The following is a 115,343-nucleotide window of genomic DNA, read 5'->3' as shown; positions in this document are numbered from 1 at the left end:
AAGGGCTTATTTTAATTCTTTTACAAAAACGCCATTTTCATCAAATAAGAGCAATTTTCGCTTTCCATTGAATGTAAGGGCAATTACAAACTTACCATCAGCCGTTACACCTGCCCGTTCGATGAGAGCCCCTGCGTAATTTGTGTCAATGTAACTTGTAATATCTGCTAATAAAGTTGTGATATCCACGGCAGTTAAATGCTTACCGGGGCCATGTTTGCGATGCATTTTCGGGCTTAATTCCGTTACAAAATTCCCTCCAGCATCAAATAATAACATTTTTAAGCTGTTATCAGCTAATTGAATGATAACAACAAATTTGCCGTCTCTTCCAGTGCCTGCCCGTTTAATGCTTGCTCCAGGATAATTTGCAGCAATATAGTCTGTGATAGCAGGCAATAATGAATCAATTCGAAGCTTACGGCATGAACTGTCCCGGTCCGGACGATGGCGTTGACCTAATTCATAGGCATTTGTGGTTTCTCCGGTGTTTAAATCGGTAACCTCAATACCTGTTAAGGCTTGATCGAAACTGCTTAGATCCGTAGGGTCCGAATCTTTTTGGCATGAAGCCAGCCCTATGGCACAAAGTGCCATTAATCCCATAATTTTTTTCATGGTGGATAAATGTTTAAATTAAAAAATAAAAATTAGTATAGGTAACTGTGTTTCAATAATCTCAAAATGTGTTCTGAATTACATTACGAAGAGTTGGATAGAAAAGTATGTATAGGGTTTAATCGATCCATAATAATTTATTTAATTTCAATTTTACACCCAACCAGGCAACCTATTTCTTCGTAATTTCGTAGGATTAATTAATAGGATTCAATACGGACCGATTTGGCCAACGAAGAGTTACATATCAATCCGCCTGATTTGGATGAATGGATTCAGTTAAGTATTGCGCAACATCCCCTGGGTCAAAGACGCCTTTATGAGCACTTTTTCCCATATGTTAAGAGTATTTGCCTGCGTTACACATCCCGATTGGAAGATTGTGAAGAAGTCATGGACGATTCATTTATTAAGATGTTCAAAAATCTTGATAAGTATGATTTTTCCAGGCCATTTAAATTTTGGTTGCGAACGGTTGTGGTAAATACGGCAATTGATTTTACAGACAATCCACTGTAAAATTCAATCTCAATCCATAGATGATTTTTATGAATTGAGTATTGAAGATCATACCATCAGCAATATGTCCGTAAATGAAATTATGGCCGTAATTCAAAAATTAAGTCCATCCTATCGTTCTGTTTTTATGTTGTTTGTTGTTGATGGCTATAGCCATAAAGAAATTGGAGAGTTACTAAATATTACTGAAGGTACTTCCAAATCCAATCTGGCTAAAGCGCGAATGAAATTACAGGACATGTTACAAAATGAATATTCAAAAAATTCAGGAATTCCTGAATTAAAATTAAGCTTACCATCAGAAATATGAAACCAGAAGAATTTGACCATCGCCTGAATCAAAAACTAGATGAACTCCATCCGGTATTTGAAGAAAAAGACTGGAATCGCTTTTATGCAAAATACCAGTCCCAGTCAACTCAAGCGGAAGCTAAGTCTTCAAATCGAAAATACCTGTTGCTTTTATTATTGCTGTTGTTTTCAATAGGAGTGGCCTATCAAATGAATGCATTCCAAATGCTGAAAGGGTTTTTAAAGATTCAAGAACCGGTAGTTTCTCCGATTCTGACAGAGACAAAGCCTTCCTCATTGGAACAACAAAATGTACAAGAGATCCAAGAAGCATCCGCCGTTGGAAAATTAACAGAGACCAATAAACAAACTTCTTCTGTATCAGGTAAAATGTGGGATGCATCTTCTCAACAAAATCAGACGGTTGATAAAAAATTAAAACGCAATCAATCCACTCAATTTAGCCAAAATCAAAATGTAGATTTAAATAATTTAAGAAATACCACAAATTCGAATAATAAATCATCACAAACAGCTTCAGGAATCTCATCCAATGAAAGCTTCTCAAACAAATCTGAAGCATTGTCCCAAACTAATTTCACAGGTGAAGCGGTTATTATGGGTACTGGAGACATTGAAAAAACAGCTACTTCTGAAAACGAAATTCAACAAGTAAGCGAAGTGGTGTTTTTAGATAATTTGGAATTAAATCCTTTAGAAAATGAGTTTAAACCAAAACTGAATGCTAAGTTTATTAAAGCAGTTCACAGCTTTAAATATTCAGTAGGAGCATTAGCTCTTCTTACAGAAAAGCATTTTAATCAAGGCATTGCTTTTGAGTTGAAGACTAAAAAGTACATTTCATTTAGTACTGGCTTGATGCGCCAAGCGTATTTTGAACAATCCTACAGCGATACGTATTCTTTTTCCGAAACCACTGCAGATGAATTTTCTGAATTAATTAAACCACGTCATAGCCGTTCAGAGAATATTAGAAATATAAGAATCAATGCAAATGAATGGTTGTTGCCACTTCAATTGAAATATTATCTACCGTTTAGCTCAAAGTATGCAGCCTATTTTTCAGGTGGAATCCAATTGACGCTTTCCAGTCGGGTGCGCATGGATTTTGATTACCTTTCATACGTAACCCAACAAGAAATGTCTGAGAATGATTTTGATCAGGCATCCAATAGGGCTACATTAATTAATCAATTTAATTTAGGAACCGGCATTCAAAGAAGTTTTAATAAATTGAATTGTCAGTTGGGAGTAAACCTTCAGAAAAACAACAGCAATCAATCATTTATTAACAAATACGAACCAGGCATTCAATTAGCCGTGTTTTATAAGATTTAATTGAATCTTGATAGCTGCCGCATACAAACTTGCTTATTTTTTTAAGCAACTCATATACTAAAGTAATTTAGACGATGATGTACATTGCAAAGTGTATTCACATAATTTTATTGAACACTTAAATTTAGGATGTAGACAGGTCCTAAGATATTTTTAGTAAAAGCTAACTTTTATTTTTAAATGCAGCAATTGCATTTTTACTAAAATCAGATAATACCAATTGACCACTGATAGCTGCACGGTCTAATAGTTTTTGATCCCATGACGGACAATCTTCCCAAAAGATTTTTTTGAGCTGACGCAATGCTTCTGGATTGTAATTCAATAAGGTTTTAATAAATTGTTCTAAATAATTGTCCAATTGTTCGACTGATTCAAATACTTCAGTATAGAGACCTTTATCTTTTGCCCACTGAGCTGTTTGCCATTCAGACGGACTCAATGCCATTTTTTGAAAAGCAGCCAATCCCATTTTTCGCTCGACCACCGGTCCAATAACAAACGGTCCAATTCCTACAGCTAATTCACTGAGTCGAATGCTTGCATACTGACTGGCCAATGCATAATCCATTGCAGCAGCAAGTCCAACACCTCCGCCTATGGCCTTGCCATGGATACGTCCCAAAACTGGAACCGGACAATTTCGGATTGCCAAAATAACATTTGCAAAACCTGAGAAAAATTGTTGACCGGTCTTGAAGTCTTCGATAGCTGCCAACTCATCAAAACTTGCTCCTGCACAAAAACTTTTATCTCCTTCACTGCGTATGAGCACCAGATCCACAGCAGGATTGATTCCACATTCCTGGACACGCTGGGCCAATTGTGCTAAAATTGTACCCGGTAATGAATTTTGCGCTGGATGAAAAAAAAAGGATCGTTGCCAATCGATTTTCTATCGTACTGCTTACAAAAGCTTCCATGTGCATTCAATTTTATTGTTTTGTTTTATTCCAGGAGCTAAAATCTCCTTCCGGTGTTTTATAATGTTCCGGTTTTTCCAGTAAAGGTTCGCATGGTTTTATATCCTGACGGGCATTGCGTGCTAAATCCTGATACAGTTCAGTGCCTTTTGTTTTCCAAGCCAACATATCATCTGATACCTGTTTGATGATTTTAGCAGGATTACCAACCACCAAACTTCTAGCTGGAATTTTGGTTCCTTCTTTAATAAAACACAAGGCACCAACGATGCATCCTTCTCCCAATTCAACATCGTCCATAATGACTGCATGCATTCCAATGAGACAATTTTCACCAATCGTGGCACCGTGTATAATGGCACCGTGGCCAATGTGTGCATTTTTTTTAAGAAGGGTTTGTACACCGGGAAACATATGGATCGTACAACTTTCTTGAACATTGCAACCATCTTCAATAATGATTTCACCAAAATCTCCACGAATTGCTGCAAAAGGTCCGATGTAAACTTCTTTGCCAATACAAACACATCCGGTAACAGCAGCTTGTGGATGCACATAAGCACTTGGATGTACAACAGGAATAAACTCTTTATAGGAATAGATCATATTGGAAGTATTTGCAAATTTAGCTTACATCGTGTATTTTTATCAAAAAAAACGAATGAGCAGCTATTTCACAAAAAAATGTACCGACTTTTTAAAGGATTTAACTAAAAATAATAACCGGGAATGGTTTAACGAACATAAAGAGCAATTTAAAGAGTTTGTTGAAAAACCTTTTCATGCGTTCATTGAAGAACTGATCAATCAGTTGCGTGAAATGGATCCTAAAATTCAGATTACATCTAAGGAAGCTGTATTTAGAATTTATAAAGACATTCGATTTAGCAAAGATAAAACTCCTTACAAAGAATATATGGCAGCGTTGATTTCAAAACACGGCAGAAAGGACCACAGCACACCCGGTATGTATCTTGAACTAAGGCAAGATGGGATTCAAATTTATACGGGAGTTTACGAACCAACAAAAGAACAATTGACAAATATCCGTTATTTTATTGCAGATCATCTCAACGAGTTTAATAAATTACTACAACAAAAGCCATTCATCAAACGATATGGATCGATCCAGGGAGAAAAGAACAAATTGATACCGGCGGATCTTAAAGAGGCGGCTTCTAAACAGGCATTGATATACAACAAGCATTTTTATTGCAGTTGTAAATTGGAGAAAGCCTGGATAACATCTGATAAATTAATTAAAGAACTCATCAATTGTTATAAAGATGCCAAAGCAGTGAACCAATTCTTTGAGCAAGCGATCCAGGCTTGATTTTTTAAACCCAGATATTCTTTAAATTTCAATTAGGCGTTTTAAATCTAATAAATTAAAAGCTAACAGATTTTTTTACCGGAGCTAAATTAATTAGTTTGATTAAGTTAGAAAAGGCGTATTGATAGCGTTTGGTGGAATGTTAGCATGCTATAGGATTTTTTAAAAAAAACAGCGTCTGCTTTAGATTTCTTCAGTGCTTGCAATTCGTTGGTTTAAATTTTTTTGCAGCATTAAATCACGATTTACGATGATGGCTGCATTCAATTCAAAGCCCAATATGAGGATAAGTGTGTTTAAACGCATCCAAATTAAAGTTATAATTAATGCACTGATTGCCCCGTAGATTTTGTGATACGAACTAAATCGATCTACAAAGATTCCAAATAAAATTGAGGTAATAATAGAGGCTATTGTTGCAAACATAGCACCCGGGGAGATGCCTTTAATTGGTTTTTTGATAGAGGGACCATAACGATAAACAATGGCGATTACAGAATAAAATAAAATCAGGGTAACCAGGTATTTTAAACTGGTAATGCTGATTTTAGTAAACGCATTCATTTTAAAATAATTTAAAAACTGCAGCAGTATTTTTTCTCCAAAGATGATAACAAGAACTGAAAAAATCATCAAGATTCCAAAACCAAAAGTAATTGCAATGGCCGTCAGTTGGCGTTCCAACCAATTGCGTTTTCTAAAACTGGATTTGTATGTTTTATCAAAACCTCGCATCAAAGAAAGGATGCCTTCCGAACCAAACCAAATTGCTAAAATGAAACCAATAGACAACAGACCACTTCGAGCCTGCGGACGAATGCTGTTAATCATATCAGTTACAACATATTCTTTCGCACCAGATGGAAGTATAGATAAAATAGAATGTTCTAGATATTTATAAAAATCAAGATTCCCTGGCAAATAGGCAGTCAATGTAAAAAAGAAAATCAAAGATGGAAAAAGGGCCAGAAAGAAATGGTAGGTCATTGCACTTGCCCGCGTGTTTAAATCATTTCTGCGAGCTTCCTGAATCAGGAAAGTAAAAACCTGAAAGATAGGAACGCCCCGAAATCCGGGAAATGAATGCGTTTTCGTCCAATCAAGGATTAGACCGGTTATAGGAAGTTGGGAAATCCGTTCAGCGATACTCAGTTTACTTTTTTTCAAAATAAGGATACAGTTTATCTAAAATAAATTGAGGGGTGGATATTCTTTCTTTACTTTCTGATTTTAAAAAACATAAAATGATCTGAGCGGAATTGATGCGTTCTTTTTCTTCGTTGAAAATGTTGGTATCAAAATGAATGCTGTTCTCCGGTAATTTCTGAATTGAGGTTTCAATGGTCAACAAATTATCATAATAAGCCGGACGTAAATAACGGATAGAAACTGAAACAACCGGCATAAAAATACCGTGGAGACTCTCCAGATCCGCATATGAAATTCCTAGACTTCGAAGGGCCTCTACGCGCCCTATTTCATAATACTGCATATAATTGCCATAATATACATAGCCCATCTGATCGGTCTCTGCATATCGAACCCTGAATTGAAATTGATGCGTAAACATGAATGCTTAAATTACAATTCCCGTAATACAGGACACGACATACAATGAGGACCTCCACGAGCTCTTGATAGTTCGCTAGAAGGTAAGGTGATGATGGTGTTTTCAATGCTGGCCGGATCCGTGTTCATCCTTAAAAAATCAGTAGCATGAATGACTTGATAGCCCGCATTCTTAAATGCAATTTCCGTTTTAGGATTCCGGTCATATGTAAGTGCTACACCCGGTCTCAATGTCAATAAATTGCAGCCATCTGTCCATTGTTCGCGTTCCTGATAAGGCGATTCTCCATTTCCACTCCATATAAATTGAATGTCTGGATCCAATTCAGCATGTAAAAAATCAAGGACAGAAGGGTATTCCACCATGCTGCCATCATTTCGGTGGATGGTTACATAGGAACCCAAGCCATCTTTTACAATGGGTTTATAGCCTACAAAATGTTTTTGATTGATCTGGGTAAAAATGGTATCTATGTGCATAAAGGAGCGCTCTTTTGGCACATCAATTTCTACAACATTTTTAACAATATTTTTTTCAAACAATACACGCTTTAAAGATTGCAATGCATGGTCTGTAGTACGTTCACTGCTTCCAATTAATAAATAATCTTTATGGATCATCATTAAATCCCCGCCTTCAATGGAAATGGGTTCTCCTTTTTTGGAAGGTGGAAATTCATCAACGACGTTTAGATTGATAAGTTTATTTGCTTTTGCCAAATAACTAAAAAATGGATGAGCATGAAAAATAAACCGCGTCAGTAAATTTTCACGATAGCGCACGTATTTGGATGCCTTTGTAATCACTACGTGATCGTTTACCGTCGTTGCAATGTCTCTGGTAAAAATAAAATTGGGAACCGGATCAAAAACGATTTGTTCTTCTTTCTTATAATATCCTGAAATCAAAACTTCCGATAACAATTCATGATCCAGATCCAACAATAATTTATAGGTATCTGAGGGCAATTCCTCAAAATCCTTGACAAGATTTAAAACTTCTTCTTTGACTTTTGAATCTGCATCCAGGGATTCTTTTATCAGCGTTTGGGTTTCAAGCACATGCTCACTCCCTATAAAACGACGCAATACATTCTGATAGACCCTGTGCTCGTTTTGCATAGTGGGCAAATGGACAATATCATCAAAAAGCAATTCGCCGGCACGACGAGGACTGATTCGGTCTATGCCCTCATCCGGATTATGGATAATTAATTTCTTTAAAGGCTTAATTTCGGAATCTACATAAACTGCCGGGCGCATAAAATAAATTGAACTGCAAAGGTAACGAATTCAGTCCGAAGCACTTTCCACTGAGAAATTTCACCATATTATGAATACATTATAAATAAATTTAATATTAAAATAACAGATAACCAATAAAATAGCTTTAGTATTAGCAAAACACTGGGATCAGGATGAAAGAGAAGCTTTAAAAATTCACAATAGATAAATCATCCCCTGAATCCGCAGGATGTCCACTAAGCTCCCCTAATTCTTCCCGCGGTTACGCGGGATTTCCGCCACGCTCACATAATTCTTCCCGCGAGTACGCGGGATGTACGCTTCGCTCCCATAATTCTTAATTCTTAATTGATCCAAGAACCTTCCCATTCACCCACTAACCTCTCCCAATTCGTATATTCCTTATCTTTCGACCTGATTTAAAAATTATGTCCTCAGAACGCATTTTAATCCTCGGTGCCAATGGTCAAATTGGAACCGTATTGACTCATTCGCTTCGATCCAAATTTGGCAATGATTCGGTAATCAGTTCGGACCTTCAGGCATCTAAACTGCCTTTCGGGCCACATGAAATTTTAAATGTTTTAGATAAACCTGGATTGGAAGCAGTTGTTTCAAAATACCAGATTACACAGATCTACCACTTAGCAGCAATTCTTTCAGCAAGAGGAGAGCAAGATCCTCAGAACACCTGGAAGATCAATATGGATGGATTGATGAATGTGTTAACGGTTTCGGTAGATCAGAAAATATCAAAACTATTTTACCCAAGTACGATTGCAATCTATGGGCATTCAACGCCAAAACAAATGACCCCTCAGGAAGCAAGTTTTATACCTGCAACCGTTTATGGTATTAGTAAAATTGCAGGCGAGCATTGGTGTAATTATTTCTATAACCGTTATGGCTTGGATGTTCGTTCTCTCCGGTATCCGGGAGTCATCAGTTGGCAATCAGATCCAGGTGGGGGTACTACGGATTATGCAGTTGAAATATTTCATTCTGCTTTGAAAGAAAAGAAATACACATGTTTTTTAGAAGCAGACACCCGCTTGCCAATGATTCACATGGATGATTGCATTCGTGCTACTTTGGAATTGATGGACGCACCGAAAGAATTGATTCACATACGAACGTCTTACAATTTAGCCAGCATGAGTTTTACACCGGCTGAATTGGCAGCAGAAATTAAAAAGCACATTCCGGAATTTGAAATATCCTATAAACCAGATTTTAGACAAGCCATTGCAGCATCCTGGTCAGAAAGCATTGATGATTCGGTGGCGCGTCGGGATTGGAATTGGAAGCCTTCCTATGATTTAGCTTCATTAACAGCGGATATGCTTGAGCATTTGAGAATTAAATTAAACACCTAAATTGTTTTAAATTAAACAATATGTTTGGAGATATCAGAAAGCAATTAGCAGATGAATTGCAGGCAATAGAATCAGCCGGCCTTTATAAAAAAGAACGTACGATCACATCCCCGCAAGGTGCTGTTATACAGACCAAGGAGGGTGGGGAAGTCCTGAATTTTTGTGCTAACAATTATTTAGGATTGTCCTCTCATCCGGATGTGATCCAGGCAGCAAAAGATGCTATTGATCATTATGGATATGGAATGTCATCCGTACGATTTATTTGCGGTACTCAGGATCAACATAAAGAATTAGAGAAAAAGACTGCAGCATTTTTAGGAATGGAAGATTGCATTTTATATGCCGCTGCCTTTGATGCCAATGGAGGCATTTTTGAACCCATACTTGTTGAACAGGATGCAATCATTTCAGACGAATTAAACCATGCTTCGATCATCGATGGCATTCGTTTATGCAAAGCGCAACGCTATCGTTACAAAAACAACGATATGAATGACCTGGAAATGCAATTGCAAGCCGCTTCAGGAGCCAGAAGAAAATTAATTGTAACAGATGGTGTTTTTTCTATGGATGGCACCATTGCTCAATTGGATAAGATTTGTGATCTGGCAGATCGATATCAAGCCATGGTGATGATCGATGAATGCCATGCCAGTGGATTTATGGGTAAAACCGGACGTGGGACTCATGAATACCGAAATGTTATGGATCGGATTGATATCATTACCGGTACCTATGGCAAAGCGCTGGGCGGCGCTTCCGGAGGATTTACAGCTGCCCGAAAAGAAATTGTTGACATGTTGAGACAACGATCCAGACCCTATTTATTTTCCAATACGCTTGCACCTTCTATCGTCGGAGCCTCCATTAAAGTATTGGATTTACTTTCCTCAACGACTTCTTTGCGCGATAGACTTGAAACCAATACAAAGTATTTTAGAAATGCCATGACGCAGGCAGCTTTCAACATCCTTCCAGGTGAACATCCCATTGTTCCAGTCATGTTGTACGACGCGCCCCTTGCACAAAAAATGGCAGCAGAACTCTTGAAAGAAGGGATTTATGTGGTAGGATTTTTCTATCCTGTGGTACCTCAAGGAAAAGCACGAATCCGCGTTCAAATTTCTGCCGGACATACACCGGATCATTTAGAAAAATGTGTAGCAGCCTTTACAAAAATTGGTAAGCAATTACAGGTAATTTAATTTAGATGTAAGAATGAATATTCAATCCCATCCTTCCCTAACACTTGGTTGAAACCCAGTGTTGGGGAAGGATGGAACTTTTTTTACTGCACACCAATTTGTCAATCAAAAATTTATTAACAATTTTGAAAAGACCTCTATGTGTTCAGGTGTTGTATATTTAAATAGGTACATTCCTGGAATTAACGAGCTCTGATCTAATTCAATCACCCGATCAACAATTGTTTTTTTATATACCAATGTACCATTCAAATCAAATAATGAAAACAGTATTGGATGATTCCATTCAGAAGTAAATTGGATGCGAAGTTGATTTGAATTAGGAATTTTGTGAACTGTATAATTTGTTTTTTTATTGAATGCTTCTTTATTTTCTGTGGTGAGTGCTCCTGTGGTAAATATTGAAATTTGTGGATCGTTAAGACAATATGAATTTGAATTGTATGCCAGGACTCGCCAGTAAAACACTTTTTTTGGAAGTAAATTCGTGACCAAAAACTCACTTTGAGTAGTTTTGAATTGAAATAAGTTTAGGTTGAAACCTCTGTTATGTGCTATTTCCAAAATGTAGTCAGTTGCATTAGGAGCATCTTCCCAATCAAACTTTAAACTGTCATTTCCTGCAAATTGATGTTTATCTAATGGAGCAAGATATTTGGGCTCAATGGCTTCCCCTTTAGGAGTATAAATTGTTTTTATATAATCTCTGTGTGGACTTAAAAAATCAAATAGAATGGCTTGTTTTTGGTGGGTACTAAAACTATCAAAACAGGTGATATAAGACCCAATCGTCATCGGATTGCTTAAATCAGGATTTAAGTTAAATAAATCAGGATCTTTTGCACAACCAGTATAGTTACATGGAGTGCTAGGATTCATGGCTTCTCCATAATCAGCCTCTGTATCACAAAATCCATCTCCTGCATAATTGCAAATTTGAATTCCATTACTATCAACTTTCGTGCGTGTTACATATTCCGGAAATAACATTCCCTTTCGTTGATCCAAAGTAGGAATGTTGCATTGATAGTCTAACCAATCCCCACTGGTATGGGGCAAACTAAAATAATGACCTAACTCATGACATAAGATACCTGATTCTTTTTGCACATAATGATCATCCAATAAAATGAAATCATGATTAAATGAGAAGATTGCTCCAGCTGTTGGATGAATAAAATCTGTTAAAAAAATATTGATGGCATCGTGTCGTAATTTTGTTGAATCAATGATAGCCCACAGTCCCTGACCGAGTGGATCTTTGTGAACTAAACTGTTGTTTAAATTTTCATTAATTTCTTTGATAAAAAATTGAATGGATTCATTGCCGATGCATGCATTGGTTGTACAAAAAAACTGAAATAATTCAAGATATTTAACATAACGATCCGTTCCATCTGAATTGGCAGTCAGCCAAAATCGAACAGGAATATAAACCGGCGTAGAGGCTGTGCTTGCAACGTTATTTTGCCACACCTTGCGATTTTCCAGCATGCGTTTCTTAATTTGTATTTGCATTTCTGGCGTTGTAAGGCAAGGGTGCGAACTTTGAGCAACCAACCGAAACGTAAAACAACCAAGCAAGAAAATCCAGTAAATTTTTTTCATAACAAACCGTATTTATTAAGTAACGTTTGAATGTTCAATTTGTAAATTCTAGCCTCTAGCCTTTAGCCTCTAGCCTCTAGCCTCTAGCCTTTAGCCTTTAGCCTTTAGCCTCTAGCCTCTAGCCTCTAGCCTCTAGCCTTTAGCCTCTAGCCTCTGGCCTTTAGCCTCTAGCCTCTAGCCTTTAGCCTCTAGCCTCGCCTCTAGCCTTTAGCCTTTAGCCTCTAGCTTTTAGCCTTTAGCCTCTAGCCTCTAGCCTCTAGCCTTTAGCCTCTAGCCTTTAGCCTCTAGCCTTTAGCCTCTAGCCTCTAGCCTTTAGCCTCTAGCACTCTAGCCAAATTAATAACATCCTAAAAGTCTAATAGCCTAATCACCCATCTATACGAAAACATTCGTACATTCGCCCTCATAATTGAAAAACATGAATTTAAAACGTTATTTAACCTGCTCATTTTTAGCAATTTATTGTTTGCTTTCGGCGCAGGAAAGCCGCCTGTTGCGCTTTCCAACAATTTTTAATGATCAAGTTGCCTTTAGTTATGCAGGCGATTTGTACACCGTTTCTGCCAATGGCGGAACCGCTCGGAAATTGACCAATCACCCAGGTCAGGAAATTTTTGCACGCTATGCTCCGGATGGTAAGCACATCGCTTTTACCGGCCAATATGATGGCAATTCTGAAATTTATATCATGCCCGCTAATGGGGGAGAACCTAAACGTTTGACTTATACAGCCACCCTTAACCGGGATGATGTATCTGATCGAATGGGGCCCAACAATTTGTGCATGACCTGGAAAGACAATGAATCCATTGTGTATAGAGGTCGCTGGAGAGATTTTAATGACTGGAAAGGTCAATTGTATCTATGCAATATCAAAGGCGGACTTTCCGAACAACTGCCTATGGATCACGGCGGATTTTGTTCGTACAATGCCGATAAATCAAAAATGGCTTACAACTATGTATTTCGTGAATTTCGCACCTGGAAACGGTACCGTGGAGGTCAGGCAGACGACATTCGCATTTTTGATTTTCAAACCAAACAAAGCACAAAAATATCAGACAACAATGCTCAGGATATTATCCCGATGTGGGTGGGCTCTAAAATTTATTACCTCTCAGATCGCGATGCACGAATGAATTTATTTTGCTATGATATCAATACCAAGCAAACAAAAAAAATAACAGACTTTAAAGACTTTGATTGCAAATTTCCATCATCCAATGGCAACTGGATCGTTTTTGAAAATGGAGGCTACATTTATAAATTAAATGCAAGTACAGATAAATATGAAAAAATAAGCATCAGCTTGCAGGAAGATTTTGCATCCGGAAGAACTAAATACGTCAATGCAAAAGATTACATCGAAAATTGGGATATCGGTCCGGATGGAAATCGGGCTGTATTCTGTGCTCGCGGGGATGTATTTACAGTACCTGCAAAAAATGGTGCCGTGCGCAACATGACCAAATCTTCCGGTGCACACGATCGCGATGCAGCCTGGTCTCCTAATGGAAAATACATTGCATACATCAGCGATGCATCCGGTGAGGATGAAATTTACCTGTTACAAGCTGATGGTACATTGCCTGCTGTTCAACTTACAAAAAATGGAGACAATTATAAATACGGCATTCGATGGTCACCTGACAGCAAAATGATTTTGTACAGTGATCGCAAACAACGTTTGTACAGTGTAGATGTAACGAGTAAAGATGTTATTCAAATTCAAGCCAACGATTATTTTGAAATCCGTGATTACAATTGGTCTCCCGACAGCAAATTCGTTTGCTACACCAATCCGGAAGGAAAAAATAATTCAACCATTCATATTTATTCTATGGCTGAGAAAAAGAATTATGCAGTCACAGAAAATTGGTTTCAATCGTATGGACCGGTTTTTAGTCCGGATGGAAAATACTTATACTTTGTATCAGAACGTAGCTTCAATCCAAGTTACAATAATGTGGAATGGAATTACGCCTATTTTGATTTGGCAAAAATCTATTGCATTCCACTTCGCAAAGATTTAAAAAATCCATTCGAACCCAAATCGGATGAAGTCATGGTTAAAGATTCAACCAGTAAAAAAGAAGATGCCAAATCAAGCAAATCAGATACAGCTAAAAAAGATGCAAATGCTAATAAAATAGATTTTGACGGCATCACAGAACGCGTCATAGAAATTCCGGGAAGCCCTGGAAATTATTTTGGATTGGAAACAGGAAATGATAAACTCTTTTATTTCCGTGCTTCCCAACGAGATAAAATGAAATGGTTTGTTTATGATTTAAATTCTCAAAAAGAAACCGAATTGGGAACGGATATCAATGGGTATTCATTTGCAGCAGATGGTAAAAAAGTTATGGTTGCCGCCAATCGGAATTTCTATATCATCGATATTCCTGCAGCTAAACCAAATCTTGAATCTCCTCTAAATCTGGAAGACATGAAATTGTGGGTAGACCGCAGCGCGGAGTGGAATCAGATTTATAATGAATGCTGGAGGCAAATGCGAGATTTTGTTTATGATCCAAACCTTCATGGAGTTGATTGGAAAAAATTAAAGACCAACTACGCTCAGTTATTGCCTTATGTAAACAACCGTACCGATCTGACCTATATCATCGGCGAATTAATTGGTGAATTAAATCTCGGGCACTCTTATGTGGGTGGAGGTGATTATCCAAAAGCAGATCGCATTCCCATGGGTTTATTGGGAGCTGAAGTAATCAAGGACGCGTCTGGTTACATTAAAATTAATAAAATTCTGAAAGGGGAGAATTGGGATAAAAACAATCGTTCGCCATTAACTGAAATTGGTGTAAATGTGAAAGAAGGTGATTTTATACTTGCGGTCGATGGAAATTCAACCAAGGATGTTGCAGATTTTTATCAATTATTGGTTGGTACCGCTGGCAAACAAGTTCGATTGAAAGTCAATTCGAAAGCAACTGAAACCGGTTCTCGCGAAGTCACTGTAATTCCGGTTGCAGACGAACAAAAATTATATTATTACAGCTGGGTCCAAAAAAATATTGCCAAAGTTACTGCAGCTACCAATGGTAGAGTAGGCTATTTGCACATACCCAATATGGGATCAGAAGGATTGAATGAATTTGTAAAATACTATTACGCACAATTAAATAGAGAAGCATTAATTGTAGATGATCGTGGAAATGGTGGCGGTAATGTATCTCCACATATCATCGAACGTTTACGAAGAGAACCCGTGCAAGTAACGGTCAGCCGAAATGGCAAGCCAAGTTTCGAACCAGCCGAACAAATCATCGGTCCAAAAATTGCATTGATTGATGAGTATTCTGCAAGCGATGGAGACATCTTCGCGTATCGTTTCAGAAAACATAAATTAGGGACTATTATTGGAAAGAGAAGTTGGGGAGGTGTTGTTGGAATCCGTGGAAGTTTGCCCATCGTCGATGGTGGATTTCTAAATCGTCCGGAATTTTCGAGATACAATGTGGAAGGCACCCAATGGGAAATAGAAGGCCATGGAGTGGATCCGGATATTGTAGTGGAAAATGATCCTTACAAAGCATTTATTGGAGAAGATCAACAGTTAGATAAAGCCATCGAATTGATTAAAGAACAAATGAAAGGTAAATCGTATCTGGAGCCAGCACCTCCAGCATATCCAAAGAAATAAGTACGAACGCCAAATCCCTTTTATGGAATTTGGAGATTGTCAAATTTGAAAGATTCAACAATTCAAAACCCCCCGCCCTCAAGGTAGGGGGTTTTGATTACTAAGATCAAAAAACCCCTTTCAAGGTGTTTGGGGTTCGAGCAAATTTGAAAGAATCTCAAACGCAGATTTCTCGCAAATTTTGTCTTTAAATCAGTTGTGTTGGTCGTCGTTTTAGCATTCAATATCTAATAACATGCAAATGTTGCATTCGCTTGAAACTAATTCTCATTATTACTGGTTTCCTTGTTGGATTCGCTCTCAAATTTTAAATGCTTATGAACTCATTTTCACTAAAATTTTATTCTTTTTGTTCAATTCTGATTTTTGTAATTCAGACAGGAAATAGTCAATTAATGCGTCCACCGAGTGGGCCTCCTCCGGAAGGAAAAATTCAAGGAGAACTTCTCGATAGTATCAGTAAAAAACCCCTTGCCTTTGCAAACATTGTAATCCAGGAAGCATTGGAAAAAAAGGATGTGGATGGCGGACTCACCGACGATGACGGTAAATTTAAAATCAAAGAATTAAAAAATGCTAAATACAATGTCATTGCAACGTATTTGGGATACCAAACCAAAATCATGGGTCCTTTTAAAATCAATAAGGACGTTCTTGAATATAATTTAGGAAAAATTTACCTGGCTCCTACTGTTACTAATTTGGATGAAGTTACTGTAACAGGCACCAAAGATCTGATTGAAAATAAAATTGACCGCCTGGTTTATAATGCGGAGAAAGATGTGACCTCAAAAGGGGGTACTGCTGCGGATGTATTAAGGCGCACGCCCTTATTAACGGTCGATCTGGAAGGAAATCTCTCCATGCGCGGAAGCAGTAATATCCGCGTATTGATCAATGGAAAACCATCTACGATCATGTCTAGCAGTGTAGCTGATGCATTGAAAATGATTCCTGCCGACATCATTGAAAAAGTTGAAGTGATTACACAGCCCGGCGCAAAATATGATGCAGAAGGAACTGGAGGCATTGTAAACATTGTAACTAAAACCAAGAAAATACAGGGCACCAGCGGTTCAATTTACACCATTGCTGGAACCAAGAGCAGCAGTTTAGGAACCAACCTCACGGTTCGTGCAGGTGAAATAGGATACAATGCCAATGTCGGAGGATTTTTCTGGCGGGGAAAAGGAGACCAACACGTTGAACGTGAAAATTTATTAATCAACGACGATCCGTATTTTTTACAAACGGGCCATTCAAAAAATTATGGTGGTGGTTTATACGGACAAATTGGAGCAGACTGGGATTTGAATTCTAAAAACAGTTTCAATCTCACGACACGCTTTCCTATAAATTTATTTCACAATGACAATGATTTGACAACCTATCAGGGGGATACCCTGGGCAGCTTGCCATTTGCATTCAGGAGGGTCAGCGATGCGTTAAACAGGAATATTGGTACTGATATAAACCTCGATTACAAGCGTACGTATGGAAAGGAGACAGAACGCGAGTTTGGTTTGTCAGCACAATATTCATACAGCAATCGCAAAAGCGATTATGAAACAGACCAACTGGATGAACAAAATATTCGCACCTACCGGGAAACCAGTCCGAATTTGGGTAACAATAAAGAACTCACCTTTGCAGCCGATTATTTACATCCGATTCGTAAAAAAATTAATCTGGAGCTCGGTGGAAAAAGCATTTTAAGAAATGTGTTTAGTGATATCTATTATGACACCTTGGACTTAGCAAGCAATGTGTATTTACGCGATCAGAGCAGGAACAATGTATTTGATTACGATCAAAATGTAGGCGCAGCCTATTCGCAGGTGACGTTTCCAATCCGATCCAATTTAAGAGGCCGATTGGGTTTGCGCTATGAACATACATTTATAAAAGGAATCACGGAAGCAGATGACAATGATTTTGAAAACAATTATGCATCCTGGATCCCTTCCGGCTTATTGGCCTATACCTTGAAAGACAAGTCCACTTTGAAATTTTCATATTCCAGAAGAATCCAGCGACCGAGTATGTTTTTTTTAAATCCCTATGTCAATTACAATGATCCAACCAACATTTCCTATGGAAATCCTGAATTAAAGCCAGAACTTACAGAATCCTTTGAACTAAATTATTCCTTTACCAAAGATGTAAAAAATGCTACCATTTCGGTGTACCATAAGATCACCAATGATTTAATAGATAATTATCGGTTTGTAGATAGTTTAGGTCGAACCAATTCAACTTACAACAATCTGGCAACGAATTATTCTTCCGGAGTCAGTATCAACGGAGGGATTATGAAATTGGGTAAAATCATTTTGAATGCAACGGCCAATTTGTATTATCAAAAAATTGAAAGCGAACAATTTGATGGACTTAGAAACGATGCATTCAGTTACAGCTTTAATGGATTTGCAAATGTCAACATTACGCCAACACTGGGAATCAGTTTTTTCGGCTTTATCAATTCACCAAAGCTTACCACTCAAGGCAAGCAAGCAAGTTGGTATGTGTATAGTATCGGACTGCGCAAAGACCTGTGGAAGAAAATGGGAGGACTTACCCTGGGAGTAGATAATCCATTTACCCCGAAGACCAATTTAAAATCAGAATTCAAATCTGAATCTTTCAGTTATGTATCTGACAATAAGTTTGAAGCCTGGGGTATCCGTTTAAGCCTCGACTACCGTTTTGGAAAAATGGAGTTTGGGGGCAACCAGAAAAAGCGCAAAGGCAACCTAAACGACGACCTTAAACAAGGAGAAGAAGGTGGAGGCGGTGGTGGGGGGCGCTAGGCCCAAGCCAAATTATTCGTTTAAATTCCAACAAATAAGCTAAAAGCCTCCAGTTCAATCAACTAGGAGGCTTTATTTTTTTATAATGGGACGAAGCAGATCGCTTGATAAAACCTGAATATCAATTACTTTTGCCCATCAAATCCACACCCTTGTATTTGAATTGATTCGGGGTCCTGCTAGAGCAGGATAAACTCCGTAAAAGAGTTCGGGGCGTAGCGCAGCCTGGTAGCGCACACGTCTGGGGGGCGTGGGGTCGCAAGTTCAAATCTTGTCGCCCCGACATAAAAATGAAGGAGTTATGAAATTAATTTTATAGCTCCTTTTTTATTTGGATATCATGTTAAACCTAATCGCATTAGATCAACGCTAGGATTCTAAGAATTAAAAATTCAAATATGGATATTGTATTTTTATATTTTCCCAAATATTTTACTTTTTAGATCTTTTCTATCTTATGTTTTTGGGTAGACATATACTTACTCAAAATTGCAAATGGTAAATATTATTATATTTGAAGTCAAACGTCCAATAATGCTTGGAAAACTTTTAAAGACTACCAATTAGTTTCCTACTTCAGTCAATCTACTTGTGTAAAGTATTTCATTCCCCAGAAGTGCATAATGAAATAAATTATTGGATTTTCTAATATAATAGTTTTCATTATATGAACTATCAGAGAGATTTAAATTGAATATAAATCTATATGCTTTTTCACTTTTAATTGGTGTTTTTAAGAAATCAAGTTTGACTTTGTATTTAATAGAATCACAATCAGAACCAAATTGAGTAATTATAGATTTATCTTTAATAAGAAAATAGCCAAAAGAAGTATTATAAAGGCTATTATAATGGTAGTCAATTAACTCTAGTTTATACTTAAGATTATTGATTCCAATAATTTTCTCGGCTTCCCTAATTCCATCCTTTAATTGATTAGTGTAAATTATTAAAATAATAATTACAAATAACAAAAGTAGAATTATAACTCTCATTCATCCAAAGGTAAATTGTTTATAGAAATTTAATTGGATAATCGCCGCTTTAGCAATAAATACAATAAATTCCCCTCATTTTTCATTATATTTGCCAGGATGTTTAAAAAGAGGCTGGCTATTTTCTTTCTTGCACTTGCCAATGTGATTCTCATTGGCCATGACCTCATTCCACATCATCACCACAACAGCCTCGAAGAATTACTGGCTCACCACCATTCCGAACAGGATCAAACGGAACATGGATTAAGTCACTGGCTTTCACATCTGATGCATTCGGCTGATGGACTTGCATTCTCTGCAAATCATTCCATAGGAAGTTCATTTTCTAAACAGCAGCAATCAATGCCTGCCTTGTTGCCAGAATTGAATTGGATAAATCTTTTTCGAATTCCAGGTTCAATACAAAAGCCTCCTGAGGCTACTCGGTTGGTTTCTTCGCTTCAATGCCTGCCTTCCGGACTGCGTGGTCCACCTGCACTTTTTTCCTAATCAAATTCTTAATTGAAGGACAAACCCTTTGCGCTAATTGTTTGCAAATGGGGAGATTTTATTTTATTCAAATTAAATCATTTATTAATGAAAACAATATTTAATAGCTTTTTAGCTTCAGTGTTATTATTTATAAGCTGTTCAAACAATCAAAACAGCGGACAAACAACTCCTGTTAGTACACACCAGCATGCAGATGGCTCGACGCATGAAAATCATGAACACGATGAAAAACCAAATCAACAAGAATTTTCTGTTTCTCAAGATACTTTAAGTGTAAAAGGAGACAGCACCCGAAATCATAATCATGAAGTTCATGATCATCCACACAAACATTAACTGCATAAATATAAATTTCTGCTATGGCTAACTACTTTTTAGCAATCTTAACAGGCCTTGTTTTGCTAGGCGCTTGTACACACAAATCCGAAGTGCACGAACACGAACACGGGTCACAACCACTTGCTTACACGATCTATTCTGAGAAGCTGGAGTTGTTTGTTGAATTTAAACCATTGATTCTTGGAGTGACTTCAAATTTTGCAACACATCTTACCTTGCTTGGGGAAAAGTTTCTTCCACTGTCAGAAGGAACGGTCACAGTAAGTTTACTGGTTGGTGGCAAAGGAATTAAACAAACAATTACAGAACCCACCCAACCGGGGATCTATCGTTTGTCCTTGCAGCCAACAGTTGCAGGTACCGGTACCTTAATTTTTGACATGGTTTCAAAAGACTTTACCAATCAAATAATTATTGACTCGGTTCCGGTTTACGAAAATGAACAGTTAGCTATGGACGCAGCTTCTGAAGAAGCTGATGCAAATGATATCAGCTACCTCAAAGAGCAAGCCTGGAATGTAGAATTTGCAAATCAGGTCCTGACTAAAACGACCTTCAACAGCATGATCAAAACCAGCGGACAAATTCTGCCTGCCCCGGGAGATGAACAACTTGTTGTAGCAAAAGCCAAAGGCATCGTTTTATTTTCAGGAAGCCATACCATTCTTGGTTCGAATGTGAGTGCCGGAACCTCACTTTTTATAATCTCAGGTGGAAATTTAACTGATGGAAATATTGATTCACATTACAAAGAAGCTAAGCTTAATTACGAAAAAACGAAAGCAAATTTTGAGCGTGCAGCAGAATTGGTTAAAGATAAAATTGTTTCTCAAAAAGATTTTCAACAAGCAACATTGGATTTTGAAAATGCACGGATCGTTTTTAATTCGCATGCAAAAAATTATTCTGCAAAAGGACAAAGCGTATTTGCGGGCAGCCAGGGTTTTATTAAAAATATATTTGTAACAGAGGGGCAATTTGTTGAAGCAGGAACTCCATTGGCAAGCATTTCTAAAAACAGGAAATTAATTTTACAGGCAAATGTTTCTCAGAAATATTTTCACCTCTTGGCCAGCATTAGCTCAGCAAATTTTAAAACAACAGAAAGTGAAACCGTTTTTAATACACAACAGCTAAAAGGAAAATTGATTTCATATGGCAAAAGCGCAACTGCAAATTCTCCATTCATACCCATAGCATTTGAAATTGAAAATGCTGGAAATTTAATTCCAGGATCAATTGCAGAAGTATATCTCAAATCAAGCCCCATCCCAAATGCATTGGTCATTCCACGAACTGCATTGATAGAAGAGCAAGGAAGCTATTTTGTTTATGTGCAAACCGGAGGCGAGCGATTTCAAAAACGGGAAGTAACGATTGGTGCATCAGACGGACTGGTAGTCCAATTATTATCAGGAGTTACAGTTGGAGAACGGGTAGTCACCAAAGGGGCTTACCAAATTAAATTGTCAACGGCTTCGGGGACGCTTCCCGCACATGGACATGAACATTGATCAATTAATGGAACCTCTAAAAACCCCTTATACTTCGTTACGCAATTTTTTTAAACACTTCATTTACGGTAGTAAAATCAGCGTTTAAAAAAATCGCAAGCCTCGTCTAAGGAGTTTTTAGAGATTCCATTAAGAAATTTGACAATCAACTAACAACAATCAACTATCAACTAACAACTAGCAACTAGCAACAATCAACTAACAACAATCAACTAACAACTATCAACTAACAACTAGCAACAATCAACTAACAACTATCAACTAACAACTATCAACCATCAACTACCAACTATCATGTTAAATAGAATTATACACTTTTCTCTTCACAACCGATTGCTCGTTGTGGTGGCATCGGTTTTGTTAATTGCTTTTGGTAGCTATGTGGCTATGCGAATGGAAGTCGATGTGTTTCCGGATCTCACGGCACCAACCGTAGTCGTATTAACTGAAGCACACGGCATGGCACCTGAAGAAGTTGAAAAATTGGTAAGTTTTCCTATAGAAACGTCTGTAAATGGAGCAAGCCATGTGCGCAGAGTTCGAAGTTCGTCATCTGCCGGGATCTCCATTGTATGGGTTGAATTTGAATGGAATACAGATATTTTCAATGCTAGACAAATCGTAAACGAAAAAATATCTGCTTTTGCAGAAAAGCTTCCTGCAGGAGTGGGCAATCCGGTGATGGCGCCACAAAGTTCCATTATGGGAGAAGTTATGTTTATATCTCTTACTTCAGATACCACGTCATTGATGAAACTTCGCACATTGGCAGATTGGACGATTCGTCCGAGATTGTTGTCAACCGGAGGCGTTGCACAAGTTGTTGTGATGGGAGGAGAATACAAACAGTACCAGATTTTGGCATCTCCACAGAAAATGACTTATTACAATGTCTCATTAAATGAATTATTAACCGCCTCAGAACAAGCTAATGGAAATTCTGCAGGAGGCTTTTTAAATGAATTTGGGAATGAATACATCGTAAGAGGAATTGGCAGAACGAATGATTTAAGTGAGTTGGGAAAATCGGTTATAAAATCGTCTAATGGAAACGTGATTCGCATTGAAGATGTAGCTGAAATAAAAATTGGTGCAGCACCTAAAATTGGAGATGCATCTTCAAACATGCAACCGGCTATTGTATTATCCATTTCCAAACAACCCGCCACCAACACCCTCGAGCTCACTCAAAAGATTGATGATGCGGTGACTGAATTGCAAAACAATCTTCCAGCGGATATTCATATCAACACACATATATTTAGACAGGCAGATTTTATAAATGCATCGATCAGCAACATAAATAAAACCTTGTTGGAAGGCAGCATTTTTGTCATCCTGATCCTTTTTTTATTTCTGATGAATTGGCGTGCAAGCTTGATTTCATTGCTTGCAATTCCGATCTCACTAATAGCTGCTATACTGAGTTTGCATTGGTTGGGATATACTATCAATACCATGAGTTTAGGTGGAATGGCGATCGCAATTGGTGCATTGGTAGATGATGCCATCATTGATGTTGAAAATGTGTTTAAGCGACTCAAACAAAATGCCCTGAAACCTATGGAGGAGCGCAAAGACAAACTTCAAGTAATTTTTGATGCATCGGTTGAGATCAGAACGTCCATTATCAATGCCACATTTATTATAATCGTGGCCTTTGTTCCGCTATTCTTTTTGTCTGGTATGGAAGGTAAATTATTGGCACCGCTCGGCATTGCATTCATCGTTTCCCTATTTGCTTCACTCATTGTTTCAATTACCCTTACTCCAGTCTTGGGATCTTATCTTTTAACAGATGTAAGTATGTTGCAAAAACAACATAAGGAAAGTTGGTTGGTAACAAAATTGCAAACAGCCTACACAAAACAACTTGAACATATCATGAAGTGGAAGAAAACAGTAATTGGTATTTCTGCAGCTTTGTTTTTTGTTTCGTTGTTTATATTATCCCAATTAGGGAGGAGTTTTTGCCAGAGTTTAACGAAGGTTCGTTGGTAATCAGCGCTGTGAGTTTACCTGGAATTTCATTAACCGAAAGCAATAAACTTGGAACGCAGGTTGAAAAAGCATTGCTCAGTATTCCTGAAATTAAAATCACCACTCGGCGAACAGGAAGAGCAGAATTAGACGAACACGCACAAGGGGTTAACTCATCGGAGATAGAAGCTCCATTTACTTTAGGCAATCGCAGCCGGGAAGCATTTATGACTGAAGTTAGAGAAAAGTTGGCTACGGTCTCAGGTGTAAACATTACCATCGGACAACCGATCGGTCATCGCATTGATCACATGCTTTCAGGTACGCGTGCCAACATCGCCATTAAAATTTTTGGTTCGGATTTAAATACCCTGTTCAGTCTTTCTAAACAAGTTAAAAGCTTTATTCAGCCTATTGAAGGTTTGGTTGATGTAAGCGTCGAACAACAAATTGACATTCCACAATTGCAAATTAAAGCAAAGCGAGACATGCTCAATCATTACGGAATCACTATGGGTGAATTCAACCAATTCATTGATGTAGCTTTTGCAGGTGAAAAAGTATCAGAAATATACGAAGGCAACAAAACATTTGATTTGATTTTGCGCTTTGATGATGCCAATCAGGGTAGTTTAGAAAATATTCGAAACACTTTGAATGATGTTGGCGTAAGTAGCAATGATGAAATGGGCACCAGCGAATCACAGCCAGTCAATTCTCAATACCAATCACACCATCGCAGAATTCCACTACACTACATTGCAGATATTGTCAGCACCAGTGGACCCAACACCATCAATCGCGAACACGTGCAACGCAAAACAGTTGTTTCAGCGAATGTAGCAGGTCGCGACCAGAAAAGCACAGTAGCCGAAATTCAGAAAACATTAAACAACAAATTAAAATTACCCGAAGGTTATCATATTGAATACGGTGGACAATTTCAGGCGGAAGCCGAAGCATCAAAAACTTTGATCATTACCTCCTTGCTTTCTTTGCTGATTATTTTTTTATTACTGTATCAGGAATTTAAAGATGTAAAAGTAGCCGGCATTATTTTATTAAATCTTCCATTGGCCTTGATCGGGGGCGTATTTAGCATCTGGTTTACAAGCGGTATTATGAGTATTCCGAGTATTATTGGTTTCATTACCTTGTTTGGTGTAGCCACACGAAATGGAATCCTACTTGTATCACATTATAAAAATTTGCGCGAAGAAGGAATGAATTTATATGACACCATCATTAAAGGCTCTACGGATCGACTCAGTCCTATATTGATGACAGCACTTACTGCCGGGCTCGCACTCGTTCCACTTGCAATAGCTGGGGATTTACCCGGTAACGAAATTCAAAGCCCTATGGCAAAAGTGATCCTGGGTGGATTGCTAACCAGCACGGTGCTGAATATATTTATTGTGCCCATGGTTTATTTTATGTCTAACAATAAAACAGCTTCTAAATGAGAATCATTTTTGTAAAATTAATTTCAATTGCTTTTTTGATTGATATCCATGCACAATCTAGCATGGATCAGGTGCTTGTTCAAATCGGGATGAACAATAAAACAATTCAAGCTACGAAGCAATACTATGAAGCTGCAAAAATTCAATTTAAAACGGGCAATACGCCTTCAAATCCTTTTGTTGAATACGATTATCTTTCTGGCAGTCCGGCAAATGCTGGTAATCAGCATGATTTTTTAATTAAGCAACAAGTTGATTTTCCAACGAGCTATATTAAAAAATCCCAACTTGCGAGTGAGCAAATTGCTCAAACTGTTTTTCAAGTTACAGCCTTGCGGCAGGATGTTTTATTGGAGGCTAAAAAATATTGTATTCAACTAATTTATCGCAACAAACTGCAAGCACAACTCAATATACAAAAACAGCGCACAGAAAAAATTCTTGCAGATTTTCAAACTAAAATGGAAAAAGGGGATGGAACCATTTTGGATGTCAACAAAGCCAAACTGCAATTAATTGACATCAAGAAGCAAGCTCAGGAAAATCGTTCGGCCATCAATCAACTAAACCAAAAATTAATTGAATTGAACGGGGGAATTGAAATTACAGTAAAAGATACCATTTATCCAATGTTACCAACCATTCCTGAATTTGCACAATTGGAATCTGATTATGAACGGGTCGAACCGGTTCTTAAAATATTACAACAACAACGAGTCATTCATCAAAAGCAATTGGAATTGAGTAAAGCAATGCGATTGCCTAAAATCGAACTTGGATATCATTATCAAGGTATTCTCGGTCAAAGCTATCATGGCATTCATACAGGAATATCATTGCCCCTTTGGGAAAATAAAAACACAGTAAAGCATAAACAAGCTCAATTGCTTCTAAGTGATTTGGAATTAGATGCTCATAAAAATGAACATTACTATCACATCAAACACATCTATGAAAAATATACCAACCTTAAAATTAGTTTGCAGGAGTATCAAGCAGTTTTCTCTTCTTTAAATAATACCGCCTTGTTGACAAAAGCATTTGATTTAGGAGAACTTAACACCATTCAATATTTTACTGAGTTAAATCATTACACACAATCTTTGACTAATTATTTACAAACTGAACGGGATTTCTATGAAACGATTGCGGAATTGTATAAATACCAATTGTAGTAAGGAAGTCTATAGTCTATAGTCTATAGTCTGTAAGTGAGGAATAATTCTGCAATCCTGCAATGTTACAATCCTACAATGCTGCAATCTTGCAATGAATTAATTTAAAAATCTGTCTGTAACAAGTAGTTGCTGAAGGCGTCCCCGCCGAAGCTAAAGGGGATTTGTTGAAGAAAATGCTGCAATCCTGCAATGCTGCAATGTTGGAATAATTCAATTTAAAAATATGTATGTAACAACTAGTTACTAATAGCGGTGCGTAGGTTGGACCTACGTCCAAATTTCAATCGAAGAGGAATCAAAAAAATTATTACTAGAAAAGAAATACACTAGGCTTAAGCCTGGAAGAAATTTTCCAATGGTTAAATGCTGCAATTCTTCAATGCAAAATCTTGCAATGAATTAATTTAAAAAACTGTCTGTAACAAGTAGTTGCTGAAGGCGTCCCCGCTGTAGCCAAAGGGGATATGCATTTTAGGATGAGAGATTTAAAATTTAATAATTCGTGTCGAACGTATCGCTTTTCCTTGAAGTATTTGCATTTCATATATTCCAGGAGGAATGGAAGCACAATCAAGTTCTAAATTTTCTAAGGATGTTTCCCTATTAATAATAATTTGTCCAACTGCATTTAATAAATAGACTTTTTTAATTACATTATTTGATGTTGTAATTTGCAATTGATCCGTAAATGGATTTGGATATATTTGAATTTTATAAAGTTGATTTGAGTTTGATACATACACCGGCAGGGTAGGACAATCCCTTTTTGATTCAGGCTGCGAATCAATTCGTCCAGATCAGCGCCAATGTCTTTTCCATCGCTGCTGTTTTTTGAGTAAGCACTGTTGCTTTTTAATTTATAATTCAAAATATTTTTTGGCCCATTGCTAAAATCAACAAAGGCGACATCTGAATATTTTGAAGGAAAATAATTCTGGCTAATGGTTTTAAAATTAGTGTATTTGCTTGCATCTCCAGCGATCAATACATTTTTATGAAATTGCTTATTTGCATCGGTCACATCCGGAAAGTACATAGCAAATGTTGCATCGCCTTGTTTTACTCCAGGCCCATAAATTCCTTGATAGCCACCACTGGAAATGGAAGAGTTTACGATGTTGTTGGTAAACCGAAATCCAGTCATCTTTTTATAAGCCCAGGTAATAGGACCAGTTTGAAAAATACTGTTGTGATCGATATTTAGATTTTCAGGTTCGCCCAAATGAAATGCAGTCCCATCATTGGGTCCAGCTGTATTTTGATCTCCATACAAAGGACCATTAATATCTTCCAACACATTGTTTTGAATCAAAATGCGTTTGCTTCGGATTCCATTGCCATCATCACTACCAGAAATTGAAATTCCTGCTCCCGTATGCCGGATATAATTATTTCGTATGGTAATATCACTGACATTCGCTTGTGGGGAAGCTCCATTTTCAGTGCGAATTGTCAATAGTATGGCATAACCACTTTGACCAATAGGTAAGTCGGCCCAACAATATTCCATTAAATTACCTTCCAACAAAACGCGCGTTCCGGTTTTAAGTTCGAAGAGATTTTTTACAGTCCAGTGTTTGCCGGCATAGCTCGGGTCTTTGGTCCACCAACTTTTTGGTTTGTTAAAATGATTTTGTAAAACTTCAATATCTGAGGGTACCAGTCCGGGAATGGAAGCTGCACCACCTCCAAATAATATATTTTCACCGGATGCTTCCAGATAGTTGTTGATGATTTTAAAAGGCCCCGGTCCGTTGATACCTGAAATCGCTTGCGCATCAAAACCGATGCTGTGAAAATCAGAAATATGGCAATCCAATACAGCACCATTTGTGCAATCCAATCGAATGCCGTATTTCATAATGGTGGCCTGGCTGTGGCCGTGTACATAACAACGATCCAATACCATCTGATTGGGAATTTGCCAAACCTGATTTTGAGATGTGCCAGAATTGCCAAAATTGATTAAACCGTAACTGTTTAGTACCGAAGCATGTGCACTGATTTCCAATCCAACCAGTCGATAATGATGAGCTCCTGGTTCTGTACTAAAACAAGGGATTCCAGACAGATTGGTAGTTACAATTGAAGGCATAGCCAATCGTTGTTCTGTAAACTTGGGATCGCTTGTCATAGCAGTTGGTTCAATCCGTGTCCCTTGCGCTGGCAGTAAATCCATCTTCGAGCCCATAAGCACAATCCAACGCGTACTAGCCGGTTTTACTGGCAATACAAATCCACCGGTATAAACGATTCCTGCATCCAGTATAATAACAGTGCCAGGCTGAGCAGCATCCAAGGCTTTTTGAAGGTCTGAATAATTTCTACCTGAGGGCCCAACGGTAATTCGCTTATAACCGACGGTATCTGGAAAACAAGCTTCTATTGAAGCTGTATTTGGAAGCGTTGGTAAAATTTGAGCCAACCCAATGTTGAACAGCGTCAAACAAAATATGACGATTGGAATAATGATTTTCTGCATTGGTTTACAAGATAGAGAGGAATTTGTAAAGAGTCAATACTTTAATGCTGTAATCCTGCAATTCTGCAATGTTTCAATTCCTAAAGTTGGGTTTAATAAAATAATCAATTGTAAAAAATTCAAATGCCATCAGCCTCCTTCCCTAACAGTCTAGCAGTCTAACAGTCCATAGCCCTTAGGCTAACAGTCTAATAGCCTAATAGTCTAATAGTCTATCAGTCTATTAGTCTAACAGCCCTCCAGCGCTTCAGCCCTCCAGCCCTTCAGTCCTCTTCCTTCACTCCTTCCACAAAATACATATCAATTTCTCCTTTGTTTTTTGCCGGGATTTTTCCCCGGTAGGTGCAATGGTATTTGTGTTTGATAATTTCGTAGGTCGATCCGGAGATATTAATTTTTCCTTCAACACCCTGACGCTCCATTGCTGCAGCAACATTTACTGTATCGCCCCAAATGTCGTAGGCAAATTTTATAATGCCAACGATTCCTGCAACCACCGGACCGGTATGAATTCCGATACGCAATTGAAAATAGGGTAGATTTTGTGCTTCTCGTTCCAGTTTGTGTTTATGCATGAAATCCTGGATCTCTATGGCTGCCTGAATGACATCATCGGCATTGGTTTTATTTGCAACCGGTAAGCCACCGGCGCACATGTAGCTGTCACCGATGGTTTTAATTTTTTCAATATTGTATTTAGAAACTATTTTATCAAATGCACTGTAGAAATAGTTGATTTCTTTTACCAGATTGTGAGCAGTAAGTTGCTCACTGGCAATTGTAAAGTTTTTAAAATCCGTAAACATGGCAGTGACTTCATCATAACTTTTGGCTTCTGCAAATCCTTTGCTTTTTAGTTCTTCGGCAGTTTCTTCCGGTAAAATATTTAATAACAACTCGTCGCTGCGTTTTTTCTCTTGCGAAACTTTAATTTTTTGACGTACCGCAATTACAGAAATCAATATCATCAAAACGGCCCCAGCAATCCAGCCATTTCTGATTTTCTTTTGTTGTAGGAGTTCATATTCTTTTTGTTCAATTTCGCTGATGTGTTTTTGAACTTCGACACGATATTTTGCTCCGCTGATTGCTAACTGATTGCGTTGAACGGCAAAGCTATCTTTAGCCATGGATGCTGAATCTAAATACAGGTAAGCAGCTTTTAAATTGCCATTTGCTGCATAGGCACTTGAGAGATTTCTGTAAATATTTTTCATTACATAATAATTCTTCAGAAAGCCTTTTTTAGAAATGATATCATAAGCTTATAAAGAAAGTTGCATAGCAGCTTTGGGATTATTTTGAATACGACGGATGTCACTCAACATAGACTTTGCCATGGCTAAATCAACCAGCTCTCTATTTCGGGTACTTAATTCAATGTTGCGTTCTGCCAGGGGAATTGCTAAATCATATTTCTTTTGGATGTAATAAATATTGGCAATATTGCCACTGATAATTCCAATCCATACATCTGATTTTTGTTTGATTGCAAATTCTTCTGCTAAATGAAAATAATAAAGTGCCGAATCATATTGATTTAAACTGCGATAGCAATAGGCAATCGTATTGGTTTTCGAAATAATATTATCCATTTGATCTTGTGGAGTCGAATTCCACATTTGCAAATAAAATATTTTGGCCGTTTGATAATCCCCAAAGTATTGATGCTTGGTTCCATAGTCAAAGGTGTATTCGGCTTTATTCGGAAATTCATCCAGATCAAATTCAGAATACAATGCATAAGCTTGGGCAAATTGTTCGATAGCCAGACTAAAATCTTTGCGATCCCAATAGAAATACCCCAATAATTGGCGTGCTTCAGCCTGAATAAAATAATCTTTACACATGCCGGATTCATTGATGAGGGATTCCAATTCCATTATAATGCTGGGATTTTGTCTTTCTATCCAAAACAGTATTTTGAGACTTGACCAACGAAAGAAAAATTTCAGATTTGAATCCTTGCTATCTTCTGCCCATTGAAGTAGTTGTTGAAGACAGGCTTTTTTTGATGTTGAATCTAACTGATTAAAAGGATGTTCAAAATCCTTCATGCATTGAACTCTGTAACTAAACGATTGATTTAGAAAGCTGTCAGGATAGGGAATTTCAGCAAAAATCTTAGCACTTAACACTAAAAGACAAAAACACAAACGCATTTGCAACATATAAAACAAGAAGAGTTTCTCAAATATAATCTACTACCATTAATACAACAGTTAATTTTATTTTACTTCAGAATCTATTCAACATTTTTATAATTTTTAAGCAGCCGTTAAGCTTTTTATAAATGATACTTAAGAACATATTAATGAAATAATTTATATATAATTGGTAATTTTTATTAACAGCTTTAATATGTAAATCCTTGATTTTAAGTTATATAAATTCCATCTTAAAAGCTCGAATTTGATGCATCAAAAAGCTTAATATGAGCTTTGAAATTTCATCTGTAAGCTGCTTTTACATCAAATTTTGAAAACATATCCACAAATACCTAACTAAAAATGCAATATATACTGTTGAGATTAAAGTATAATGATATATATAAATAAAAGACAATGAGACTTATATAAAAAGTTAAAAATTTTATATGAAAATAATTCATTTAATGCTGTAATCCTGAACAAGCCATATTATTTTTGCTCGATTAGACTGTCGAAGCCGGTCTAATGGTATTTATATATAGAACCTAACTCAAATCTCATGAAAAGACGTAGTCCTATTGGATTTACTATTAAATTCATTTGTATCCTCTTTATATCCCTGGGATCCTATTTACAATCCACAGCTCAGGTTGATGTCAATTCTTCTGGAGGTACCATGATGGCCAGTTATACCAATCTGGCAAATGCTTTTACAGCCATAAATGCAGGTACGCATACTGGAACTATAACCATTGGAATTTCTGGAAATACAACAGAACCGGTTACAGGTGCAATTCTTAATGCGAGTGGTGCGGGTTCTGCAAATTATGCCTCCATTTTAATCGTACCGATTGGTGGCGCTGCTCGAATAATTTCTGGTGCTGCAACAGGTGGATTGCCATTGATTGATTTAAATGGTGCTGATAATGTAACCTTTGATGGTTTGAATGCTGGAGGAAATTCTTTAACTATAGAAAATTCAACGATTTCAGCAGTTACAGGTACATCCACAATCGGATTGCAAGCAGATGCAACAAATAACACATTTGTCAGATGTACAGTAAATGGTGCTGGAACGATGTCAGTTGGAAACAATGGAGGTAATTTTTATTTTGGTGCAGGTTCTACAACCACCGGAAATGATAATAATTTAATTTCAAATTGTAAAATCGGTCCAAGCGCAGGTAACCCATTTACCAAAGGAGTTTACAGCAATGGTACCACAACAACGGTTGCGCAATACAACAGCAACAATACAGTTACCAACTGTGAGATTTACGACTATTTTGGAGTTTCTACACAATCTGCAGGTTTATACATTACAACCGGTTCAACAAACTGGACAATCACAAATAACAAATTATATCAAACCACCACAAAAACACAGGTCACTACAGGTACAATTCATGCCGGAATTCAATTGGCTAGTGCCAACATTGTTGGATGTATTGTTACCGGAAATATTATTGGATTTGCAAATGCTACTGGTTCCGGTCAGTATAGTCTTGTTGGAGTATCAACTTCATCCCGGATGGTTGGTATTTATTCATCATCATTAGGTACTACTGAGCCAACAATAATTAATAATAACATCATTCAAAACATCAGCTTAACCGGTATCTTAAGTACCACAACGACCATTGCGTCCTTTATAGGTATCCAAATTGCAAGTGGTTGGGTTAAAGAATGTAATAATAACATTGTTGGAAGTGTGGATGGATCTAAAACCATCAGCGTCAACTCAACGACGACTTCAACATCGGAAATGTATGGCATTTACAGCAGTGTATCTATTGCTGCTGCTACAGATTTTAAAAATAATTTGATAGGTTCCCTTACCTATACAAATCCTGGAACTGCTGCCTGCGGAATTGTAGGGATGCGAGCTGGGAATAATTCAGGAAATACATTGACGATTGAAAACAATATCATTGGAGGTGTCGGTGGTGAACTTAAAACAATCAATAACTCCACACTGGCAAGTTTAAATGGGAATACTGTTATTGGGATTTATGTTCAAACTTCCACGGATATTATCAAGAATAATCTTATTTCTAATTTAACAACCAATAACCAATCAACAGGAACAGCAACTACTGCTTCTATTCATGGTATCTATATATCTTCAGCTGCTGCAAATACCCTTGTTACAGGAAACCAAATCCACTCATTGAGCAATACCTCTCCTGCTGCAAACTGTTGGATAAATGGGATCACGGTTTCCACTACAACCGCAACTGTTACAATTAGCAACAACTTCCTTCATTCATTTAATATTACTGGAACAGGAACAACGGCTACTTTAAATGGTATTTATGTGTCTGGCGGAAATTCAAACTATAATAACAATATGATCCGTTTGGGTTATACAGCTGCAGGAACCTCTATAACTAATGGTTTACAAATAAATGGTATTTTCGAAAGTTCAGGAACTAATAATTTCTTTTTCAATTCTGTTTATATAGGGGTACGGGCGTTGCAACGTTAGCAAATAACAGTTTTGCATTTTTTAGTAATGCAGTAACAACAACCAGATTTTATGGAAATAATATATTCTATAACGCACGTTCGAATGGAGCTTCAACCGGTAAACATTACGCAATAAAAATTGCAGGAACGACTCCAAATCCAACAGGTACAACGATTAATTTCAATGATTACCTGGCAGATGGTACAGGGGGTGTTCTTGGTCAATATAATTTAGTGGATCAGACGACCCTTGCAGCTTGGAAAACCGCAACGGGACAAGATTGCAACAGTATTTCATCCAATCCAAAATTTTTAAATCCCACAGGTACCAGTTCAACGGTGGATTTGCATATAAACTCCGGAATGGCTACCCCTGTGGAAGGTGCCGGTCAAGCAGTCGGCTTTGTTACGGATGATTACGATGGTCAAACGAGATCTGCTTTATCCCCAACAGATATCGGTGCGGATGCAGGAAATTTTATTGTATTTGATGTTTCTCCACCGAATATTGAATACACTCCGCTTTTAAGTGCATGCGGTACAGGAAATGTGATTTTAGAACCTGTTACAATAACAGATGCGACGGGAGTGCCTACAGGCGGTGCCACAAGACCCCGGGTTTATTATCGTAAAAATGGAGGATCCTGGTTCTCAAATCCTGGCGTTTTATTAACGGGTACAGGTACAAATGGCAATTGGCAGTTTACGATGCTTGCGGCGGCTATGGGCGGCCTTGTATTAGGGGACATCATAGATTATTATGTTATTGCTCAGGATTTAGCAGCCCCGATTAATATTATATCCAATCCTTGTGGCGTAAATGCTACAGATGTAAATACAATTATTACGGCTCCTCCTGTACCCAATACAATCATTGTTAAGAATGCAATGTCTGGGACGTTTACAGTTGGGATTGGTGGAAATTATACCACATTAACCTCGGCTATTAGTGATTATAATAATCGATGCGTTAACGGCCCCATCACCTTTTTATTAATTGACAATTCATATCCTTCTGAAACTTATCCAATTTCAATTAATGCAATTAGTGGCCACTCATCTATAAATACTACAACCATAAAGCCAGATGCAGGTAAAACACCTACATTTTCAGCCGCTTCAACAACCTGTATCATCAGATTGAATGGTGCAGATTGGGTTACTATTGATGGCTCAAATTCAGGGGGCTCTGATAGAAGTTTAACCTTATCCAATACTTCGACTGCTGCCAATACGGCTGTTATTTGTGTATCTTCTCTTGGTTTGGGATTAGGGGCTACCAATGATGTAATAAAAAACTGTAATATAGCTGGTGGTAGCACCACAGTGAGTCCGATTTTCGGTATTCATGTTGCGGGAACCACCATTTCTGCAACAGCACAAGGGGCTGACAACGATTTTCTGGAAATTCGAAATAATGCAATAACAAAGGCATATTATGCTATTTATGCCAATGGACTTACAAGTATTAGTACGGGAGGTCAAGACAATTTAAGTGTAATTGGAAATAAAATTGGTCCAGATGCGACAGGGGTTGATAATATCGGTTTTGCAGGAATTTGGGTTGCAAATGCATTGAATCTATTAGTAAGCGGAAATACTGTCCAAAATTTAAACACCACTGCAACTCAAAGCGGTGGCATTTATTTAAGTACCAATGTTGATAATTTTACAGTCACTCAAAACAATTTATTAAATAATACATCGACGGCCTCTTCTAGCGGGGTATCTTCTTTTTCTGGTATTTTTGGTGGGGTGTCTGTAAAAAATGGTACGATTGAACGAAATATCATTCGCTCATTTAGTAATACCAACACAGGAGGTTGGGGTGTGCGAGGAATCATGTTAAATTCAGGTACGAATCTTTCCAACATTAAGATTACTAACAACATGATATCTGATGTTTGGGGTTATCAGGATGCTTCCAATATTTATTGGAATATCGGTATTGCATTGGAAGGCTCTACAGGAGGTGTAAATATCTATTTCAATTCAGTAAATTTATTTGGCTCTCAACCTGGATTAACTTCAGCTGGAGTTGCAGCCTGTTTATTTCTCAATACATCAGGTACGAATGTCAATGTAAAAAATAATATTCTTTCAAACAGTTATGATAATACTTCCTCCACAATTGATAAATCATATGCGATATACACTACTGGTAGCGCCACAACATTTAACACAATCAATAACAACGATTATTATGCAACGGGACCTGTGGGAGTTTTAGGATTTCTATTAGCGGATATAACCACTTTGGCACAATGGAAAGCAGCAACCAGTCAGGATCAATTATCAATAGTAGCGGCTCCAACATACACGTCTAATTTAGATTTGCATTTAACGCCTAATTCTTCCAATATATGTTTTAACCAATCGGCCATGGCCATACCAGGCATCACCAATGATCTGGATGGAGATTCAAGAAATACAAGCAATCCGGACATGGGTGCTGATGAATTCAATCCAGGTACAAACCTCAGCATTGCAGTCACAGAAACTTCAGGAACTGCAAACGATAAAAGAATATGCCTTGGCGCTTCTGCTACTATAACAACTACTGGAGGAACATCTCATAAGTGGAATACTGGTGAAACAACAAATAGTATCACAAAAGCACCTGCTGCTGCAACAACAATTTACTATGACACTGTAACAGTAGCAACTGGTTGCGCTGTTGTGATGTACGATACGATTTTTGTTCTCCCACTTCCAAACGCATCCATCAATCCATCCAATCCAAGTATTTGCTCTGGAACCAGTATTAATTTAACTGCATCTGGTGGTGGAACTTATTTATGGGATAATGGAACAACAAATCCGGTGAGATCTGTTTCACCAGCTTCTACAACTAGCTATACAGTTACCGTAACAGGTGCAAATGGCTGTTCTGCAACGGCTACTGCAACGGTTACCGTTAATATGTCGCCTACTGCAACCATAACTCCAGCTGCCCCTACCTTATGTAGCGGTTCTGTTCAAACCTTAACTGCCAGTGGGGGCATTAGTTATTCCTGGAGTACGGGAGCAGTTACTCCTGCAATTAACGTGAGTCCGGGTACTACAACAAGCTACACAGTGACCGTAACCGCAGCCAATGGTTGTACTGCAACAAAAACAGCCACGGTTACAGTAATTCCTGGTGTTTCTACAACCGAAACTCATGTCGAACCAACGAGCTGTATATCACTAGATGGATCAATTAATCTGACCGTAACAGGCCCAGGTGGGTATTCTTACAATTGGTCAACACCGGATGGTACCGGATTAATAAATGGACAGGAAGACCAATCAGGACTCTCTGTCGGTACCTATTTGGTAACGGTTACAGCTACTAATGGATGTACCGCAACGCGATCAATTACCTTGGCAGGTCCTGGAAATTGTGGTGGTTGTCCATCCATAGGAGCCTATACAACAAACACCTCACAAATCTGCAAAGCCATAAATTTCGTTTCTACTGCCAGTGGACTTACGAATATGGGAACTCTTTATGGAATCCGATTTGTATATTCAACCTCAGCATTGGCGGATCCTTATACTATGGGTACCACTTTGGGCATGGTTTCAAATGCCGGATTAACATCCGGGGGTACCGTGGCAACTTTAAATGCAAGCATTCCGGCTATCGGAAACTATTTCCTCTATGCGGTTTTATTCCCAGCACCAATTAATCCAAATTGTAGACCTTTTAAATCTACATCCATCGTAGTTTATAATTGTGCTGCAATGATCACAGATCCATGTTCCTGTAAAAACAATGCAACTACACTTACAAATGGCCAATTTAATGATATCGTAACTGTAAATGCCCCATCAGGCCAAAACTGGACAGTATCTGCAAATACAGGATTTTATTTAACATCTAGTCCGGCTCCACCTGCAGCTCCATTAATTATCCCAATTGGTACAGCCATGACGAATGGTACCGTTGATGGCATTAATAATGATGGCGATGGCCAAACAGATGAAGCAGATGAAAATGTTTATTACACATTGCGAGGTGTCCACGTAGATGCCTTGGGATATAATATTACGGTTACAAATTCTCTGGGAACGAGTTCTTCCATTGGAAGCACCTGTTACTATCCAAATCCAAGTATCAATGGATTGGCCAATACCTTCTGTTTAAATGATCCAGCTGTTACTTTATCCGGATCCGCCCAATTGGGGGATGGTTCCGGACCAGCAATGGGAGTAGGCACATTTACAGTAAATGGAGTGCCTCGCACGGTATTTGATCCTGCCGTTCAAGGTGTTGGTACCCATACCGTTACCTTCTCGTTTGATGCTGCTGATGGGGTTCCAAATGGTTCACACCCAGGATGCATTCAGGCTGTTTCTCAATCTGTACAAGTGAATCCGGTTCCTACAGTAAATCCGGTTACAAGTACTTCGTATTGCGTTGGTCAAACATCACCACAAATTAATTTTACAGGAACTCCTGCTACAGGAGTTATCTATAATTGGACTAGAACGCCAGAAGCTATCGGTTTAGCTTCAACCAGTGGTTCTGGATTTGTTCCGTCATTTGTTACAACGAATGCAGGGGCAACACCTTTAACATCCACATTTACAGTTACCCCTTCATTTACAAGTGGTGCCCGAACTTGTACGGGTACATCAATTACGTTTACCATAACAGTCAATCCAACTCCAACAGTAAATGCTGTTCCAGATGTACAATATTGTCATGGAGATGTAACGGCTGTAATAACCTTTACTGGATCTACTCCCGGCGCAACCTATACTTGGACGCGTACTCCTGAAGCGATTGGCCTTGCTGCATTGAATGGAACCAATACAGTTCCTTCGTTTACCACTACCAATCCCAGTGCAGTTCGTATAACAAGTACCTTCACGGTTACTCCAAGTTATTCTGACGGAAGAGTGACCTGTACAGGTACTCCAATAACATTTAGAATATCCGTCTTGCCACAACCGGTTGCACGTTGTAAAAACGCAACACTCTATTTGGATCGGAATGGCTTTGCAACCTTAACAATTCCTGATATTGATAATGGAAGTACTGCAAGAACCCTTAGCTTAAGTAAAACCAGTTTTGATTGCGGAAACGTTGGGGCAAATACAGTTACTTTATTTGCAAGAGACTCTTGTTTGAAGACTTCAACTTGTACAGCAACGGTAACCGTTTTAGATACCATTCGTCCAACCATGTTTTGTCCTTCTGATTTGACAATTAATTTGGATCCAGGTGAATGCGATCGGGCAGTTCAATTTGTGGATCCTTATGCAACGGATAATTGCGGTGTAACAAGATCTACTGCTACAGGTTCTATTACCACGGCCTTTAATTCAAACAATCAGTTTGCTGGCGCTATGTGGAATGTTACTAACCTGACAGGAGGTCCAATTACTTTAAATTCATTTGCAACTAATATTAGTGCGACAGTTGGAACGAATTGCATTGGTTCGATTTATTATACACCTACAACCTATGTTGGAAAAGAAACCAATCCGGCAGCCTGGACCTTAATGGGTACTGGAAATGCTGCTTGTGCTGGTATTAATCTGCCTACATTATTTAATATTGGTGGGTTGGTCATCCAAGCAGGGGAGACTTATGGTTTATATTTTGATCTTGTAAATTATACAGCTGGTTCAATTGTACTCAGGTACACAAATGGTAATATCACTTTTAATAATGGAGATTTGTTACTAACACTTGGTGTTGGAAAAGCAAATCCTGCTTTTACAGGAACAACCTTTTTAACTAGATATTGGAACGGAATAATTAATTATACTAAGGAAACTATAATTGGCGGTGTTCCAACAATCATGCAAACAGATAATTCCGGATTTAAAAACGGAGACATCTTCCCAAGAGGAAAAACATGCTTGAGTTTTAAAGCCACTGATTTTAATGGAAATACAAGCTCATGTTCTTTCTGTTACAACTTAGTAGAATATCAAAATCCAGTTCACTTCCTGACTTGCCATGATGAAATTCAAATCAGTCTGAATGAAAATTGCTATGCAACCGTTGGGGCTGATGAAGTTTTAGCTGGTGGTCCGTATGGATGTTATGACGATTACAGAGTTGAAATTCGGGATTGGGTAACCAATGCCTTGATAGATCGTTTTCCTAATATTCCGGGAGTCCAATTAGGCTCTCAGGATATAGGTCGCGAATTTAAAATTACCATCATCGATCCGGATACCGGAAATTCATGTTGGGGTCATGCAACCGTTGAAGATAAACTACCACCAATACTTACCTGCGCTCGGGATACCTGCGTTCCTTGCGGATCTGGTACTACGCCATTCTACACAGGCACAACCGGTGTTCGTGAGAATTGTAGTTCATATTCTTTAACCTATGAAGATGATGTAACCCAAGGAGGTTGTGGTGCAGGTTTCGAAGAAAAAATCATTCGCAAATGGACCGCTGTAGACGGCTATGGCAATAAAGCAGTTTGTATTCAAACCATCATAGTAAAATTAGCAACGATTGCTGATGTTGGCGTTCCGGATAATTATGATGATGTTGAACAACCAGCATTGAGCTGCGATGCAAAGATTAATACAGTAAAAGATTATACCCAACATTATTTAGCTTACCCATATTGTGTGGATGGCTATTTATTGGATTCCGCTTATTGGTTTGCAACTGGTGGATTCTTGCCGAGTCCAAATGGAGACCTTGCAGGAGAACGTAAGCCACGTACCTTAGGTTGGAATTGCATTGATACTGGAAAATATATTGGACATCCAAGTCCATTCCCCATTTACTGGCCTGCTCATCCAAGCTGGCGTCCAAACAACCCGGTTTGTTGGGGACCCGATGAGGTAATCATGTGGGCTGGTACGGGCACTCCAACTGGAGCAACTTGCCACAACTTAGGAATGACATTCCGTGACATTGTGATTGATGTTGCAAAACCTGGATGTGATGCAGGTCCGATTGGATGTTATAAAGTAATCCGTCAATGGACTGTATTGGATTGGTGTACAGGTGTTGCAGGTGGTCACAACCAAATCATAAAAGTAGTAGATCGTGAAGGTCCACAAATATTATATCCAGATACGGTGGTTGCCAATATGGAGCCCTGGAGATGTTTAGGCATCTGGGAAGTTCCTAAACCTTGGTTAATTGATAATTGCAGTAATGAAGTTCATTACACCATCAAAATGTTGAATGGAGTTGTCACTGGTAACGAAACCGATGGATTTGTAATTCGCGATATAGAAAGAGGAGTAAATGAAGCTTACATCTATGCAGAAGATTGTTGTGGAAACATTACAAAAAGAAGAATTGCGGTAAACGTAATTGACAATACTCCACCGATTGCTGTATGCGACCAAAAAACATTTGTAAGTATAACTGGCAATCAATCGCAAGGAGAAAATTATGCGAAAGCATTTGCTGAAGATTTTGATCAGGGAAGTTTTGATAATTGCAGCCCACACGTATTCTTTAAAGTGATTCGTATGGAGCAATTGAGAGGAACCAATAACGGAAGTAATGCAAATCAATCTGATAATGGTACCAATTGTACCGGAATTAATGGAGATGATAATGCGCTTTTAGATGGCAATCAAATTTATTTTGACGACCATGTAAAATTCTGTTGCACCGATGTAGGTAAATCCATTATGGTTGTTTTCCGGGTTTTTGACATTGAACCTGGCGCAGGCCCAATTCCACCAAATAGAATGAACTCTGGTGGCGTACTTTTCAATCACTACAGTGATTGTATGGTTGAAGTTGAGGTACAAGATAAGAGTGTACCAACTGTCGTTCCTCCGCCAAATATTGTGGTGAGTTGTTGGTTCTAGTTTGATGTTGATAAAATTTCTGATCCAAATGATGCAACTTTCGGTAGAGTTGTAAATGACTTAAGCTTAAGACATAAAGTAGTAACCCATGATTTAGTTTGTTACAACTATTGTGTGAGAAATGATATTACAGGTTACCCGGGTTATGTGCCAGGAGCACCACCATCCAATCCACCTGCATGGAATCGTGCCTGTGATTATTATAGGGTGCTGTTTGATACTGCACATTATGATAGAAAATATGAATTGGTATGGGGTTTTGATGGTACGGTATTAGGTGCTTGTGGAACCAATTATTCCATTTCAGTAAATGATAATCGCGAATGCGGTCAAGGACAAATTACCCGAACCATTGTTGCGAGAGGTCCAAATGGAATCAGCGTAACCGGAACTCAAATCATTTGGGTTGTCGATTGCGATCCATTCTATATCAACGGAGCAGACAATTGCGATCCTGATGATGATATCACCTGGCCAGGTAATTGTACAGGACAGGCTACAACCATTGACGGTTGTGGTGCGGATATCAGTCCGGACAATCCAGTTCTCGGGCGTCCTGTAATTGAAAACAATGCAGATGATCTGTGCGCATTAATCAGTATTGAATATGTAGATGAAATATTTACAATCGAGCCTGATGCTTGTTTCAAAGTATTGCGTCATTGGACTGTTATTGATTGGTGCCAATATGACCCAAGCATTGATCCTACAAAAGGTCGTTGGGAATATTTACAGATTATAAAAGTTCATGATACAGATAAACCAATTGTAACTTTAAGTGTAGGTGATTGCGAACCAGCCACAAAAGTAAATGGTATATGTAGCGGACACATTGAATTTAGGGCGAGTGCGATTGATAATTGTACGCCATTGGACTGGTTAACTTATGAATACAAAATTGACCTTTATAATGATGGTATCGGTAATTATGTAGGTGGCTATGATGTTATGGTAAGCCCTCTGAGTCCTAAAGCATTTGCAGCAGGTCGTACCCCATTGTTTAGTGATAATCCTTATGCAGATAATGCGTACAATACATCTCAAATTAGCGGAACTTATCCTGTGGGAATTCATAAAGTATGTTATTTTGTTGAAGATGGTTGTGGCAATATCGGTCAGGCATGTCAATTTTTTGAAATTAAAGATTGTAAAGCACCAACACCTTATTGTGAAGTAGGAGTCATTTCAGTGGTAATGCCATCATCAGGTTGTGTTACAATTTGGGCAAAAGATCTGGATCATGGAAGCTTTGACAATTGTACCAATGCTGAAAACCTCCGATTCTTCTTTGATGGAGATACTTCATTAATTAGTCGGACCTTCTGCTGCGATGATTTTGTAAATCAGGGTGCAAATGACGAACTGATTGTACCGGTTCAACTTTGGGTAATGGACGAAGAAGGAAATGCAGATTTTTGCAGAACGACAATTTTAATTCAAGATCCTCAGAATATTTGTCCGGATAAAAAGCCCTTAGGTAAGATCAGTGGTTTGTTAAAAACTGAAAAGGATGAAACTACAGAAAAAGTTTTTGCCAGCTTATATCAATCTGGTTCAAAATTGAAGGAAATGACGACCGCATCAAATGGTAGTTACCTTTTTGGAGATTTGAATTTTGGTCCGAGTATGGAGTATGTAGTTCATCCAATTCGTACGGATGATCCGGTGAATGGAGTAAGTACAGCGGATATCGTAAAAATTCAAAGACATATTTTGGGCATTGAAATCTTGAGCAGTCCGTTTAAATTAATTGCTGCCGATGTAAATAATTCAGGCACGATAACCGCTTCAGATATTTCAGATATCAGAAGATTGGTTCTGGGTGTCACAGATAAATTTGCTAAAGTAGATTCCTGGACCTTTATTCCTGGAAGTTATCAATTTGCAGATCCATTAAGTCCTTGGACTGCTCCAAGAGAAGCCGTTGTGCAGGTATTGGAAGCCAAGTTGTATACAGAAAACTTTATGGCTGTGAAAATTGGAGATGTTACCAACAATGCCCGTGCACACCAATATCATGGTTCAACTGAACGTACCAATGGTAAATTGCATTTTGAGATTGATAGAGGCACAACTGAATCGGGAGAAATCTATACAATTGCATTTAGATCCAGTGATTTTAATGATATTTCAGGATACCAGTTTACATTGAATTTTGATCAAACGGTGCTGAGCTATGAAGGATTTGAATCCGGTTTATTACCTCTTAACGAAAACAATTTTGGATTTACACAATTGGATAAAGGTAAATTGACAACCAGCTGGGACAATCGAATCGGTATGACTTCAAATGCTAATGAAGTACTGTTTAGTTTGATTTTCCGTGCAAATGCAAAAAGCCCAATTGAAAAATTAGTGACAATAACCAGCGATGTTACAACCGCTGAAGCGTATGATTCTAAATTGTCTTTGAAAGAATTGGCATTGGCAGTTCGTAAAGAGGGTAGTTTAGTTGAAACAGGTGTTTTTGAATTGTATCAAAATTCACCAAACCCATTTGCGAAAGAAACCAATATTAGTTTTAGACTTCCGGAATCAGGTGCTGCTAAACTGACTATTTACGATGTTACTGGTAAGGTTTTGAGATTCTATGATGTACAAGGTCTGAAGGGTTTGAATACCATTAAAATTTTGAAATCAGAATTGAATGGGAATGGGGTATTGTATTATCAATTGGATTCCCAAAGCCATACCGCGACAAAACAAATGTTGGTAATAGATTAAATAATGTATTAATTAAATTGATGAACATGAAATATTTTCAATTAACGATATGCTTCTTGGCTTTGATGTTTTATGCCAGACCCACTTCGTTTGCTCAAACTGGAGTAGTTCCTGAATTAAAAAGTGTTGGAGAAGCTGCAAAGTTAGTTCGTGCTGAATTGCAACTGGTTAATGATGAAATTACTACAATTGCAAATAATGGCGGTGTGCCCGGTCAGGAATTAATGACTCAACAGCGTTTGTTTTTTGCAATAGCAGAATATTTGGAAACGAATACGCCTGGCACAACCACCTTTCTTGCTTTAGGTAATAATTGTAATTATTTAGGCCTAAAAGCAGATGATGAAGCCTATCAGGATTTTATTACAGGTATTTGGGATGAAAATTTTTCAAAACTTATAAATATTCTGGCAAAATAATTAATTCAATCAAGAATCTTTAAATTACAACTTGACAAGTTTTGTAATTTTTAAAATCCGATTTAGCTCCTTTTAAGCTGGAAATTGAAAAATTGCATAAATCAGTCTAAGCAGTATTTAGAGGTTCCAATAACTTATAAAATAGAAGCACTGTGATTACATCCGGTGCTTTTATTTTTATATAAGGAACCAAATGGGTCAATTTATTTGTTTAAAAATTGAATTTCATGCTACATTTAACCCAATTGATAAAATATGCCATTTCTTGATAAACTTAAGGCGGTTTTTATTGTGCCGGAAGATCCCAAATCTGCCAACAATCCTACGGATCGTCAGGAATATACTCCTAGCGTTAAACAAGCAGAAAATTCAAGCGCAACCACTATGAGCAGTGAAAGCAATGCACGTTTTTTAGAAATTCTGGCTCAGGTACTTGAAAAGAACAACCAACCCGGCTTTGATTATCTTGAGTTTCGAAAAGCAGTGCAATCCATAGCTCAAATGCAACACCTGGATGAGCCTAATCAATTTAAAACTGCATTTGCAGCAGCCCAGGCATTTAATGTAGACGCAAAGACTTTATTTGACTCTGCCAAAAAATATTTAAATGTATTGGAAGCCGAACAAATTCAGTTTAATAAAACAGCAGATCAGTATTTGCAGAATCAGTTGAATCAAAAACAAACAGAATCAGGTCAATTAAAACAAACAATCAAACAGGCTGAAGAGAAATTGGCTCAACTACAAGCTCAACTTGATGAGGATAAAAAGAAGCTCAGTGCCTTGGAAGGAGATTTGGCAAATGCCCAACACAAAGTAGATTCAAATAAAGCATCGTTCGCAAACGCCTATCAGCAGGTGGTTCAACAAATTAAGGACGATTTGCAAAAGATGGAGAATTATCTGAAATAAGGTTAATAAACATGGCACTTGAAAATCAATCAAAAGGATTTTGGAACCGACCCGAGGGAGTAACCGGAGGTTTGGTATTGACTGGAACGCTTATTGGCGGCGCCTATCTGCTCTATAAATTTCTTCCGACCCTCATTCAACTTGCGTCCAATATGCTCTATTTGTCGGGTATGTTGCTGGTTTTAGGGGCCATACTTTTCGTGCTGTTGGATCCTCAAACCCGGGCAGTTTCCTGGTATTTTTATAAATCCGTGATGCGATGGGTGACATCCTTGTTTGTCCGCATTGATCCAATTGGAATCTTAAAAGCCTATGTTGAAGATTTGAAAGATAATTTGGGGAAAATGAATAAACAGATTACCAAATTGAGAAGTCAAATGCACCTGTTGCGCGAACAAATTTATAATAATCAAAATCAGATTAAGCAAAGTTTGAGCCAGGCTGAACAAGCGAAAGCAGGAAATATTCAAACCGTGTTAGTGCTTAAATCAAGACAAGCAGGCAGGCTCAAGGAATCAAATATGAAACTGGAGGATTTGTATGGAAAAATGAGCATCCTCTATAAGGTGCTCGTTAAAATGTATGAAAACTCTGAAATCATGTCAGAAGATATTTCTGATGAAGTCAAGATTAAAGAACAAGAGCGAGCTGCGATCCATGCCAGTCACAGCGCTATGAAATCTGCAATGAGTGTCATTGCCGGGGATAAAGATAAACGTGCCTTATTTGATGAATCTTTAGAAGCCCTTGCAGATGATATCAGCGGCAAAGTTGGGGAAATGGAACAGTTTATGGAATTGTCTGAAAATTTTATGTCCTCCGTAGATTTGCAAAATGGCGTGTTTGAAGAAGAAGGGATTCGCATGTTGGAAAAATGGGAAACGGAAGGAGTTTCTAAAATTTTAGGAAAAGATAAACAAGCTTTGGTGAAAGGTGATACTATGTTGCTGATCAGTCCGAAAGAAATGGAAGCAGAAGCAATGACTCATGAATCACTAAAAAACCAATATGAAGATATATTTAAAAAATAATTGGAATGATTAAAGCTTCCCTTAATTGATAACTGTTTATAGTTTAATAAATGAAAGTATTTAAATTTGGAGGAGCTTCAGTAAAAAATGCGGATGGATTTCGCAATGTTTCGGCTATTGTATCTAAATACGGAAAAAGTGAACCCTTGGTGGTTGTAGTATCTGCAACAGGAAAAACGACCAATCAATTGGAGGAACTGATTGCGAAGAAATTTACAGCTCCTGCAGAGTCCATGCAATTGTTGCAATTGGTTAAAGAGAAACACCTTCAAATTGCCAAGGAATTATTTGGAGAAATTCCAGCTGAATTGGCTCAGCAAATTCACGAGCATTGTGTGGAAGCAGAATGGGTCATTGAGGAGGAACGTGAAATGGCTTATGATTATGTTTATGATCAGATTATCTGCATTGGGGAGTTGATATCAAGCAGAATCTTAAGTGCCTGGTTGCAATTAAATGAAAATGCCATTGAATGGATCGATGCACGGAGTATTATCCAAACGGATGACACTTACAGAGATGCGAGAGTACAATGGGAGGTCACTAATGACCGGATAAAACATACCTTGGGTCCTTTATTAGAGCTCCAAAAAGTAATCGTTACACAAGGGTTTATTGCATCCAGTACTGAAAACAATTCCACGTCTTTAGGACGTGAAGGATCTGATTATACAGCAGCTATTTTATCCAGTGGGCTTGGTGCAGATGGAATGTATATCTGGAAAGATGTACCCGGTGTCCTCACGGCAGATCCTGATTTGTTTGATCATGTTACTAAATTGGATCGGTTGAGTTATACAGAAGCCATTGAAATGACCTACTATGGCTGCAAAGTAATCCATCCTAAAACAATCCAACCGCTCAAAAGCAAAGGGATTCCATTATTTGTAAAATCATTTTTGGATCCTGCATCAGAAGGTACTTTGATTTCAGATGATTTGGATTTGGAGTATCCGCCCATTGTAGTGTTGGAAGATGACCAATCTTTAATTCATTTTTCATCTAAAGATCTATCGTTTATAGCTGAACACCATTTAGCCCATTTGTTTGAGTTGTTTAAAAAACATCGCGTTAAAGTAAACATGATGCGCAATACTGCAATCTCATTTTCTGTGTGCGTTCGAAATGATCCACAGCGAATTAAAGCCTTGATAAAGGAAGTAGAAAATGAATACAAGGTATTGGTCGATCAGGATTTGGAATTATTGACCATCAGACATTATCAGGATGCCATGATTCCCAAATTGCTAGAAGAAAAAATTGTAATACTGGAAGAACGCATTCGCAAAACTTTGCAAATGGTGGTAAAAAATGCACCGGCCATCGTACCTAAAAAAAGTACTACATAAGGGAATCTCTAATAACCCCTTATACTTCGTTATGCGATTTTTTTAAACACCTCATTTACAGTAGTAAAATCTGCGTTTAAAAAATTCGCAAGCCTCGTCTAAGAAATTATTAGAGGTTCCCATAAGAATAATTCAGTTGTTTTAAAACTATAAAAGTTTATATACGATTTCATTCCGATCCAGAACTTCTTTGAATTCTGAAATAGGTTGAAATATTACTTTAAAATTTTTAGGAGTAAATTCTTCATCCTCCACAAGCAACCAGGATTGACAGATCTCATCCAGGGTGGTTACCAAATCATCAATTAAATCAGGATCATTGACTTCATCTGCCAGTAACTGGTCTGCATTTTCCATGTATAAAATTACTTGCTCCTGGGCAATCCATTCCAAATCGAGCATGCAATCATACAAGGCATCCAGATTATTTCCAAAATAATCCGGCAATTCAAATTGCAGTTTTAGTTCTGAAAAAAAATCTGCTGAGTTTCTGCAACAGGCTCCGTCCATTCTGGCGATAAATGCATTCCGGCATCTCTGTTGTTGAAATTCCTTGGTGGTGTGTACGCCAAAAATGCATGCTTTCATAAATTGATTTTAATAAAGTTATTGTAATGGTCCTTCGTAAAATAAGCGGATAAATCAGAGCCGGTTACCAATCGTTCTGCACCTCGATTCTTTCCTGGTTGTTTTGGATGTACATCCCATTCTCTGTATTGGATGTTTCTTTGAGAAGCATCTTTTTGAGGGAGTACTTTGTTGCGGTTAAAATAAATACGACCTCCAACATAGCCTTTAGGTGCTTTATCGTACTTAAGAATGTAATTTAAAGTTTCAATTACATAGCTTGGAATGGCTGCTTCCTTTGTTGCTTTTAATCCATCCTCTTTGGAAACATTGGTTTGTGGATTACTCACAACAGCTTCCCTATTGGAGCTAGCTGGGAAAACGTGCTGACTGTTTTGTTGCTTAAATTTTAAAACACAGACAATAAGAAGAAGGAGAAATGCAGCAATGATATAAACCCGCAGCTGTTTCATCTCATATCCTATTAATCCCGTTTTTATTAAAAATATTTAGCAATCAATTTACGAGATTTTTCCCTCGTTTTGAATCCTAACATATACATCGCTGGAACGACTAATAAGGTTAAAAATGTCGAAGTGATTAATCCAAATATTATGGTCCAGGCAAGTGGGCCCCAAAAAGCCACGTTATCACCTCCTAAATAGAATTTAGGATCAAAATTGGTAAACAGACTTTCAAAATCCATGTTTACACCAATTCCCAATGGGATCAATCCAAGTATGGCAGAGAGTGCTGTAAGAATAACTGGGGTAATCCTTGTTGCACCACCTTCTACAACGGCTTCTTCAACCGGAGTCCCCCGATGTCGAAGCTCGTCCGTAAATTCTATCAGCAAGATTCCGTTTCGCACAACAATTCCAGCCAATGAGAAAATTCCAACACCCGTCATGACTGCACTCAGTGTAATGTTAAAAAATCCAAATCCCAATGCAATCCCAATCAATGAGAACAAGACCGTGCTAAAAATAATAGCTGGTTTTACTACAGAGTTAAATTGAGTAACCAAGATTAAAAACATTAAAGCCAATGCAGTGCCAAATGCAACACCTAAAAAGTCAATCGTTTCTTGGAGTTCTTCTTGTTCGCCAGAAAAATTTATTTCATATCCTTCAGGTAAATCCATTTGAGCTGCGAGATCTTTTATTTGAGCAATGATTGCAGATGGATTAAATCCAGTGACAACATCTGAAGCCAAGGTCAATACTCTTTTTTGATTTTTTCTATTGATCGTGGAAATGGAATTACCGTAAGATATCGTTGCAATGGAACTGATTGGAATTTGCTTAAATCGTTGTGTGGACATATCCATAAACGATACGTTTAAATTCAATAATTCTTCCAGTTTGTCGCGATTGCTTTCTTTGATCCGCAATTGGATTGGATAGTCATCATTCTGGTCTCTGTATTTAGAAACTTCTTTTCCAAATAAGGCCGTACGTAATTCCAGTGCAACCTGAGCCAGGCTGATCCCTTCGCGTTGGGCTTTTTCTTCATCAATGTCAATAACTATTTCTGGTTTCGAAATTTGTAAATCAGACTTCAAACCATCAATCCCTTCAATTTTATTTGCTTCGATGCCTTTCATTAATTGTCGGCTAATTTTATCCAAAGCATCAAAATCATCTCCAGTGATTTCTATTGAGATTGGTTTACCTACCGGCGGACCGTTATTTTCTTTTTCTACACTGATTTCAGCACCGGGAATCCCGGTTTTAAATTCTTCCCTAAGAGAATCCAATACGGCACGGGTAGATTTGCCACCACGATCTGCAAAACGGACAAAGGCAACGGACACTTTGCTTTTATTTGGTGTTGCAACTCGATCTGGATTTTGTGGATCACCAGCGCCGAGACCTATATTTGAAATAATTGAACTAACGATAGGATTGTCTTTGCCAACGACTTTGTAAACCCGGTTTTCTATAACCTGGGTCACAGAGTCTGTAACATTTGCATCGGATCCAATGGGTAATTTGCAATAGACAAATGCAAAATTGGGTTGACCGTCTGGAAATGCTTCAATCTGTGGATTGGTACTTCCGTAATAGATAAAACTTGCAATCAATAATACAAAGACACTTAGGATAACTCCGATTGGACGATATCCTTTAATAATAATTCTCAATAAACTTCTATATGCATTTAATACGGCAGGCCACCATTTTGTTTGAAACAAGAAAATTAATTTAGAAAAAACAAAGTGGTAAAGCAAAATGAGCAAGATGCAAAAAACTGCAAAATTGCCAAGGCCTTTGCCCATACTGAAATACCCTAATAGCGCCAGGCCAATAAAGAAAATAAATACTTTGCGATAACTTGCTAAGGTTTCCACTTTACCGGGTTCGTCTCGCTTCATAAAACTTGCAGCAAAAACCGGATTCATTACGAAGGCTACAAATAGGGAAGCACCCAGGGTAATAATCAAGGTTACCGGAAGGTGAGACATGAATTTACCAATAATGCCCGGCCAGAATAGCAGTGGAAAAAAGGGCATCAGTGTGGTAAGGGTACCAGCCAAAACAGGAACAAAAACCTCGCCAGCGGCATATTTAGCCGCTTCAACAATGCTGAGGTGTTTGTATTTATTAAAGATCCGGTGTGTATTTTCAATAACGACGATGGCATCATCTACGATAATCCCCAGTGCAAGTAATAAGGAGAAAAGTACAATCACATTCATCGTCATATCCAATCCCGGCATTATGAGGAAAGCCATTAAACAAGATAGCGGTACGGCCAATCCGACAAAGAATGCATTGGTAAATCCCATAAAAAACATCAGGATGAATACCACGAAAATAAATCCAAGGATTACCGTATTTATTAAGTCATGCAATTGAACGCGCGTATTTTCTGAAGTATCAGCTGTTACTTTTACCTTGATACCCGGTGGAAATTTATTGGCTTTATATTCATTGATGATGGCATATATTTTGTCAGTGGCTTCAATGAGATTTTCACCACTGCGTTTAATTACATTGAGCGTGATGACGGATTGATTGTCTAATCGGGCAAAGTCCTGCTTTTCTTTAAAATTATCTTCTACCGTTGCAATGTCTTTTAGAAACACAGTGGTGCCTGTAAATGAACGCACAATGATTTCACGGATTAATTTTGGATCTTTAAATTCTCCGGTGATACGAACATTTCGACGCAATTCATTTATCCGTAATTCACCTGCAGAAATATTTAAATTCTGACCCCGAATCGCATTTTCAATATCATTAAAAGTGATCCCGGATGCATTTAATTTATAGAGGTCAACATCCACATGAATTTCACGATCGACACCCCCAATAAGATCGACCCGGGTAATCTCTTTGTTGTTTTCTATTTTATCTTTTAATTGTTCTGCATATTCTTTTAAACGATCCAGTGGAAAATCTCCGGCTATATTGATATTTAGGATGGGCATTTCACTAAAGTCAAATTCCTGGACTTGTGGATCGTCTTTTAAATCGGTAGGTAAATCTTTTTTCGCTTTATCTACTGCATCCGAGACGCGTTGTTTACATAATTTTGGATCCTGGTCTGTATTGAATTCTGCAATTACCAATGAAAAGTCTGACAACGAGTTACTTTTGATACGTTTAATTCCACTGACTGATTTTAATTCTTTCTCAATGGGCTTGGTGATCAGGTTTTCAATATCAGCAGGAGTTGCTCCGGGATAAATGGTTGCAATTGAAACCGTAGGGATGACAATATCTGGAAACAATTCTTTCGGAATGCGTTGATAGGAAACAAAGCCTGCCAAACAGATAATGATCGTAATAACATAAATACTGGTTGAATTGTGAATGCACCAGTTTGTAAATTTTAATTGCTTGATATTTTCAAGATTCATAGGAAAGGATTAGAAGGAGCGATTCAAAAATTAAAGAGCAATTTGTTGGCCGTCTACCAATTCGTTGTAACCGACTGTAATAATTCGATCACCAGCAGAAATTCCGGATTTAATTTGTGTTTCGCCATTGTATTCGATGCCCGGTTCAATAATCCGTTTTTTGGCATACCAATTTCCATTGGATTCTTCTGCTACCAAAATGTAATGTTCTCCTTGAATGCTTTTTTGCACCAGATTGCTCGAAACAACATAGGTATTTTTAATTAATCCATTGTTGATTTTAATTTTCAGCGTCTGATTGCTCATAAAGTTTGAACCTCCCGCAGGCAATGCAACCTCTGCTAAAAAAGTACGTCGAGTCAGGTTAATGGTCTTGCCAACAAAAATGATTTTTGATTCCAGATTTTGATTACCGGCCTGATCAAAAAGAGTTACTTTATCTCCGATTTTAATTTTGCCAATGTAGGAATCACTCAATTCGGCTTTAATTTTCAAATTTTTATTATTGACAACGCGCACTCCAGAAAATCCAGGGCTGGCAATTTCACCTATTTTTAAATTGACCTGATCCACAGTACCCTGAATGGGAGATTTGATATAAGTCATGGCCAATTGAGATTCCAGGGTTTTCAATTTCAATTCCAATTGATCTTTTTGATTTTTAGCCTGAAGGTATTGGGCCTCACTACCAATATTTTGCTCCCAAAGTCTTTTTTGTTTTTCATACATGGTATTCGCCAGACTCAAACCCGTTCTTACTTCGTCCATTCCTTTTCGGATGGTTGCGCCATCCAGGATGGCTAGAATTTTACCCGGACTCACCAGGTCGCCTTCTTTGACTAAGATAGACGTTACTACTCCCGGCATTTGCGGAGCAGCCAGAATATTGTTATTTGCATCAACAATTCCTTGCACCTCGATGTAATGTTTGAAATCCCGTTTTTGTGGGGTATCAATTTTTACCAATTTTGATTTTGAAAATGAAAAACTGGTATCACTTGCAGCCAATTGGACTTCCAATTCTTTAATCTGAGTATTCAGTTCTTTTACCTGATTTTTTAATTCGGCCAAATGCAGCTTAGGATCTTTGTTTTCAGCCGGTTTGCTACAAGCAGTTAATAAAATAACGATTACACAACTTGCTAATAAATTAATAGACTTCATGAAGGAATAGAAATTTGGATGAAAGAGTTTCAGAATAACGTAAAATAAACGTCCAGTCTAATAAATAGTTCTATATAAAATACAAATAACAAATTCTTTAAACATTAATTATTTGTATAATATGTAAATGATTTATATTCAAAGCTTAAGTATTGATTGTTTTGATCTCAGCCGGGCTCAGTTCCAGCATTAGAATCCATCCTGCTGGAAGCTTAAAAAGGGTAGTCGGGTAACTGTTCAATAAACACATAGCTGGACTTAATAAAGTCTATTTGACAAAGCAGACTCGTAAGTCCGTTGCTGACCATTAAATAGGGTGCTTTAAGTTGAATATTATACCGGGCAGCCTGGTCCATGACTTCTTGCAATATCTGCACATTGGGTGATTTGCATTCAATCAAAATAAAGGCCTGAGCCATTTTATTGTAAATCACTAAATCGAAACGTTTTTTCATGCCATATACCTGTATTTGCTTTTCCACGGCCATCCGGCTGTAGGGAATTGCATGTTTTTGATTTAAATAATAAATCAGGCATTGCCGCACGATTTCTTCGGGATTTTCCTGGACCCATTTTTTGCGGACTGGATCAAACAAAACTGCCAATTGTTGCGGATGCCTTTTAAGCGCTTCGGGCCAGTCATTCATTTGGAAGTTCAAAATTGCCACACCGCGGTCATTTTGGTTTAAAAGTTAAAATTAAGCTATTTGCAGGTTTTCATATTAATAAATTGTATATATATATAAAATTGATATATTTGCAGCTAGACGGAAATTACTGTGTTTCATGCCTGGGCCAATGACTCCATCGTGTGCATAGTAAGAAAAAGTCAAAATAAAATATATTGAGTTCGTTTAATCATTCGATCAGAAATTTTATAACAAAACTTGTTGTAAGTGGTGTTGCATTTTTGATCTTTTTATGTATTCCAAAATTGCTTGGTCCGGAGCTATTTGGAATATTTAGTTTTCAAACAGCATTTGTTGGTTTATTGATTCCTTTAAATTCTTTTGGATTTGGGTCGGGAATTGTTTATTTATTAAGTTCAAATAAGTATGTAGTCACCGAGGTTAGCAATACCATCCTAAGACTAGCATTTGTGATAGCAATTATAAATGGAGCACTGGTTTCCATTCTATATAACTTGGGATTTTTACAATCTTTTGTTGCTAGCATAAATGCCAATCAAATGGTTTATTTTTCTCTTGCCATTTTTTGCCAATCGCTTAGTTTTATATTGGGCCGACTTTTTTATGGCAATTCTGATTTTAAAATATTAAATAGGATAGAAATCAGCATCAGCTTACTCAATCCGATTTTATTGATTGCTTTGTTTTTTCTTCTAGGATCTGCAGATGCTACTTTTTTATACATTTCCTTTTTAGGCGCATCCCTCATTGGATTCTTGCTTCATGCTTATTTTGCACGTCGTTTTTGGAATCGAAAAGAATACAACAAAGAATTTGTTAAAGCTGCAAGCTCCTATGGAATGCAATCCTGGCCCGGAGATCTCGCAGTGCGGGCTAATTTGAGAATGGACCAATTGATTTTGATTTCATTTAGTTCGGCAAGTGCATTAGGAGTTTATAATATAGCTGTTAAATTAGTTGAGTTGGTTTGGTTGATTCCGGACGCAATCGGTCCGGTGTTATTTAACCGAATTGCTAAGCAGGAGCAATCCGAAGAATCCCTGGCATTGATTGCAAGATTGCACAGACTCCTTTTAAGTTTCAGTTTGGCGCTTTTGATTTTCTTGGCACTAATAACTTATTATATAATCATTCCCTTTTTTTTAGGGACTGACTATTCCGCGATGATGATTCCATTAGTTTTGTTGATTCCAGGAAGTTTGTTTTTAATTTCTTCCAAAATTTTTACCAAATTGTTTTCAGCAACAGGTCAAGTCAAATGGACCAGTCAGATCAGTATCATAGGAGCCTTAGTCAGCCTCGTCGGATATTTTTTACTGATTCCGATGTGGGGCATGCAAGGAGCCGCTATCGCCTCCACGATTGGTTATTTTTGTTTGTCGGCTGCCGGTTGGATCTTGTTAGTCAAAAATTATCCCATTCATTTGCTTGATTTTTTTGACATCCGATTGGATGATTGGATCTGGTTGTTTTCTAATTTGAAACAATGGTATCGGTCTAATCTAACCATTCAAATCAATGCAGATGAAAGGATTTGATCGTTTTATATGGATTTTGTTTTGTGTGTATGTGTTCATGCTGCCATTTGAAAATATTACCAAAGTCATGTGGCAAATAGAAAGTCCGTATCGACCGTATCGAATTTTAGCATTGCTTATAGGTTTATTAATTGTAATTAGCCGTAAACCACAAGGTTTAAAATTTTATAAAAATGATTTAAATCTGGTATGGGTCTATCTTTTTGGATTGATCCCAAGTATGATCGCCTGGTCAAAAGGCATGTTGTTAGCTGAAAGTTTTTGGTTGACCTCCATCCAGTATTTTATTGTCTTGTGGATATTTTTATTGATTAAATCACTCCCTTTTACGATCCTGAATATATACCAATGCATGGATCTCTTTTGCTTTGGAGTTGTCATCAACAGTATATACATGTTGTATTTATTTGGATTTGAGGACATGGGCAGACAAAGCGGTTGGATGGACAATCCAAATTTTGCCGCCTTTGCTTGTAATGTGGCGTTTACTTATTTTTTCTATCAGTTTTATCATACTCCAGCATCCGGAATTAAAAAGTTTAGCTGGTTAGTGGCTGTATTTATTTTGTTTGCAGGATTGTTGGTCACAGGTTCAAGAAGTGCCTTAATATCTTTTGCTTTGTCCATGATACTGATTATTTTGTTTCAGTTTAATTGGAAACAAACGATGGCCAAAACAGGACTTGTTGTGATATCGCTCCTGTTGCTTAGTCTGATCATAGATTTTAACCGACTGGCTGATGCCATTCCGGCCTGGAATCGATTGGTAACACTTTCTGGTAAAGAAGAAGCCCGATCTACATTATGGTTAAAAGGATTGGAAGCATTTAAAGATTCAGATTTCATCGGATTGGGAATTGAGCAGTTTAAAAATCCTAAAAATTACAGCCGATTTGTAGGTCAAACTGAAAATGTTTCTGTAGCAAACCAGGCAGGATTGGTATTGCACAATGATTACCTGACAGTTTTAGTTGAATATGGAATTTTGGCTTTTGTATGTTTTGTGGGTTTTTATAAAACACTTTTTAATAAACTATATAAAAACTCGCTTAAAAATTCAAATAAATATTTATTTTTAATAAGTTTTATAAATATAGCTTTATTTTCTTTTTTTAATTCGAGCTTTCAATCACACTCAATGTGGTTTATGTTTATCGTCTTTGGTTTTGTTGTAATAATTAAAGATGAAAATTAATAAAATTGGATTTATAATTCTAATTCAAATGCTTCAAACCATGCATAAAGTTGAAGCAGAATCCATAATTTATGGGAACTTTTATAAACACTTTCTTTTGAAGTATTCTGCATCTGTTTAATTCCAGTTTCAAGTATCTCAATTGATTTACTATAATTTAATATTTCATTTAATGGGTGTGTTTTTCGAATGATTGAACGCGCAAATTTTTCAAAATCAGAATTAAAAAATTTGTGTAAGGGTAGACTAAATCCCATTTTTGGATGGTCAAATACTTCCCTAGGTAAACAATTTTTCATTAGTGCTCTTAAAATCCATTTAGTTTGTCCATTGTGAATGAGGTATTTATTTGGAAGTTTACATGAGAATTCAAATAGTTCTGGATCTAGGAAAGGGGCTCTAACTTCTAAAGAATGAAACATACTCATTCGATCTATTTTAATCAACATATCCTCAGGTAATAAATATTGCGTTCTAAATCGCATCATGGATCGAAGGAAAGAGGTTTCATTATCATTAAACAAAGGAACATTTGAAGTTGAATCGCGAAATGAACTTTTTAAAAGTTGATTTAATTCAGTTGGATAAAAATAGCAATATAAATTACGATATAGATATGATTTGTCTAGAGAATAACGGATTGCTTTTTCTGCACTTCTGAGTGTATTAGCTATAGGAAAAGTATGAATTTCTGGCAATAAATTAATTCCTGATAAAATCAATTTACGAAGTTGGATCGGTATTCTGGTAAGTTTATTTATTCTATTACCCCATAAGAAGTCTGAGTAACCAGCAAATACTTCATCCCCACCATCTCCAGAGAGAGCTACTTTAACATGTCTTTTAATTTCTTCAGATACTAAATAACTTGGAATAGCTGATGAATCTATAAATGGTTGCCCAACATGTGTTAAAATATCCCAAAAAATGCGTTCAGAAAAAGTTTGATTTGGGATAAAAATCTCAGTATGATCTGAATGAATATGTTGTGATACTTTTCTTGCAATAGCGCTTTCATCAAAACTTGCTTCTTCGAATTTTACATTGAATGTTTTAATTTTCGCAGGTGATAATTCACTCATGATGGCTGCTACAGAACTTGAATCTATGCCCCCAGATAAGAATGCACCAATAGGCACATCAGATACCATTTGTTTTTCAACGGCTTTATAGAGAAGATCTTTTCCAATCGTAAGCGTTTGGTTTTCATTTGTATTGGTTTCGTCTATAGAGTAGTTTATTTTAAAATAAGGAGTGATTTTAATTGTATTGTTTTTATAGATTGCAGAACATCCTTGTGGCAATGAAAAAACATTTGTTAGTAATGTGCTATGATCAAAAGTGAGGCCATAAGCTAAATAATCATACACTGCAGATTGATTAAGCCTTCGTTTGATTATCCCAGATTGAAGCAATGAATTGATCTCACTTGAAAATGCAAATTGATCATTTGACAGGAAATAATATAATGGTTTTTCACCAAAGCGATCCCTGGCTAAATAAAGTTCATTATTAATAATATTGTAAATGCAAAATGAAAACATTCCATGTAGATGGCTTGGGCAATTGTAGCCAAACTCTTCGAATAAATGAACAATTACTTCTGTGTCGGAACTCGAAGTAAAAATGTGACCTTTATCCTGTAATTGTTTTTTTAGTTGTCTATAATTGTAAATTTCACCATTTAGAAAAACACAGAGTGTTTTCGTTTCATTCCAAATAGGCTGATGCCCGGTTACGAGATCAATGATTGCAAGTCGTTTCATGCCTAAACTAAAGGAATCGCCCAAATAAACTCCTTCATCATCAGGTCCACGATGAGTCAATTTAGCCAACATGTTGTTTAAAGCGATTCTATTTGCCCCTTTAATTCCAGCTATACCGCACATTTCCTGACTTTATTAAATTGTTTAATATAAATATATAGCATGAAGGGGCTTTGCCAGGGATAAGTTATAAAATTATGTAATACAAACAGTTACAAGTAATTTAACGGTTAAATGTCATGAATATAATATTAACAATAAATAGCTTTTATTTAAAAAATAGGTCTAAATTTACACAATATATATTTTTATAATATATTCTTTTAACTGTAGATACTATAAAAGTAGCAAGATTTGCAATAATGTGTTGCTAAAATTAGCGAGTTTAAAGATGAGAACGCATAAAAATTCATTTTTTAGCCGTGTTTTTGGTGTCCTCCGTTTTTTGTATTTAAAAATGCGATACGGGAGCCGATTCCAATTTAAAAGCATTGGTTTGGTTGGCAGAAACGCCCGTATTTATATAGAGGGAAGTTTAAAACTTGGTGAAAAAGTTTGTTTTGGAGAAAATTGTTTTATTGATTTGAAAGGGCAAGTTAAAATTGGATCCAATTGTTTTTTTAATGATAATTTAAGGATGGTTTGCCATGAAGAAATTGAAATCGGAAATAATGTATTGGTAGGCCCAAATGTGTCATTTTATGACCACGATCATGATTATATAGTAGAAAATGATTGTTTAGCATTTAAGGGTTTTGTTATAAGTAAAATTTTAATTGGAGATAATATTTGGATTGGAGAGAATGTTAAAATTTTAAAAGGAATTAAAATTGGGAATAATGCAATCATTGGGGCTTCATCAATAGTTGCATCTGATATATCATCAAATTCCTTGATGACTGGAGTGCCTGCAATTAAAGTTCGAGATTTATAAATATATCAATTGTAAGTTCAGTAGTTGTGAAAGAGTTGGCTCTAAGTATTCTCTTAATTGGACCTAGGCGAAACAATAATCTTGATTCTATTGGTGGGACAACGGTTAGTTTTGAGAATTTAATTTATTATTTAGATTCTAATAAAATTAATCATATTATTATAAATACGAATAAATATAAAAAAAGAAAATTTGATTTTATTAATTATGTTTATGTTTTATATAAAGTTATAATCAATCTGCCCCGTATAAATATTTTAATGTTTAATGCGAGTCCGCGGGGGATACTCTTTTTTTCTTTCCCGATATTCTTTTTAACATGGTTATCGAATCGTAAATTGATAATCAGAATATTTGGAGGTGATTTTTATAGTTTTTATTTGGGTTTAAATAATATTGTACAAAAAGCTTTGTTAAAATGCTTAAAATCAGCACACCTGTTGTTGTTGCAAACAAAAGATTTAATCCAAAAATATGAATTATTGGGCTGCAAAGTTTGTTGGTTGCCAACATCTAGAAGTGTTAATGTAACATATACTATAAATAAGGTTTACAAAAAGAGGTTTATCTATTTTGGACAGATAACTGAACAAAAGGGTATGGATTTTATATTAAGATTGATTGATTCATTGGATAGTGATTATATTCTAGATATTTATGGCCCAATTCTTAGTGATAAATATCTATTTTTAAAAAACAAATCTTATTATAAGGGTATATTAAATCAAGATCAAATTCCAAATACATTTTTAAATTATGATGTTCTCTTATTGCCTACAATTCATCCGGGAGAAGGATATCCCGGGGCAATTATAGAAGCAAATAGCTGTGGTTTGCCGGTAGTTGCAAGCAAGTGGATGTCAATTCCGGAGATAGTAATTGATCAATATAATGGATTATTATTTCCGGCGAACGATTTTGATTCCTTACTGAATATTATTGAAAATTTGAATGTCGATAGTTACAGTAAATTATCTTCAAATGCTTTAATTTGGAGTAAGCAATTTGATAGTGAGAAAATAAATTTGGACTTAATTTATCGCTTTAATAAGTTATTAGTTTAAATATATGGTGTGGAAAATGTTACTTAAATAATGTGCGGAATATTCGGGCTCGTCTCAACTAAATGGCAATCTGAAGCAGCTGTTGCCGCTCAAATGATTAAACATCGAGGGCCGGATGACTTTGGTATGTACCAGGAAGAATCCCTTTGTTTGATTCATTACCGGCTTGCAATACAGGATCTATCTGCAGCTGGACATCAACCCATGTGGAGCGCAGATGGGCGCTATTGTATTTTGGTAAATGGTGAGATTTACAATCATTGGGAGTTGCGCAAAACACTTGAAGTAAAATATTACTTTAACTCTCTGTGTGATGCCGAAACCATGTTAAACGCATTTGTTGAATGGCATACGGATAGCTTTAAGCGACTCAATGGTATTTTTGCAGCAGTAATTTATGACAAGCATGCAAACGAACTATTTATCGTACGGGATCCATTGGGTGTTAAACCCTGTTATTATCTGGATACACCAGAGGGATTTGCATTCAGTTCGGAATTAAAGGCATTTGATAAACTCAGTGACTGGGATCGTAGTTTGGATTATAAAGCACTGTTTAATTATTTAAATTTTTTATGGTCTCCCGGGGCACAAACCCCTTTTGAACAGGTTAAAAAATTAGTGCCTGGTTCTTTTATTCGCTATAATATCTTAAAACAAGAAATTGTAGAAACATTCAAGTATTATGAAATTCCATTTAATGGGAACTATGATACGAAGTCAGAAGCAGAATGGATTGACTTGATTGATGCTGGTTTGCAAAAAGCAGTATCCAGGCAATTGCTTTCAGATGTTCCGGTAGCATATTTTATAAGTGGGGGATTGGATTCCAGTTTAATTGCAGCAATTGCTCGAAAATTGCAGCCCAATGCCTTACTCAAGGGCTATACGATCAATACACAAATGCAATCTGGTGCAGATGGCTTTGCAGATGATTTACCTTATGCCAAACAGCTTGCTAAACTGCTTAATATCGAACTGGAAATAGTAAGTGGAGAACTGGATTATCTGAGAGAGTTTGAGGAAATGGTTATTCAACTGGATGAACCGCAAGCAGATGTGGCACCGATTTATGTGGCACACATCGCAAAACAGGCAAGAGCCAAGGGTTGCTTTGTTTTACTTGGCGGGGTTGGTGGAGATGATTTGTTTGCCGGTTACCGAAGACACCAGGCAGTGCGTTATGATAAATGGCTCATGGGTTTACCAAACGGCATTCGAAAATTAATTTGCAAGGTAGGAGTTTCTGTTATGGGGAAGGGTCCAAAATCCAGGCGTCTTAGAAAATTTTTAGCAAGATATCAATACGAAACCTTAGACGAGGTATTGGCTGAAAATTACCGTTGGATGGACCGACAAGCTTTGTTGAATTTGTTTTCAGAAACGATCAGAAACGAGTTAGAGTCTTATGATCCAGCTAAAATACTTTTAGAGAATCTTTCTAATATACCTGGAGAACAGAATGCGCTCAACAAATTATTATTTTGGGATATGAAATTTTTTTTAGGTGATCATAATCTCAATTATTCTGATAAAGCAAGTATGCTATTTGGAGTTGAATTACGCGTACCTTTTTTAGATTTGGAGCTCATCGAACTCAGCACAAGAATTCCCCCGGAACTTAAAGTAAAAAATGGTGTCAGTAAATATTTATTAAAGAAAGTGGCCGAGCGGTATTTGCCAAAAGATTTAATCTATAGACCCAAAACCGGTTTTGGAGCTCCAATTAGAAAGTGGATTGTTACAGATTATGAAAAAGAAGTACTCAACCAACTCGAATTGTTAAACTCTAAAAGCAATAATGCATTTGATATGAATCAAATAAGGCAGTTGTCAATGCTTAATAAAAACAATCAAGTGGATGCATCCTATTGCATTCAAAGCTTATTGGCAATTGGTTATTGGATGAGAAAATACGAATTAAAATAAAATCGACTGAATGTATTCATTTTATAATTTTATTTGATTTAGTTTTTTAAACCAGCAATCATAAGCAATTTATTTTTTATAGGTAGGAAATCTAATAAATAAGAAATAGTTCCTGCAAAAAATGCTATAAATAATTTTGGAAAATGTAACTTTTCTAAATAGAATTTAATCGGAAAAGTAAATTCTTTTATTAACTGCAAATGGTGCAATTCATAGTGATTTATTTTAAGTGGAATATTGAAGTCAGTTTTTGATATAATTTGTTTATGACCAAAAAGATGATCAGAGTACATGATATTTAAAAATGTTGGGAATCTTCCAAAGGAAAGTTTGTAGGTCCATTCACCAAATTTATGAAAAAAAGTATCCCGACAGGGAGTATCGATAATCAGGATGCCATTTTTTTTAAGCAATTGCTTTGCACTAGAAAAAATTAATGCCGGATCATTAACATGCTCAATAACATCCCACAGTGTAATGACATCAAAGCTATTGGCATGGTTCGTTAGCCAGTATTCAGAATCAATCGGGTAGGGTACAATGTGTTTTAATCCACTAATTTTTTTTGCATAATTAAGTCTGTTTAATTCCGGTTCAATGCCATAGCATTCAGTTTCTTCAGAATGCATTAAAGATAGGTAAAGCCCACCGCCACATCCTACATCGAGTATCTTGGATTTTGTATTCCCTTCTAAGTGTTTTTTTACCAGGGCTGCATGCTTTTCAAATCGCTTTTTATTGTACTGCAACTGATTGCTTAAATAAGATTGGATTTCTAAGGAGGGTTCGGTGTCAACAGGCATTTTGCTATTATCCTGTGGCGGGTCTAAATAATTGCTGTAATGAAATCCACAATGATTGCAAATAATAACATTTGCATTCCGCAATTTATATTTTATGGTTTCATTTAGAGTCTTACAAATTTTACAATTCATCCACTGCGTTTTTAGTTTGAAATGCAATCGCTTCAATTGCATTTAATGAGGTATGGGTAGCACTCGGAGCTTCAAAAGCAAATTCATGCTCAATGCAGTGATTCCGTTGTGTTAGTTGATAATTTGGATTGTAAATAAAATTTAAGATTTCAGAATTCAGTGAAGCAAAATCTGTTACCACCTGGCTGCCACCCAAGGCAACAAACTTTTTTATATGGGTATAATCCAACAACCTTCGGGAAGAATGCCAGTAATTTAATTTTTCATAGCCATCAAACATAGGCGCAATGTTTCCTTTCCCAACCATCAAGGCATCCATCGACAAAGTTGAACACGAATTGATACAAACAGTACAACCGCTTAATACTGTGGATAGTTTTTGGAAATCCGTCTGATCCATGCTCCATAACAAGGAGCTTTCTGACATTTCAGGATAAAATAAAAGGATGCGATGATTTTTTAAGGATTCTAAACGACGGATCCATTCCGGATCAGCCATCCAACCTTTTACATTTTGAGGATGGGGTCGGATAACGAGTTGCATGGTTTCTCCAAAAGCATTCTCTTTAATCTTTTTAGCCAAATATTCTACGATGTCAATTTCTCTGGGTGCAAACCGGGGCGAACTCATTCCAAATACTATCCAGGGTTTATCCGGGTCGATCTGCAAAGATTTTAAAATGTCCGTTCGGACTGCTTGATTTTTAGTTTGAGTATGGATATCAAAATGAGGCACACCACAGCAATAAATTCGATCTTTAGGAATCTGGTATTTTTCAATAAACTCTTGCTCCATTACAGGCCCCCAGGCTAAGTAATAATCAGCCAGAGCTAAAAAATGCCCTTTGCAGGTGATATTATCCCAACTCAATAAATGGATGGAAGTTTTGATCTGGAGTTTTTTTGCGTTGTATAATAAAATGCCTTCAGCAGGATTAACAGGATACGTTGCGATTACGAGATGTGGATTGATCTTTTGAATTAATGCAATGGCCTGCTTTGATTTTAAAAACTGTTGTTCACATGTCCAATAAAATTTTCTAAGAATCGGAATCTTCCGGAATAAATTATAAAAACACATTAACACATAGGGTAGGTATTTTAAAATCCAAAATCGGTGATTAAGCAGATGTGTTTCGTAATAATGTTTTTCGTACAATGCAGGATTGCTTTTGATATCTTCCAGAAAATACATGCGGTACAACATGTAATGCGATTTCCAAATCCAGCCGGACGGTTTATATTCAATTAATTGAATGCCATTATTTGAGCAGTAGCTCATCAAATTAGGATCCAATGCATCCGGAGCAACCAAACTCACTTCAAAGTTTCTTTCCCGCAACAAGCCCAATAGATTGGTTTGCATCAACATGCGGGCTGCAAATCCATGGGACACCAGATAACAGATATGTTGGGGTTTAGCTACCACACTTTGATTTCAGCCTAAAAGTAGGAATATATTAGTAAAAATTATATATGTTTTCTTGCTGAATTTTGAATAGAGGACTTATTTCATTTAGGATTATCGGGATTCTAAAAAACATTCACAATTGATTCACACACTTTAAGTTTTTCATAAAGCAACTTGCTTATCAGGAAAACTTATTTTTGCAAACAAAATTAAGAACCATGGATGTTCGCATTGACAATTTAACAAAGAGTTACGGCAATCAAAAAGCAGTGGATTCCATTTCATTCGATATTAAATCCGGTGAAATTGTCGGTTTCCTGGGGCCCAATGGGGCGGGCAAAACGACCACCATGAAAATGCTTACACAGTATATGCAACCAGACTCGGGGACGATTTGGTATGATAACAGCAGTTCATATGATGTAGACATCCGTCGTGAAATTGGATACCTTCCTGAACACAATCCGCTGTATGAAGACATGCCGGTTATGGATTATCTGGCTTTTGCAGCAGCATTGCAATCGGTTCCACAATCAGAAGTTCCCTCCAGAGTCATCGAAATGGTGCGCATTTGTGGACTGGATGTTGAAAAACACAAAAAGATTGGGGAACTGTCAAAAGGATACCGGCAACGGGTTGGTTTGGCTCAGGCGATCATCCACAATCCAAAAGTTTTAATCCTGGATGAGCCGACCACTGGTTTAGATCCCAATCAAATCGTAGAAATCCGGGAACTGATTCGCAAATTAGGACGTGAGAAAACAGTCATTCTCAGTACACACATTCTGCCTGAAGTAGAGGCTACCTGTGATCGGATTCTTATCATCAATAAAGGAAAAATTGCCGCAGATGGAACAGTCCAGCAACTTCGAAAACAATCTGAGGGCAAAAGTTTGTTACAAGTTCGCATTGATGGTGCTCCGGCAGAACAGATTGCAGAAGGGCTCCGACTCATTGAAGGCTTGCAGAAAGTCATGTTGGTTGATACCTTAAACAAGCGCTTTGAAATAGAAAGCAATTCAGGAGATGAACTCAATCGAATGGTGTATCGTGCTTGTGTGCAAAACCACTGGGATTTATTGGAAATGATCCCATTCGAAACAAAATTGGAAGATATTTTCAGAGACTTAACCATAAATTAATCTTGTATGAATAATCCCGTTTGGATCATTGCAAAAAAAGAGTTGAATTCCTTCTTCGATTCTCTAACTGCATATATTTTATTAATTGCATTTTTAGGCTTCAGTGGATTTTTTACCTGGATTACCGGTTCCGATATCTTTATGCGGAAAGAAGCTGATTTGGAAGTGTTTTTTAGTGTTTCAAAATGGACTTTATTCTTTTTTATTCCTGCGATCACGATGAAAATGCTTGCAGAAGAAAATAAATCTGGTACTATTGAATTGTTATTGACCAAAGCCATCACAGCACGCCAAATTATTTTAGGAAAATTTCTTGCGTGTTTAATGCTGATTGGAATTGCTTTGCTTTTTACGGTTAGTTATTACATTACAGTAAGTCAAATTGGAAATATCGATCATGGTGCAACCCTTTGTGGTTATCTCGGTTTGCTCCTTATGAGTGCAGCATATATCGGTATAGGTTTGTTTGCAAGCAGCATTACCAACAACCAGATAGTTGCTTTTTTATTAGCCTTACTCATCGGAGTCTTTTTTCATTTCATATTTGATATGATGAGTTATAATTCCGGAGGCTTTGTGGCCCAACTGCTCAGTGGCCTGAGTGTGAATCGACATTTTGAGTCTTTGGCACAAGGGGTTTTAGATACAAAAGACATTTTGTTTTTTGCAAGTTTGACCATTGCCGGCTTGCTCTTATCAGAATTATTTATTTCAAAACGGGTTAAATAAGACAGACTATGTTTAAATCAAAAATCAATGTAATCCTGTTGGCCATTTTGGTATTGCTTGGAATTAATTATGCAAGCCGTTACGTGTTCCTTCGTTTTGATCTAACAGAGAATAATGAATTTACACTTTCGAAAGCTAGTAAAGATATTTTAAACAATTTGGATGATGCCGTTGAAGTAACTGCTTATTTTTCAGATGACTTGCCGGTTGATATTACCAAAGTACGTGAGGAGTTGGAAAACTTACTCAATGAATTTTCCAGTATCTCTAAAGGAAAATTTAGCTACAAATTTATTGCGCCAAATAAAGATGCCCAAAAGGAAGAAGAAGCCACAAAAGAAGGCATTCGCCCTGTAATGATCAACGTTAGAGAGAAAGATCAATCCAAACAGCAGAAAGCATTTTTAGGCGCAGTAATTAAAGCAGGTGATAAAAAAGAAGCCATTCCGATTATTCAACCAGGCACCGCAATGGAATATGCCTTTGCTACCGGTATAAAAAAATTGGTAGGAAAAAATAAACCTTTAATAGGATTTATCCAGGGTCATGGTGAACCAGCCATACAAGAATTGGCTCAAGCTTATCAGGAATTGAGTATATTATATAATATTAGTTCGGCATACATTAATAACGATACGGTAGATTTATCAGCATTTAAAACGCTGATTATGGTGCGTCCTACCGACAGCATACCCCCTGCAGACTTGCAACGACTAGATCAATTTCTTTCAAAAGGTGGAAATTTAATACTTGCGATTAATCAGGTTGATGCAAATATCCAATACGGAATGGCAAATCCAATGAATACAGGATTAAAAGAATGGTTGATGACTAAAGGCTTGGAAATTGAAGATGCATTGGTTCGAGATACGCGCTGTGGACAAGTGAATGTGCAGCAACAACAAGGATTCTTTTCTTTTTCATCTCCGGTCCAATTTCCTTATTTGCCCTTGATTCAAAAATTTCCAAATCATCCAGTTACCAAAGGCCTTGAACAAGTCATGTTGGAGTTTGCAAGTCCACTGAATTTTAAAACTACTACCGGAATTCAGTTTGTACCTTTTTTATACACATCAGAAGCTTCTGCCAGAGAGAAAGCGCCGTTAAGATTTGATGTTCAAAGGCAGTGGACCAGTGCTGATTTTCCAGAAAAAAATATTTGCGTAGGGGCTGTATTGGAAGGAAATTTGGTAGGAAATCAGGCCAGCAAATTGATTGTTTTTAGTGACGGTGATTTTGCAATTAATGGCAAAGACCAACGGAGGCAAAATGCTGATAACATTAATTTATTAGTGAATAGTATCGATTATCTGAGCGATGATACGGGTTTGATTGATTTGCGTACCAAATCCGTTGAAACCAGACCCATAGAAGAAATTAGCGATTCCAAACGATCCAGTTTGAAATACCTGAATTTTCTATTGCCAATGGGTCTCGTTGTGGCTTATGGTATTTTCAGATCCAGCCAAAACAGACACATCCGAATGACCCGCATGGAAATGCGTGTAAAATAATTGAATCAGGAATGTAATGGTGCATTCCAATAATACAATTCAGCTTGACAAATAAAGACATTGCAGGTTTATTTCATGAACTCGCTTCTTTGATGGAGTTGCATGAAGAAAATCCTTTTAAAATCCGTAGCTACGAAAACGCATACCTCGCATTGCGAAAATTAGACGAGCCATTACTTGAGCTGGATCGCGAAGCATGGATGCAAATCAAAGGGATTGGAGCAACCATCATGGATAAATTGGAGGAAATTAAACGCAGTGGCAGCTTTGCAATTCTTGAAGAATTTCGTGCTAAAACTCCGATAGGCATTCGCCAAATTTTACGTATTAAAGGACTCGGTCCCAAAAAAGTAAAAACCATTTGGAATGAATTAAAGGTAGAGTCACCGGGTGAATTATTGTATGCTTGTTACGAAAACCGATTGGTTGAATTGAAAGGATTTGGAGATAAATTGCAAAAGGAAGTCATTCAAAGTATTGAATATTTTAACAGTCAGCAAAATTTATTTTTATTTGCTCAACTTGAAGGAGAGGCAAAAATTTTACTGGAGCAACTTCATATTTTAAATCCACAGGTACGGTTTGAATTTACAGGAAGTTTACGCAGAGCCATGCCAACTTTATCGTGTATAGAACTTCTTACAAATGAAAATGATTTCCAATTGCCTGAAAAACTTTTGAATAAAGAGGAAAACTATCTTTGGAATGAATTAATTCCGGTAACTATTTATAAAACGGATTCAAGTCAGTGGGCGCAAGAGCAACTGCGGTTGACTGGAGGATCTGAAAAATTCTTGCAGAAGTTTGATTCGGTTTTAAAGAATTCACATGCAGTTGATGAAGTAAGTTTGTTTGAAAGTGTTAAACTCCTTTACATTGTTCCTGAATGTCGCGATCTGGAAGATTACAATTCATTTGATGATAAAAATCTGATTTCAGAGAAAGATATCAAAGGAGTTATTCACAATCATTCCAATTACAGTGATGGTATTTATTCGATTGAGCAAATGGCAGCAGAGTGCATTCGCTTGGGTTATTCATATTTTGTAATTTCGGATCATTCAAAATCTGCTTTTTATGCAAATGGATTGCAAGAAGAACGCTTAATTAAACAATGGAAAGAGATTGATGTACTTAATGAAAAACTACACCCATTTAAAATTTATAAATCAATTGAATCTGATATTTTAAGTGATGGCAGTTTAGATTATTCAGATGAAATATTGAAAAAATTTGATTTAGTGATTGCTTCTGTTCATAGCAATCTAAAAATGGATGAAGAAAAAGCAATGAATCGATTGATTAAAGCCATTGAAAATCCATTTACTAGAATATTGGGACATCCAACGGGCCGTTTATTATTATCCAGAAAAGGCTATCCGTTGCGATTTAAAGAATTGATTGATAGCTGTATTGCAAATGAAGTGGTAATGGAGTTGAATGCCAATCCGCTACGTCTTGATATGGATTGGACTTGGATCCCTTATGCCATGGAAAAAGGCTTGAAAGTATCCATCAATCCAGATGCACATAATTTGAAAGGCATCCGGGATATCCGTTACGGCGTTCTTTCAGCACGAAAGGGAGGCTTGACAAAGAATAATTGTTTGAATACAAAGTCGATTGCAGAATTTGATCTTTGGATTCAATCAAAAATCAGGTTTTAGTAATCATTAACAATACATTTGAAATAGAATAAATGGTGTTACTTTAAGGTAGGTTAATTTTACATTCTCAATCTAACAAGTAAAAAATCATATTTAAATCATGAAAAATTTAAAATTCTTTTCTTTTGGTCTTTTTGTAGCCCTTGTAGGAATCACTTCTTGCAAGAATGACAAAGCTGCTGGTACCGATGCAGCTGCTACTACTGAAGCAGGTACTGCTGCAAATGCAGCTGGTTTACCAAGCGCAGAGCCAGGAACTATTATGGCTGCTGAAGGTGCTGCTGCGGCTGCTCCAACAGGCCCAACTACATCAATGGAGTTTACAGAAATGGTTTATGACTTTGGTGAAATCGTTGAAGGTGAGCACGTAAAATATGCATTCAAATTTAAAAACACTGGAAGCGAGCCATTAATTATATCTGATGCAAAAGGAAGCTGTGGTTGTACAGTTCCAGATTGGCCAAGAGAGCCAGTTGCTCCAGGTGCTACCAGTGAAATCAAAGTTGAATTTGATTCTAAAGGCAAAGGCAGTGATGATGGTTCAAAACAAACTAAAAAAGTTACTGTTACTGCAAACACCAATCCTCCACAAACCTATTTGACAATTACAGGTGTTGTAAAAAAAGATCCTAAAGCTCCTAAAACACCGGCTACTCCAGCAATAAAATAAGCTTTATTTTCAAAACTTATAGAGGCCCATCCTGTTTTTACAGGGTGGGTTTTTTGTTTATACGAATATGAAACAAATTCAGAATTATTTATCATTGGTTAAATTTAGTCATACGGTATTTGCCTTGCCGTTTGCTGCAATTGGATTTATTATTGGCACCAAAGCCATGGGAAATGGTATTTTGGATTGGCAACTTTTTGCTTTGGTATTAATTTGTATGGTAACAGCACGAAATGCTGCGATGGCTTTCAATCGATGGGCAGACCGGGATATTGATAAATTAAATCCCCGGACGGTGATTCGGGAAATACCCTCTGGTATTATATCATCTAAACATGCTTTGCTATTTGTTGCATTCAATGCCCTTGTATTTTTAGTATCAGCCTACTTTATAAATTGGCTTTGTTTTCTGTTGTCTCCAATTGCTTTGTTAATTGTATTAGGATATAGTTATACCAAACGTTTTTCTTGGTTTTGCCATGTGTTTTTAGGCTTGGGATTATCCTTAGCACCTATTGGGGCCTATTTGGCGGTAACAGGTCATTTTCACTTTTTGCCTATCCTTTATTCCGTTGCAGTAATCTGTTGGGTTGCAGGTTTTGATATTATTTATGCATTACAAGACATTCGCTTTGATCAGGAACACCAATTGTATTCCATTCCAGCTCGCTTTGGAATGTCCAAAGCCTTGTTAGTTTCAAGTTGTTTGCATCTGGTTTGCGCTGTAAGTATCATTATAGGTGCTTGGATTCTTCATCAGGAATTCGGTTTAAATTATTTAAGTTATTTGGGAAGCAGTGCATTTATTGTTTTATTATTTATTCAACACCGGATTATTAGTCGGGGTGATTTAAGTAAAATCAATCTAGCTTTTTTTACTACCAATGGAATTGCCAGTGTCGTTTTGGCTGGTTGTACGATTTTAGATTTTTATTTATAATCCTCAAGATGGTGAATTAATTTTTTGAGTGCTTCCGTACGATGACTGATTTTTGTTTTGGTTTCAATCCCTAATTCAGCAAACGTTTGATTGTATCCAACTGGTATGAAAACGGGATCATATCCAAATCCAGAATCACCTCGCGGATTTTCTGCAATGACTCCTTTAATAATACCTTCAAACAAATATTCCTGGTCATCCAGTATACATGCTATAATTGTACGAAATTGAGCATCGCGATTTGACTGTCCGTTCAATTTAAATAAAAGTAATTTGATATTATCCTGATCACTTTTTTGCAATCCTGCATAACGCGCAGAATAGATTCCTGGTTCATTATCTAATGCAGTAACTTCCAAACCGGAATCTTCAGCAATGCAATTTAAACCAGTTGCTTCTTTAAAATACCTTGCCTTGATCAATGCATTTTCTTCAAGACTCTTTCCATTTTCTTCAATTTCTTTATCAAAACTTAAATCATTTAAATCTTTAATTTCATATTCATTTGGAAGGAAGGCTTCCATTTCCTTCTTCTTATTTGGATTTTTAGATGCGAGCAGGAGGAGCATTTCAATTACGAATTAAAAATTAAGAATAAATAATTATGGGAGCGTAGCGTCATCTCGCTTACTCGCTGGAAGAATTAAAATATAATAAATTAATAAAAGCATGAGCAGAAGTAAATATTCATGTGTTTGCAGTGCGATTTGGAAAATATATTATTAAATTATTCATTCAAGTTTGTAAATGATTGCCTACCTATTGGCAACTAAGACTTCATCTCCTGTAATGCTTTCCATAAAACTTTTTTGGATTGATCATTCGAATATGTTTCAAGAGAATCTGCAAATAATAAGTGTTTATTATAAATAGAATAAACCTGGTGTTTGGTATCAAATCCTTGTAAACTTAATTGCATTGGATTAATACCAAATCCTACAATAAATTTTATTGAGCTATTTACAAATTGATTGAATTGCATGCAAGTTGTTGTATTAAATGGGCTAATTTTCACATCGTGATCCCATGATATATTTAAAGCATGGACAATTTTCTTTAATAGATCTGTTAGGTTTGTTTGAGCAAGTTCGCTTTCGGATACAAATACCAACCAGGAATGCGAATCAAGTAGATCCAATGAAACTGAATTGATTTCAGGGATGGAATACGTGTGTGATTGACTGACTACTTTTTTCAAAACCAAAACTTCCGTTAACTGTTGTAAATTAAAGAAATAAAAATTATAAAAACAAAGCAGATTTCATTATTTTTGTCAAAACGAATCATATGGACCACAAAATCAAAATCACGCGGACCCGTCAATCAAGAATTAGTGAGGTCGATTTCAACAACATTCCTTTTGGAAAGGTGTTTGCAGATCACATGTTTATTGCGGATTTTGACGGACAACAATGGAAAAATTTTGAAATACGTCCATTAGAGCGAATTCCTTTACATCCAGCAACAATGGCCTGGCATTATGGTCAAGGAATTTTTGAAGGAATGAAAGCCTCCATTACGGATGATGGGACCCCATTATTATTTCGACCCTATGATCATGCAGATCGTTTAAATGTGTCTGCTCATAGAATGTGCATGCCAGAATTTCCAACCGATCTATTTGTTGATGCATTATGTCAGTTGGTTGCATTGGATAAAGACTGGATTCCAAAAGGAGAAGATTGTGCATTGTATATCAGACCGGTTATGATGGCAACGGATGAGTTTGTTGGTGTACGTTCATCCGATACCTATAAATTGATGATTATGAACTTGCCTTCAGGTCCTTATTATAATAAACCTGTTTCATTATTGGTAGAAGAAAAATATGTAAGAGCTGTAGATGGGGGAGTTGGTGAAGCAAAAGCTGCCGGTAATTACGGTGCAGCACTGTATCCAACGAAATTGGCAAAGGATAAAGGGTATGATCAGGTGATGTGGATGGATGCACATGAATTTAAATATGTACAAGAGGTTGGAACAATGAATATCTTCTTTGTCCTCAAAGATGTTGTACTGACACCCAATCTTAGTGGAACGATTTTGCAAGGGATTACCCGGGATAGCATCATTACCTTATTGAAAGATAAAGGGTATAAAGTTGAAGAAAGACCCGTAAGCATGGAAGAAATCTATGCGGCCTATAAAAATAAAGAATTGATCGAAGTTTTCGGCGCTGGTACCGCAGCTGTAGTTGCAAATGTCAACCGAATCGGCTATAAAAACAATGAATTATTGTTTGATGCCTCCCAATGGGGCTTATCTACTTTGCTCAAGAATGAAATTAACGGAATTAGAAAAGGAAGGATTGCCGATACCCATGGATGGATACTCCCTATAACAGTAGAACAAGAAATGGCTGTCTAATTTAATTTTAAGTTCATATTTTTATTTGGTTTTCAACGGCAATTATTCCAAGCTCACAAAATATTATTTGGCATTTAGCCTTAAGCTTATTTTTAATTGTTGAATTTTGGCACGTTTTTAGATTTAATGGATTACTTTGGTCCAAATTTCTAATCCAAAATTTACGATTATGTTTCAAGAATTTAAGTTTAAAAGGCTTATTCTATTGTTAGGTCTTTTTATTTCCATGAACCTTAATGCCCAATTTACTGCATCGGGTAAGATTACGGATGAAAAGGGAAACCCCCTTACCGGTGTTGCCGTTCAGGTAAAGGGAACAACCATAGGAACCTATACGGATCTTGATGGGAAATATTCGTTGGAAGTTCCAGGATCTTCGGCAATTCTGGTGATTGCCTATCTCGGGTATGCCGACATCGAAAAACAAGTGAATGCTGGTGAATCCATGCAGGAAATCACTTTAAGTGGCAAAGCTACCGTAATGGACGAAGTCATCGTTTCGGGCTTGGCTACTTCAATTAAAAGAAGCAATGCAGCAAATGCAGTAGCATCCATTGAAAGCAAAGATCTTACCGGTACTACCGTCCAACAAACTATGGATGGGGCCCTTTATGGAAAATTTACCGGTGCAAATATTGTTGCTAATTCCGGCGCTCCAGGCGGTGGGATTGCAATCAAGTTGCGTGGGGTCACTACATTAACGGGTAATTCTCAGCCTTTATTTATTATCGATGGGGTTTATATTGATAATTCTTCGATTGCTTCCGGACTTAATTCGCTTTCTTTAGCATATAGGCATGGAAGACCAGCAGGAGACCAGGACAACCCTTCCAATCGAATTGCTGATTTGGATCCGGAAGATATAGACCGGATTGAAATTTTAAAAGGCGCTTCCGCTGCTGCAATTTACGGTTCCCGTGCTGGCGCCGGAGTTGTAATTATTACTACAAAACGTGGACAAGCTGGTAAAACTAAAATTGATGTTTCTCAAAGTGTTGGATTCAATAGCGCTATCCGTTTGCTTGGTGCACGTACATGGGATACAGCAAAAGCCCGGACTCATTTTGGAGTGAATGGATTAAATGCATTTACAGTAGCTCAAAATGCTGGAAAAATTTATGATTATGAAGATGAATTATATGGCAATACAGGATTTTTATCAAATACTCGCTTAAATATTAGTGGGGGTGATGATAAAACCAAATATTTTGCCGGTATGACTTATAAGAATGAGGAAGGTATTGTTAAAAATACCGGTTACGAAAGACTGAACTTTAGATTGAACTTAGATCGTAAAATTTCTAAGCGAATTGATCTTTCATTGAGTTCTAATTATATGAAGAGTGAAGCAGATAGAGGATTCTTTAATAATGATAATTCCTCAGCCACCATGGGCGTCTCCTTGGTAAGTACTCCAGCATGGGCCGAATTGCATGCAGATGATCAAGGAAACTATCCAAACAATCCTTATGCACCGTCAAATTTTCTTCAAACCGGTGCGCTTATGAAAAACAATGAAAATGTGAACCGGTTTATTGCTGGTGGATCATTAAGTATAGCACTTTACCAAGGTCAAAAGTCATCTTTAAAATTAGTAGGCCGCGGAGGATTGGATTACTATACTTTGTTGACAACAGTTTTAGCACCTAGTACCTTGCAATGGCAAAAAGATGGGAACGGAACCAATGGCGCATCCATTTTAGGTACTACCTTAAATACAAATAAAAATTTTGGTGCATTTATAGTACATCAATGGCAACCTGGAAGTATTGGATTGAGAACTCAAATAGGATTGACTGCTGAAAATTTTGATCAGAATTCAATTCTTAATAAATCCAACTTTCTGATTGGGTCTCAATCTAATTTAAATCAAGCTGGATCTGTTTCTGTGTTGCAAACTAAAGTGATTCAAAAGGACCGTGGTTTTTTTGCACAGGAAGAGGTCAACTGGGACGATAAACTTATAGTAACTGTAGGTTTGCGTGCTGATAAATCCTCAAATAACGGGGATGCAAATAAATTATATTATTATCCTAAAGCATCTATAGCAGCAAACATTACAAAACTGGCAAATTGTGCAAATGATCATCTTAGCGATTTGAAATTGCGCGTTGCTTATGGACAATCCGGAAATTTTGCGCGATTTGGTTCTATTTACACGCCATTAAATTCAATTGTTATTGATGGTTCAACAGGATCAATCATTGGGCGTACCTTAGGCTTTAGTGAATTAGGTCCAGAAAAACAAACTGAAATTGAAACAGGGTTTGATTTGGGCTTATTTAAGAATCGAATGTTATTGGATTTTACATATTATATAAAAAATATTGAAGACTTGGTTTTACAAGTTCAAGTGCCCGGATCAACTGGATTCACCAATCGATGGCTAAATGCAGCAGAATTAAAAAACAATGGAATTGAAATTGGCTTGGCTGTAAATGCTATCCAAAGAAGAAATTTTAATTGGAATACGCGCTTTGGTTTTTGGAAAAATACAGCAACCATTGAAAATTTAAAAGTTCCTGCGTTTAATGAAGGAGGTTTTGCCCCCATCTTAGGTGTATTTAAAATTGAAGAGGGAAAAAGTCCAACTCAAATTGTTGGTACTACATCGGATACTTCTGATTCAGATGGATTGCGTGTATGGGGAGATGCTGAACCTGATTTTAACCTTTCCTGGTCAAATAATTTAAGTTTTGGAAATTTTGATCTTTCATTTTTGTTTCATTGGAAGAAGGGAGGTGAAAATATCAATTTAACTACTTTGTTATCTGACTTGTCCGGTACCAGTGCGGATTATGATGAAAAAAACCTGGACCCCGCCAATAAATTAAACAATGGTGATTATAGAGTAAGCCAATTAGGTTCCAGTGCTCATGTATTTATTGAAGATGCAAGTTACATTCGCTTGCGTGAAATTGGACTCACTTATAAATTGCCAAAAGCTATGTTTAATGATAAAGCTCAAGTTAAAATTGGAATATCCGGTAGAAATTTAATTAACATTTTTGATTACAATAGTTATGATCCGGAAGTATCTAATTTTGGAATTAGAGCAATTTCAAATGCAATTGAAGTAACTCCATTTCCTTCATCAAAGAGTCTGGTTTTTACAATAGGCGCAACTTTTTAAATGAAAAAATTTACAGTCATGAAAACAATAGTGAATAATATTAAAAATAGAATTTGGAGCTTGTTAATTTGTTTACTGGTAGTAATATCTGGTTGCGAATTAGATGATATTCAAGATCCTAACAATCCAAGCATTGGCTCAATTGAAACAAATGCAACCATCAGTGAACTTCAAAATTTATTAGATGGAATCCAGGCAGCAATGCGGAATGAATACGGTATTTATTTTGACGGAGTCAGTGTTATTGGGAGAGAGGTCTATCGCTTTTCTGGATCTGACCCAAGATATACAGGAGAGTTGATGGGTGCTTCTTCCGGAATACTGGACGCCGGGGCATTTTATACTCAAAATACCTACAATGCGAGGTACCGTGTTATCAAAAATTGTAATATTTTATTAACTGCTGTAAAAAATACAAAAGCAGCACTTAGTGATGAACAACGTAAAGCACTAAACGGCTTGGCTAAAACAATTAAAGCACATGAATTATTAATGGCGTTTAACCAGCAATACGATAACGGAATCAGAGTACAGGTAGAAGATCCGGATAATCTAGGTCCGTTTTTAGATAAGGCTGCTTCCTTAAATGCAATAGCGGCATTATTAGATGAAGCATCTGCTGATCTAAAATTAGGTGGTGTTGCATTTGCTTTGAAACTTGGAAAAGGCTTTACTGGATTTGATAATCCGGCCACATTCTTGAAATTTAATCGGGCTTTGAGTGCACGTGTCAATGCGTACCGTGAAAATTGGGATGGGGTAAATGCTTCTTTATTAGAAAGCTTTATCAATGAAAACGGTGATTTTAAAACTGGTGTTTATTATATATTCTCTAAATCAGGAGGCGATATTCTCAATGAAGTATTTTATCCATTGAATGCAAGTGGCGAGGTGCGTTTAGCGCATCCAAACTTTATTGCAGATTCAGATGCAAATGATTCTCGCGTTAATAAGGCAAAGAAGCGCACCGCACCAACAACATCAAATGGCTTGACCAGTGAATTTGATTTTGCTTTATATACGACAAATACCGACCCCATTCCAATAATACGTAATGAGGAATTGGTATTATTACAAGCAGAATACTATATTCAAAAAGGGCTGACTATTGATGCAGTGCGATCATTAAATATTATCAGGAATGCTGCTGGATTAGCCGACTACAGCGGAGCTTCTGATAAAGACGGACTCATCAGGGAACTATTGAAACAACGCAGGTATTCTTTGTATGGAGAAGGACATCGATGGATTGATATGAGACGCTACAACAAATTAGCGGAGCTTCCAATAGATCGGGCAGGGGATGATGTTTGGACTCAATTTCCGAGACCTGCTAATGAAAATTGATAAGAAAAAAATGAATTAATCTTTTATTTTAAATCAAACAAAATATTTTTATATGGAACCACAATTAAACATGATGGCTATTGGTGTAGCCTCTTTAATTCCCATGATCATGGGTTTTATTTATTACCATCCAAAAGTTATGGGAAATGCTTGGATGAATGCAAATGGATTTTCACAAGAGAGTTTGGGCAATGGTCCTAAACCGATTTGGTATTTGGTTGCATTGGTGCTTTCTTTTCTTTTTGCCGTAAAATTTGCTGTAGAAGTCACTGGACCTGGTCAGGATGTTGCACCAGATGGACACAGCTATGTAACGTTTCAACATGGTATGGCACATGGGATCGTTAATACAATCATGATTATCCTGCCTATTTTTGGAACGCTGTCCATTTTTGAAAAAAGATCCTGGACCTGGGCATTTATCAACGTTGGATATTGGGGCCTTTGCTTAATTATAATGCAGGGTATATTGAGCGCATGGAGATAAATTTTAAATTCAAATAATTAAATTTTAATTCCCGGTAAATTAATTTTTATCGGGAATTTATTTATACGAATTATCGTTTATACATTCGTAATTAGTATTTTAAATTATCCAATTGAAACCAACTACCTTCTATTTTATTTTTCTTTGTTTACTGATTGGATTTTCGTGTGGAAATGAATCCTTACCCATAGACGTTCATAAAACACTCCTTGATAATAAATGGATGCTAGTTTCCATCAAAGTGAATGGGAACGATGTGACCAATGATTTTTTAGATTCCTGTGATTTAGATAATTTTAATGTGTATGCAGCCAATAATATTCTAGAATTTCATCAAGGAGTTAATAAATGTGATTCTCTGGATCCTGATGTTTTGTTTTCAAAATGGAAACTATTGGGTAATGATAAATTTATCGAACAAGACAGTGTGATTTATTATTTAACTCATATCGATGAGAATAATTTGATTTTAGGATTTTCTGATTTTGAAGAAAATATTAAATATCGAGTAATTCAATAAATAAATTAGCGATGCACCCGATTGTATTCATGCCTTAAATTTTCAGGGACGCCATCCGCAGGTTCCAGAGGTTTTTCAAAAATGACTTCAGGAAATAATTTTGTTTGGTGGCCTTCAAAATCGCGGGCCCATTCTTTGTGATTGTAAACACAAACTGGCAGACAAGCTGAACAATAATAATGCGATGCAAAATAAGGGAAGCACTTTCCTGTATCAACTATGTAACGATCCAATCCAAGGTGATCTTTACCTGCTTCTGGTGAGCGATTATCAGGAATCGCTTTCGCGGGACAATAAATTCTGCAAGCTTTACAAATATCACAAAATTTACCTATGCCTGCATCTATGGGTTGGTCGCATGCCATTTCAATAGAACAAATCACACTACCCATACGAAAAAGGGGACCTAATTTCGGATTAATAATAGAGCCGTGTCTTCCTAATTCACCAAATCCTGCTTTTAATCCTATAGGGATGTGCAAAATATCACTATCTCCAATCGGATGTTCAACTTTACAGGAATAACCTAAGCTTCGAATATAAGATGCAAGTTGAATAACGGTTTCACCCAAACTATAATAAACTCGCAAACATTCAATGGCACTTTCTTGAGAGGGGACCACTTGGAATTTACGCCAGAGCATTCGTTGGCCCACAGCAATGGCATGGCTATGTGTTACTTGTTTTCCGCGATAAACATCACTGGCTTCTATTCTACAAATTCCAACCAGATCAGCTCCGAATTTAAGTGCGTGTTCTTTGATCAATAGTGCAGCATGTTGAGGAGAATCAAAATCAGTTTTTACCGGATTTATTACACCTTCAAACTGCTTATATTGTTCTTCGTAAATCTGTTTAAGGATTTGATCTACCTCTTCGATCTTTATCTTGCGGCCTCCGATTTCACGATACCATGCTTCCCAATTAAATGGAGGAGGTGATGTAATGGATGCATTTATTAATTTGTTAGACAATTAGTTTGCTTTCAAATTTATATTTTATAAAATAAACGTTTAGCATTTATTGCATAAATTTCAAGTGAAATGCAATGCTATATCTTAATCAATTGCTTTCGAGTTATTTGATTGCCCTGTTTGCATGTCAATAAATAGGCACCTGCAATCCATTGTTGAGTATGAATACGAATACTTTGATACGATTTATTGAGTGTTAACTGCTCTGAGTAAATAGGTCTTCCAAACCAATCGGATATTTGAATTTCAAGCGGCTCATTCGAGTTGCCCTTAAATTCTAAACGGGTAGCCAAAGAAAACGGATTGGGTTCAATTTTTATATCCAATTCATTAGCAATTGGCAAATCGGGATTATTGTTGTCTGTTACCATATTGATTTTCTCTGCTGAAAAACGGATTTCAGCAAAACCAGCACAGCTTCCACCATAATTGGTTAAACCACTGATTAATACATAGCGTGCTTTAGGAATGACGACATCGGTCCAGTCCATGCCTTCATAACGATTGGTGCCATCTGCTTTTTGCAAGCTAAACGTTCCTGCATTCGACCATAAAATACTGTCTACAGAATAATCAATCAATACATCTTTCATTCCCCAGTTCAACCGATCCGGATCATTGATATTCCAGAATTTTATTTTATCAATTTCATATTGGTTTGTTAAATCAAATAAAATCCAATGTCCTGGTTTATTTACCGGGTTGGGGTTTTCTTTTTCCTGACAAGAAACCCAAGCATCAAACCAATTGGTAGAATGGCGGTCCGGAAAACACTGTGCATTTAGTTCAAGACAAAATACAATATTTATAAAAAGTATAATTTTTTTCATGTCTGCAGTTTAAATTTTTAAGAATCCAATAGGGGCTTTACCGGAATTCGGATCATAAAAATGTCCGATGTTTGGAAGTACATACGAAAGATCGGAGGCTTGTACACCCATCCATAATGCCAATTCAGCAAAATACTGATCAACCGAAGTGGTTGGTATCATGATGCCGTCATACACATTCAAATCGCTGTTGGAAGCCAGTAATGGAAATTTTCCATAGATCTTCTTGCCATTCACAGCGCCTCCCATAACCATCGCATTTCCACCCCAGGCATGATCCGTTCCATTACCATTCGAAATTAAGGAACGTCCAAATTCTGAAGCAGTAAATGTGGTAACCTGATTAGACAAATTCAGTTCTTCCATCGCAGCATTAAATTGTAACAAAGCACCATCTACAATTCCCAACATTTCATTCTGATTGTTTAATACTTCATCGTGATGATCCCAACCATAAAAATTCACAAAGAATATCTGACGCTTAAATCCTAAATCTTCATGTACAGAAATCGTACGCGCAATCATATTAAATGCTTGGGAGATATCATTGTCGGTAAATTGTGTTTGTAAAGTGGGAGCCTTGTCTAATGCTCCAGTAAATTTGATGTGACCATCTCTTGAACTCCGCACCACATCGATATAGGTTTTTTGAAAAATATCTTTGTATTCATAATCCAATAGGGTATCAATCGCCGAAGTTCGAAGTATATTAAACTGATCGTAGGTGTTATCAGGACGATAGCCACTGATCCCAATACTTCCATAACGGGGATCAATCGCAAATTCGATGGTCTCGTTTCCGGTTTGATATAAATTAGTTCCTGCAAGAGAAATATTCATACTGATTTCTGTTGCGGAATTCATGTCTCGAATTAAATCAGACATGCGTCCACCCCAGCCGGATGTAGAACGTTTATCTGCTAAGGAAGACTGCCATTGAATGGATTGATCGGAATGTGACAAAAGTCCCAATGGTAATTTCACTGAGTTGTTGTAAAATCCATCTTTGGTGGTAGGTTCTAATAACGTACCGACATTAGAAACAAAAACCATTTTGCCATCCTCATGCATTTTCTGACAGCCTTTTAATGCCGGATGTAATCCAAAGGTTCGTCCAGGTGTATTATTCACCTGAATGGGCAATAATTCAGATTTAGGCAAAGCCAAATTGGATCGTGTTTTAGCATAATCGTTGTATTCCTTGTTACCCATAGGCACGATCATGTTGTAGGAATCATTCCCACCAGAAAGCATTAAACAAACCAATGCTTTGTATTGAGGATCCATCATCGAACTGGATGCTGCCAATGCATTGATTCCTTTTAAATGGATCAGTGAATTCATTATGGATGTATAGCCAAGCGCAGCACAACTGACCTGTCCTACAAATTTTCTTCTTGATAGTTTATGTTGACTCATGTTGTTTTTATTTAAAGATGGCGTAATCGGGCGAAATCATCATTAAGTATAAAGCCATTCGCACCCTTGACTCTCGATAACTACCGGTAATAAATTTACTGATGGTTTCTTTGATAATTCCACGGGTACGATCACTGAGATTCCCATGCGTTAATAAAATATCCAATCGATTTACCAACACTTCTGGTTCTGCTGCAAGATCTTCTAATTCATTTAACATTAAAATGGTATAAGGATCATCTCGTTCCCAACTGTACATAACATAATCGTAAACAGCCCAATTATTAACTTGATTGATAAAACCGATGCTGGTTCTGGAATTGTGAATTTGAAATTCAGGTCCATATAAACCAGCTTTATCTAGTTCACCTTTAGGTCTGTAAAAAGGAGAGTAGAAATTAAAAACGGTAGGTGCTGCTAATGGAATTTGACCCGTGTTTGTAAAAAATTCATATCCGATATTCCAAAATCGATCGTAGTATTGTTCGATGTCCATTGCCGAAGTAAAATGAGCATAGCGTACGATCGGTTCACGAAGTTGACCATTAGTAGCATCCAACATCCAATCACAATCCCGTGCTTCAGGATCCAGAAGAATTGCTTTGATTACAGCGCCCATATTTCCTCTGACACCCTTTCCATCATTATTGAAAACGGCTGTTACGCGTTCAATATAATCAGGAGAAGGATTGGATTTAATTAAACGTTGAATTAATTGTCTCCCTATAAAAGGGCCTACATTTGGATGATTAAATAAATAGGTCACAGCATCTTGAATGTCTTTCATGCCTTGTTGACCGGAAGGAATAATACTTCCATCAAGCATTATTTTTTCACCGGGTTCATGCCAGAATTCATACATACGCATGGGTTTGGTCATATCTGCAAGATAAATGCCCATGCCAAACACAGCAGTATCAGTATACATGTTGGGAACAACCGCACCCAGACCCAATCCTGTAAATATTTTTGCTAGTTCTTTAATGTCTTTTTGATCATAACTTGGGATGGCTTGTCCAAGGCTATCTAATTTTAAACTTCCATCCGGATTCAGTTCGCTGAGTCCAATTGAAAAAAGCTGCATGATTTCACGGGCATAGTTTTCATCTGGACGCGTATTTTCAATGCTGTCGGTTTTTGGATTGTTGAGATGGCTTAAATAAAAACCCATCGTCGGATGGAGGCTTATTGCCATTAAAATATCTTTAAAATTTCCAAAAGCATTTCTTGACATGATGTCGTAATAACTTGCCAACCCTTCACCAAAACCTTGCAAATCAGAATCCAGAGAAATCACAAAAAGTTCGCTCAAAGCCAACGCAACGCGCTGTCTTAAGCGGTCTTGGTTTTTTTGATGTGCTGTCCACCAGGCATATTGAAAATGAATCCAATTTGGACTGAGTGCAATGCTTGCTGAATCTCCTCCGGTTGAAAAATGCCAGTCAAGTACTTCATGATGTACATCCCGAGTTTCTTTTAAATAATTGGTAGCTGGAATCTTGATTTGTTGGTCTATCCAATCAGCAAAGTCAATGCCAGCAAGATTTCGAATGTCATCGTAACCAGCCCCCATACCAGATTGAAATAAAAATCGACTGGCATTGAGTATGTCAAACAACATACCCTGGCCGTTGATGGTTGCAGTGGGTGGACAACTGTCCGGACGATTGCGGGGTTTCCAGCTGTCGCTGCTGTATACTTTGATGTCGCTGCCAGAGGAGCCACCCAAAATCAGCTTTTGGGAATATCCATTATGGTAGAATAAGCAGCAACATAAGAATCCAAAAAGTAAATTGGTTTTCATCATGTTGATATTCGAATGTTGATGCTTCAAAATTAATGAGCTTGCATCGGGAATCCTATTTTTAATGCAAAATATTGATAAAAATCAGGGTTTACCCTGAGTGGGAATCAGGGTAAACCCTGATTCAGAATTAAATTTGATTCAAGTTTTTGAGCTTCAGTATAATTTTTGTTTTTTTATCTTAACTCGTCAGCAACTTCAATTTGTTATTTTTTTTTTTTTTAAAAAAATACAACTGCTATTTATTTAGATAATTCCTAAGTTGAATAGTGCAATTTGGAGCATTCATATCGAGTTTCATTGAATTATAATTTCTATTAGAGTAATTCAACTTCAAAAAGCATTTTAGCAATTTTATATTTTGAGATTGTTATATCTATTTGAATTATTAAAGAAATAAAATTAACTAATCATTATTCATTTATCTTAGTCTAAATCAATTTACAACAAGTTTACCTTTCCATTTATTTCGACCCAAGCTAATTGTTGTCAGATATACTCCTTTTTGAAGCCCAGCCAGATCAATATTTACATTTGATTTACCATTATTCAATATAGTTGCCTTAGTCATGATTTGTTTTCCTAATAGATCGTATAGAGTAATTTCCGTCATACCACTTTTTTCCTGATCGAAAGAGAACTGCACATAATCATTTGCAGGATTGGGGTACATTAAAACGTTCATTTTATTCTTAGGATCTCTTACATTAACAGAACTTTGATTTGAATATAAAATGGTTGAACCCGTGCCGACTGCCCAGATATCGGATTGGTAACCATGAATAGAATAATATCTTACATTTGGTACACTCTGTTTTTTCCATTTTGTTCCATCGTATTTGAAAAGAATACCTTGAGTACCTCCAACATATACATTATTTGCATCTGTTCCCCAAACCCCATACAAATCATTTAATCTAATACCAGGGTCTTGAACAGTCCAACTAACACCATCATATTTTAACAAGACTCCACCATCTCCCACAGCCCAGATGTTTTTATCATCTGCAGCCCAAACACTCCTTAAAGTTTCCGTTGTATTGGAAATCATTGATGTCCAATTTGTTCCATCGTACTTGAAAATTTTACCTTTATAACCTACAGCCCAAATATTATTAGAATCAATACCATGGATTCCAAATAGATAATCTCCACTGCTTGCCAATTGGTTGACCCAGGCAGATCCATCATACTTAAAAATTTTCCCTCTGTAAGTAACGGCATATACATTATTATTATCAATGCCCCAGACACTTTGAAAGTCTTCAGTTGTGGCTATTGTTTGATTTAACCAACTGTTACCATTATATTTAAGAATTGTACCTTTACTTCCTACGGCCCAAATATTTTTGGAGTCATTGCCCCAGATACCCCAAATATCATTCACAGTTTTTGAATCTTGAGTTATCCAATTTGATCCATCATATTTAACAATTAGTCCTTTGCTACCTACAGCCCAAACATTTCTGGGGTCAAATACCCAAACATTGAATAGGGACTGAGAATTTATATATTGCTTATTCCATTTAAAGCCATCACCTAATAATTTAGTACCTGACCAACCAACCACCCATATATTATTTACATCTGTTGCAAATACCCCAGTGAGATATGCAGTAGTGCCGGAATTTTGAGTTACCCATTGATTATTTTTATAAACCAAGATCACTCCACCTGTCCCAACTGCCCAAATATTATTTACATCAGTTCCATGAATATTGAAAAGTATTGCATTTGTATTTGAAGCTTGTTTTGACCATGTTGTACCATCGAATTTTAAAATCGCACCATTTCCAGTTCCCCCTGCACCAACGGCCCAAATATTATCTTTATCAACTCCCCATAGTTTATAAAGATAATTTGTGGTATCAGCATTTATTTGAGACCAGTTGTTTCCGTTATAATTGAGAATTGTTGCTCCTACCACCCATATATTATTCATATCAGGACCCCAAATTGATTGAAGATTCTTGGTTGTTCCAGAAGCTTGAGGAATCCAGCTGTTTCCATCATATTTAAGGATAGTTCCCGAACGACCAACAGCCCAAACATTGTCCTTATTTAAGCCCCACACACCTAGTAAATCTGATGTAGTCCCAGAATTTTCGATACTCCAATTACTGCCATTATATTTTAAAATAGTACCAGACTTTCCAACTGCCCATGCATTATTCTCATCTATTGCCCAAACAGAAGCTAGGTCATTAGTACTATTAGAATTCTGAAAAACCCATTTATTGCCATCATAATGCTGTATAATTCCAGACCTACCGACAATCCATCCTTTATTATTGTCTAGTAGAAATATGTCGTTAAAATTAGTAGCAGTATTCTGAATTTGCCAATTTTGAGAATAGCATAAAGTATATAATAAGCAAAAATTGAAATAAGAAATTTTTGTATTCTGTATACCATAATTGACAAATTTATTTGCCAAATTACTAATCCTTTTTTAAAATTGATTATATTTTTAATCCATTCAAGAATCAACTTGTAGGTATTGTATTTATTGCGTCCCGGTCAGATCTCACAATTATTTGATTATAAGCATATTACTTATAGCATCCTTTTTATGAATTGAGCTTTAATTCACGAAAAATATTACTACTATAGACATTTAGCTCATCTGCAATTTGTTGCTTTGACCAATTCATCTTTAGACATTTAGATAAAATTACCCTTTATTCAAGCATAAATTATTTATATATTTGTTGCAACAGTTAAAAATCTTGAAGGAAAGTACCTGTTGTGATGATGGGGCTTTATACAAAGGAATGTTTTTATTTGTTGTTGTTATTTCTTATTTTAGCACGTCTTTATCACCCACAAAAAAAAAATCAATTATGAGAATCTTTATTCCCGTAAGTTTATTCTGGTGCTTATTACTTTTTCATACATCATTAAGTGCCCAAAATTATGAACGATTGAACGGACCTTATGGCGGAGGCTCAAAGGTTTATGAAGGGAAAAATGGCATTCTGTTTCAACGCTTATTTGAAGACGATGATCTGGCCGTATTGTTTCGTTCTGTTGACGGTGGCGCCACATGGAAAAAAATGCCGACTCCTGCAGCCAGACAAGTGTACGACCCGTTTACGGTAGCATATAATGGCAATCTTTATGGGGCCGCTGGCAAGAATTTATATGTGTCTGTAAACGACGGACAGTCCTGGTCAGGACTCAATAGTCCTACTGCTGAGGCGATTGTTAATGTCAATGCATTGCCAAATGGGGTTTTATTGGTTTCAGATTACGAAAAAGTCTATCGTTCAATCAATAATGGACAAAGCTGGATTGCTGTCTTGCAAACTGACGTCGATGCATTTTATTACAACAGCTATACGGATCAAGTGTATGCAATTGGCAATCAAAACATCTATGTATCCAATGACGGCGGATTAAACTGGCTGCCATTTTATTTCGATGATTTCGGAGATGGATCTAAAGAAATTATTTCAACCAGCAATGGTCTGGTATTGGTGTCCGGTAAAGGACAAATTTGGAAGTTCGACCAATCGGGCAATTTAATACGGACCATTGGGGTATCCGCAGGGGAGGATACTTATGTGGAAATGGCTGTTTCTAAAACAGGAGATTGTTTGCTTTTGAAAAATATGCAGCCTATTATTCGGATGATTATGGAGATAATTTTTTGCCCCTCTTTTCGAATCCAATTCTTAATCGATACATCCGCACATTTGCTGCAACAACGAATGGCGCAGTTTTTGGCTTGCTGTATTCAGGTAGTTTATATCGTTCTGATAACAATGGGGCGTCCTGGAGTTTTTCTGCTCAAGGCATCGATTTCGCAACACCGCTTGAAGTAGATTTTATTTCAGAATCTAAAATTTTTGCACTGACAGTAGATGGTCTTTTTTATTCAGAAGATGGCGGACTCGTTTGGAATCCATTGTTATTTGGAGAGTTTGACTTTGAATACGCTTCTAAATTCGAACGAATTCAAGTGATGGATAAGGATTACTATTTTTTAAATAATGATGGCATCTATTATTTTTCGGATGTAAATGCAAGTGGCAAAAAATAAAAAACAGTAACTATGGAGTTGGAAATAAGATCTACTACCATCATGCAACGAACACCTTGTATTTTCTTGAAAACGAAAAATTATATCGATCTCCGGATCAAGGTAAAACCTGGATATCCATTTTGGGTGTGGAAGGAATTGACCTGAGAATTTTTCCAGATGGCTCCTTGCTGATATTAGGTCGAGATGGGGTATTCCGCTCTGTGGATCAAGGATTAAATTGGTCATTTGTATTTCCGGGCGGAGACTTGATTGCCAATCAAATTTTAAGCGATGGGTTTTCAACCGCTTTTATGTTTTATCCGGATCCTTTTGGGAGTGGTTTGATTCGTTCCAATGATCAAGGCATCACCTGGGAAAAAGTTGATTTGTTGAATGGCAATGGGAATTTGCTTTTTAATGCAAATAGCGGACAAGCATGTAATAATATTGCAAGCCTTTTTACCGCAAGTCTTACCGGAGAAGTATATACTTCCACCAATCAAGGGGCAACATTTAATGTGTATCTTGATTTAAAATATAATTTAAATGCATTGACCATTTCTCCTGCTCAGAAATTGTATATGCTGACAATAAAAAATGGGCTATACCGCACACGCATTGCAACCAGTTCGACAAAATTACTTACAGGCAATGTCTTTGACGATGCAAATAAAAATTGCGTAAAAGATAATGGAGAAACTGAACTACCTAAACGAATCGTAAAAGTTGAAAACGGCTCTAAAATTAATTTTGCCTATACCGATGCCTATGGAAATTTCCGATTCCCAATAGAGCAGGGTGATTATCAATTTAATGTGCCTTCAAGCAATTCCTATTGGAATTCATGTATAAAATCAATTAGTGCAAGCACCTATAATTTAAATGATACCTTATATATCGGATTGCAAGCTTTGAGCAAATGTCCGTTTATGGAGGTCGATATTCAAGCTCCGTTCTTAAGGAGATGTTTTGAATCGGACATCTATGTGTATTATAAAAATTCAGGAACGATTGCAGCTAAAGATGCCTACATAGATGTTGCTTTGGATACAAATTTTATTTATATAAGCTCAGGAAAACCTGTAGCCAGTATAAATGGAAACGTATATAGATTCTTAATTGGCGATCTTGAAGAAAATACTTCTGGAGCATTTACAATTCGGATTAAAGTTTCTTGTAATACTAAATTGGGAGATTTTCATTGTGCGGAAGCGCATATTTATCCTGATACTGCCTGCAATCTATCCGCCCATGCGGATATTAAAACTTCAGCTTTGTGTTTGGGAGATTCTATTCAATTGCGTATAAGAAATTTAGGAACTGCTGCCATGTTGGGTCCTAAAAAATGGATAGCTATTGATCAATCCATTTCAAATTTCAAAGCATCTACCATTGCTTCGGGGCTGTTTGTCTTAGATGCCGGCCAAGAATTCAATATTAAAATTCCAACTGCATCACGCGTATTGTTTATAGCCGAGCAGGATGATTCAAATCCTTATAAACAAGCTTCTCGTACAGAAATTGTCTCTTGTTCTGCAAATCCGGTTCCAGGGGCCCCAGTTTCAAGAATTGACAATCTCGATGAAGGCGAACCTTTTATTTCAAAATTTTGCCTGCAAGTACGGGGTAGTTTTGATCCAAATGATATAACCGGATACCCTGTTGGTTTATCAGATAGAAAATATATTGATCAAACACAGGAATTGGAATATATAATCCGTTTTCAAAATACGGGCACGGATACTGCATTTAATGTCAGAATTGCTAATCAAATACCGATCAATAATCTAGATTTAACCACGCTTTCTTTGGGATCCTCATCACATCCATATCAGTTGTTGATTGACCCAACCGGAAAACTGAATTTTAGTTTTCAGAATATATTATTACCCGATTCTGCGATTGATCAAAAAGCTTCTCATGGATTTGTTAGTTACAAAATAAAACCAATACAGAAACTAGGAAATGGAATTAAAATTGAAAACGAGGCATTTATTTATTTTGACTTTAATGATGCTGTAAAAACCAATAAAGAATTCCATACAGTTGGTATTCCGATTCAGGTTAAGGTGATCAATTCGACTCAAGTTGGCAAGTTGCAATTTAATATTCAACCTAATCCAATGTCTCAGCATGCAGTAATAAACCTAATCAATTGCGATAAATACGAAAAATATTTTTTGAGCTGTCAAGATCTAAATAAGGTAACATTATGGACTAAATCCTTTTTATCAAATACAATTCAAATTGAAAGAGAAAATTTAGTACCCGGGATGTATCTGTTGAGTATTAGAAACGCCAAGCAGGAACAAGTAGCTATTGATAAATTAATCGTTAAATAAAGTTTATTGTACACAAATTAATTATTGATTCGTATTTCATTCCTTTTTCGTAATTAATCATTCGTAATTCGTAATTAATTCTAGTCTTTTCACTTTATCACTATTTAAAAAAAGCCCCTGTGGTCAGCAGGGGCAAAAATCTACTATCATTCTCAGTTGGAAAATCAAAAAAGATCTTCGAGAGTCTTTAGTCGTATGGTGTAGTAATCTGTTTTCATTTTAGCGTTTCAATTTAGATAGGATATTATCCAATTCAGGTTCTGTAAATACCAAAACTTCCCTTGGTTTACTTCCTTCCCCGGTGCTTACAATTCCAAGGCTTTCAAGTTGATCCATGATACGACCTGCACGATTGTATCCAAGTTTCATTCGGCGTTGAATCATACTGGTACTTCCATGTTGAGACTGAACGACGAGGCGTGCTGCTTCAAAAAAGTTTTCATCTAAATCGTTTATGTTTATTGATGAACCTCCATTGTCGTTATCGTTTTCGTCACCTTTATATTCAGGAAGCAAGTAGGGCGTACCGTAGCTTTGTTGATTTCCTATAAATTTAATTACCCGTTCAACTTCCGGTGTGTCAACATAAGCACATTGTAAACGAATCATATCGGAACCTACATTAAATAGCATATCTCCACGTCCAATTAAACGTTCTGCTCCTCCATAGTCCAGAATGGTGCGGGAGTCAATATTAGAAGAAACTTTAAATGCGATTCTTCCCGGGAAGTTTGCTTTTATCAAACCTGTTATAATTTTTACGGAAGGCCTCTGTGTTGCAATAATTAAATGAATACCTACAGCACGAGCCAATTGCGCTAAACGACCCAGGGGCATTTCTACTTCTTTTCCTGCCGTCATGATCAAATCGGCAAATTCATCGATTACAAGTACGATGTAGGGCAAGTACTTATGTCCTTTTTCAGGGTTTAATCTGCGTTTGGTAAATTTGTCATTGTACTCTAGAATGTTTCTAACACGAGCCATTTTTAATAAACCATAACGTTGATCCATTTCAATGCACAACGAATTGAGTGTATAAATAACTTTGGAGTTATCCGTGATAATGGCTTCATCTGAATTTGGTAATTGAGCTAAAAAGTGTTTGCTGATTTCAGAATAAATTGGCAACTCTACCTTTTTAGGATCTATTAAGACCAACTTTACTTCAGATGGATGTTTGCGGTAAAGTAAAGACATCAGGATGGCATTGATCCCTACAGATTTTCCCTGACCTGTTGCACCAGCAATTAATAGGTGAGGCATTTTGGTAAGATCCGCAACGATTACTTCATTTGAAATATTTTTACCCAATGCAATTGGCAATTCTAATTTTTGATCATTAAATCGTTCTGAACGAAGCAATTCTTTTAAAGCAACAGTCTGGCGATTTTTGTTTGCTACTTCAATCCCAATCGTGCCTTTGCCTGGAATGGGTGCAATAATTCGAATGCCTTGAGCTGATAAACTTAAAGCAATGTCATCTTCTAGGCTTTTGATCCGGGAAATCCGTACACCCGGAGCGGGAACAATTTCATAAAGAGTTACCGTTGGTCCGATGGTTGCTTTTATTTTTTGAATTTCAATTTTATAATGTTGAAGTGTTGCAATAATTAAATTTTTATTGGTTTCCAATTCTTCGCGATCAATTTCAAATTTTTGATCCGAATAATCATGGAGTAAGTCAAGCTGAGGGGCTTTGTATCCTGAAAGATTTGCTTTGTGGTCATAGGGCGTAAGATCCTCAGCTTCCCAGCCGTCGTCATCTACTGAGACGGCTTGTGGGAAAAACTGATGATCGCTTTGTTCTGTTGCTCTTACAGGGGGTTCCATTAGAAAATCTGTGGGATCAGAAATGGCAATTTCAAGGTCTGGTGTTTGGCTTGGTTTGTCTTCTTTTGGTGCCAATGATGCCAAAAGATCATCCTGGTCTGGATGTTCACTCCAGTCTACCATGATAGGTTTTTGCTGCGGTGTTGGATTTGGAGTAGTTTTTAAAAACTGCTCCGGATTGTGGCCGCCATCATTCGTAACGTTTTGAAATGCGCTTTTAAAATTAAACCAATCAGCATTCCACATCGACGAAACTGCGGTGTGGCCAACCGCATCGGCTTGAAAGTTCTGCAAATTTGGGTTGTAATACCATACAACAAGTGCAATTAATCCAAAAACCAAACCCAAGCCTGCTCCAATAGGTCCCATGATTCCTTCCATCCACAAACAATTTCGTGCGCCAAAAGCTCCTCCATAGGGGAAACTCCAATTTTGAAACACATAATAAAAGATCATAGATAAAAGTGACATGATCACCAACGTATGGGTTGTAAATCTTAGGAAGGATAGCCAGCCGGACCGATGTAAAAACCGGAATCCTAAATGGATTATAATTGGCACAATGAGGAGGGCAGCAATGCCGAATCCATAATAAAATAAGAAATGCGAACTCAATGCGCCCAACTTGCCTAAACTATTGGCAATGTTTACTTTAGAGTTAAATAAGATGTGCCAGGAATAGCTAAAAATCTTATCCTGATCTGCTTTCCAGGTAAAGAAATAGGAAATAGAGGAAACCAGGATAAACAGTGCCATCATAAAACAGAGGATGGCAATAATTTTGGAGAGACGTTCATCTTTTAACATGGCGACAAAGGATTGCCAGGCAGTCTCTTTATTCTTTTTTGACCGCGCCATAGGACTATAGTAGATTATATATTAAATCAGACGCTAATGTATGTGTTTTTTACATATTACACTAAAAAATTATTTATTTTTTGCTATTAATCTGCATTTTAAATATTACAAATATTAATAATATGTTTTAAAAATACATATATATAATATTAATAATGTGTAATATCAATACATTCAATCCCTTTTATATGTTAATTGTTCCCAAGTTTGGCTCGCACTGGGTTGGCATTTTTAATTTTGCAGTCTAAATCGATTGAACATGTATATAAAACACAAAGTGATCATTGCCGGAGCTGGTGGAATTGGACGTGCTGCAGGCTTGATTATGGCTGAACAACCTGATTTTGATTGTGAAATTTTTATTGGAGACATCCAGCTTGATATTGCAGAAGAAGCATGTCAATGGATTCAAAAGGGAGCCTCTAGTCTCGTTAATATTGAATCCTTTGAAATAAAACAGGATGTTGTTTCGGAACATATGGACTACATTTTAAAATCTGCAGACATTCTATTGGATTGCCTTCCAGGTTCAGAAGCACCCAAAATGGCTGCTTTTGCAAAAAAATACAAGTTGCACTATGTGAATCTTACCGAATATGTGGATGAAACCAATCAAATTCTTGAATTAGCAAAAGATGCTGAAACTGGATTTATCCTACAATCCGGTTTGGCTCCAGGATATGTTAATATTCTTGCCAATCATTTATATAAGGATTTTGTGTTACAGTATGGGGATCAACAGGTAGACCATATTGCTATGAAAGTAGGAGCTTTGACTCGGATTACTACCAACCCACATTATTATGGGTTTACCTGGAGTCCTATTGGTGTTGCAACAGAATACGTAAAAGATGCCATTGTAATTCGCAATGGAATTAAAACGACCATTCCCTCCCTTACAGAAACTACTGATATATTAATAGACGGCATTCATTATGAAGATGATTTTACCAGTGGAGGGGCTGCTGATTTACCTGATTATTTTTCAGGAAAGGTTCGCAATCTGGATTATAAAACCATTCGATATCCAGGGCATTACCAATGGGTTAAAAATCAGTTGGCCGAAATCGGATCGCAACCCAATCCTGAAATTGCACTGTTAGATAAAATGAAACAAGTAATCCCCAATGTTGATGAGGACCTTATAGTTTTATATGTTGGGATCATTGGAAAAGATGTTTCGGGTTCCATTCGCATCAAAGAGCGTAGTCTTCGCATTGAACCTTCTTTTGTGGGAAGCCATAAATTAAAAGCCATCCAAACAACAACGGCTGCTCCTATGTTGGAAGCTGCCAGAATGTTATTGTCTGGAAAGTATAAAGGTCCAATGCTTCAATCCCAAATTGATACACAGGAATTCTTATCCGGTTCATTTGTTCAAATGGTTTTTAATCAAAAGAAATATAGAGAATTAGTTTAAGCGCTTTCCTTTAAGGTCTTGTTTGTTATTGAATCTACCATTCAAAAACGAATATGTAGTCAGGCATTCCAAAAATACCTTTCTACTTGTACATCTATTCGCTTGTATTTTCGTTTTATTAATACGGATGGTTTTTTCCGATTAATAAGATCAAACATGAGTGCGTTGCTATTAAATGGAGGTGAATTTTTAATTAAGGATACTGATTTTAATTTGAATTTTATTCCTGAAGATCTCAATGAAGATCAGGAAATGATTCGTCAATCTGTACGAAGTTTTGTTAATCAGGAAGTTTTAGCAAGAGGGAATGACATCAACGAACAAGTTTCGCTCTTACAGGAAGCAGCATCATTAGGTCTATTAGGATCACATATACCAGAACATTATGGTGGGAATCCTCTCGATACATTTAGTAATACCCTCATTTCCGAAGAATTGGGTAGAGGAGAAGCTTCATTCAATACAACCCTAGCGGCTCATACAGGGATTGGTATGCTCCCAATTTTTTATTTCGGTTCGGAAGCACTTAAATTGAAGTATTTGCCAGGCATGTGTAACGGATCTATTAAAGCTGCTTATTGTTTGACAGAACCGGGATCAGGTTCCGATGCGCTCGCTGCTAAAACTCAAGCCGTTTTAACGGATGATAAAAGTGCTTATTTAATTACAGGTCAAAAAATCTGGATTACAAATGCTGGCTTTGCAGATGTGTTCATCGTTTTTGCACAAGTCGATGGAAATAAATTTACAGGATTCGTTGTAGACAGCCACTTGTCAGGGATTAGTCTTGGTGCAGAAGAGCATAAACTGGGAATTAAAGGTTCTTCGACACGACAAGTCTATTTTGATAAAGTAATTGTTCCGGTTTCTAACATCCTTGGAGAAATAGGAAAAGGTCATTTAATTGCTTTTAATGTATTGAATATTGGTCGTTATAAATTGGGTACTATTTGTATGGGTGGCACCAAACGCTTGTTAGAAATGGCAATTCGGTATGCAAATGAACGGCAACAGTTTGATCACCCAATTTCCAGTTACGGAGCCATTCAGTTTACAATGGCGGAATCAGCCATCCGCATCTTTACATTGGAGTCAACCGTATATCGGGTAGCAGATCTAATGGAAGATCGAAAAATAGTTTCAACTCAATCAGGCAAAGATGCCGCAACAGCTATGTTAACTTCTGCTGAAGAATATGCAGTTGAATGTGCTATCATTAAAATCAGCGGCTCCGAAATGATAGATTATGTTGTTGATGCATTAATACAAATCCATGGAGGGTATGGGTATAGTGAAGAATATGCACCAGCAAGAATCTATAGGGATACCCGGATAAATCGAATTTATGAAGGTACCAATGAAATTAATCGAATGTTGATTATCAACATGATTTTACGTCGAACCCTAAAAGGTCAATTGGACCTGGTGGGACCTGCCTGGGAAGTACAAAAAGAATTGACAAGCCTGCCTTCTACGAATCTTTCTGATGAAGACTATGCTTTGGAGATCAGAAGTATTAAGGATTTTCGTAAAATGGTGCTAATGGTTGCCGGGGCTGCAGTTAAGTATCAAATGGATGGAAAACATGATCTTAAAACGCAACAGGAAATTTTGATCAATGTCGCAGATATGATCATCGATTTATATCTGGTTGAATCGATTGTCCTAAGGATTCAAAAACTAAAAGGGAAATACCCTGAGAAGTTGACAGATTTGCATGAATCTGCTATGAAGGTTTTTTTCTGGGATGCACAATCAAGACTTGTAAAAAATGGACAGGATGCCTTAGCTTCATTTGCAAGTGGTGATGAACTTCGAATCATGTTACTTGGAATAAAACGTTTTTCTAGATACGAACCGGTCAATGTTAAAGCACATCGACGTAGAATTGCAGAGGCACTCATAGAGAAAAAATCGTATTGTTTTTAAGGTTTTCTTCAACGTAAATTCAATTGGGCTTGTTCAGCTTTGCTAGATACAAGCTGTCTTTTAACCAAAAGTCATAAAATCGAAAATAAATTTGAATAGGCTGATCTCTGAAATCATATTTATGACCTATGTAAAAGGTTTGATCTTTTAATACTGAATCAAATTGCATAATATGCTTATTGGCCTTTGTAATATAATAGGGTATTTGATAAGGCAATAAAGGTGCTGTTTCAAGTTTGGAATTTGTGAGTTCTAATTTCCCCAAAAATAAATTTGTATGAATTTTGTTTGATTTACCATAAAGGTGGATAGGTTCTGACTTTGTAATTTGTAATATTTCAGAAATTGTAGGTCGAAATAATCTGGACTCAATTTGAGGTATTGCTGGTAGATAAAATACATTTAAAGCAATCCGGAAGAAGGCCATTGACAAAATTAAATAATAGATTTTAAATGCATTTGTTAGAGAATAGCCATATAAAATACTTGCAAAGCCACATATAGCGAGAATAGTCTTTAAAAATAAATGGGGAATGGCATTTAGGTTTGGAATAAAATTTAAAAACAAAGGCGCCACCGTCATACATCCGAGTATTATGAATCCTGAGATTTCAAACGATTTCCGGAATTTTGAGCGTTCGGGATGATTCAAATAATGATACGCCAGAACGCTTAAGATTAATATGTAGAATAAATAGAGATAACGGCTTTTCGTTTCTCCGCTGAGCCAATATAAGGGCATATTGCATGCTAGAAATAGACATGCAAATTTTAAAAAAGAGTTCGAAAATAAGTTGATCCACATACTTCGCTTCCATACCAATAGAAATAACAAGGACCAAGGAAATAAAAAGCGAACCAGTTTAATTGGAAAATTAACCAGGTTAATACTGATTTTGTGAAGCCGACTTCCAAAACCAGTTCGTTGCGAACTTTCTTCAAACAAGCGAATGATATAAGAAAAAACAGTTGTGCCTTCCCTTAGATAATACAAGTAATAATAAGTGAAAACAGGAATTGTAAAACAACAAATTGCAATGAAATGAACCGGTTTTACCAGATTTTCCCATTTCTTGGTTTGTATACAAAGTGCCAATAGTCCAAATCCTTGATAAGCAATTGCTGGAAATCCTTTTGTTAAAAACCCTACAGATGCTGCTAAGTAGGATAGTATTAATAACCAGGAATTATTTTTGTGAAAATAACTAAAAAGCGAAATGACCTGAATATAACTTACCAGGCAATAAAATAAATCAATTTCACCTGAATTTAAACTACCATAAAATAATAAATCTGCAGAGCTTAAAAAAAATAAAGAAGATAACAAGGCTGCTTCAAATCCAATATGTTTTTTACTTATTAAAAAATGCACCAATGCCGTTAATACAAATGATAATAGGGAAGGTAATCGAACCACCCATTCATCAAATGAACCAAATAGAGTAAAAAAAAAGCTAAGTACCCAACTGAATAAAGGGGGTTTATTGTAATAATTATAGGAGTTCAAATGAGGGACCACATAGTCTTTGGTCAGATACATCTCAATAGCGGTAGCCGCACGCCTTGGTTCTTCAGCACGAAGCTCGAGGGTGTAAAGATTTGAGAACAACCCAAAGGCCAAACAGGCTACAATTAATAAGATTATTTTACTTTTAATTTCCATGCAAATGGATTGTAAAAACAGCAACAAGATCTGTTTTTTTTTAGTATTTTAAAGCTATTATTAAATACAATAAATTAATTGATGCTCAGGGCAATGTGAGTTTTAGGTTGGGTTATGCCGAAAACAATATTCGTAATTGGTGCTTTTGAAGAACATTCTGGGATTTATACTGCACCGCTCTCAAATTTAAATACTGCCATTGCCATTGGTATATTGAATCGATCCATGTAATTCAGGCTTGAAGCTTAATTTTGGGTCATTCGTGCGTAATTTTATAGGTAGGTTAACGGGTACTTAAATTAGTTCTAACTATATGGTGTATGGACATGGATGCACTAATAGACTATTTATTCGTTGGGCTTTCTGGACTGGTAGCTATAAGCGATCAATAAAATTATACATTTCCTGAATGGGAGTCGTATTAGCAATTCTGAACCCATATCCATAAATTTAGCATTAATTTGTGGTATAAATAGAATTGACTAATTTTAACTAATATTAGCATCTAAATTATGAATTATATATTTGGATTTACAAAATTTCTTTTCATTATAGTAGTCGTTTATTTGTTCAGTGCGTTTTTTGCTAAATCAAATTTCAAAGTAGAGCGAACCAGAGTTGTTCAAGCCTCGCAAAAATTGGTGTACAATCAAATAGGCATACTTAAAAATTGGGAGAATTGGTCAGCTTGGCAAGAGAAAGATCAGTCGATTCAATTTACATTTGAAGGAAAGGATGCTGAAAATGGTGCCGTTATGCATTGGAAAGGGGACCCAGAAAAATCAGGAGCAGGTTTAATAGAGATCGTCCAGGCAGATCCACCTTATTCAATGGTCTATAAATTGAAAGGAAAGCTTCCTTTTGAATTAAATTCAAAAGGATCCTTCATACTTTCTGCTGAAAATTCTAAACGAACTACCGTGCTTTGGACTGATCACGGACAAATTCCTTTTTATTAAGGCCAGTGATGATGTTTAATGATGTGGAAGAATTTATGGCACCGGATATTGAAAGAGGCCTCTTTAAAGTAGATTCTATTTGTTCAAGTTTGCAGAATCAAATTCAATTGATCATGCATCAGGATAGTTTGAAAAATTAGAAAAATTTATAACAGTTCTGAATTATGGGAATTGAAAACTATTTACATTTATACTTGTTAGTACATTTGTACTTTTAAGCATTCCGTTAATGACTTATTCCTTGCGTACGTTTGTTTTATTAATCCTAATTTTTTCCAGCCTTTGTAATCAGATGGTTGCTCAGGATATTAAAATTAGTTTGGATTCCTGTCTTATTTTAGCTCGCCGAAATTATCCTCAAATTAAGCAGTTGGATCTCTTGGTCAAAACAGGAGAGGCGACGGTAACTATTCTAAACAAAGCCTGGCTGCCACAAGTTAATGTCAATGCCCAAGCTTCATACCAATCAGATGTTACAAGTTTTGATATCAATATTCCTGGATTTCCAACACCGAATCCACCTAATAAAGATCAATATAAGTTTTATGCTGATATTGGACAGATCGTTTATGATGGAGGTAGCATAAGTTTACAAAAAAAATTGACCCGGGCGAATGCAAAGCTCGAAATTAGTAAAGTTGAAACAGAGCTTTACAAATTAAACGATCGAGTTTTGCAATTATACTTTGGGATATTACTCAGCCAGTTCCATCAAAAGAGTTTGGATTTGCTTGAGAAAGACTTAGTCGAGCAAATTAATAAAGCTACAGTTGCTTTTAATGCAAAAACAATAGCTGCGAATACACTTTATTTAATTCAAGCAGAAAAATTGAAATTGGATCAGCGACGCATTGAGCTGAATGCACAAAAGATTCAACTGCTTCAAACCCTTAGTATTTTTATTAATAGAAATTTAGAAGCAAATGCTGAATTGCTTGAACCATCGAACCCAGTATTAAGTCCGGTTATTCAGAGACCTGAGTTACAGCTGGTGGATCAACAAATTTATTTGGCAAATTTGCAATGGAAGTTTAATCGATCGAAATCAATTCCTAAAATAAATTTATTTGGTCAATTTGGATACTCCAACCCTGCATTAAATTTTTTAAAAAATGAGTTCCAACTCTATTACTTAGGTGGAATTAAATTGAACTGGAATTTTTCTGCTTTGTATCAGTATCGAAGTGACTATAAAGTATCAATTTTAAATAAAAATTTGGCTGAATTGCAACGAGAAAGTTTTTTATTTAATACCAGACTCAATTTAATGCAGCAAAACCAGGAAATTCAAAAGTATGTCCAGCTTTTAAAATCTGATAAGGAGTTAATTGAATTGCGTATTAAAATTAAAAATGCCTCTAAATCACAATATGAGAATGGAATCATAACAACAAGTGATTATTTACGTGAATTGAATGCGGAAGAGCAAGCCAGAACTACAGAATATATTCATAAGGTTCAGTTTCTTCAAGCCCAATATTTGTTTTACTATTATTCAGGAATAAATTTATGAAGCAGTACGGTACTAAATTCTCAATAATTCTTCTGGTCAGCTTGTTGCAAGCTTGCAATCATAATGGTATGCAAAGAGATGCCTCCGGAGTATTTGAATCAGATGAAATTATTGTATCATCTGAAGTGATCGGCAAAGTCATTGAATTTAAAGTTGAAGAAGGTTCTGAATTGCAAAAGGATTCTGTGGTTGGAAAAATTGACCCGATTCAATATGAATTGCAAAGTGAGCAAATTGCTTCATCTATTAAAGCAATGGATAATAAAACCTTATCCGCTGTTCCTCAGGTGCAAATTTTGCAATCTCAAATGGAATCGCAAGAAGAACAAATAAAAGTATTGCAATTGCAATTGAAAAATGCTTTGTATGAAAAAATCAGACTAGAAAAACTCGTTAAGGCAGATGCAGCACCTGGAAAGCAATTGGATGATTTAACTTCGCAAATTGCTATATTGGAACAACAGATTAAAACCGCTCAGAGTCAAGTTTCATTAATTAAACAGCAAATTCGATCACAGAAAGACTTGGTTCAGATTCAAAATCGTGCAATAACCAGTGAGAAGGAACCACTTGAAAAAAGGAAGGCAATGGCAGATGACTATTTGAAAAAAGCGCTAATTAGAAATCCAATCAAAGGTACGCTATTGACTAAGTATATTCATGAGGGAGAAGTTGTCACCATTGGAAAAGCAATATATAAACTGGCAAATCTCGATGAACTTTATTTAAGAGCATATATCACGGGAAGTCAATTGACTCAAATAAAATTAAATCAAGAGGTTAAAGTATATGTTGACGATGCGGCTTCTGCTATTAAAGAATTTCCTGGAATAGTAAGTTATATCAGTGACAAAGCTGAATTTACACCAAAAACCATTCAAACCAAGGATGAAAGGGCCAATTTGGTATATGCTGTTAAAATTCGTGTTAAAAATGATGGATACCTCAAATTAGGTATGTATGGTGAAGTGAAATTTAATTAAAAGATGACTGCAATTGAAGCGATTGGCATTTCAAAATCATACCGGTTTAAAAGGGAGGAGGTTAATGCACTTCGAGATATTAATTTGCAAATTTCAAAAGCTGAATTATTTGGCTTGATTGGGCCTGATGGATCAGGAAAATCAAGTCTGATTCGTATTTTAAATACCTTGCTCTTGGCTGATAAAGGGACGGGTTATGTTGATGGCTTAAATATAGTAGACGATTTTGAAAAAATTCGAAAACGAATTGGGTATATGCCGGGTCGGTTTTCATTATATCAGGATTTAACAGTAGAAGAAAATTTACAATTTTTTGCTTCGGTGTTTAATACCACCATTAGCGAAAATTATTCTTTAATAAAATCAATTTACCAACAGATTGAACCTTTTAAACACCGCAGAGCCGGCCAGCTTTCTGGTGGCATGAAACAAAAACTGGCTTTGTCTTGTGCGCTGATTCATAGGCCTTCAGTTTTATTTCTTGATGAGCCTACTACAGGCGTTGATGCTGTTTCGAGAAAGGAATTTTGGGACATGCTTAAAGAATTACAAACTAACGAGATTACTATATTGGTTTCGACGCCCTACATGGATGAAGCTGCTTTATGCGATCGGGTTGCATTGATTTTAGATGGAAGCTTATTTAAGGTTGATAAGCCTGCAAACATTGTAGATGATTTTGATCAAAAATTATTTGGTGTTCGGACAAAGGATATGTATCGTCTAATTCAAGACTTAAAATCTTGGCCATTCGTTTATTCTTGCTATGCTTTTGGAGATAGTTGTCATGTAGTTTTTAAAAATCTAACAGATGAAATAGCTTCTTGTAAGACCTATCTGATTTCAAAGCAGCACGAACTCATTGAAATATTTCAAATAAAGGCAGGAATTGAAGATTGTTTTATGTATTTAATGAAAAAGAGTGCCTGAAAATTATTTGATCGAAGTTACAAATCTAACTAAAAGATTTGCGGCATTTACAGCAGTTGATAATATCAGCTTTAATGTAAAGCAAGGTGAAATATTTGGATTTTTAGGGGCAAACGGAGCAGGGAAAACTACTGCGATTAAAATGTTATCTGGGTTATTAAATCCAAGTTCGGGGGAAGCAAAAGTTATTGGTTTTGATGTAAAGACACAGGCTGAGCAGATTAAAAAAAATATTGGCTACATGAGTCAACGGTTTTCGCTCTATGAAGACTTGACTGTTTTTGAGAACATGCGTTTTTACGGAGGAATTTATGGGTTGCGCTCGAAAGAAATTAATTCAAAGGCAGATGATATCTTAAATATCTTGAATCTGATAAATGAAAGAAATGTATTGGTAAAATCGCTTCCGCTTGGCTGGAAACAAAAACTGGCATTTTCAATTTCAATTTTACATAATCCACCACTTGTTTTTTTGGATGAACCGACCGGTGGGGTGGATCCAATTACACGACGTGAATTTTGGGAGCTAATTATGGAAGCTTCTCATAGAGGTACAACCATATTTGTCACTACGCATTATATGGACGAAGCCGAGTATTGCAACCGGGTATCAATCATGGTTGATGGAAAAATAGAAGCATTGGGTGCCCCATTAGAATTGAGACAACAGATCGGCGCACCCAATATGGAGGCCGTTTTTTTAAGTCTCGCAAGAAAATCTAGTCGCATTGAAGTATGATGAAGCAGTTTTGGATATTTGTAAATAAGGAATGGCTTCACATCTTAAGAGATCGACGGACCTTATTGATTTTATTTGGAATGCCTATCGCTCAGATTTTGATTTTTGGATTTGCTCTTTCTAATGAAGTAAAAAACTCCAAAATAGCAATACTGGATCATGCAACTGACGATGTAAGCCATAAATTGATTGAGCGTATTGAGGCTAGTAAATATTTTGAAATAGTACATGTGCTCCACAGCGATTCTGAAATTGATCCTGTTTTTAAACAAGGGCTTATTCGGCTTGTAGTAGTTTTTCCTAGCTCGTTGAGTAATGACTTACATCATCAGAATGATGTTCGTATCCAATTGATTTCAGATGCTTCTGATCCAAATGTGGGAACTACCCTGGTTAATTACATGAGTTCAATAATTGGTGATTATCAAAATGAATTGATTGCACTCAATAAATTGCCTTATACAATAAAGCCTGAGGTGAGAATGATCTATAACCCTCAGTTAAAAGCGGCATATAATTTTGTGCCTGGAGTTATGGCTATGGTGCTTTTATTGATCTGTTCATTAATGACCTCTATTGCGATCGTCCGAGAGAAAGAAATGGGAACCATGGAAGTGTTGCTCGTTTCCCCTCTAAGACCAGCTTTGGTGATTATTTCTAAAACCATTCCTTACCTTGTATTGTCATTTATTAATATCTGTAGTATATTGCTATTGAGTTATTTTGTTTTAGGAGTTCCTGTAAAGGGAAATCTGTTTTTATTATTGGCTGAAGGAATCCTTTTTATTATTACCTCACTGTCATTAGGTATGTTTGTTTCTTCAGTTGCAGCTACTCAAACAGCGGCTATGTTTGGCACGTTGGTGGGATTATTTATGCCAACATTGATGTTTAGTGGATTTATGTTTCCAGTAGATAACATGCCAATACCATTACAAATGCTTTCAAATATAATTCCTTCAAAATGGTTTTTTAATATTGTAAAGGCGATTATGATAAAGGGTCTTGGTTTTTCAGCTATTTGGAAAGAGACGTTGATATTATTTGGAATGACCTGCCTTCTCTTTATAATTAGCATTCGAAAATTTGATAAGCGATTAGCCCTTTAATTAATGCGAACCATAAAGTTCATCATACAAAAGGAATTCAGTCAGTTTTTTCGTGAAAAAACCAACATCAGAATGTTGTTGGTGATGCCTGTGATCCAATTGATACTGTTACCATTGGCAGCGAATTATGAAGTTAGAAATATACAACTGTGTGTAGTTGATCACGATCATTCAACGTACGTTCGCGAAATGATTCAAAAAGTTACTGCATCCGGATATTTTAAATTAAATTCTTATGTTGATTCCTATAATGAAGGATTGGAACGAATGGAACATGATAATGTAGATATTATATTAGAAATTCCTTCTGGATTTGAAAAGATACTGATACGGGAAAATGAAGCAATTCTTTCAGCATCAGTAAATGCAGTCAATGGACAACGGGCTAGTTTGGGAGCACAATATTTGTTGGCTATCCTTCGCGATTTTAATCGTGAAATTAGATTGAACTGGATTCAATTTCCTAAATTTAATCCAGTTCCTATTATAAAAATTGAACATTCATATTGGTATAATCCAATGATGAATTATAAGCATTTTATGGTTCCTGGAATTTTGGTTATTCTGCTGACAATGGTTGGTGCAAATATGTCTGCTTTAAATCTTGTTCGTGAAAAAGAACTGGGAACGATCGAGCAAATAAATGTTTCACCCATAAAGAAGTACCATTTTATTATTGGGAAGTTAATTCCTTTTTGGATTATGGGACAAGTGGTATTGACCCTTGGTTTATTAGTAGCGCGATTAATTTATGGCATTGTGCCGGTTGGTAACGTGGGATCAATTTATTTGTTTTCTTCTGCTTATTTACTTTGCATTTTAGGTTTGGGGCTTTTGATCTCTACCTATGCAAACACTCAACAACAGGCAATGTTGATTTCATTTTTTGTAATGATGGTATTTATATTATTGAGCGGTCTTTATACCTCAATTGACAGCATGCCTCTTTGGGCTCAATGGATAACTAAAATTAATCCCATTGCATATTTCGTACAAGTCATGCGACTGGTCATCATGAAGGGTAGTGGATTAAAAGATATTTTACCCCATATAATAGCTATACTTGGGATGGCAACCGTTATAATACCTTGGGCTGTATGGAACTATCGAAAAAGAAGTTGAGGATGTTATAATTTACGAACAGTTTGCTCATTTGTTACATTAAGTATTGCCTCTGCCTGATATGGCCAAGATTCAATTAGTTTATCATCAATTTCATCAAATTCTACCATCCATTTTCTTAAATCCTTTTTAGATGTGTTTTTTATTTGATCAAAACTGCGAATTCCTTTTGAGATTAATCGACTTGCAACATCTTCATCGATTCCTTTAATTAAATGCAATGGGTCCGAAGGTTGGGCCTTCAAAGTATATTGCTCCATTTTTTCGTCACCGATAATATTGCTTATAATCATTAGATGTTGATCTAAAATGGATTTAAGATCAGCCACAATTTTGGAATCTCCGGATTCTGATTCTGACAATTTCGAATTTGTTTTTAAACGCAAGATCTGTTGCTCAAGCTCAAATACTTTCAGTTCTAATTCCTGGTTTAAATTTTGAGTAAGCTTGAGCGCTTGATTTGTTTGTTCAAAATCACTAATTATCGAGGGATCATCGAATTTACGCTTTGCTTCGAGGTATTTTTCTTCTAATATGACATATTTGGATTTCCAGTCTTCATAAGCAACTTTATAAGTTCTTTCTTGCTCAAGCGTTTGGAGAATTTTTTCATCAAGATCAAATTTTTCTTTACGCAATTGATCGTAAATTATACGTAACTCATTTTTGTCACGAATGGCATCCCGTGCTTCCATACGGTACTTACTGGCAACAATCCACAAAGCAACGAGGGAGCAAATTACCAGAATTCCAAAAAAAACATATAAAAATACCGGTGCAATAGACATGTTAAGCTTGATCAGAATACATATTGAAGTCTAAATTTAGGCTTCATACTATAAATGCAAATTAAAATCTCTTTGGATATTCTTTGTTGTATTCGTAGCGTAATACATCAAAAGAAGTCACGATGCCTACCAGTCTTCCATTATCTACAACAGGCAATGCGTGAAATAAATGCTCCATAAATACCTCTGCCGCAGTCCCTACTTTATCAGTAGATTCTATGGTTGCAAGTATTTTGGTCATTACATTTCCAACTTTTGTTGTTGGATAATCTTTATGATCCACAGCTAATTTAAAAAGATCATAGGTAGTAACAATACCAACCAACTTCATATCATTTTCAACCACAGGTACGTGGTGAATCCGGTTGTTGATCAGTAATTCTTTGACCTTCTGAAGTGTGTCTGTTGGATTTACACATATTACGTCCCGAACCATAATTTCCTGGACCGTTTCATTCATCATACATTTTGAGTTTAAGGCACGAAAGATATTAAAGTTTGTAGAATATTGGGCTAAATTAAAATAAATTTTCTAAGTCGCCGTCTTTAACTGCATTCGGAAGGAATACTTGCAATAAGGGTTCTTGTTGCATGGCCGTTTGGATAGCCTCAAGAGCTCCTTCATTTCTAGCCCAGGCCCGTCTTGCAACTCCATTATTAACATCCCAGTGCAACATATTCTGGATTTTGTCATCGCAAGTTTTACTCCCATCTAAGACCATTCCAAATCCTCCATTTATCACCTCACCCCAACCCACACCGCCTCCATTATGGATGGAAACCCAGGTAGCACCTCTGAAACTATCACCAATTACATTGTGAATGGCCATGTCTGCTGTAAATTTGGAGCCGTCGTAAATATTGGATGTTTCTCTAAAAGGGGAGTCCGTTCCAGATACATCATGATGATCTCTTCCTAAAACCACCGCTCCTTTCAGTACACCCTCTGAGATGGCTTTGTTAAACGCTTTGGCAATTGCTATCCGTCCCCGGGCATCTGCATAAAGTATTCTCGATTTACTTCCAACGACCGGTAAATTGGATCCCGCATTTTGAATCCATTTCAAATTGTCCTGGTATTGAAGCTTCGGATTTCCATCCAATACGTCTATAAGCTGAATAATTACCTGTTCTGCAATTTTATCGGTTTTCTCCAAATCCTCTAGGGTTCCAGAACAACATACCCACCTGAAAGGTCCAAAGCCATAGTCAAAACACAAGGGCCCCATGATGTCTTCAACATAAGAGGGATATCGATATTGAATGTGATCGGCATCCTTCCAAACCTTAGCTCCGGCTGCTCCCGCTTCTTTTAAAAAAGCATTCCCATAATCCCAAAAATACATGCCTCTTTGACTAAGGGTATTGATGGCATCTACTTGCCTGCACAAACTGGATTGTACTGCTTTTAAAAATGCGGGTTTATCTTGAAGTAATAACTTTTTAGCTTCATCAAAACTATAACCAACCGGGCAATAACCAAGGTCATCAATATTATGTAAAGATGTTTGATCTGAACCTAAATGAACCTTAATGTTATGTTGAACAGCATATTCCCATAAATCGACGATATTTCCTGCATACACCAAAGCAATGCCCCTTTCCTGATTATTATAATTTTTGGCTGCTTTAAAAAGCGGAGGCAATGAATTAAAAATATTATTTGGATCAATGTATCCATCTTCTAATCGTTGTTTTATAGCATCAGGGTCGACTTCTGCCAACAAACAACACGCCCCGGTTATAACTGCAGCTAAAGATTGTGCACCGGACATGCCTCCCAAACCGGATGTAATAAATAATTGGCCGTGTAAATTATTCAAATTTGCTTGAAATCGTCTTGCTGCGTTTAATAAAGTAATCGTGGTTCCATGTACAATCCCTTGTGGACCAATGTACATAAATGAACCGGCAGTCATTTGTCCGTATTGAGTTACCCCCAAGGCATTGTATTTGTTCCAATCTTCTTTTTTACTATAATTTGGAATCATCATCCCATTCGTTATTACTACGCGAGGTGCATCCGGATGTGATGGAAATAACCCAAGTGGGTGACCAGAATATAAAACCAATGTTTGAAAATCAGTCATTTGACTTAAATAAAACATGGTCAATTTATATTGAGCCCAATTTTGAAAAACAGAACCATTGCCACCATAGGTTATAAGTTCGTGTGGATATTTTGCAACTTTGGGATCTAAATTATTTTGTATCATCAACATAATTGCAGCAGCCTGACTGGATTTGGCTGGATATTCAGAGATTGCACGTGCATGCATCGGGTATTTTGGACGGAATCGATACATGTAAATACGACCATAATTTTTAAGTTCTTCAGCAAATTCACGGGCTAAAATTTCATGAAAATGATGGGGAAAATAGCGAAGTGCATTTCTGACTGCAAGTTGTTTTTCATCGTGTCGTAAAGTTTGTTCGATGTTCCGCTTCGGAGCATGCGGTACCGTTTGATCGTATCCAGGATGATCCGGCAAAACTTTTGGAATACCTTCTTTTAATACATTCATTTCCATAAATTTCAAATTAATTCCGGAGTAAATTGTACAATGAAAAAAATTGAATATCCTGACTTTTTAATTTTGGATCCTTGCTAATGCATTCAATCTTTAATAATTCATTAGGGTTTAAATCAAAATAGTTAGGGTAGAACTGTGTCGATTTAGTCTCAACTAAATAGATGCTTTTTGCAAAATTTTTAGCACGTAAATTGAAACGATATCCGTTGTTGGTTTTTTCAAAATCCAAAACTTGAACAGCAGGTTCTAATAAATTTAAATTTTTAAACCTATCAAAAAAACATGCACTGCTTCCGCTTTGCGTTTTATTTTTCCATTTTAATAAGAGGTAATAATCTTGGGTAAATTCAAGTTTTTTAAATCAAGTGGTATGGTTAAGATTAATTGAGAACTATCATTAATTATAGGACCTTCCCAATGATCATAAAATATAAAATTACCTGAAAAATCCTGAAGATGCATATCTAATTCATACGATTCATTTTCAATTAAATCAGACAGTGCATGAATTGAAATGCCATTTTCGATGGGTGTTGCGACAAATAGTACGGGTTCAAAAGTTTTTTTAACCAGGTGTTGCAAGGCTTTGTATCGACCTGTATAATCAATTCCTGACCATGAGATTCCAGGCCAGCAATCATTAAATTGCCAATACAATGTACCCATGCAATATGGTTTTGAAAGCCGATGTTTTCGAAGAATTTTGCAAATACCCTCAGCCTGACAAATTTGATTGAGATAAATTAATTCTTCAAAATTTTTTGGTTCGGGAAAATCATGTGAGATGTATTTCCGGATAAGCTTATTTCCTCTGGGATGTTTTTGATGGTTTAATATGCTTTTTGATTCTAATTGCAAATCGCTATCATCTGCAATTGTTTTTAATGTAACCAGTGAAGGGAGTGATTGAAAACCAAATTCACTCATAAATCGTGGGACTCGATCTTCTAATTGCTCAAATGGCATTTCATCATGCCAAAGACCCCAATCATGGGCATCTCCATAGTTAGTAAATCGTTTGTCGCCTCTTCCGTATAATGGCGATGACTCCCAATAAGACGTGAAGTTGCTGTGCTTTTTTACAGCATCAGGTAAAATAGTATTAAATAAAAGTTGATAATCATTCCAAATGCGTTTTTGATTATTGGGCGAAATTAACAACTGCCATCCCCATCGATTCCATCCTTCGTTATTTTCGTTATTACCACACCACAATGCGATGCAAGCATGACTGCTAAGTCGTTTTACTTGTTCTTCTGCTTCCAGTGCTACGTTTGTAAGATAAGACGAATCTCCTGGATACATGCCACAGGCAAACATAAAATCTTGCCAGATCATGATCCCTTTTTCATCGCATGCTTCGTAAAAAGCTTCAGATTCATAAGTGCCACCACCCCAGATCCGCAACATGTTAAAATTACAATCCACAGCTTGATCAATAATGCGCAAGGGGTGATCACTTTTTAAAAACAGAATATCCTGGGGTATGTAATTAGCACCTTTACAAAAGATTCTTTTACCGTTTACTAAAAATAAAATGAAGATCCGAATTGATCTGCTTGGTTCATTAATGTAATCGAACGGATACCTGTTTTCCATTCCTTCAACAATCGTTTATGACCCCCTTCAAGAATCGATAATTTGCATGAATAAAGTTTTTGGTCGCCATGTCCATTAGGCCACCATAATTCTGGATTTTTAATGACCAGAGTTTGTGTACAATGATTTTGTCCAAATTGAGAAGAACAATCAAAGTTAAAAAGTTGATTTCCAATTTCTAATTCGAAACTTTGAAGTTTATCTATGCCAGAATTAAAATCCATTTCTAGCTTTAATTCCGCATAACCGGATCCGATTTCTTTGGTGTGCAAGGAAACATGTTCCAATAGATACTCATGCCATGCATTTATTGTAATTGGCTTTGTAATTCCTGCACTTTCTAAGGTAGGTCCAAAATCCCAACCAAATTGGTATTGAGGCTTTCGCACCATGACACGTTTTTCTCCAGGTAATTTAGTTTCAAGCTGACGGTACAATGAATCTGCAAGAAGACTAGCAGACTGGATTTTAATTAGTAATTCATTGGTTCCAACTTTTAATGTAGATTTAATATCGAATTTCCAGGTCCTGAACGCATTTTCAGCATTACCAATAAACTGATCGTTAAGGTATACTTTACAATAGGTATCCAGACCTGGGCAATTCAAATAAATATGTTCATTTAATAAAAATTCAGGTTCAATCTGAATCAAGGATTTAAACCACCATTCTTTATAACTTACCCATTGAACTGTTGCTTCATTTTGAGAGAAGTAGGGGTTTGGAATTTTTGAATTTTCAAGAAGGGCTGTAAAGCTGTTGCCTGGAATGTTGCAAGGGAGCCATCGAATGCTGTCCCCAGGACTAAAAAACCAATCTGTATGCAATTGATGGTGCATTTGGCCTGAAAGTTTAACCAAAAGAAAGAGAATCAGAACAAAACTATATGAAATTCGATGCATAGGACGCAAAATAAAAAAGGCTTTCCGGAAAGGAAAGCCTTTTTTATTAATTGAATTGAAAATTATTCAGATTTAGTCTGAGGAGCTGGTGCTACATTTTCAGTTTGAACTGCAGCAGTAGATTTAGATTTACAACATGCTTTACCGTTTGCTGAACCTTTTGCACAACATGCTTTTGAAGGTGAACAAGATTTTCCTGTCGCACCCGTTGCAGAAGCTTCTGTACTTGGAATGCTTACGAAACTAGCTGTTGCATCATCAAAACGAACAGGTGTTTTAGAAGCCAATCCTGCAGCATCTTTAGATACTTTAAAGAAACAAACACTTCCGTTTTCACATACTTTTGTTTCAATATTTGGATCATTAGCTGCAGCTTTCATTGCAGTTTCGCTAGGTTTAGCGCAAGATTTAGCCTCAGCAGATTTAGCACCATGAGAACAAGTTTGAGCAGAAGCTGTTCCCGCTGAAATCAAGAAGGCAAAACCTAATAAAAGAAATAAATTTTTCATATTTTTAACTGTTTTTTAATTGTTTTACAAAGATAAAACGTCCTACATTTATATTTAGTTCTTTGTTTAAGCATTTAACGAGAATTTAAGACAATCTAATTACAATGATTTTTACTAAAGCATACATTATCAGCTTGTTATCTATTATTCTCATTGGAAATTCCTGCGGTCCGACGAAGCAAGATCCCAATCCAGACTACATCCGAATTGGAAATGGGGGTGGTTTTGCCGGGATTGAAACGGTCTACACCATAAACCTGAAAGGTTCAGTTGATCAGGGTGGAGCCAAAATTGGGAGTTTGAAAAAGGCCGATATCAACCAATTGACTCGAAATATAGACGTGTTGCAATTGGATCAATTGGACTGGAATCAACCTGGAAATATGTATAAATTTATTGAATACAAACTGGGAACCAAAATGCATCGGATGAGTTGGGATAGCAATTCACCTGATGTAAATAATAATCTTAATCTATTTTACAATCACGCCCTTCACCTTATTCAAAAATTGAATTCATGAAAAAATTTACTTTTAGCACATTGCTAAGTTTACTCATTCTGCAAGTAGTTACGGCACAGGCTTTCAAAAAATCACATCAGTTTACAATTAGCAGCGGGGCTAAAATTGAAAATAAAATTTTGACAAAGCCATCTGGTTTTTTACCAAAACTGGAATCTTCAATAGTTCCTGTAATCAATCCATCCTACAAATCATTGCAAGGTCACCAATTGCAGACAGGTAAAACTGCAATGCAGGTAATTCAAATGAACGAGGAAGGAATTCCCATTCGTTTTATAACAAATAACAAGCGTACACAAATCCAAATGTCTGATGCACAGTATTGGGCAGAACAACTTCCTAAAAGTTTAAGTTTGCCGGAATATGCTGGAACAGCTTATACATTGCGTAGTGAAGAAAAAGATAAACAAGGCATTATTCATATTAAGTATGACCAAACCTTCGAAGGGATACCAGTTTTTAATGGCGAGTATTTCGTGCATATTTATCCTGACCAAAAAGTTTTGGCTCACGGTGTGGTTCAATTACCAGATCGTTATTTTGAAGCTAAAATAGATGCTATAGAGGCCTATAATCAAGCTCAGATTGAACTTAAAAAATCTGGAATTCATTTTGCCTCTGACAATATAGAGCAACCAGCATTTATCAAATTGGGCCTGCAACAATCCAGATTGGTATATTGGTTTAATCCAGCAACAAGCGAATGGCATTTAGTTTATGAATTGGATGTATTTCCTACTGCAATGACTCGATATACTGTATTAACAGATGCAGTTTCTGGAAAAGTTGTAAAATATTACCAAAAACATTGTTTGTTGTCGCATTCTAATAACGAACACAAACACGAAACACCAGTGAATTCAGCTCCACCACAGGGTGCTGAAGTGACCACTGCCAAAGATTTGTTGGATGTAACTCGAAGCTTGAATGTGTGGAGAGAGAATTCAACAGTCTATTTAATCGACGGGTCCAGACCAATGTTTAAACCTGGTTCCTTTAAATTGGACAACCCGATTGGTGCTATCTGGACACTAGATGCAAAAAGTACCAATCCAAACAATCTTAAAGTAGATCAAATTAAATCAACTACAAATACCTGGGCCAAAAATGCAGTTTCTGCTCATTACAATGCAGGAATCGCTTTTGAATATTATACCAATACCCATACACGAAATTCAATCAATGGAATCGGAGGATCCATTATTTCAGTTGTAAATGTTAATGATGAAAGTGGTGGAGGTTTAGATAATGCTTTTTGGAATGGACAAGCTATGTTTTATGGTAATGGAGCGCAATCTTTTATGCCTTTAGCGAGAGGATTGGATGTAGCAGGGCACGAAATGTCTCACGGTGTAATAGAAAGTACAGCCAATTTGGACTATGAAGGTGAATCAGGCGCAATCAATGAATCCTTTGCAGATGTATTTGGCGTTTTAATTGATCGGGATGATTGGAAAGTTGGTGAAGACGTGGTTCGATTAAGTGAGTTCCCATCTGGAGCATTGCGCAATATGAGTGACCCTCACAACGGAGCGCAAACAAATGACTTTGGAAGATGGCAACCCAGACATGTCAATGAACAATATAAAGGCACCGCTGATAATGGTGGCGTGCATATTAATAGCGGGATTCCAAATTATGCATTTTATTTATTTGTTCAAGAGTTGGCAAAAACATCTAATGAAGCAGCAGCAAAAGGAGTCGCTGAAAAAGTATACTATAAAGCTCTTAGTCAATATTTAACCCGTTCGTCTAAATTTAAAGAACTACGTCCTGCTGTCGAACAAGCATGCATTGATTTACATGGAAATAATTCTGCTGTGCACAATGCGGCTAAAAAAGCATTTGATATGGTAGGAATTGGTTCAAGCGGTACTCCTGGAGGAGGTGGTACTAATTATCAAAAAGATTTACCTGTTAATCCTGGTAAAGAATTCGTTGTGTGCACGGATGATAATTTTGATGGTGTTTATTTAATCAATCGGAGTTCAGGTGCAATTACACAATTAAGCCAAAATGCTGTTAAAAGCAAGCCAAGCGTTTCTGATGATGGTTCAGAAATTTACTATGTAGGAGATGATTCAAAATTGTATGGACTCTTTTATAATACAAGTACCAAACTTTATCAGGAATTTATATTGGACAGCGACCCAATTTATCGAAATGCTTGTATTTCTAAAGATGGTTCTTTTCTTGCCGTTTTATACGAACAAGCAGAAAATAAAATCCATGTTTACCAATTTTCAAATCAAAAATGGAATACATTCACACTTAGTAATCCTACAACGGGCTCTGGTGTAAATACATCCAATGTAAAGTACGCAGACTTTTTAGACTTTGAACACTCAGGGCAATACCTCATGTATGACTGCTTAAGTGAACTTGACAACGGTACCTTAAATCCATATGAATATTGGGATATTGGCTTTGTGAGAGTGTTTGATTTGGTTTCTAAAACAGTAGGGGACGGTCACATTGAAAAATTGTTTGGAGATATCCCCGAAAATGTAAGTATAGGGAATCCGGTATTTTCAAAAAATTCACCTTATATTATAGCGTTTGATTACGTTGAAGCCCAATCTTCATTCAATACGTATTCACTGTTGGGAGCGAATGTAGAGACGGGAGATGTAGGTGAGATCGCAATAAATAGAGATGATCTTGGTTTTG

Annotated in this window: 84 protein-coding genes, 1 tRNA gene and 2 pseudogenes (1 of these 87 only partly in view); 51 read left to right on the top strand and 36 right to left on the bottom strand. The window is 36.7% G+C overall.

Going from position 1 to position 115,343, the window contains the following annotated elements:
• Nucleotides 1-6: 6 nt before the first annotated feature.
• Nucleotides 7-618, bottom strand: coding sequence for a hypothetical protein (locus IPK91_05290; GenBank protein MBK8296687.1), 612 nt, complete (start codon nt 616-618; stop codon nt 7-9).
• 225 nt (nt 619-843) lie between these two features.
• On the opposite strand from IPK91_05290, the gene IPK91_05285 reads away from it, so the two are divergent.
• From IPK91_05285 to IPK91_05275, 3 genes are read left to right on the top strand one after another with little or no spacing between them, the layout of a single operon-like run.
• On the top strand, nt 844-1,137 hold the full coding sequence (locus IPK91_05285; protein ID MBK8296686.1) for a hypothetical protein: 294 nt from the start codon (nt 844-846) through the stop codon (nt 1,135-1,137).
• Nucleotides 1,112-1,447, top strand: a complete 336-nt coding sequence (locus tag IPK91_05280; GenBank protein MBK8296685.1) for a sigma-70 family RNA polymerase sigma factor — start codon at nt 1,112-1,114, stop codon at nt 1,445-1,447. The genes IPK91_05285 and IPK91_05280 overlap by 26 nt, the downstream gene beginning before the upstream one ends.
• A complete protein-coding gene (locus IPK91_05275) occupies nt 1,444-2,787 on the top strand; it encodes a hypothetical protein (protein MBK8296684.1) in 1,344 nt (447 codons plus the stop codon). The genes IPK91_05280 and IPK91_05275 overlap by 4 nt, the downstream gene beginning before the upstream one ends.
• A 163-nt stretch (nt 2,788-2,950) precedes the next feature.
• On the opposite strand, the pseudogene IPK91_05270 reads toward IPK91_05275, so the two are convergent.
• Together IPK91_05270 and IPK91_05265 are read right to left on the bottom strand one after the other, a co-directional pair.
• A pseudogene (locus IPK91_05270) lies at nt 2,951-3,710 on the bottom strand (enoyl-CoA hydratase/isomerase family protein).
• A gap of 12 nt (nt 3,711-3,722) precedes the next feature.
• On the bottom strand, nt 3,723-4,316 hold the full coding sequence (locus IPK91_05265; protein MBK8296683.1) for a transferase hexapeptide repeat family protein: 594 nt from the start codon (nt 4,314-4,316) through the stop codon (nt 3,723-3,725).
• A 55-nt stretch (nt 4,317-4,371) separates the two neighbouring features.
• Between IPK91_05265 and IPK91_05260 the strand changes: the two genes are divergently transcribed.
• The gene (locus IPK91_05260; GenBank protein MBK8296682.1) at nt 4,372-5,043 is read left to right on the top strand and encodes a DUF2461 domain-containing protein; all 672 of its coding nucleotides are present in this window, start codon (nt 4,372-4,374) and stop codon (nt 5,041-5,043) included.
• Nucleotides 5,044-5,226: 183 nt separating this feature from the next.
• Here the strand turns inward: IPK91_05260 and IPK91_05255 are convergent, their stop codons facing one another.
• From IPK91_05255 to IPK91_05245, 3 genes are read right to left on the bottom strand one after another with little or no spacing between them, the layout of a single operon-like run.
• Nucleotides 5,227-6,210 (bottom strand): YihY/virulence factor BrkB family protein, encoded by a 984-nt coding sequence (locus IPK91_05255; protein ID MBK8296681.1) that lies wholly within the window; start codon nt 6,208-6,210, stop codon nt 5,227-5,229.
• The gene (locus tag IPK91_05250; GenBank protein ID MBK8296680.1) at nt 6,197-6,613 is read right to left on the bottom strand and encodes an acyl-CoA thioesterase; all 417 of its coding nucleotides are present in this window, start codon (nt 6,611-6,613) and stop codon (nt 6,197-6,199) included. The genes IPK91_05255 and IPK91_05250 overlap by 14 nt, the downstream gene beginning before the upstream one ends.
• 11 nt (nt 6,614-6,624) lie before the next feature.
• Nucleotides 6,625-7,875, bottom strand: a complete 1,251-nt coding sequence (locus IPK91_05245) for an arginine deiminase (GenBank protein ID MBK8296679.1) — start codon at nt 7,873-7,875, stop codon at nt 6,625-6,627.
• 410 nt (nt 7,876-8,285) lie between these two features.
• On the opposite strand from IPK91_05245, the gene IPK91_05240 reads away from it, so the two are divergent.
• Both IPK91_05240 and kbl read left to right on the top strand, forming a co-directional pair.
• Nucleotides 8,286-9,233, top strand: coding sequence for an NAD-dependent epimerase/dehydratase family protein (locus IPK91_05240; GenBank protein MBK8296678.1), 948 nt, complete (start codon nt 8,286-8,288; stop codon nt 9,231-9,233).
• 20 nt (nt 9,234-9,253) lie between these two features.
• Nucleotides 9,254-10,441 (top strand): glycine C-acetyltransferase, encoded by a 1,188-nt coding sequence (kbl, locus tag IPK91_05235; protein ID MBK8296677.1) that lies wholly within the window; start codon nt 9,254-9,256, stop codon nt 10,439-10,441.
• Nucleotides 10,442-10,546: 105 nt separating this feature from the next.
• Here kbl and IPK91_05230 read toward each other — a convergent pair whose 3' ends face one another.
• Nucleotides 10,547-12,049, bottom strand: coding sequence for a T9SS type A sorting domain-containing protein (locus tag IPK91_05230; GenBank protein MBK8296676.1), 1,503 nt, complete (start codon nt 12,047-12,049; stop codon nt 10,547-10,549).
• 418 nt (nt 12,050-12,467) lie between these two features.
• Here IPK91_05230 and IPK91_05225 point away from each other — a divergent pair, with 418 nt between their 5' ends.
• The 3 genes from IPK91_05225 (at nt 12,468) to IPK91_05215 (ending at nt 18,809) form a co-directional block, all read left to right on the top strand.
• On the top strand, nt 12,468-15,716 hold the full coding sequence (locus IPK91_05225) for a PD40 domain-containing protein (GenBank protein MBK8296675.1): 3,249 nt from the start codon (nt 12,468-12,470) through the stop codon (nt 15,714-15,716).
• A gap of 317 nt (nt 15,717-16,033) precedes the next feature.
• Entirely contained in the window at nt 16,034-18,526 is a 2,493-nt protein-coding gene (locus tag IPK91_05220) for a TonB-dependent receptor (protein ID MBK8296674.1), read from the top strand.
• Nucleotides 18,527-18,735: 209 nt separating this feature from the next.
• Nucleotides 18,736-18,809: transfer RNA gene (locus IPK91_05215), tRNA-Pro, on the top strand.
• Between the two features lie 280 nt (nt 18,810-19,089).
• Here the strand turns inward: IPK91_05215 and IPK91_05210 are convergent.
• Nucleotides 19,090-19,500 carry a hypothetical protein gene (locus IPK91_05210; protein MBK8296673.1) on the bottom strand — a complete coding sequence of 137 codons (411 nt, stop codon included), beginning with the start codon at nt 19,498-19,500 and terminating at the stop codon, nt 19,090-19,092.
• A gap of 120 nt (nt 19,501-19,620) precedes the next feature.
• On the opposite strand from IPK91_05210, the gene IPK91_05205 reads away from it, so the two are divergent.
• From IPK91_05205 to IPK91_05185, 5 genes and pseudogenes are all read left to right on the top strand, one after another.
• A complete protein-coding gene (locus tag IPK91_05205; GenBank protein MBK8296672.1) occupies nt 19,621-20,013 on the top strand; it encodes a hypothetical protein in 393 nt (130 codons plus the stop codon).
• An 87-nt stretch (nt 20,014-20,100) separates the two neighbouring features.
• A complete protein-coding gene (locus IPK91_05200; GenBank protein ID MBK8296671.1) occupies nt 20,101-20,352 on the top strand; it encodes a hypothetical protein in 252 nt (83 codons plus the stop codon).
• A gap of 23 nt (nt 20,353-20,375) precedes the next feature.
• Entirely contained in the window at nt 20,376-21,869 is a 1,494-nt protein-coding gene (locus IPK91_05195; protein MBK8296670.1) for an efflux RND transporter periplasmic adaptor subunit, read from the top strand.
• Nucleotides 21,870-22,163: 294 nt separating this feature from the next.
• Nucleotides 22,164-25,315 (top strand): annotated as a pseudogene (locus tag IPK91_05190) (efflux RND transporter permease subunit).
• Nucleotides 25,312-26,490, top strand: a complete 1,179-nt coding sequence (locus IPK91_05185; GenBank protein ID MBK8296669.1) for a TolC family protein — start codon at nt 25,312-25,314, stop codon at nt 26,488-26,490. The pseudogene IPK91_05190 and the gene IPK91_05185 overlap by 4 nt, the downstream one beginning before the upstream one ends.
• 488 nt (nt 26,491-26,978) lie before the next feature.
• Here IPK91_05185 and IPK91_05180 read toward each other — a convergent pair whose 3' ends face one another.
• The 4 genes from IPK91_05180 to IPK91_05165 form a co-directional block, all read right to left on the bottom strand.
• Entirely contained in the window at nt 26,979-27,170 is a 192-nt protein-coding gene (locus IPK91_05180) for a T9SS type A sorting domain-containing protein (GenBank protein MBK8296668.1), read from the bottom strand.
• The gene (locus IPK91_05175) at nt 27,143-28,975 is read right to left on the bottom strand and encodes a hypothetical protein (protein ID MBK8296667.1); all 1,833 of its coding nucleotides are present in this window, start codon (nt 28,973-28,975) and stop codon (nt 27,143-27,145) included. The genes IPK91_05180 and IPK91_05175 overlap by 28 nt, the downstream gene beginning before the upstream one ends.
• Before the next feature lie 263 nt (nt 28,976-29,238).
• Nucleotides 29,239-30,192 (bottom strand): adenylate/guanylate cyclase domain-containing protein, encoded by a 954-nt coding sequence (locus IPK91_05170; protein MBK8296666.1) that lies wholly within the window; start codon nt 30,190-30,192, stop codon nt 29,239-29,241.
• 48 nt (nt 30,193-30,240) lie between these two features.
• Nucleotides 30,241-31,137, bottom strand: a complete 897-nt coding sequence (locus tag IPK91_05165) for a tetratricopeptide repeat protein (GenBank protein MBK8296665.1) — start codon at nt 31,135-31,137, stop codon at nt 30,241-30,243.
• 547 nt (nt 31,138-31,684) lie between these two features.
• Between IPK91_05165 and IPK91_05160 the strand changes: the two genes are divergently transcribed.
• The 7 genes from IPK91_05160 to IPK91_05130 all read left to right on the top strand — a co-directional run bounded on the left by IPK91_05160 (nt 31,685) and on the right by IPK91_05130 (nt 47,829).
• Nucleotides 31,685-33,613, top strand: coding sequence for a hypothetical protein (locus IPK91_05160; GenBank protein ID MBK8296664.1), 1,929 nt, complete (start codon nt 31,685-31,687; stop codon nt 33,611-33,613).
• Between the two features lie 215 nt (nt 33,614-33,828).
• Nucleotides 33,829-41,394 carry a hypothetical protein gene (locus tag IPK91_05155; protein ID MBK8296663.1) on the top strand — a complete coding sequence of 2,522 codons (7,566 nt, stop codon included), beginning with the start codon at nt 33,829-33,831 and terminating at the stop codon, nt 41,392-41,394.
• Nucleotides 41,395-41,508: 114 nt separating this feature from the next.
• Entirely contained in the window at nt 41,509-44,118 is a 2,610-nt protein-coding gene (locus tag IPK91_05150) for a T9SS type A sorting domain-containing protein (protein MBK8296662.1), read from the top strand.
• Between the two features lie 26 nt (nt 44,119-44,144).
• Nucleotides 44,145-44,537: a hypothetical protein gene (locus IPK91_05145; protein MBK8296661.1), complete on the top strand. Its 393-nt coding sequence runs from the start codon at nt 44,145-44,147 to the stop codon at nt 44,535-44,537.
• Between the two features lie 255 nt (nt 44,538-44,792).
• The gene (locus IPK91_05140; GenBank protein ID MBK8296660.1) at nt 44,793-45,449 is read left to right on the top strand and encodes a hypothetical protein; all 657 of its coding nucleotides are present in this window, start codon (nt 44,793-44,795) and stop codon (nt 45,447-45,449) included.
• An 11-nt stretch (nt 45,450-45,460) separates the two neighbouring features.
• On the top strand, nt 45,461-46,480 hold the full coding sequence (locus IPK91_05135; protein ID MBK8296659.1) for a hypothetical protein: 1,020 nt from the start codon (nt 45,461-45,463) through the stop codon (nt 46,478-46,480).
• A gap of 50 nt (nt 46,481-46,530) precedes the next feature.
• On the top strand, nt 46,531-47,829 hold the full coding sequence (locus tag IPK91_05130) for an aspartate kinase (protein MBK8296658.1): 1,299 nt from the start codon (nt 46,531-46,533) through the stop codon (nt 47,827-47,829).
• Between the two features lie 147 nt (nt 47,830-47,976).
• On the opposite strand, the gene IPK91_05125 is transcribed toward IPK91_05130, so the two are convergent.
• The 5 genes from IPK91_05125 to IPK91_05105 form a co-directional block, all read right to left on the bottom strand.
• Nucleotides 47,977-48,417: a barstar family protein gene (locus tag IPK91_05125; GenBank protein ID MBK8296657.1), complete on the bottom strand. Its 441-nt coding sequence runs from the start codon at nt 48,415-48,417 to the stop codon at nt 47,977-47,979.
• Nucleotides 48,414-48,869 (bottom strand): ribonuclease, encoded by a 456-nt coding sequence (locus IPK91_05120; GenBank protein ID MBK8296656.1) that lies wholly within the window; start codon nt 48,867-48,869, stop codon nt 48,414-48,416. Before IPK91_05120 ends, IPK91_05125 begins: the two co-directional genes overlap by 4 nt.
• 26 nt (nt 48,870-48,895) lie before the next feature.
• Complete coding sequence (locus IPK91_05115; GenBank protein MBK8296655.1) at nt 48,896-52,264, bottom strand: efflux RND transporter permease subunit; 3,369 nt, start codon at nt 52,262-52,264, stop codon at nt 48,896-48,898.
• 30 nt (nt 52,265-52,294) lie between these two features.
• Nucleotides 52,295-53,428 (bottom strand): efflux RND transporter periplasmic adaptor subunit, encoded by a 1,134-nt coding sequence (locus IPK91_05110; GenBank protein ID MBK8296654.1) that lies wholly within the window; start codon nt 53,426-53,428, stop codon nt 52,295-52,297.
• Nucleotides 53,429-53,640: 212 nt separating this feature from the next.
• Nucleotides 53,641-54,075 carry a type I restriction enzyme HsdR N-terminal domain-containing protein gene (locus IPK91_05105; GenBank protein ID MBK8296653.1) on the bottom strand — a complete coding sequence of 145 codons (435 nt, stop codon included), beginning with the start codon at nt 54,073-54,075 and terminating at the stop codon, nt 53,641-53,643.
• Nucleotides 54,076-54,272: 197 nt separating this feature from the next.
• Between IPK91_05105 and IPK91_05100 the strand changes: the two genes are divergently transcribed.
• Together IPK91_05100 and IPK91_05095 are read left to right on the top strand one after the other, a co-directional pair.
• Nucleotides 54,273-55,616 carry a polysaccharide biosynthesis C-terminal domain-containing protein gene (locus tag IPK91_05100; protein MBK8296652.1) on the top strand — a complete coding sequence of 448 codons (1,344 nt, stop codon included), beginning with the start codon at nt 54,273-54,275 and terminating at the stop codon, nt 55,614-55,616.
• Nucleotides 55,603-56,811, top strand: coding sequence for an O-antigen ligase family protein (locus tag IPK91_05095; GenBank protein MBK8296651.1), 1,209 nt, complete (start codon nt 55,603-55,605; stop codon nt 56,809-56,811). The genes IPK91_05100 and IPK91_05095 overlap by 14 nt, the downstream gene beginning before the upstream one ends.
• Nucleotides 56,812-56,822: 11 nt before the next feature.
• Here the strand turns inward: IPK91_05095 and asnB (IPK91_05090) are convergent, their stop codons facing one another.
• Nucleotides 56,823-58,700, bottom strand: coding sequence for an asparagine synthase (glutamine-hydrolyzing) (gene asnB, locus IPK91_05090; protein MBK8296650.1), 1,878 nt, complete (start codon nt 58,698-58,700; stop codon nt 56,823-56,825).
• Between the two features lie 268 nt (nt 58,701-58,968).
• On the opposite strand from asnB (IPK91_05090), the gene IPK91_05085 reads away from it, so the two are divergent.
• Genes IPK91_05085 through asnB (IPK91_05075) form a run of 3 tightly spaced genes read left to right on the top strand, consistent with a single transcriptional unit; the run spans nt 58,969 to nt 62,504 of the window.
• Nucleotides 58,969-59,511 (top strand): acyltransferase, encoded by a 543-nt coding sequence (locus tag IPK91_05085; GenBank protein ID MBK8296649.1) that lies wholly within the window; start codon nt 58,969-58,971, stop codon nt 59,509-59,511.
• 26 nt (nt 59,512-59,537) lie between these two features.
• Nucleotides 59,538-60,575, top strand: coding sequence for a glycosyltransferase (locus IPK91_05080; protein MBK8296648.1), 1,038 nt, complete (start codon nt 59,538-59,540; stop codon nt 60,573-60,575).
• Nucleotides 60,576-60,605: 30 nt separating this feature from the next.
• Complete coding sequence (gene asnB / locus IPK91_05075) at nt 60,606-62,504, top strand: asparagine synthase (glutamine-hydrolyzing) (GenBank protein MBK8296647.1); 1,899 nt, start codon at nt 60,606-60,608, stop codon at nt 62,502-62,504.
• A 38-nt stretch (nt 62,505-62,542) separates the two neighbouring features.
• Here asnB (IPK91_05075) and IPK91_05070 read toward each other — a convergent pair whose 3' ends face one another.
• Both IPK91_05070 and IPK91_05065 read right to left on the bottom strand, forming a co-directional pair.
• On the bottom strand, nt 62,543-63,439 hold the full coding sequence (locus IPK91_05070; GenBank protein ID MBK8296646.1) for a class I SAM-dependent methyltransferase: 897 nt from the start codon (nt 63,437-63,439) through the stop codon (nt 62,543-62,545).
• Nucleotides 63,429-64,868, bottom strand: coding sequence for a hypothetical protein (locus IPK91_05065; GenBank protein MBK8296645.1), 1,440 nt, complete (start codon nt 64,866-64,868; stop codon nt 63,429-63,431). The genes IPK91_05070 and IPK91_05065 overlap by 11 nt, the downstream gene beginning before the upstream one ends.
• A gap of 200 nt (nt 64,869-65,068) precedes the next feature.
• Between IPK91_05065 and IPK91_05060 the strand changes: the two genes are divergently transcribed.
• The 6 genes from IPK91_05060 (at nt 65,069) to IPK91_05035 (ending at nt 71,512) form a co-directional block, all read left to right on the top strand.
• Nucleotides 65,069-65,992, top strand: a complete 924-nt coding sequence (locus IPK91_05060; protein MBK8296644.1) for an ATP-binding cassette domain-containing protein — start codon at nt 65,069-65,071, stop codon at nt 65,990-65,992.
• 6 nt (nt 65,993-65,998) lie between these two features.
• Complete coding sequence (locus IPK91_05055; protein MBK8296643.1) at nt 65,999-66,721, top strand: ABC transporter permease subunit; 723 nt, start codon at nt 65,999-66,001, stop codon at nt 66,719-66,721.
• An 8-nt stretch (nt 66,722-66,729) separates the two neighbouring features.
• Nucleotides 66,730-68,235 carry a Gldg family protein gene (locus IPK91_05050; GenBank protein ID MBK8296642.1) on the top strand — a complete coding sequence of 502 codons (1,506 nt, stop codon included), beginning with the start codon at nt 66,730-66,732 and terminating at the stop codon, nt 68,233-68,235.
• A gap of 44 nt (nt 68,236-68,279) precedes the next feature.
• A complete protein-coding gene (locus IPK91_05045; protein MBK8296641.1) occupies nt 68,280-69,902 on the top strand; it encodes a DNA polymerase/3'-5' exonuclease PolX in 1,623 nt (540 codons plus the stop codon).
• A gap of 100 nt (nt 69,903-70,002) precedes the next feature.
• The gene (locus IPK91_05040; GenBank protein ID MBK8296640.1) at nt 70,003-70,572 is read left to right on the top strand and encodes a DUF1573 domain-containing protein; all 570 of its coding nucleotides are present in this window, start codon (nt 70,003-70,005) and stop codon (nt 70,570-70,572) included.
• A 67-nt stretch (nt 70,573-70,639) separates the two neighbouring features.
• Nucleotides 70,640-71,512: a 4-hydroxybenzoate octaprenyltransferase gene (locus IPK91_05035; protein ID MBK8296639.1), complete on the top strand. Its 873-nt coding sequence runs from the start codon at nt 70,640-70,642 to the stop codon at nt 71,510-71,512.
• Here the strand turns inward: IPK91_05035 and rdgB are convergent.
• Together rdgB and IPK91_05025 are read right to left on the bottom strand one after the other, a co-directional pair.
• Entirely contained in the window at nt 71,503-72,081 is a 579-nt protein-coding gene (gene rdgB / locus IPK91_05030) for an RdgB/HAM1 family non-canonical purine NTP pyrophosphatase (GenBank protein ID MBK8296638.1), read from the bottom strand. The two genes, IPK91_05035 and rdgB, sit on opposite strands and share 10 nt — an antisense overlap.
• Nucleotides 72,082-72,281: 200 nt before the next feature.
• On the bottom strand, nt 72,282-72,710 hold the full coding sequence (locus IPK91_05025; protein MBK8296637.1) for a hypothetical protein: 429 nt from the start codon (nt 72,708-72,710) through the stop codon (nt 72,282-72,284).
• 89 nt (nt 72,711-72,799) lie between these two features.
• Here IPK91_05025 and IPK91_05020 point away from each other — a divergent pair, with 89 nt between their 5' ends.
• From IPK91_05020 to IPK91_05000, 5 genes are all read left to right on the top strand, one after another.
• On the top strand, nt 72,800-73,879 hold the full coding sequence (locus IPK91_05020; GenBank protein ID MBK8296636.1) for a branched-chain amino acid aminotransferase: 1,080 nt from the start codon (nt 72,800-72,802) through the stop codon (nt 73,877-73,879).
• A 169-nt stretch (nt 73,880-74,048) separates the two neighbouring features.
• A complete protein-coding gene (locus IPK91_05015; GenBank protein ID MBK8296635.1) occupies nt 74,049-77,012 on the top strand; it encodes a SusC/RagA family TonB-linked outer membrane protein in 2,964 nt (987 codons plus the stop codon).
• An 18-nt stretch (nt 77,013-77,030) separates the two neighbouring features.
• Nucleotides 77,031-78,359, top strand: coding sequence for a RagB/SusD family nutrient uptake outer membrane protein (locus IPK91_05010; protein MBK8296634.1), 1,329 nt, complete (start codon nt 77,031-77,033; stop codon nt 78,357-78,359).
• 52 nt (nt 78,360-78,411) lie between these two features.
• Entirely contained in the window at nt 78,412-78,846 is a 435-nt protein-coding gene (locus tag IPK91_05005) for a DUF1761 domain-containing protein (protein MBK8296633.1), read from the top strand.
• 112 nt (nt 78,847-78,958) lie between these two features.
• Nucleotides 78,959-79,366 (top strand): hypothetical protein, encoded by a 408-nt coding sequence (locus IPK91_05000; protein ID MBK8296632.1) that lies wholly within the window; start codon nt 78,959-78,961, stop codon nt 79,364-79,366.
• A gap of 5 nt (nt 79,367-79,371) precedes the next feature.
• Here the strand turns inward: IPK91_05000 and IPK91_04995 are convergent, their stop codons facing one another.
• The 5 genes from IPK91_04995 to IPK91_04975 form a co-directional block, all read right to left on the bottom strand.
• Nucleotides 79,372-80,340: a hypothetical protein gene (locus tag IPK91_04995; protein ID MBK8296631.1), complete on the bottom strand. Its 969-nt coding sequence runs from the start codon at nt 80,338-80,340 to the stop codon at nt 79,372-79,374.
• A 77-nt stretch (nt 80,341-80,417) separates the two neighbouring features.
• The gene (locus tag IPK91_04990; GenBank protein MBK8296630.1) at nt 80,418-81,170 is read right to left on the bottom strand and encodes a T9SS type A sorting domain-containing protein; all 753 of its coding nucleotides are present in this window, start codon (nt 81,168-81,170) and stop codon (nt 80,418-80,420) included.
• Between the two features lie 9 nt (nt 81,171-81,179).
• Nucleotides 81,180-82,589 (bottom strand): DUF1501 domain-containing protein, encoded by a 1,410-nt coding sequence (locus tag IPK91_04985; protein ID MBK8296629.1) that lies wholly within the window; start codon nt 82,587-82,589, stop codon nt 81,180-81,182.
• A 7-nt stretch (nt 82,590-82,596) separates the two neighbouring features.
• A complete protein-coding gene (locus tag IPK91_04980; GenBank protein MBK8296628.1) occupies nt 82,597-84,423 on the bottom strand; it encodes a DUF1800 family protein in 1,827 nt (608 codons plus the stop codon).
• 406 nt (nt 84,424-84,829) lie between these two features.
• Complete coding sequence (locus IPK91_04975) at nt 84,830-86,830, bottom strand: T9SS type A sorting domain-containing protein (protein MBK8296627.1); 2,001 nt, start codon at nt 86,828-86,830, stop codon at nt 84,830-84,832.
• A gap of 292 nt (nt 86,831-87,122) precedes the next feature.
• Here IPK91_04975 and IPK91_04970 point away from each other — a divergent pair, with 292 nt between their 5' ends.
• From IPK91_04970 to IPK91_04960, 3 genes are read left to right on the top strand one after another with little or no spacing between them, the layout of a single operon-like run.
• Nucleotides 87,123-88,220: a hypothetical protein gene (locus IPK91_04970; GenBank protein MBK8296626.1), complete on the top strand. Its 1,098-nt coding sequence runs from the start codon at nt 87,123-87,125 to the stop codon at nt 88,218-88,220.
• Nucleotides 88,124-88,438 carry a hypothetical protein gene (locus IPK91_04965; protein ID MBK8296625.1) on the top strand — a complete coding sequence of 105 codons (315 nt, stop codon included), beginning with the start codon at nt 88,124-88,126 and terminating at the stop codon, nt 88,436-88,438. Before IPK91_04970 ends, IPK91_04965 begins: the two co-directional genes overlap by 97 nt.
• A gap of 56 nt (nt 88,439-88,494) precedes the next feature.
• Complete coding sequence (locus IPK91_04960) at nt 88,495-90,762, top strand: hypothetical protein (protein MBK8296624.1); 2,268 nt, start codon at nt 88,495-88,497, stop codon at nt 90,760-90,762.
• Nucleotides 90,763-90,981: 219 nt separating this feature from the next.
• Here IPK91_04960 and IPK91_04955 read toward each other — a convergent pair whose 3' ends face one another.
• On the bottom strand, nt 90,982-93,453 hold the full coding sequence (locus tag IPK91_04955) for a DNA translocase FtsK (GenBank protein ID MBK8296623.1): 2,472 nt from the start codon (nt 93,451-93,453) through the stop codon (nt 90,982-90,984).
• Between the two features lie 259 nt (nt 93,454-93,712).
• Between IPK91_04955 and IPK91_04950 the strand changes: the two genes are divergently transcribed.
• Complete coding sequence (locus IPK91_04950; protein ID MBK8296622.1) at nt 93,713-94,873, top strand: saccharopine dehydrogenase NADP-binding domain-containing protein; 1,161 nt, start codon at nt 93,713-93,715, stop codon at nt 94,871-94,873.
• A gap of 156 nt (nt 94,874-95,029) precedes the next feature.
• Nucleotides 95,030-96,802 carry an acyl-CoA dehydrogenase family protein gene (locus tag IPK91_04945; protein ID MBK8296621.1) on the top strand — a complete coding sequence of 591 codons (1,773 nt, stop codon included), beginning with the start codon at nt 95,030-95,032 and terminating at the stop codon, nt 96,800-96,802.
• Between the two features lie 19 nt (nt 96,803-96,821).
• Here the strand turns inward: IPK91_04945 and IPK91_04940 are convergent, their stop codons facing one another.
• A complete protein-coding gene (locus IPK91_04940) occupies nt 96,822-98,465 on the bottom strand; it encodes a glycosyltransferase family 39 protein (protein MBK8296620.1) in 1,644 nt (547 codons plus the stop codon).
• Between the two features lie 512 nt (nt 98,466-98,977).
• Between IPK91_04940 and IPK91_04935 the strand changes: the two genes are divergently transcribed.
• From IPK91_04935 to IPK91_04905, 7 genes are all read left to right on the top strand, one after another.
• Entirely contained in the window at nt 98,978-99,424 is a 447-nt protein-coding gene (locus IPK91_04935; protein ID MBK8296619.1) for an SRPBCC family protein, read from the top strand.
• Nucleotides 99,425-99,716: 292 nt separating this feature from the next.
• Entirely contained in the window at nt 99,717-100,937 is a 1,221-nt protein-coding gene (locus IPK91_04930; GenBank protein ID MBK8296618.1) for a TolC family protein, read from the top strand.
• The gene (locus tag IPK91_04925) at nt 100,934-101,920 is read left to right on the top strand and encodes an efflux RND transporter periplasmic adaptor subunit (GenBank protein ID MBK8296617.1); all 987 of its coding nucleotides are present in this window, start codon (nt 100,934-100,936) and stop codon (nt 101,918-101,920) included. The genes IPK91_04930 and IPK91_04925 overlap by 4 nt, the downstream gene beginning before the upstream one ends.
• A 3-nt stretch (nt 101,921-101,923) precedes the next feature.
• Nucleotides 101,924-102,850, top strand: coding sequence for an ABC transporter ATP-binding protein (locus IPK91_04920; protein ID MBK8296616.1), 927 nt, complete (start codon nt 101,924-101,926; stop codon nt 102,848-102,850).
• Nucleotides 102,843-103,589, top strand: a complete 747-nt coding sequence (locus tag IPK91_04915; GenBank protein MBK8296615.1) for an ABC transporter ATP-binding protein — start codon at nt 102,843-102,845, stop codon at nt 103,587-103,589. The genes IPK91_04920 and IPK91_04915 overlap by 8 nt, the downstream gene beginning before the upstream one ends.
• Nucleotides 103,589-104,698, top strand: coding sequence for an ABC transporter permease (locus tag IPK91_04910; GenBank protein ID MBK8296614.1), 1,110 nt, complete (start codon nt 103,589-103,591; stop codon nt 104,696-104,698). The genes IPK91_04915 and IPK91_04910 overlap by 1 nt, the downstream gene beginning before the upstream one ends.
• A 3-nt stretch (nt 104,699-104,701) precedes the next feature.
• Complete coding sequence (locus IPK91_04905) at nt 104,702-105,820, top strand: ABC transporter permease (protein MBK8296613.1); 1,119 nt, start codon at nt 104,702-104,704, stop codon at nt 105,818-105,820.
• Nucleotides 105,821-105,825: 5 nt separating this feature from the next.
• Here the strand turns inward: IPK91_04905 and IPK91_04900 are convergent, their stop codons facing one another.
• The 7 genes from IPK91_04900 to IPK91_04870 all read right to left on the bottom strand — a co-directional run bounded on the left by IPK91_04900 (nt 105,826) and on the right by IPK91_04870 (nt 112,152).
• A complete protein-coding gene (locus IPK91_04900) occupies nt 105,826-106,608 on the bottom strand; it encodes a hypothetical protein (protein MBK8296612.1) in 783 nt (260 codons plus the stop codon).
• A 61-nt stretch (nt 106,609-106,669) separates the two neighbouring features.
• Nucleotides 106,670-107,071 carry a CBS domain-containing protein gene (locus IPK91_04895; GenBank protein ID MBK8296611.1) on the bottom strand — a complete coding sequence of 134 codons (402 nt, stop codon included), beginning with the start codon at nt 107,069-107,071 and terminating at the stop codon, nt 106,670-106,672.
• Nucleotides 107,072-107,126: 55 nt separating this feature from the next.
• Complete coding sequence (locus IPK91_04890) at nt 107,127-109,139, bottom strand: urocanate hydratase (GenBank protein MBK8296610.1); 2,013 nt, start codon at nt 109,137-109,139, stop codon at nt 107,127-107,129.
• A gap of 10 nt (nt 109,140-109,149) precedes the next feature.
• The gene (locus tag IPK91_04885) at nt 109,150-109,371 is read right to left on the bottom strand and encodes a hypothetical protein (GenBank protein ID MBK8296609.1); all 222 of its coding nucleotides are present in this window, start codon (nt 109,369-109,371) and stop codon (nt 109,150-109,152) included.
• Nucleotides 109,372-109,460: 89 nt separating this feature from the next.
• Nucleotides 109,461-110,741 carry a hypothetical protein gene (locus IPK91_04880; protein MBK8296608.1) on the bottom strand — a complete coding sequence of 427 codons (1,281 nt, stop codon included), beginning with the start codon at nt 110,739-110,741 and terminating at the stop codon, nt 109,461-109,463.
• Nucleotides 110,669-111,643 (bottom strand): hypothetical protein, encoded by a 975-nt coding sequence (locus IPK91_04875; protein ID MBK8296607.1) that lies wholly within the window; start codon nt 111,641-111,643, stop codon nt 110,669-110,671. Before IPK91_04875 ends, IPK91_04880 begins: the two co-directional genes overlap by 73 nt.
• Nucleotides 111,644-111,705: 62 nt before the next feature.
• Complete coding sequence (locus IPK91_04870) at nt 111,706-112,152, bottom strand: hypothetical protein (protein ID MBK8296606.1); 447 nt, start codon at nt 112,150-112,152, stop codon at nt 111,706-111,708.
• Nucleotides 112,153-112,256: 104 nt separating this feature from the next.
• Here IPK91_04870 and IPK91_04865 point away from each other — a divergent pair, with 104 nt between their 5' ends.
• Entirely contained in the window at nt 112,257-112,673 is a 417-nt protein-coding gene (locus tag IPK91_04865) for a hypothetical protein (protein MBK8296605.1), read from the top strand.
• Nucleotides 112,670-115,343: the 5' portion of a M4 family metallopeptidase gene (locus IPK91_04860; GenBank protein MBK8296604.1), read on the top strand. It continues 458 nt past the right edge of the window; 2,674 of the gene's 3,132 nt are visible here — the first part of the coding sequence; the start codon lies at nt 112,670-112,672; its stop codon lies off the right edge, out of view. Before IPK91_04865 ends, IPK91_04860 begins: the two co-directional genes overlap by 4 nt.

Source organism: Saprospiraceae bacterium, from assembly GCA_016712145.1.
GTDB lineage: Bacteria > Bacteroidota > Bacteroidia > Chitinophagales > Saprospiraceae > Vicinibacter.
Note: the sequence above shows the minus strand (reverse complement) of the source record. Positions and strands in the feature narration are given on the sequence as shown.

Excerpts from the sequence above, each read along its gene's own strand:
- IPK91_05010 (MBK8296634.1), top strand. The coding sequence starts at position 77,031 with ATGAAAACAATAGTGAATAATATTAAAAATAGAATTTGGAGCTTGTTA.
- IPK91_05220 (MBK8296674.1), top strand. The coding sequence starts at position 16,034 with ATGAACTCATTTTCACTAAAATTTTATTCTTTTTGTTCAATTCTGATT.
- IPK91_04940 (MBK8296620.1), bottom strand. The coding sequence starts at position 98,465 with ATGGAAATTAAAAGTAAAATAATCTTATTAATTGTAGCCTGTTTGGCC.
- IPK91_05185 (MBK8296669.1), top strand. The coding sequence starts at position 25,312 with ATGAGAATCATTTTTGTAAAATTAATTTCAATTGCTTTTTTGATTGAT.
- IPK91_04900 (MBK8296612.1), bottom strand. The coding sequence starts at position 106,608 with ATGTCTATTGCACCGGTATTTTTATATGTTTTTTTTGGAATTCTGGTA.
- IPK91_05130 (MBK8296658.1), top strand. The coding sequence starts at position 46,531 with ATGAAAGTATTTAAATTTGGAGGAGCTTCAGTAAAAAATGCGGATGGA.
- IPK91_05035 (MBK8296639.1), top strand. The coding sequence starts at position 70,640 with ATGAAACAAATTCAGAATTATTTATCATTGGTTAAATTTAGTCATACG.
- IPK91_05005 (MBK8296633.1), top strand. The coding sequence starts at position 78,412 with ATGGAACCACAATTAAACATGATGGCTATTGGTGTAGCCTCTTTAATT.
- IPK91_04935 (MBK8296619.1), top strand. The coding sequence starts at position 98,978 with ATGAATTATATATTTGGATTTACAAAATTTCTTTTCATTATAGTAGTC.
- IPK91_05055 (MBK8296643.1), top strand. The coding sequence starts at position 65,999 with ATGAATAATCCCGTTTGGATCATTGCAAAAAAAGAGTTGAATTCCTTC.
- IPK91_05020 (MBK8296636.1), top strand. The coding sequence starts at position 72,800 with ATGGACCACAAAATCAAAATCACGCGGACCCGTCAATCAAGAATTAGT.
- IPK91_04875 (MBK8296607.1), bottom strand. The coding sequence starts at position 111,643 with ATGCATCGAATTTCATATAGTTTTGTTCTGATTCTCTTTCTTTTGGTT.
- IPK91_05070 (MBK8296646.1), bottom strand. The coding sequence starts at position 63,439 with ATGAATTGTAAAATTTGTAAGACTCTAAATGAAACCATAAAATATAAA.
- IPK91_05125 (MBK8296657.1), bottom strand. The coding sequence starts at position 48,417 with ATGAAAGCATGCATTTTTGGCGTACACACCACCAAGGAATTTCAACAA.
- IPK91_05175 (MBK8296667.1), bottom strand. The coding sequence starts at position 28,975 with ATGCAGAAAATCATTATTCCAATCGTCATATTTTGTTTGACGCTGTTC.
- IPK91_05085 (MBK8296649.1), top strand. The coding sequence starts at position 58,969 with ATGAGAACGCATAAAAATTCATTTTTTAGCCGTGTTTTTGGTGTCCTC.
- IPK91_05140 (MBK8296660.1), top strand. The coding sequence starts at position 44,793 with ATGCCATTTCTTGATAAACTTAAGGCGGTTTTTATTGTGCCGGAAGAT.
- IPK91_05170 (MBK8296666.1), bottom strand. The coding sequence starts at position 30,192 with ATGAAAAATATTTACAGAAATCTCTCAAGTGCCTATGCAGCAAATGGC.
- asnB (MBK8296650.1), bottom strand. The coding sequence starts at position 58,700 with ATGTGCGGTATAGCTGGAATTAAAGGGGCAAATAGAATCGCTTTAAAC.
- IPK91_05245 (MBK8296679.1), bottom strand. The coding sequence starts at position 7,875 with ATGCGCCCGGCAGTTTATGTAGATTCCGAAATTAAGCCTTTAAAGAAA.
- IPK91_05165 (MBK8296665.1), bottom strand. The coding sequence starts at position 31,137 with ATGCGTTTGTGTTTTTGTCTTTTAGTGTTAAGTGCTAAGATTTTTGCT.
- IPK91_05110 (MBK8296654.1), bottom strand. The coding sequence starts at position 53,428 with ATGAAGTCTATTAATTTATTAGCAAGTTGTGTAATCGTTATTTTATTA.
- IPK91_05120 (MBK8296656.1), bottom strand. The coding sequence starts at position 48,869 with ATGAAACAGCTGCGGGTTTATATCATTGCTGCATTTCTCCTTCTTCTT.
- IPK91_04950 (MBK8296622.1), top strand. The coding sequence starts at position 93,713 with ATGTATATAAAACACAAAGTGATCATTGCCGGAGCTGGTGGAATTGGA.
- IPK91_05095 (MBK8296651.1), top strand. The coding sequence starts at position 55,603 with ATGAAAGGATTTGATCGTTTTATATGGATTTTGTTTTGTGTGTATGTG.
- IPK91_05040 (MBK8296640.1), top strand. The coding sequence starts at position 70,003 with ATGAAAAATTTAAAATTCTTTTCTTTTGGTCTTTTTGTAGCCCTTGTA.
- IPK91_05200 (MBK8296671.1), top strand. The coding sequence starts at position 20,101 with ATGAAAACAATATTTAATAGCTTTTTAGCTTCAGTGTTATTATTTATA.
- IPK91_05135 (MBK8296659.1), top strand. The coding sequence starts at position 45,461 with ATGGCACTTGAAAATCAATCAAAAGGATTTTGGAACCGACCCGAGGGA.
- IPK91_05265 (MBK8296683.1), bottom strand. The coding sequence starts at position 4,316 with ATGATCTATTCCTATAAAGAGTTTATTCCTGTTGTACATCCAAGTGCT.
- IPK91_04905 (MBK8296613.1), top strand. The coding sequence starts at position 104,702 with ATGCGAACCATAAAGTTCATCATACAAAAGGAATTCAGTCAGTTTTTT.
- asnB (MBK8296647.1), top strand. The coding sequence starts at position 60,606 with ATGTGCGGAATATTCGGGCTCGTCTCAACTAAATGGCAATCTGAAGCA.
- IPK91_05250 (MBK8296680.1), bottom strand. The coding sequence starts at position 6,613 with ATGTTTACGCATCAATTTCAATTCAGGGTTCGATATGCAGAGACCGAT.
- IPK91_04990 (MBK8296630.1), bottom strand. The coding sequence starts at position 81,170 with ATGAAAAAAATTATACTTTTTATAAATATTGTATTTTGTCTTGAACTA.
- IPK91_04955 (MBK8296623.1), bottom strand. The coding sequence starts at position 93,453 with ATGGCGCGGTCAAAAAAGAATAAAGAGACTGCCTGGCAATCCTTTGTC.
- IPK91_05015 (MBK8296635.1), top strand. The coding sequence starts at position 74,049 with ATGTTTCAAGAATTTAAGTTTAAAAGGCTTATTCTATTGTTAGGTCTT.
- IPK91_04920 (MBK8296616.1), top strand. The coding sequence starts at position 101,924 with ATGACTGCAATTGAAGCGATTGGCATTTCAAAATCATACCGGTTTAAA.
- IPK91_04880 (MBK8296608.1), bottom strand. The coding sequence starts at position 110,741 with ATGGAAAACAGGTATCCGTTCGATTACATTAATGAACCAAGCAGATCA.
- IPK91_05240 (MBK8296678.1), top strand. The coding sequence starts at position 8,286 with ATGTCCTCAGAACGCATTTTAATCCTCGGTGCCAATGGTCAAATTGGA.
- IPK91_05105 (MBK8296653.1), bottom strand. The coding sequence starts at position 54,075 with ATGAATGACTGGCCCGAAGCGCTTAAAAGGCATCCGCAACAATTGGCA.
- IPK91_04930 (MBK8296618.1), top strand. The coding sequence starts at position 99,717 with ATGGTTGCTCAGGATATTAAAATTAGTTTGGATTCCTGTCTTATTTTA.
- IPK91_05050 (MBK8296642.1), top strand. The coding sequence starts at position 66,730 with ATGTTTAAATCAAAAATCAATGTAATCCTGTTGGCCATTTTGGTATTG.
- IPK91_04985 (MBK8296629.1), bottom strand. The coding sequence starts at position 82,589 with ATGAGTCAACATAAACTATCAAGAAGAAAATTTGTAGGACAGGTCAGT.
- IPK91_05225 (MBK8296675.1), top strand. The coding sequence starts at position 12,468 with ATGAATTTAAAACGTTATTTAACCTGCTCATTTTTAGCAATTTATTGT.
- IPK91_05115 (MBK8296655.1), bottom strand. The coding sequence starts at position 52,264 with ATGAATCTTGAAAATATCAAGCAATTAAAATTTACAAACTGGTGCATT.
- IPK91_05195 (MBK8296670.1), top strand. The coding sequence starts at position 20,376 with ATGGCTAACTACTTTTTAGCAATCTTAACAGGCCTTGTTTTGCTAGGC.
- IPK91_04890 (MBK8296610.1), bottom strand. The coding sequence starts at position 109,139 with ATGGAAATGAATGTATTAAAAGAAGGTATTCCAAAAGTTTTGCCGGAT.
- IPK91_05160 (MBK8296664.1), top strand. The coding sequence starts at position 31,685 with ATGAAAAGACGTAGTCCTATTGGATTTACTATTAAATTCATTTGTATC.
- IPK91_05290 (MBK8296687.1), bottom strand. The coding sequence starts at position 618 with ATGAAAAAAATTATGGGATTAATGGCACTTTGTGCCATAGGGCTGGCT.
- IPK91_05205 (MBK8296672.1), top strand. The coding sequence starts at position 19,621 with ATGTTTAAAAAGAGGCTGGCTATTTTCTTTCTTGCACTTGCCAATGTG.
- IPK91_04910 (MBK8296614.1), top strand. The coding sequence starts at position 103,589 with ATGAAGCAGTTTTGGATATTTGTAAATAAGGAATGGCTTCACATCTTA.
- IPK91_05275 (MBK8296684.1), top strand. The coding sequence starts at position 1,444 with ATGAAACCAGAAGAATTTGACCATCGCCTGAATCAAAAACTAGATGAA.
- IPK91_04870 (MBK8296606.1), bottom strand. The coding sequence starts at position 112,152 with ATGAAAAATTTATTTCTTTTATTAGGTTTTGCCTTCTTGATTTCAGCG.
- IPK91_04865 (MBK8296605.1), top strand. The coding sequence starts at position 112,257 with ATGATTTTTACTAAAGCATACATTATCAGCTTGTTATCTATTATTCTC.
- rdgB (MBK8296638.1), bottom strand. The coding sequence starts at position 72,081 with ATGCTCCTCCTGCTCGCATCTAAAAATCCAAATAAGAAGAAGGAAATG.
- IPK91_04925 (MBK8296617.1), top strand. The coding sequence starts at position 100,934 with ATGAAGCAGTACGGTACTAAATTCTCAATAATTCTTCTGGTCAGCTTG.
- IPK91_05260 (MBK8296682.1), top strand. The coding sequence starts at position 4,372 with ATGAGCAGCTATTTCACAAAAAAATGTACCGACTTTTTAAAGGATTTA.
- IPK91_04895 (MBK8296611.1), bottom strand. The coding sequence starts at position 107,071 with ATGATGAATGAAACGGTCCAGGAAATTATGGTTCGGGACGTAATATGT.
- IPK91_04945 (MBK8296621.1), top strand. The coding sequence starts at position 95,030 with ATGAGTGCGTTGCTATTAAATGGAGGTGAATTTTTAATTAAGGATACT.
- IPK91_05230 (MBK8296676.1), bottom strand. The coding sequence starts at position 12,049 with ATGAAAAAAATTTACTGGATTTTCTTGCTTGGTTGTTTTACGTTTCGG.
- kbl (MBK8296677.1), top strand. The coding sequence starts at position 9,254 with ATGTTTGGAGATATCAGAAAGCAATTAGCAGATGAATTGCAGGCAATA.
- IPK91_05145 (MBK8296661.1), top strand. The coding sequence starts at position 44,145 with ATGAAATATTTTCAATTAACGATATGCTTCTTGGCTTTGATGTTTTAT.
- IPK91_05060 (MBK8296644.1), top strand. The coding sequence starts at position 65,069 with ATGGATGTTCGCATTGACAATTTAACAAAGAGTTACGGCAATCAAAAA.